Annotated in this window: 86 protein-coding genes; 62 read left to right on the top strand and 24 right to left on the bottom strand. The window is 43.6% G+C overall.

The features are described from left to right. Positions 1–811 (top strand): BNR-4 repeat-containing protein (locus RMO55_RS04105; protein WP_310423928.1); only part of this gene is annotated, 811 nt, incomplete at its 5' end. A gap of 85 nt (positions 812–896) precedes the next feature. Here RMO55_RS04105 and RMO55_RS04100 read toward each other — a convergent pair. From RMO55_RS04100 to RMO55_RS04085, 4 genes are all read right to left on the bottom strand, one after another. After that, positions 897–1,136 carry a hypothetical protein gene (locus tag RMO55_RS04100; protein ID WP_310423925.1) on the bottom strand — a complete coding sequence of 80 codons (240 nt, stop codon included), beginning with the start codon at positions 1,134–1,136 and terminating at the stop codon, positions 897–899. A gap of 258 nt (positions 1,137–1,394) precedes the next feature. Further along, a complete protein-coding gene (locus RMO55_RS04095) occupies positions 1,395–1,520 on the bottom strand; it encodes a hypothetical protein (RefSeq protein WP_310423921.1) in 126 nt (41 codons plus the stop codon). Next, positions 1,517–2,572 carry a T3SS effector HopA1 family protein gene (locus RMO55_RS04090; protein ID WP_310423917.1) on the bottom strand — a complete coding sequence of 352 codons (1,056 nt, stop codon included), beginning with the start codon at positions 2,570–2,572 and terminating at the stop codon, positions 1,517–1,519. The genes RMO55_RS04095 and RMO55_RS04090 overlap by 4 nt, the downstream gene beginning before the upstream one ends. 6 nt (positions 2,573–2,578) lie before the next feature. Beyond that, positions 2,579–3,724 carry a phosphotransferase gene (locus tag RMO55_RS04085; RefSeq protein ID WP_310423914.1) on the bottom strand — a complete coding sequence of 382 codons (1,146 nt, stop codon included), beginning with the start codon at positions 3,722–3,724 and terminating at the stop codon, positions 2,579–2,581. A gap of 348 nt (positions 3,725–4,072) precedes the next feature. On the opposite strand from RMO55_RS04085, the gene RMO55_RS04080 reads away from it, so the two are divergent. Genes RMO55_RS04080 through RMO55_RS04065 form a run of 4 tightly spaced genes read left to right on the top strand, consistent with a single transcriptional unit; the run spans position 4,073 to position 10,580 of the window. Next, positions 4,073–4,672: a helix-turn-helix domain-containing protein gene (locus RMO55_RS04080; protein ID WP_310423911.1), complete on the top strand. Its 600-nt coding sequence runs from the start codon at positions 4,073–4,075 to the stop codon at positions 4,670–4,672. Positions 4,673–4,705: 33 nt separating this feature from the next. After that, positions 4,706–7,528 carry a peptidase domain-containing ABC transporter gene (locus RMO55_RS04075; RefSeq protein WP_310423908.1) on the top strand — a complete coding sequence of 941 codons (2,823 nt, stop codon included), beginning with the start codon at positions 4,706–4,708 and terminating at the stop codon, positions 7,526–7,528. 27 nt (positions 7,529–7,555) lie between these two features. Then, positions 7,556–9,778 carry a response regulator gene (locus RMO55_RS04070; RefSeq protein ID WP_310423905.1) on the top strand — a complete coding sequence of 741 codons (2,223 nt, stop codon included), beginning with the start codon at positions 7,556–7,558 and terminating at the stop codon, positions 9,776–9,778. A gap of 10 nt (positions 9,779–9,788) precedes the next feature. Then, positions 9,789–10,580 carry a peptidylprolyl isomerase gene (locus RMO55_RS04065; RefSeq protein ID WP_310423902.1) on the top strand — a complete coding sequence of 264 codons (792 nt, stop codon included), beginning with the start codon at positions 9,789–9,791 and terminating at the stop codon, positions 10,578–10,580. An 83-nt stretch (positions 10,581–10,663) separates the two neighbouring features. Here RMO55_RS04065 and RMO55_RS04060 read toward each other — a convergent pair whose 3' ends face one another. After that, positions 10,664–10,852: a hypothetical protein gene (locus RMO55_RS04060; protein ID WP_310423900.1), complete on the bottom strand. Its 189-nt coding sequence runs from the start codon at positions 10,850–10,852 to the stop codon at positions 10,664–10,666. Between the two features lie 245 nt (positions 10,853–11,097). Here RMO55_RS04060 and RMO55_RS04055 point away from each other — a divergent pair, with 245 nt between their 5' ends. Next, positions 11,098–11,505, top strand: coding sequence for an Npun_F0494 family protein (locus RMO55_RS04055; protein WP_310423897.1), 408 nt, complete (start codon positions 11,098–11,100; stop codon positions 11,503–11,505). A gap of 281 nt (positions 11,506–11,786) precedes the next feature. Here RMO55_RS04055 and rpoD read toward each other — a convergent pair whose 3' ends face one another. From rpoD to ald, 5 genes are all read right to left on the bottom strand, one after another. Continuing rightward, complete coding sequence (gene rpoD / locus RMO55_RS04050) at positions 11,787–12,929, bottom strand: RNA polymerase sigma factor RpoD (RefSeq protein WP_310423894.1); 1,143 nt, start codon at positions 12,927–12,929, stop codon at positions 11,787–11,789. An 880-nt stretch (positions 12,930–13,809) separates the two neighbouring features. Next, the gene (locus RMO55_RS04045) at positions 13,810–14,748 is read right to left on the bottom strand and encodes an NAD(+) kinase (RefSeq protein WP_310423891.1); all 939 of its coding nucleotides are present in this window, start codon (positions 14,746–14,748) and stop codon (positions 13,810–13,812) included. A 118-nt stretch (positions 14,749–14,866) separates the two neighbouring features. Next, entirely contained in the window at positions 14,867–18,217 is a 3,351-nt protein-coding gene (locus RMO55_RS04040) for an amino acid adenylation domain-containing protein (RefSeq protein WP_310423888.1), read from the bottom strand. A gap of 172 nt (positions 18,218–18,389) precedes the next feature. Further along, on the bottom strand, positions 18,390–19,922 hold the full coding sequence (purH, locus tag RMO55_RS04035; protein ID WP_310423885.1) for a bifunctional phosphoribosylaminoimidazolecarboxamide formyltransferase/IMP cyclohydrolase: 1,533 nt from the start codon (positions 19,920–19,922) through the stop codon (positions 18,390–18,392). A gap of 96 nt (positions 19,923–20,018) precedes the next feature. Further along, positions 20,019–21,110 (bottom strand): alanine dehydrogenase, encoded by a 1,092-nt coding sequence (gene ald / locus RMO55_RS04030; protein WP_310423882.1) that lies wholly within the window; start codon positions 21,108–21,110, stop codon positions 20,019–20,021. A gap of 186 nt (positions 21,111–21,296) precedes the next feature. On the opposite strand from ald, the gene aat reads away from it, so the two are divergent. Next, positions 21,297–21,881 carry a leucyl/phenylalanyl-tRNA--protein transferase gene (gene aat, locus RMO55_RS04025; protein WP_310423879.1) on the top strand — a complete coding sequence of 195 codons (585 nt, stop codon included), beginning with the start codon at positions 21,297–21,299 and terminating at the stop codon, positions 21,879–21,881. A 3-nt stretch (positions 21,882–21,884) separates the two neighbouring features. Here aat and RMO55_RS04020 read toward each other — a convergent pair whose 3' ends face one another. After that, positions 21,885–22,307, bottom strand: a complete 423-nt coding sequence (locus RMO55_RS04020; RefSeq protein WP_310423876.1) for a response regulator — start codon at positions 22,305–22,307, stop codon at positions 21,885–21,887. Positions 22,308–22,789: 482 nt separating this feature from the next. Here RMO55_RS04020 and RMO55_RS04015 point away from each other — a divergent pair, with 482 nt between their 5' ends. The 4 genes from RMO55_RS04015 to RMO55_RS04000 all read left to right on the top strand — a co-directional run bounded on the left by RMO55_RS04015 (position 22,790) and on the right by RMO55_RS04000 (position 26,797). Further along, entirely contained in the window at positions 22,790–24,136 is a 1,347-nt protein-coding gene (locus RMO55_RS04015) for a D-alanyl-D-alanine carboxypeptidase (RefSeq protein ID WP_310423873.1), read from the top strand. A gap of 27 nt (positions 24,137–24,163) precedes the next feature. Next, on the top strand, positions 24,164–24,463 hold the full coding sequence (locus RMO55_RS04010; RefSeq protein WP_310423870.1) for a hypothetical protein: 300 nt from the start codon (positions 24,164–24,166) through the stop codon (positions 24,461–24,463). Between the two features lie 130 nt (positions 24,464–24,593). Continuing rightward, positions 24,594–25,961, top strand: a complete 1,368-nt coding sequence (locus RMO55_RS04005; protein WP_310423868.1) for an AAA family ATPase — start codon at positions 24,594–24,596, stop codon at positions 25,959–25,961. A 44-nt stretch (positions 25,962–26,005) separates the two neighbouring features. Continuing rightward, complete coding sequence (locus RMO55_RS04000; RefSeq protein ID WP_310423863.1) at positions 26,006–26,797, top strand: ParB N-terminal domain-containing protein; 792 nt, start codon at positions 26,006–26,008, stop codon at positions 26,795–26,797. A 96-nt stretch (positions 26,798–26,893) separates the two neighbouring features. Here RMO55_RS04000 and RMO55_RS03995 read toward each other — a convergent pair whose 3' ends face one another. Continuing rightward, the gene (locus RMO55_RS03995) at positions 26,894–27,484 is read right to left on the bottom strand and encodes a DnaJ domain-containing protein (protein WP_310423860.1); all 591 of its coding nucleotides are present in this window, start codon (positions 27,482–27,484) and stop codon (positions 26,894–26,896) included. A 131-nt stretch (positions 27,485–27,615) separates the two neighbouring features. Between RMO55_RS03995 and RMO55_RS03990 the strand changes: the two genes are divergently transcribed. Beyond that, a complete protein-coding gene (locus tag RMO55_RS03990) occupies positions 27,616–28,332 on the top strand; it encodes a 16S rRNA (uracil(1498)-N(3))-methyltransferase (RefSeq protein WP_310423857.1) in 717 nt (238 codons plus the stop codon). 55 nt (positions 28,333–28,387) lie between these two features. Here RMO55_RS03990 and RMO55_RS03985 read toward each other — a convergent pair whose 3' ends face one another. After that, positions 28,388–28,993, bottom strand: coding sequence for a YdcF family protein (locus RMO55_RS03985; protein ID WP_310423854.1), 606 nt, complete (start codon positions 28,991–28,993; stop codon positions 28,388–28,390). A gap of 110 nt (positions 28,994–29,103) precedes the next feature. Here RMO55_RS03985 and RMO55_RS03980 point away from each other — a divergent pair, with 110 nt between their 5' ends. Continuing rightward, positions 29,104–30,273, top strand: coding sequence for an AAA family ATPase (locus tag RMO55_RS03980; protein WP_310423853.1), 1,170 nt, complete (start codon positions 29,104–29,106; stop codon positions 30,271–30,273). A 3-nt stretch (positions 30,274–30,276) separates the two neighbouring features. Here the strand turns inward: RMO55_RS03980 and RMO55_RS03975 are convergent, their stop codons facing one another. Continuing rightward, positions 30,277–31,740 (bottom strand): DASH family cryptochrome, encoded by a 1,464-nt coding sequence (locus tag RMO55_RS03975; protein ID WP_310423850.1) that lies wholly within the window; start codon positions 31,738–31,740, stop codon positions 30,277–30,279. A 465-nt stretch (positions 31,741–32,205) separates the two neighbouring features. Between RMO55_RS03975 and RMO55_RS03970 the strand changes: the two genes are divergently transcribed. The 29 genes from RMO55_RS03970 to RMO55_RS03830 all read left to right on the top strand — a co-directional run bounded on the left by RMO55_RS03970 (position 32,206) and on the right by RMO55_RS03830 (position 64,054). Further along, a complete protein-coding gene (locus RMO55_RS03970) occupies positions 32,206–32,514 on the top strand; it encodes a hypothetical protein (RefSeq protein WP_310423847.1) in 309 nt (102 codons plus the stop codon). A gap of 7 nt (positions 32,515–32,521) precedes the next feature. Next, a complete protein-coding gene (gene bchM, locus RMO55_RS03965) occupies positions 32,522–33,205 on the top strand; it encodes a magnesium protoporphyrin IX methyltransferase (protein ID WP_396134164.1) in 684 nt (227 codons plus the stop codon). 87 nt (positions 33,206–33,292) lie between these two features. Further along, positions 33,293–33,856 (top strand): thylakoid membrane photosystem I accumulation factor, encoded by a 564-nt coding sequence (locus tag RMO55_RS03960; protein ID WP_310423844.1) that lies wholly within the window; start codon positions 33,293–33,295, stop codon positions 33,854–33,856. Between the two features lie 261 nt (positions 33,857–34,117). Beyond that, complete coding sequence (urtA, locus tag RMO55_RS03955; RefSeq protein WP_310423841.1) at positions 34,118–35,452, top strand: urea ABC transporter substrate-binding protein; 1,335 nt, start codon at positions 34,118–34,120, stop codon at positions 35,450–35,452. Positions 35,453–35,593: 141 nt separating this feature from the next. Next, positions 35,594–36,754 (top strand): urea ABC transporter permease subunit UrtB, encoded by a 1,161-nt coding sequence (urtB, locus tag RMO55_RS03950; RefSeq protein WP_310423837.1) that lies wholly within the window; start codon positions 35,594–35,596, stop codon positions 36,752–36,754. A gap of 196 nt (positions 36,755–36,950) precedes the next feature. Further along, positions 36,951–38,078 (top strand): urea ABC transporter permease subunit UrtC, encoded by a 1,128-nt coding sequence (gene urtC, locus RMO55_RS03945; protein ID WP_396134163.1) that lies wholly within the window; start codon positions 36,951–36,953, stop codon positions 38,076–38,078. Next, entirely contained in the window at positions 38,053–38,811 is a 759-nt protein-coding gene (gene urtD, locus RMO55_RS03940) for an urea ABC transporter ATP-binding protein UrtD (RefSeq protein ID WP_310423834.1), read from the top strand. Before urtC ends, urtD begins: the two co-directional genes overlap by 26 nt. Positions 38,812–38,909: 98 nt before the next feature. Then, positions 38,910–39,608 carry an urea ABC transporter ATP-binding subunit UrtE gene (urtE, locus tag RMO55_RS03935; protein ID WP_310423831.1) on the top strand — a complete coding sequence of 233 codons (699 nt, stop codon included), beginning with the start codon at positions 38,910–38,912 and terminating at the stop codon, positions 39,606–39,608. Between the two features lie 118 nt (positions 39,609–39,726). Next, positions 39,727–41,058 carry a nucleotide sugar dehydrogenase gene (locus RMO55_RS03930; RefSeq protein ID WP_310423828.1) on the top strand — a complete coding sequence of 444 codons (1,332 nt, stop codon included), beginning with the start codon at positions 39,727–39,729 and terminating at the stop codon, positions 41,056–41,058. 250 nt (positions 41,059–41,308) lie between these two features. Next, positions 41,309–42,256 carry a Gfo/Idh/MocA family oxidoreductase gene (locus tag RMO55_RS03925; protein ID WP_310423826.1) on the top strand — a complete coding sequence of 316 codons (948 nt, stop codon included), beginning with the start codon at positions 41,309–41,311 and terminating at the stop codon, positions 42,254–42,256. 202 nt (positions 42,257–42,458) lie between these two features. After that, positions 42,459–43,043, top strand: coding sequence for an acyltransferase (locus tag RMO55_RS03920; protein WP_310423824.1), 585 nt, complete (start codon positions 42,459–42,461; stop codon positions 43,041–43,043). A gap of 190 nt (positions 43,044–43,233) precedes the next feature. Continuing rightward, positions 43,234–43,932, top strand: coding sequence for a Uma2 family endonuclease (locus RMO55_RS03915; RefSeq protein ID WP_310423821.1), 699 nt, complete (start codon positions 43,234–43,236; stop codon positions 43,930–43,932). Between the two features lie 228 nt (positions 43,933–44,160). Beyond that, positions 44,161–45,423 carry an oligosaccharide flippase family protein gene (locus tag RMO55_RS03910; protein WP_310423818.1) on the top strand — a complete coding sequence of 421 codons (1,263 nt, stop codon included), beginning with the start codon at positions 44,161–44,163 and terminating at the stop codon, positions 45,421–45,423. Between the two features lie 240 nt (positions 45,424–45,663). Further along, the gene (locus tag RMO55_RS03905) at positions 45,664–46,797 is read left to right on the top strand and encodes a DegT/DnrJ/EryC1/StrS family aminotransferase (protein WP_310423814.1); all 1,134 of its coding nucleotides are present in this window, start codon (positions 45,664–45,666) and stop codon (positions 46,795–46,797) included. Beyond that, positions 46,794–48,128 carry an oligosaccharide flippase family protein gene (locus RMO55_RS03900; protein WP_310423811.1) on the top strand — a complete coding sequence of 445 codons (1,335 nt, stop codon included), beginning with the start codon at positions 46,794–46,796 and terminating at the stop codon, positions 48,126–48,128. Before RMO55_RS03905 ends, RMO55_RS03900 begins: the two co-directional genes overlap by 4 nt. Before the next feature lie 41 nt (positions 48,129–48,169). Then, the gene (locus RMO55_RS03895) at positions 48,170–48,862 is read left to right on the top strand and encodes a class I SAM-dependent methyltransferase (protein ID WP_310423809.1); all 693 of its coding nucleotides are present in this window, start codon (positions 48,170–48,172) and stop codon (positions 48,860–48,862) included. Between the two features lie 199 nt (positions 48,863–49,061). Further along, complete coding sequence (locus RMO55_RS03890) at positions 49,062–49,979, top strand: GNAT family N-acetyltransferase (RefSeq protein ID WP_310423806.1); 918 nt, start codon at positions 49,062–49,064, stop codon at positions 49,977–49,979. A 154-nt stretch (positions 49,980–50,133) separates the two neighbouring features. Continuing rightward, the gene (locus RMO55_RS03885; protein ID WP_310423804.1) at positions 50,134–50,793 is read left to right on the top strand and encodes a class I SAM-dependent methyltransferase; all 660 of its coding nucleotides are present in this window, start codon (positions 50,134–50,136) and stop codon (positions 50,791–50,793) included. Positions 50,794–50,858: 65 nt separating this feature from the next. After that, the gene (locus RMO55_RS03880) at positions 50,859–52,256 is read left to right on the top strand and encodes a polysaccharide deacetylase family protein (protein ID WP_310423802.1); all 1,398 of its coding nucleotides are present in this window, start codon (positions 50,859–50,861) and stop codon (positions 52,254–52,256) included. Positions 52,257–52,458: 202 nt separating this feature from the next. Next, on the top strand, positions 52,459–53,676 hold the full coding sequence (locus tag RMO55_RS03875) for a hypothetical protein (RefSeq protein WP_310423799.1): 1,218 nt from the start codon (positions 52,459–52,461) through the stop codon (positions 53,674–53,676). A gap of 54 nt (positions 53,677–53,730) precedes the next feature. After that, positions 53,731–54,828, top strand: a complete 1,098-nt coding sequence (locus RMO55_RS03870; RefSeq protein ID WP_310423796.1) for a glycosyltransferase — start codon at positions 53,731–53,733, stop codon at positions 54,826–54,828. Positions 54,829–54,832: 4 nt separating this feature from the next. Continuing rightward, the gene (locus tag RMO55_RS03865; protein ID WP_310423793.1) at positions 54,833–55,678 is read left to right on the top strand and encodes a class I SAM-dependent methyltransferase; all 846 of its coding nucleotides are present in this window, start codon (positions 54,833–54,835) and stop codon (positions 55,676–55,678) included. A 68-nt stretch (positions 55,679–55,746) separates the two neighbouring features. Continuing rightward, entirely contained in the window at positions 55,747–56,484 is a 738-nt protein-coding gene (locus RMO55_RS03860; RefSeq protein ID WP_310423789.1) for a class I SAM-dependent methyltransferase, read from the top strand. Positions 56,485–56,540: 56 nt separating this feature from the next. Continuing rightward, positions 56,541–57,473 carry a GDP-mannose 4,6-dehydratase gene (locus RMO55_RS03855; RefSeq protein WP_310423786.1) on the top strand — a complete coding sequence of 311 codons (933 nt, stop codon included), beginning with the start codon at positions 56,541–56,543 and terminating at the stop codon, positions 57,471–57,473. Positions 57,474–57,530: 57 nt separating this feature from the next. Continuing rightward, on the top strand, positions 57,531–58,730 hold the full coding sequence (locus RMO55_RS03850) for a glycosyltransferase family 4 protein (RefSeq protein ID WP_310423784.1): 1,200 nt from the start codon (positions 57,531–57,533) through the stop codon (positions 58,728–58,730). Between the two features lie 39 nt (positions 58,731–58,769). Next, the gene (locus RMO55_RS03845) at positions 58,770–59,996 is read left to right on the top strand and encodes a glycosyltransferase family 4 protein (protein ID WP_310423781.1); all 1,227 of its coding nucleotides are present in this window, start codon (positions 58,770–58,772) and stop codon (positions 59,994–59,996) included. 229 nt (positions 59,997–60,225) lie between these two features. Beyond that, entirely contained in the window at positions 60,226–60,963 is a 738-nt protein-coding gene (locus RMO55_RS03840) for a class I SAM-dependent methyltransferase (RefSeq protein WP_310423778.1), read from the top strand. A gap of 632 nt (positions 60,964–61,595) precedes the next feature. Continuing rightward, positions 61,596–63,029, top strand: a complete 1,434-nt coding sequence (locus RMO55_RS03835) for a sugar transferase (RefSeq protein WP_310423775.1) — start codon at positions 61,596–61,598, stop codon at positions 63,027–63,029. A gap of 95 nt (positions 63,030–63,124) precedes the next feature. Further along, positions 63,125–64,054, top strand: coding sequence for an undecaprenyl-diphosphate phosphatase (locus tag RMO55_RS03830; protein WP_310423772.1), 930 nt, complete (start codon positions 63,125–63,127; stop codon positions 64,052–64,054). Positions 64,055–64,119: 65 nt separating this feature from the next. Here RMO55_RS03830 and RMO55_RS03825 read toward each other — a convergent pair whose 3' ends face one another. After that, on the bottom strand, positions 64,120–64,665 hold the full coding sequence (locus tag RMO55_RS03825) for a gamma carbonic anhydrase family protein (protein WP_310423767.1): 546 nt from the start codon (positions 64,663–64,665) through the stop codon (positions 64,120–64,122). A 96-nt stretch (positions 64,666–64,761) separates the two neighbouring features. After that, the gene (locus RMO55_RS03820) at positions 64,762–65,550 is read right to left on the bottom strand and encodes an MlaE family lipid ABC transporter permease subunit (protein ID WP_310423764.1); all 789 of its coding nucleotides are present in this window, start codon (positions 65,548–65,550) and stop codon (positions 64,762–64,764) included. A gap of 184 nt (positions 65,551–65,734) precedes the next feature. Here RMO55_RS03820 and RMO55_RS03815 point away from each other — a divergent pair, with 184 nt between their 5' ends. Next, positions 65,735–66,112 (top strand): DUF4870 domain-containing protein, encoded by a 378-nt coding sequence (locus tag RMO55_RS03815; protein WP_310423761.1) that lies wholly within the window; start codon positions 65,735–65,737, stop codon positions 66,110–66,112. Between the two features lie 183 nt (positions 66,113–66,295). Here the strand turns inward: RMO55_RS03815 and rpmF are convergent, their stop codons facing one another. Continuing rightward, on the bottom strand, positions 66,296–66,469 hold the full coding sequence (rpmF, locus tag RMO55_RS03810) for a 50S ribosomal protein L32 (RefSeq protein ID WP_310423757.1): 174 nt from the start codon (positions 66,467–66,469) through the stop codon (positions 66,296–66,298). A 442-nt stretch (positions 66,470–66,911) separates the two neighbouring features. Between rpmF and RMO55_RS03805 the strand changes: the two genes are divergently transcribed. From RMO55_RS03805 to RMO55_RS03795, 3 genes are all read left to right on the top strand, one after another. Continuing rightward, positions 66,912–68,243 carry a hypothetical protein gene (locus RMO55_RS03805; RefSeq protein ID WP_310423755.1) on the top strand — a complete coding sequence of 444 codons (1,332 nt, stop codon included), beginning with the start codon at positions 66,912–66,914 and terminating at the stop codon, positions 68,241–68,243. A gap of 148 nt (positions 68,244–68,391) precedes the next feature. Beyond that, positions 68,392–70,185, top strand: coding sequence for a serine/threonine protein kinase (locus RMO55_RS03800; protein ID WP_310423752.1), 1,794 nt, complete (start codon positions 68,392–68,394; stop codon positions 70,183–70,185). A gap of 246 nt (positions 70,186–70,431) precedes the next feature. Continuing rightward, positions 70,432–71,196: a TylF/MycF/NovP-related O-methyltransferase gene (locus RMO55_RS03795; RefSeq protein ID WP_310423749.1), complete on the top strand. Its 765-nt coding sequence runs from the start codon at positions 70,432–70,434 to the stop codon at positions 71,194–71,196. 62 nt (positions 71,197–71,258) lie between these two features. Here RMO55_RS03795 and RMO55_RS03790 read toward each other — a convergent pair whose 3' ends face one another. Together RMO55_RS03790 and RMO55_RS03785 are read right to left on the bottom strand one after the other, a co-directional pair. Further along, on the bottom strand, positions 71,259–72,602 hold the full coding sequence (locus RMO55_RS03790; protein WP_310423746.1) for a TldD/PmbA family protein: 1,344 nt from the start codon (positions 72,600–72,602) through the stop codon (positions 71,259–71,261). A gap of 277 nt (positions 72,603–72,879) precedes the next feature. Further along, positions 72,880–74,364: a TldD/PmbA family protein gene (locus tag RMO55_RS03785; protein WP_310423743.1), complete on the bottom strand. Its 1,485-nt coding sequence runs from the start codon at positions 74,362–74,364 to the stop codon at positions 72,880–72,882. A 333-nt stretch (positions 74,365–74,697) separates the two neighbouring features. On the opposite strand from RMO55_RS03785, the gene RMO55_RS03780 reads away from it, so the two are divergent. From RMO55_RS03780 to RMO55_RS03765, 4 genes are all read left to right on the top strand, one after another. Beyond that, positions 74,698–75,006, top strand: a complete 309-nt coding sequence (locus RMO55_RS03780; RefSeq protein ID WP_310423740.1) for a hypothetical protein — start codon at positions 74,698–74,700, stop codon at positions 75,004–75,006. Positions 75,007–75,665: 659 nt separating this feature from the next. Then, complete coding sequence (locus RMO55_RS03775) at positions 75,666–75,902, top strand: DUF2283 domain-containing protein (protein WP_310423737.1); 237 nt, start codon at positions 75,666–75,668, stop codon at positions 75,900–75,902. Between the two features lie 189 nt (positions 75,903–76,091). Next, positions 76,092–78,191 carry a TIGR00300 family protein gene (locus RMO55_RS03770; RefSeq protein ID WP_310423734.1) on the top strand — a complete coding sequence of 700 codons (2,100 nt, stop codon included), beginning with the start codon at positions 76,092–76,094 and terminating at the stop codon, positions 78,189–78,191. Between the two features lie 373 nt (positions 78,192–78,564). Beyond that, the gene (locus tag RMO55_RS03765) at positions 78,565–79,404 is read left to right on the top strand and encodes a cyanophycinase (protein WP_396134162.1); all 840 of its coding nucleotides are present in this window, start codon (positions 78,565–78,567) and stop codon (positions 79,402–79,404) included. Positions 79,405–79,503: 99 nt separating this feature from the next. Here the strand turns inward: RMO55_RS03765 and RMO55_RS03760 are convergent, their stop codons facing one another. The 3 genes from RMO55_RS03760 to RMO55_RS03750 form a co-directional block, all read right to left on the bottom strand. Continuing rightward, positions 79,504–80,010, bottom strand: coding sequence for a DUF1993 domain-containing protein (locus tag RMO55_RS03760; protein ID WP_310423731.1), 507 nt, complete (start codon positions 80,008–80,010; stop codon positions 79,504–79,506). A gap of 88 nt (positions 80,011–80,098) precedes the next feature. Beyond that, a complete protein-coding gene (locus RMO55_RS03755) occupies positions 80,099–82,234 on the bottom strand; it encodes a M48 family metallopeptidase (protein ID WP_310423728.1) in 2,136 nt (711 codons plus the stop codon). 478 nt (positions 82,235–82,712) lie between these two features. After that, on the bottom strand, positions 82,713–83,306 hold the full coding sequence (locus tag RMO55_RS03750) for a LemA family protein (protein WP_310423725.1): 594 nt from the start codon (positions 83,304–83,306) through the stop codon (positions 82,713–82,715). A 381-nt stretch (positions 83,307–83,687) separates the two neighbouring features. Here RMO55_RS03750 and RMO55_RS03745 point away from each other — a divergent pair, with 381 nt between their 5' ends. The 4 genes from RMO55_RS03745 (at position 83,688) to RMO55_RS03730 (ending at position 88,584) form a co-directional block, all read left to right on the top strand. Continuing rightward, positions 83,688–85,847: a flotillin family protein gene (locus tag RMO55_RS03745; protein ID WP_310423721.1), complete on the top strand. Its 2,160-nt coding sequence runs from the start codon at positions 83,688–83,690 to the stop codon at positions 85,845–85,847. Positions 85,848–86,048: 201 nt separating this feature from the next. Beyond that, complete coding sequence (locus RMO55_RS03740; RefSeq protein WP_310423717.1) at positions 86,049–86,729, top strand: hypothetical protein; 681 nt, start codon at positions 86,049–86,051, stop codon at positions 86,727–86,729. 107 nt (positions 86,730–86,836) lie between these two features. After that, complete coding sequence (locus RMO55_RS03735; protein WP_310423714.1) at positions 86,837–87,523, top strand: hypothetical protein; 687 nt, start codon at positions 86,837–86,839, stop codon at positions 87,521–87,523. Positions 87,524–87,597: 74 nt separating this feature from the next. Then, positions 87,598–88,584, top strand: coding sequence for an aldo/keto reductase (locus tag RMO55_RS03730; protein WP_310423711.1), 987 nt, complete (start codon positions 87,598–87,600; stop codon positions 88,582–88,584). A 173-nt stretch (positions 88,585–88,757) separates the two neighbouring features. Here the strand turns inward: RMO55_RS03730 and RMO55_RS03725 are convergent, their stop codons facing one another. Continuing rightward, positions 88,758–89,144, bottom strand: a complete 387-nt coding sequence (locus tag RMO55_RS03725; RefSeq protein WP_310423709.1) for a hypothetical protein — start codon at positions 89,142–89,144, stop codon at positions 88,758–88,760. Positions 89,145–89,350: 206 nt separating this feature from the next. On the opposite strand from RMO55_RS03725, the gene RMO55_RS03720 reads away from it, so the two are divergent. From RMO55_RS03720 to RMO55_RS03690, 7 genes are all read left to right on the top strand, one after another. Next, the gene (locus RMO55_RS03720; protein WP_310423707.1) at positions 89,351–90,061 is read left to right on the top strand and encodes a TIGR02466 family protein; all 711 of its coding nucleotides are present in this window, start codon (positions 89,351–89,353) and stop codon (positions 90,059–90,061) included. Between the two features lie 360 nt (positions 90,062–90,421). Further along, entirely contained in the window at positions 90,422–90,775 is a 354-nt protein-coding gene (locus RMO55_RS03715; RefSeq protein WP_310423704.1) for a hypothetical protein, read from the top strand. Positions 90,776–90,799: 24 nt separating this feature from the next. Further along, positions 90,800–91,825, top strand: coding sequence for an agmatinase family protein (locus tag RMO55_RS03710; protein ID WP_310423701.1), 1,026 nt, complete (start codon positions 90,800–90,802; stop codon positions 91,823–91,825). Positions 91,826–92,035: 210 nt separating this feature from the next. Further along, a complete protein-coding gene (locus RMO55_RS03705; protein WP_310423698.1) occupies positions 92,036–93,031 on the top strand; it encodes a glycosyltransferase in 996 nt (331 codons plus the stop codon). Between the two features lie 100 nt (positions 93,032–93,131). After that, on the top strand, positions 93,132–93,773 hold the full coding sequence (locus RMO55_RS03700; RefSeq protein WP_310423695.1) for an IS607 family transposase: 642 nt from the start codon (positions 93,132–93,134) through the stop codon (positions 93,771–93,773). Then, entirely contained in the window at positions 93,694–94,776 is a 1,083-nt protein-coding gene (locus tag RMO55_RS03695) for an RNA-guided endonuclease InsQ/TnpB family protein (RefSeq protein ID WP_396134161.1), read from the top strand. The genes RMO55_RS03700 and RMO55_RS03695 overlap by 80 nt, the downstream gene beginning before the upstream one ends. A 28-nt stretch (positions 94,777–94,804) precedes the next feature. After that, positions 94,805–95,716 (top strand): cation diffusion facilitator family transporter, encoded by a 912-nt coding sequence (locus tag RMO55_RS03690; RefSeq protein ID WP_310423690.1) that lies wholly within the window; start codon positions 94,805–94,807, stop codon positions 95,714–95,716. Positions 95,717–95,823: 107 nt separating this feature from the next. Here RMO55_RS03690 and RMO55_RS03685 read toward each other — a convergent pair whose 3' ends face one another. Then, complete coding sequence (locus tag RMO55_RS03685; RefSeq protein WP_310423687.1) at positions 95,824–97,797, bottom strand: response regulator; 1,974 nt, start codon at positions 97,795–97,797, stop codon at positions 95,824–95,826. Positions 97,798–98,002: 205 nt separating this feature from the next. Here RMO55_RS03685 and RMO55_RS03680 point away from each other — a divergent pair, with 205 nt between their 5' ends. Next, entirely contained in the window at positions 98,003–98,515 is a 513-nt protein-coding gene (locus tag RMO55_RS03680) for an Hsp20/alpha crystallin family protein (protein WP_310423684.1), read from the top strand. Positions 98,516–98,758: the final 243 nt, after the last annotated feature.

Raw genomic sequence — 98,758 nt, 5'->3', positions numbered from 1 at the left:
TCCGATTTATCAGCGCGGATTGCCTACCTATATTACGAAATACAGTCGCCAGAGCAAGAAATTCTCCACCCCTGTCTTACTGGGCTATGGTGGCACCAATGCCGCTGACGGACATAATTGGGCGGTGATGGCGATCGATAGCACAGGAATACTGCATGTCATCATCAACGGACATCACGATCCATTTGTCTATACCAAGAGTCTGCGCCCCCACAATATCACCGCGTGGACTAGTCCCCAACAGGTAGGTAAAGGAACATCATATTTGGGATTGGTTATCGATCGACAGAATACCCTCTATGGTGTCAGCCGAAATAGCGAAAATGGCTATTACTTCGATCTGACACTGCACCGTCTCCGTAACGGTGGTGCGTGGGAAACCAAGCATCTAGTCAGTCCATTCCGCAATTACTACCATGTCTGGTTTCACAATCTAAATATCGATCCGCGATCGGGTAAACTCTTCTTGAGTTATCACTCCCAAGCGATCGAACTGGAGATCTTTGGCGATGATATCGAGATGATGCTCTATCAACGTCCAGATTTTGCACCCCAGACGTTGAATCCAAATGGCAGCAATAAATACGTCCCCAGAACAGTAATTCAGGGATCTGGTAGTGGCGGACATCAAACCTACGAACTACCGTGGGATGAGCGGGCGATTTTGACTAGTTCCGATGGTGGTGACAATTGGCGAATGGCATTGAGCAAAGATCTCCAAGCACCAGCAGGTTGCTCGATGCTCGCTCCAAAAGGGTTTCCTTCAAAACGAGCATCGAATGCCAACGATACCAATCTGATTTGTCGCTAAAATAACCACCAAGTTGTTGCTTTTGAGACAAGCACTAACTCAGTGGTTAAATTTTTAGATTAATTAATGGTAATTTAATTAATGATTAGTGGCAAGGATTGTAACAACCGTAACCACCACCTTTGCTGCCTTTCTTGCTGCCTTTCTTGCTACCTTTCTTGCTACCTTTTTTGCTACCTTTTTTGCTACCACCGCCGCAGCCATGACCACCACCACCGAAAATTTGACGGCTGTCAGTTTCTTGGAGTTCGGTTAAAAAGCTTTCTGTATCGGCAAATAATTCGCTACCAGCAGGATTTAAGTTGGAGATTTGAATGAGAGCCATATTCAATTATTCCTATATTACAAGTTACAAGTCGATTGCGCCGACCGATTTAGATCCTAAAATCTGTGCGACTTCGGTCACACATCATCATGCCCGATCGACTGTCGGTCTACAACCCATTAGCGCGAACAGAAAAGACAAAACACTATGTCTAAAATCTACTCGCCCCAGATCGAAAACTACCTAGAAAAGTGTATAGAGGCACACAAAGACCACTTTTGTGATGACTTCTAGGACTAGGCAGCGCAAGTTACTGGACTATTCCCAATTCCCGAATCCCATTTGAATAGTCTCTTTATTTACGCCGCCTAGTCCTAGTCGAGATCGATCGATTTTGAGTGGACTTAATTGTGTTAGTTTTAGCCAAATAAAAGTTGTATTCATTCAAATTCATCTATTTTGTAACAATCTAGTGCAGCAAAATTGAGATGCGGTTGGAATCGATCGATTCCAACCGCAGCAAATTGCTCGTAAATCTTGTCTAGCTTGTCGTTGACAGCAGTTAGATCGAGATCGAACGCAGTTACTAATCCCATCGCTAGGATTTCGCACCGTTGCATCCCAAAGGTGCTGAGGGTAGTAGGAACCTCTGCCAATCCCAATCCTGGGGCGAGTTGCTTGGTAAATAAAGGGACATCGGCAGCAAATGCAGTCTGGTGTGCTCGATAAATCTCTGCCACAACAGTTTGGGCTGTGAGGTAATCAGCTTGTGAGATCCAGAGCGTAGCACCATCGCAGCGGTAAAATAAAGCCGGATCGTGAAGAATGGCAAACTGAAATGGAAGCTCTAGTGTATTTAACTGGCGGGTTAACTTTTCGGCGATCGTGACGGCAGCATCTGGCGTGAAGTTAAAGTAGATTTGGACGGATGGTAATGCGGGTGTGGCATTTGCCGGCGTACCCAAATTTCCCACGATGATATAAGTATCTCGACTGACGAGACTGTGCGGTAGATAAATGGGGACGATTTCACCAATCTGCGCCGAGCGCGAGTCCGATCGTAAATGTCGTTGAGGGTTGATATGTAAGTGCAAGCCATCTTTGACGACTACTAATTCCCCTGCGGGGGCGGTGGCGACTACTTTCCAACCGAGATCGAGATAGCCGCGACTGCTATTGCTCTGATGGAGCCGTTGGCAAAAATCAATATCTACTCCATCGCTGAGATTATTTTTTATTTGTGCTGGTTGTGCTGCTGCGGTAGCGATCGTTTGGAGATCTAGCCAGCTCTGATTGAAGTAGATATCGTGGAGATAATTTTGGACTTGCAGGATTAAATATTTTGACTGGAGCTGGGGTGAAATGCGTTGCAGTCGATCGAGAATATCCGCTCGTAGTTCGAGTGGGGGATAGTCGGGATGAGCGACGGTAAAGTTTGGCTCGATTTGAATTTTTGCAACTATTTCGGCTAATATCTGTGGAAAGTTTGACATCATCTCTATTTAATTGGTTAATCGATCGTAATTGCTACCAAATAAGGTATTCATCGCCGATTGGGGAGTGCAGAGCAGTTGTTTGGCAACTTGGAGCATGATAATTCCGCGATTGCCAAAGCTGCGATCTTCATCGATCGTGATTTCTACTCGTTGGATTAGAGCTAAACCAGCAAATTGAATGACTCGATCGAGAAAATCTGGACGGGCGATCGCAATTGCTGGGAAGCCATCTAGATAAGATCGGGTGAGGCTAAATAGGGATGGCTGTAGCAATTCTAAAGGGGTTGTTGCTAGCTGTAAAGACTCATTAATACTCAAGGTATTGCCGATAATCAAACCATCCAACCAAACTTCTAAATAACTACCCAAGATACAACCGAGATCGAAAGCTGGATCGCCCCAATTGGCTCTTTCCCAATCAATTAATCGAATCACTTGCGCGCTGGGGCAATCCCAATTGAGAGCTAAGAGGATATTATTAATTTTGAGATCGTTATGAATTAGACAACTAGGCTCGATCGCCTCTCCTAAATCGACGATCGCTTGTAATAAACTGGGGAAACGTTGATACAATTTGAAAAATTGTAAGCATTCTGGCGGCATTATCTGAAAGACTTGGGGCGTAATCCGAGATAGGCGACGAATGATACTGAAGGCGGTATAGTCACTTCTCAACTCCGACTTTGCTTGGAAAAATTGTTGATATGCCGATCGTTCAAATGTATGGCTGTGAATAGTGGCTAGTAGTTGACCGATCGCGCTAGCAATGACAATTGAAAATTGATTCGATCGGTGATAATAACTAGCCAGATCGTCAAAATCAGTCGCGTATTTGACGATTAAAATCGAGTTGTCAGGATCGAAATATAGTAATTCTGGTAAAAAATCTCTAATTTTTTCGCCGAAGTCTGGAAAATGTTTGGTCAGTTGCTGCATTTGCCAAGCTGCCCAAAATTCCCCGCTAGTTTCGCCATGAACGTCGTGAATTTCTTGCTTGACCAGCAAACTACAATCTTCGTTAATTTTAATTAGAATATTAAAGTTTTTGGCTGAAATTATTTCACTCTTGATTGTGTCCCGATCGATCTCCTGGCAATAGTCACGAGCAATTAAATAATCAAAAACATTGTCTGTGTCTAAAATAGTTTTCATATCAAGTATCTAACTAGCTCCCGATCAAATATCGATCGATTAATTTTATTTCTCGTGGAAATTATCGATCTAAATTTAAGTAAATAAATTATCACGTCGATTGCCCGAATGGATCTCAGCACCTTCACTTGCTGATTTTCTGCAAAAATCAGCATAATTGCTGATGTAATTTACATCTTTTATTAATCGAGCCGATTTAATTTCAGATTGCACTAGCGAATCAATTATTGTACGTGTATTAATATTTACTATTCTTAATTTTAAGCTTAAGAAATAGTAAAGTAAAAAATGTTATACCTTAAACATCGCATAATATTCTCTTAAAATTCCAAAGTTAAAAAAAGCATCATGACTCAAACTAAACAATTTAGTCAGGAGAAATTGTTGAGCCAATATTTAACTACATTTCAGCGTCAATTACTGACAAAACAGCTAGAAATCGAGCAAACACCCGAATACCGACAGCGCATTGAAATCATGCTATTGGCAGATGAGGGTAAAACTCAGACCCAAATTTGTCGAATGTTGTGCTGTTCGCCGTTAACCGCCCGTTACTGGATTTTGATGGCCAAATCAGGTTGCGCCCACAATTGGCAAACACAACCGATCGGTCGCCCCAAAACTGTGACATCCGACTATCGTGCTCGACTGAAGGAACTAGTCGCTGTAAGTCCCAAAGACTTGGGATATCCCTTCACACGTTGGACGGGGCAATGGTTGAGCAAACATTTAGCCCAAGAATTTAAGATTGGGGTCAGTGCCCGACATATCAATCGGCTGATCGAAGAAATTGAAGCTGAATTAGCTGTAGATACCCAGCAGCAGCCAGATTCCAGTACCAGATCTCACCGTTCGATCGTTGCCGATCTACACGATCGATATATTTCAGGCACATCTCACCGTCTGATTATTGCCGATTTACACGATCGGCACACTTCAGCCAAATAGCCGATCTATCCAAATTCGCTATCAGCGTCACTCATGCTTCAAAATTCGGCACTTACTGCTATTTCAGGCGATCTATTCACCTCAGTGCTAGGAACGGACATTGCACCGGAAGATCTCCCCCAGCTCCAAGCGCAGACTCAGATGCTCGCGGTGATTCCCGGTCAAAGCTTTTGGCACTCCAGCGACAGCCCGTCAGGCATTTATGTTGTTTTGACGGGCAAAGTGCGATTATTCGATCTTCAGGATCGGCGGATCGCCACTCTGACTGCTGGCAAGAGTTTTGGTGCGAGTACGCTATTTCCAGATGCAGACTTTAGCCGCTACACCGCTAAAGCTGCTCTGGTGGTAGGCGGGGTGGAAATATCCTTAGGCTTCATCCCTAGCGAGCGCGTCTGGGCTTGGTGGGGCAAGTATCCCGCGATCCAGAGCCATCTGAGCCAACGTGCCCAATATCTCGATGCGATCGTCAGGGGTGAAATCGACCCCTCAGTGCTCAAGGTTGCGCAACGCGGACTTTACACTTCGACAGGCTCAGTACATCGCCCGCAGCCGCCATTAGCCGCCCAGCAAATTCACCCGTTAGCAACCGTTCAGTCCCGCAGAGATGCGCCAGCGCAGCCAGCCCCAGCCGCTCCCGATCGATTCAAAGCAGCTTATTTTCCGACTCCCAGCCAGAAAATGGGGCAGTGGTGGAAAAAAGTTACCCACACCTACCCCTTTTACGCACAACACAGTGCTTCCGACTGTAGTGCTGCCTGTATCGTGATGGTGGGGCGATATTGGGGCAAGGAGTTTAATATCAACCGCCTGCGGGAGTTAGCTTATGTCAGTCGCGATGGCGCATCGCTCAAGGGTGTGGCAAATGCTGCCGAAAATTTGGGATTTAATAGTCGTCCAGTCAAAGCAAGTCTCGATCGACTTGCCAGTCAGAAACTCCCAGTTATCGCCCACTGGGAGGGCAATCACTATGTGGTAGTGTTTGAAATTAGCCCCCAGCATGTAATTATTTGCGATCCAGCGATCGGGCAACGCAAGTTGACTCATGCCGAATTTGTCACAGGCTGGACGGGTTTTTGTCTATTGATAGAACCCACGTTGGCACTGACCAAAACTGAAGGAAAATCTACTGATTTTTGGCAGCTATTTCAGCTCGTTACACCCCATCGCGTCACGATCTCCGAGATTTTCATGGCTTCGATCGTTTTACAAATGTTCGGGCTAATCGCGCCAATTTTCACCCAATTAATTTTGGATCGAGCCATAATTCACAAATCTGAGAGTAGTTTAGCCGCCTTTGGAGTCGGGTTGCTAATCTTTGGTGGTTTCCAAATTGCGATGACTGCTTTGCGTCAATATTTGATGGCACATACTGCCAATCGAATCGATGCGGCGTTGCTGATTGGCTTTATCCGTCATGCGTTTAGTTTGCCATTGAGTTATTTTGATTCGCGGCATGTGGGTGATATCATCTCGCGGATTCAGGAAAACCATAAGATCCAAAGTTTTATCACCGGACAATCTTTAGGAGTTTTACTAGATTTGATGTCAGTGTTTGTCTATGCGACGCTGATGTTTATCTATAGTTGGAAGTTGGCACTAGTCACGCTGATCTCAATTCCACCGTTTTTGATTCTCACCTTTGCTTCCACTCCATTTCTGAAGAAGATGTCGCGGGAGATATTTAATGCTAGCAATGCTCAAAATAGCTATCTGATCGAATCTCTCAACGGCGTGCGCACGATCAAATCAATGTCTGTTGAAAAATCCGTTCGCTGGAATTGGGAAGAACGACTCAATCAGGAAATTAAACAAACCTATCGCGGTCAAATTATCGATATCAAAATCCAGGTAATTAGCTCGGCAATTAATATGATTAGCAGTACAGCATTGCTTTGGATTGGTGCATCACTGGTGATTTCAGGTGAATTTACGATCGGTCAACTATTTGCTTTTAATATGTTGTCAGCTAATGTGATTAGTCCCTTTCAGAGATTGGCTGGACTGTGGAATAAATTGCAAGAAATTGGGATTGCGATCGAGCGAATCTGCGATGTGATTGAAGCTAAACCAGAGGAAGATCGAGAAACACATCGTCAAGACATTGGTAAATTGCAGGGCTACGTTAAATTTAACAATGTTACCTTTCGCTATAATAAGGATGCCGAATTTAATGTACTCGAAAATATTAACTTTGAGATTAAACCAGGTCAAACGATCGCCTTAGTCGGTCGCAGTGGCTCTGGTAAAACAACGCTGTCAAAATTAATTTTAGGGCTATATTTACCGACGAGTGGATCGATCGAGATCGATGGTAAGGATCTGAAAAATATTTCACTCCATTCTTTGAGATCGCAAGTAGGAGTAGTCGATCAAGATACATTTTTATTTAGCGGTACCGTCAAAGATAATATCACGCTTGCCAAACCAGGTGCAGATCGATCGGCAGTCGAACGCGCCGCAGAGCTAGCAGGTGCCGATGAATTTATTAATAAGATGCCAATGCGATACGATACCGAAATCGGCGAAGGTGGCAGCATGTTGTCGGGCGGACAACGCCAAAGAATTGCGATCGCGCGTGCTTTACTAAACAATCCGCGACTATTAATCTTTGATGAAGCAACTAGTAGTTTAGATACCGAATCAGAACGGATCATTCAAACTAACTTAGAAAAAATTCGCCGCCATCGCAGTACGATTATTATCGCTCATCGACTCTCGACAGTCCAAAATGCCGATCTAATTTTAGTCTTAGATAAAGGTGTATTAATCGAAAGTGGCAATCATCCTCAATTGATGGCCAAAAAAGGACAATATTATCATTTGAATCAGCAGCAGCTTACCACTATTCAAGAATAAATAGATCGTATTAAGTCAATAAAATTAATGGTTAATAATTTATCTTATCCGATCGACGATCGCCACCAAGAATCGACAATTAAAATATTATTAGTAGATGACTGTCGGGTAATTAGAGAAAAACTCAAGTCGATCCTGCACCCAAATCCAGATATACAGGCGATCGGTACGGCGATCGATGGCGACAGCGCGATCGAACAACTCAACTATTTAGACCCCGATATCATCTTACTCGACCTCGATATGCCGAAACTCGATGGCATCCAAACAGCACGCATAATTAACAATAAATATCCCCAGATCAAAATAATTATCCTCAGTAGTTACGAACTTACTCAAGAGCTGAGTGAGTCGCTATCTGCCTATACTCATGCATATATTGTCAAAGATAATCTCGATCTCAAAATAGCCGATATGATTCGAGCTGTAGCCGCTCGACAGGTATCCTCACGATCTCTCGATGCTCCGCAGGAAAGTCTATACCAACGAGATAAGATTGTAGAATTCAACAGATCCATTCCCACCGAAAATCTCGGATCGATCGAACCAAATAATCGTCAAACTAAACTCGCACCTACTGATTTTGGCGATAACTTGACCACTCAATTTACATCGATTTATCAGACCACATTTAGTAGTCTTAATGATTGGTCGAATGCTGCCAAAGAATTAATTGATATGATGCCCTTGCCGTGGACGCGGGGATTATTATATTTTTTAGTAGCATTCCTCGGAATTTCAATTCCTTGGGCTTGTTTGTACCGAATGGATGAGATCGGTACCGCCCGAGGTAGATTAGAATTTAAAGGCAATACTATCAAAAGAGAAGCCGATATTGAGGGCAGTGTTGCTGTTATCAAAGTGCATGTCAAAAAAGGCGATCGAGTCAAAGCTGGACAGACAATTATGGAACTTGACTCCAAAAATGTCCGCGAACAACTCAATCAAAATCAACTGAAACTCGATGGCGATCGACAACAGTTAAATCAGTTACTACTGATGAAAAATCAGGTAGGATTGGGTACCAATGCCCAAGTACAACAAAACCAAGCTCAATTATTAGAAAAACAATCCCAAATTGCTCAAGCGCGACAGAGTATCGCCAATCTCCAATCCATCGCTCAAAATCAAGTTGCTGAAAAATTAACACAGCTACATCAATCCGCACAAACTCTGGCCGATCGTCAATCCAGTTATAATCTCCAAAAAGCCGAAAAACTTACCCAGGTGCGCCAAGCCGAACAAGGCGTTGTTGATGCTCAAACCAACTATCTCCTCGCTCAAAATCGTCTCAAAGATGCGCAGAATGAAGTGAATCGCTATCAGAATCTCTATCAAACTGGCGCGATCGCTCAAGTCAAATCTAGAGAAATTGCCAGCATTGCCTTAGAAAAAAATCAACTATTTACTCAAGCATTTGCCAGTCTTCAACAGTCAAAACTTCGTGTTAAAGAACAACAAGAAAACTATCAGAAACTATTGCAACAAGCACAGGCAGACATCGCTCAAGCCCGATTAAGACTCAAAGAACAACAAGAAATTTATCAGGGAACAGTCGATCGCACTCGATCTGATATCGATCAAGCCAAACTTAGACTGACCGAGCAACAACGTGGTTCGCAAAGTTTGGCAAAAGGGGGAAATATTGCCCTACTCAGAACAGACCAGCAACTCAAAGAAATTGAGAGCCAAATTGTGACTTTAAAATCTCAGATCGATCGCGATCTCGCTCAAAACAATTTCCTCTCCAAACAACTAGACAAATATACAATTAAAGCTAATGCCGACGGGACGATTTTTGAATTACCGATCGAGCGAGAAGGTGCTGTCGTCCAGCCCAAACAACTCATTGCCGAAATTGCTTCCAATACCAGCGGACTGGTCTTTAAAGGCGAAATTCCAGCCACTCAGAGCGAATCATTGCGATCGTCGTTAGATGACAGTCGATCTGCAAGTTCCACACCAAAAGATGTTAAACTCAAATTCGATGAATTCCCCTTTGAAAGCTACGATGTTGTCAAAGGTAAGCTGATCTGGATCGCGCCTAATTCTAAACTAACCCAAATCCCTCAAGGTAGTTCGATCGCTAGTTATGATATCGAAGTGCAATTAGGTCAAGCCTGTATCCAGCACGAAGGTAATTGTATCCCATTCAAATCAGGTCAACCAGCAACTGCCGAAATTATAATTCGCAATCGCCGCATTATCGATTTCGTGCTCGACCCATTTAAAAAATTAACCAATAAATAATTATTAGTAAATGCAGCCGAACGGACGATCGATCGAAAAAACTAATTATCCTAAAATTAACGATCGAGATTTAATTTATGAAGCTAAAATTTCCGGCAAAATTCCCGAACTAATTCAGGGGATTATCCGCCGTCAAATTATCGAATGCCAAGTCCAACTAGCTGAAATTCAGATTGTTACGGCGGAATTGCAATCAGCAGCCGACCAGTTTCGGCTCGTCAATCAGTTAGAAAGTGCCGAAGCAACTAACAAATGGTTGCAAGATCGATCGATCTCTCTCGATGATTTTGAATACATGATTACGCAGGAGCTACTAGCTCAAAAACTTGCCTCACATTTATTTAGCGATCGAGTCGAACAATTTTTTCACCAGAACTTACTCGACTATAATTATGCCATGATCTATGAGGTAATTCTGGAAGATCGCGAGTTGGCAATGGAGATTTTTTACTCTCTCCAAGAAGGCGATCTGAGATTTGCAGATGTAGCAGATCGATATATTTCAGTCCCCGAACTCCGCCGCCGAGGTGGATATGTTGGCAAAGTAGGGCGCAAACAACTTCGTCCAGAAATTTCCGCAGCAGTGTTTGCCGCAAAGCCGCCCCAATTAATCGATCCGGTTGTTAGTGCTATTGGCGTTCATCTGATCCAAGTGGAGGAGATCGTCGAACCTCAATTGGACGAGCAGCTTCGCCAACAAATTTTAACGGAGATGTTCGATCGATGGTTGGCAGCAGCAATTGCCGAGCATCCCAAAGATCGATCTAGAATTAGCTGGTCTGAAGAAAAACCACTGCAATGATACTATTAGTAAGCGATGCAAGTTACGGGACTATTCCCGACCGATTTCCATCCGAATAGTCTCTTTATTTACGCCGTCTGATACTAGCTACTAAGATTCCGATATCTAGCAGCGGGAAGCTGTTTCTGGAGACAACTTTCTAGCAGGCGAATTTGATATACTTGCTGAAATAATCCAGGATTGAGAATCAGCTTGAATTTGGGATTAAATACTGGTTGACTCAAGAATGCCGACCAAGGAAAAGGGACTTTGGGTGTTTCGTCGCTAGACACGATCGTTATGTGGGGAGAAGGGACTGTTTAGAGCGAAATTCAGGTAGAGGGAGTCGGCCTGAATGAAAGTTTTGCTAGTGAAGAATGTAGTCTCAACGGTGATGTAGATCGTTGTTGGAGATTTAATTATTTAAGCTTCCTTAAATTTCCCATATTTATCGATCGACAACATCCGCCATTTATCTTGGTGTTGGTGGCTGACACGCTACAATAGACGTAGTTATTTCTCTTGAGATGTTGCGATCGTGGTTGCTACTCCTACTTCTGGTAAAATTATCTCCTATCCAAATAAAACGATCGATCGAGCCGAACTCGCTCTCCGCTGTGCGCCATTTCACTTAGCTCTTTTTGCTAAAATGCGCTGGGAAAGTGTCTCCGTACCCAAGTTGGCTGGCGATCTCGGTGTTCAATCTGGCTATACCCGCTATCCACTCTCGGAGTTGACTGTAGAATCAGCTACCAACTGGTTGATTAAAGTGGGGATGTTGCGACGAGAAGTGGATGGACAAGGTTTGACCGATAGTTTTCGCTTGACTCCCTTGGGATTGAAATTAGTCGAAAAATGGGAAGCCGCTGGCGGAATATTAGCTCCGGTAGGGATAATAGATCGGGTCCGTAATTGGATTGCACGTTGGCTCCGGCTGCCGTTCTAGCCTCAATTAGCAGGTAAAGGTGAGGAATGTCCTGTCAGAAAGGTTTTCATGGCTTCTAAGCGCGATGGCATTTGGATGCAGCGCACCAACAGATCGAGATCTAGATCGGTAAAAGCTGACTGAGATCGACTAAACGATAGCCATCTATTCCTAAATAGTAAACCTGAAGTCGATCGATATAAAATCGTAACAAAAAAACACCATCTTGAAAGATAGTGTTTTTTTGCTATTAGCACATAACCTAGACGGTGAGCATTGCCCACCTATTCACTATCCACTAATTAACGGATATATTCCTTGAGAATACTATTCCGATTTGGATGACGCAGTTTGCGTAGAGCTTTAGCTTCAATTTGACGAATGCGTTCGCGGGTAACATTGAAGATCTGACCGATTTCTTCTAATGTTTTCATCCGTCCATCATCCAAACCATAACGTAGGCGTAAAACATCACGTTCGCGAGGGCTTAATGTATCGAGCACCCCTTCTAAATCTTCACGGAGTAAACTCTTAGATACTTGATCTTCGGGCATCTCTCCATCTGCTTCAATAAAGTCACCAAGTCGGGAATCTTCTTCCTTCCCAATTGGTGTTTCGAGGGAAATTGGTAACTGTGCAGATTTAGCAATGAAGCGCAGTTTTTCGATCGTCATTTCCATCCGAGTTGCAATCTCTTCCTCTGTGGGTTTGCGACCCATTTCTTGAGAAAGTAATTTAGTCGTCTTTTTAATCCGAGAAATAGTTTCGTATAAGTGAACTGGGAGACGAATTGTCCGCGATTGATCGGCAATTGCCCGCGTAATTGCTTGACGAATCCACCAGGTTGCATATGTAGAGAACTTATAACCTTTCTCGTGGTCGAATTTTTCAGCAGCGCGGATCAAACCCAGACTTCCTTCCTGAATTAAATCTTGGAAAGAAAGACCGCGATTCATGTATTTTTTGGCGATCGAAACTACCAATCGGAGGTTCGACTGGACCATTTTATCCTTAGCACGTCGGCCTAAAAATAACCGATGGCGAAACTGATTGAGGGGCATTGCCGCAACCTCTGCCCACTCCCTGTCGTGGGGTTCGCGATCCAAGTCATTGAGGAGTTTTTCTCGCATCCGCTCCAATTCCAGCAGATCGGCGATTTTCCTGGCTAGTTCGATCTCCTCATCAGCGCGGAGGAGGCGAATTCGACCGATTTCTTGGAGGTATAGCCGAATCGAATCTTCTGTGAATTGTTTTTTCTTAGTTTGAACGCGGCGGCGGGAGGCTTTCACCTTCCCCAGCTTGCCATCCTCGTCTTCGACATCAGATTCACCGTCAGAGTCAGCAGTAAAGTCGTCAGCATCAGCTTCGTCGTCAAGCAGTAGTTCTAACTCGGTGTCGGAGTCTTTAGTCGTTAAGGTTGCGAGCATGTCTTTAGCCTGGGTCATGTGTGGTTCCTCTTACTCCTATCAATAACAATGAACTTATGTAAATACTATATTTCGGCAGGAAATCGTTTTGTTGTTTACCAATTTTTAACAATTCAGATCGTCGAGATCTGCGCGGGAGAAAGATCGTCCTACGAGAGCTACTCAAGCTGAAATGTTAATCTCGAACACCGGATAATTAATAGTCTTCGATCGAGAAAGTATTCCTGATTTAGGAAAACCCTTTTGATTGTAGCTCTTATTAAAATTTTTGCCAGTTTTGATTGTTAATTAAAATATCAATTTATCCAGATTGCACTCTCATAAGTAAAGTTACCTAGCTGTTACTTCGATCGCATCGTTCCAACTTGAAGCAGATACCTTTCCCTCAGCATCGGCTTGGCGGAATCGAAATCTGGACAGATCGGCATGAAAGATGTTTGGATCTAGGTTGACTACTTACTAACCGTTGAGACGCATCTAGTTATTTTAGACTTCAATAGTTAATCGCAATGCTGTTGGAGATCGAGCAGTGGAGACTTATTTTTATGATTAGATGGTCAACTTTGTTACAAAGATCTAACTAGAGCCTTAAGTCAATTTGTTGGTGTAGCCCCTGGATTGAGAGAATCGGGATAAATAATTTACCGCTCTCGATCCATAGTCTAACTGTTTAGTTTCACTTTGCCCACCTAATTTAACGCTACAACTGTGCGTTAATTTGCTGAAAGTGGCATTAATTAGGCAATATTTAGTACTTTTGTTTTAGAGCAGGGAGCGGGGAGCGGAAAATCCGGTCTTGGGGTTTCCCCAAGTGGAGGACTTTTCCAAGACAGCGGGGAGTGAAGACACTTCTCCCCTAAAACCTAAAACCTAAAACCTAAAACCTAAAACCTAAAACCTAATTCCTAGTATGATGATGATCGTAGCGAATGCGGGAACCTGCCCAGAGGAGTTTTTCGCGCAGGGTTTGGTAGTAGGAATAGTTGTCGCGGAGAATGATAAACTTGGCTTGACAGTTGGCCATTTGGACATCTACTCGCTGTCCTGGCCAAATTGAGGTGCCTAGCACTCCATCAGTCCAAAGTTTAGTATTAAGTTCGTAATCGCCTAATGGCCAAATACTAACGGTAGAGCCAGGTGGGATGACAATTGGGCGACTGGAGAGGCTGAGAGGGCAAATTGGCGCAATCGTAATTGCAGCCATGCCGGAATGAACGATCGGACCATTTGCCGATACATTATAGCAAGTCGAGCCTGTGGGGGTAGATACGAGCAAACCATCGCCTTGATACTGATCGACGATTTCGCCATCGATTTCCATTTCTAAGATCGAAGTAATCATCCGATCTGCTGCGGCTGGCTTGATGCACATATCATTAAGCGCGAGGAATCTTTCGCTGTCTGGCTCGGCGTTGCGATCGTCTCCATCATAAATATGTGCCTGGAGCATCATTCTCCTTTCGATCGCGTATAGATCTTGCAAGAGCCTTTCCCAGATTAACTTACCATCGATCTGTGCATCAGTATTAAATAATTCTAGCGGTTCGGTCAGAAAGCCTAAATGCCCCCCTGCGTTGACGGCTAAAATTGGGATGCCATCGGGGGATAGATGCCGTGCGGCGGTCAGTGCCGTACCATCTCCACCCAAAACGATCGCCAGATCGATCGGTTTGCTGGTGGATGCGAGAAAGACGGGATAGGGGTTATCTTTGGCTCCACTCGGCCCCATCATCACGTCACAACCGAGTTGTTCGAGTTGTTTGACGCATTTTTCCGCGAGGGCTTTGCTGCCGCGATCTCCAGCTTTATGAACGATGATGACGTTTTTGAGTTCCACGGGGTAGAGGGTAGGGGAAAGGGTAAAGGGGAAGGGGGAAGGGGGAAGGGGTAAAGGGTAAAGGGGACGCTCGATCCACTATTCACTATTCACTATCCACTATTCACTCCCCTACCCCCTACTCCTTAAAAAGTATTTTCAACTTTTCAGCTAGGACTCGAACGTTAGGTTCTTTCATTAGTGTATTATGGTCGCCAGGAATATGCTCGATATCTAAATCGCCAGCAACTAGATCTCCCCAACCCAGATCGGGGTGTCGATCGATATAATCAAGTTGGTGGTCGCTCCAAAATAGACTGGCTGTTCCCTGATAAACTTGAGGTTGATAATTTCCGGCGGCTTGCCAATTACAATCTAAAACACTTAACAATTCAGGTGTAAAGGTTTCGAGATCGGATAATGCTGTCACCACTTCATCTCGATATCGATCTTTGTCGCTGACTGCTCTGCGTTTAAATATTTTATCGAAAATATATTTTATCTGCTGTTTTAGTGTAAGTTCTTTGATGGTATTTAACTGAATAGTTAACAATTCGGAGAATGATACGCTGGCCTCCTTAATCCCAGGGTATCTGAGATCCAGTAAACCCAAGAAAGCAACTTTTGCTCCGCCCGCTGTTAGTTGTCTAGCGATGTCAAAAGCGATGATGCCGCCAAAAGAGTAACCGAGTAGAAAGTAAGGACCTTGTGACTGAACTGTTTGAATTGCTTCAATGAAGTAATTAGCCATATCTTCAATTCGATCGAATGGCTGTTGTTCTCCATTAATTCCCCGCGCTTGTAGCCCATAAACAGGTCGATCGATACCGATTATTTTGGCTAGATCGTAATAACCTAACACATTCCCGCCGACGGGATGAATGCAAAATAAAGGTGATTTTTCACCGCCTGATGCGAGTAGAACTAATGGCGACCAAGCATGGAGATCTTCGGATTGACGGATAATATTAGCAAGTTCGGCAATCGTTGGTGACTGAAATAAAATTGACAAAAATAACCGTTTGTTCCAAATTCGCTCGATTTGGGCGAACAATTCCAGAGCGACAAGTGAATGTCCACCCAAATCGAAGAAGTTGTCGGTGATGTCTACTGCTTCGATTTGTAATATTTTCTGCCAAATCTCAATTAGGTTTTGCTCGATCGGCTGGTGGGGATCGCTGGTATGAGCTGTTGCTTCTACCTGTTGCGTTAGTAGGGGCGCAGGAAATGCCTTGCGATCGACTTTGTTATTTGGGGTGAGGGGAAATGCCTGGAGCGGGATAAAGTTAGAGGGCACCATATACTCAGGCAATTGGGAGCGCAAATGGGTGCGGAGGATAGCCGCTGTCGGCTCTTGGCCAGGTTGGGGGACGAAATAGGCGACTAGTCGTTTATCGCCAGGTACGTCTTCGCGCACGACGATCGCGACTTCCCTAATTGTCTCATGCCGACCTAATATTGTCTCAATTTCGCCCAGTTCGATCCGATATCCCCTGATTTTGACCTGAAAATCGATCCGTCCCAGAAATTCGAGATTGCCATCACTCCGATAGCGAACGAGGTCGCCAGTGCGGTATAAACGGGCGGTAGGATCGGCATTAAACGGGTTGGGGATAAACCGCTCTTGGGTAAGATCTGGTCTATTCAGGTACCCGCGTGTCACGCCTTTTCCGCCGATGAGTAATTCGCCTGCGATGCCGATGGGAACTGGTTGTTGGAGCTTGTCGAGGATGTATAATTCGGTATTGGCGATCGGTTTTCCCAATGGCACCACACCTTCAACCGCGCTCAGGGGATAGGTTGTAGACCAGATCGTGGTTTCGGTAGGGCCATACATATTATGTACTTGTCCCTGAATAATCTGCTGGAGTTGCAGCGCGAGGGCTTCGGTTAAAGCTTCACCACCAACCATCATCGTCTGAATTTGACCGATCGCGGTGCGGGTAGTCAGATCGCCAATTAGCAAACTCGCCATTGATGGCGTACATTGTAGATGCGTGACTTGATGTCGATCGATTAATGCTGCAATCGAATTATCTTGCTCTCCTTGAGTACGTTCTGTTTTGGCGTTATAGATGACTACTTTAAATCCCCGTGTCAGCGTCCAGAATATTTCTAGCACGGAAATGTCAAAGGATAAACTCGTCACCGCCAACCATACCCCTGGGTGGCAATCGATGCGCGCATCCATCCCCGTGAAAAAGTTGACGGCATTGCGATGTTCTACCATCACGCCTTTGGGCTTTCCGGTCGAACCGGAGGTGTAGATGATATAACCCAAATTTGTGGGGTTGACATCAGTTTGCGGATTTGTAGCGGGTTGCTGGGCAATTTCGCCCGAATTGGTGTCGATCGCGATCGCCTGGAGATTATCCTCAATTGCCAATTTGGGAATTAGCCGCTGCTGTGTCAGGATAATTGGAGCTTGGGAATCTGCCAACATCAAAGCGAGACGATCTGCGGGAAAATCGGGATCTAGGGGTAAATACGCGCCACCTGCTTTATGAATTGCCAGTAAACCGACAACCATGTCGATCGATCTTTCCATCTGCAGCCCCACAAATGTATCGGGTTGGACTCCTTGGCGCAGCAGATAGTGGGCTAATTGATTGGCTCGATCGTTTAATTCTCGGTAAGTCAATTGTTGCGATTCACAGGCAACGGCGATCGAGTTAGGAGTCTGTGCTACCTGCTGCTCGAATAATTGATGGATACAGACATCTGTCGGGAAGGGTGTTTGAGTCTGATTCCAATCGATTAATAATTGCTGCTGTTCGACAGTAGACAGTAATGGTAGTCGCCCCAGCGGTTGCTCTGGCTGTTCGACACAAGCTAAGATTAAACTTTGAAGTTGTCGGACGATCGCCTCACTATCGATTTGAGTGAGTGCCCCTGCATGTACTAATTCTGGCAAGCTCCCATCTTCATAAGCAACGAAAGTCATTAATGCATCTAGATCCTGCACATCCAAACGATCGGGGCGATCTGCAATGACGATCGTGACTGGTAATACACAACTTGGCAAATCATCTTGGATGGTATCACTAGTTTTACTCAGCCGATCGGCCAGATCTAGCGACGCTTCCAGCCGCTCTCTAAACTGGCGGAATGATTCCTCTGGCTGAATTTGGATGCGAATCGGCATCTGGTGGCGAAATATGGCAGCGGTGCGATTTGGGGACTCGATTTTTAACCCTAAGTCAAATTCTGATTCTGGGGAAAGTCGCGCACAATATGCTGCAAATATGCTTAACAGGGAATTCAATTTTACCTGTTCGTTGTTGGACTTAAAAAAATCGCCATCAAAGTAGCCTTTCCCCTGGAGATGTGCCAGTGAAATTGGATAGCGTTGGCAAGCTGTGCGAGTTTGAATAGCTGTTTCGATTGGCAAATAGGGATGCTGAAACGGTGCAAGTTCGATCTTGGTCGGGACCGATCCTGCGGCTGGGTTTTGGCTCGCAGGAGTTGTTAAAATTTGATTAATCGACATTGGTTCGCTGAAAAGAGAATATTTAAGACCGATATCCTATAACAATTCAACTCACAATCGCTATTAAATCGCAATAGAAGACATCGATCTTATTAATCCCTCAAAATCATCAAATCTAACAAGAAAACACACAAAGTTTCAGACAAAAGAGCAAATCGAGGTCTGTTGCCCCCTAATGCAAGAAGTGACGAACACCTGTAAATACCATGACGATACCTAATTCATTGGCAGCGGCGATCGAATCGTTATCTCGCATACTACCACCAGGTTGGACGATCGCGGTAATTCCGGCGGCGGCGGCTGTTTTGACAGAGTCGTCGAAGGGGAAAAAACCATCACTGGCGAGGATTGCGCCTTGAGCGTGGGTTCCGGCTTGTTCGAGGGCAATTTTAGCAGAGCCGACGCGATTCATTTGTCCGGCACCTACGCCGATAGTAGCGCGATTTTTGGTGACGACAATCGCGTTAGATTTAACGTGCTTACAAACTTTCCAGGCGAATAGAAGTTCTTGTAACTCTGATGCGGTGGGTTGTTTGGTGGTGACTACTTGCCAATCGGTGGTAGTTTCGATCGCTTCATCGGCGGTTTGGACTAAAATTCCCCCAGCGATAATTTTGACATTATCTTTGGTACCTGTCGCTAAATCTGCCAATGTTAAAATGCGGAGATTTTTCTTGGTGGCGAAGATCGCCGCAGCTTCAGGGGTGCATTCAGGTGCAACGATACATTCGAGGAAGGTTTTGCTCATCGATTGTGCGGTATCGGCATCAAGTGGACGATTGACAGCGACAATTCCGCCAAAGGCTGAGGTAGAATCGGCATCATAAGCTCGATCGTATGCTTCGAGTAAGGTATCGCCTAATGCTGTCCCACAAGGATTGTTATGTTTGATAATCGTGGCGGCGGGAGTGTCGCCAAACTCGGCAATAATGCGGCGTGCAGCTTCTAAATCGACGAGATTGTTGTAGCTGAGTTCTTTGCCCTGTAATATCTTTGCCGTCGTCCAACCTGTCGGTACAGCACCTGTCTGATACCAGGCGGCTGGTTGGTGGGGATTTTCGCCGTAGCGGAGCGATTGCAATGGTTGGGCAGAAATTTGATAATTTCCTGTTTCCCCTGCTTGGGCTGCTAAATAACCCGCGATCGCAGTATCGTAGGCGGCGGTATGTTGAAATGTTTCTAATGCTCTAGCTTGACGGAACTCGATCGAGGCTTGTCCGTTATTTTTGGTCAATTCTGCGAGATAATCAGCATATCGATCGGGATTAGACAATACTGTCAAGTGAGCGAAATTCTTCGCTGAAGCGCGGAGCATGGCAGGGCCACCGATATCGATTTGCTCGATCGCGTCTGCTAAACTAACTCCAGGCTTGCTAATTGTGGCAGCGAAGGGATATAAATTAACTACGACTAGATCGATCGGGCGAATTTGGTGCTGTTCGAGATCTGCTAAATGTTCGGGTAAATCTCTGCGCGCGAGAATCCCCCCATGTATTTTCGGGTGCAAAGTCTTCACCCGCCCACCCAATATTTCCGGTGCGCCTGTATACTCAGCCACCTTCATCACCGGAATCCCTTCAGCCTTCAATGCTTGAGCGGTACCCCCACTGCTGACAATCTCAAAGTCAAATTTTTCGACTAATTGACGGGCAAATTCAATTAATCCAGTTTTGTCAGATACACTCAGGAGTGCTAAACGAGTCATATGTTCGTGAGGAGAATGGCTAGTCGCTAGTATATCGGTTTTCCGGTATCTCGATCGATTACTACCCTCGTGCATCGACGTTAACTTAGCTCGCGATTAAAAGGCTGGTAAATCGGGAAAAACCTCTTGCACAGCCGGATGAACGATCGAACCCGATCGAACATTCATACCTTTTGCTAGATTGAGATCCAGTGTCAGAGCGTCTAATCCTCGATCGGCTAATTTAATTACATAGGGTGCGGTACTATTATTTAAGGCTTGTGTTGCCGTCCAAGGTACGGCTCCAGGCATATTTGGCACGCCGTAGTGTACGACTCCCGATTCAATGTACACGGGATTAGTATGAGAAGTGGGGCGTAGCGTCTCAATGCACCCACCTTGATCGACAGCGACATCGATTATGACGGAGCCTGGTTTCATCTGCTCGACTAAAGCCTTGGAGACGAGGATCGGCGCACGTTTGCCCAAGATGAGCACTGCACCAATGACTAGATCGGCACTGCGGACGGCCGTTTCGATATTAGTAGCATTGCTGTAGAGATAAGTAACGCGAGAACCAAAAATAGTTTCCAAATAGCTCAATCGATCGACATTGACATCCAGGATCGTTACCTGTGCACCCATTCCTACCGCCATCCGTGCGGCTTCTGTGCCCACGATCCCCCCACCGAGGATGGTAACTTGCCCAGGTTGTACGCCAGGTACACCACCGAGGAGAACACCACCACCCCCCTGTTGTTTCTCTAGAAATCTCGCCCCAAATTGGACGGATAACCTACCCGCGATGATGCTCATTGGTGCGAGCAGGGGGAGTTTCCGATCTGGTAATTCTACTGTTTCATAAGCGATCGCGCTCACGCCAATATCGATGAGTTGCTCGGTGAGAGTCCGATTGGCAGCGAGGTGGAGATAAGTGAAGAGGATTTGGTTTTTTTGGAGGTATGAGTATTCTGTAGCGAGCGGTTCTTTGACTTTGACAACCATTTCTCGATCCCAAGCGGCGGCGGCTGTCGGAACGATCTTGGCTCCAGCTTGGATATACTGAGGATCGGTGAAGCTAGAGCCTGCTCCAGCATTGGTTTCGATGTATACTTGATGTCCTCGATCGACTAATGTCCGCACGATACTAGGAGTTAATCCGACCCGAAATTCTTGGTCTTTGGTTTCTTTGGGGATGCCAATTTCCATGTTTTATACCCGTGGTTGTCGTCACAATTACCATCATAATAGGGAGGGTATCAGTTTGAGAATGAGTATTAGGCTACTTCCAATCCAATTTGCTTTACAGTTTTTTAGGCAAAGGGTAAAGGATGAAGAGACGATCTCGATCTAGCCCAAATCCCAAACCCTAAAACCCAAAATCTCCAGCCTTTCATGAGTAAATATTATCTCCCAGCAATTATCGAAGGTTATTCCCAAGGTAATTTCTTAATGGCAGACGATGAAGACAGCGGTCTTCAGTGGTATTCTAGCAGCGAACATGCGCTGATTCCACTCGACGATCGCTTTCGCTATCCCACATCTTTGCAGCGAGTAATCAATCAACACCGATTTGCAGTTAGGATTAATGGGGATTTTCAGGCGGTTGTAAAGGGTTGTGCAGATCGAGATACAACCTGGATTTCGGGCGAACTTCAGGAGATCTACTGGGAATTAAACCAAGCAGGTTGGGCGTATAGTTTTGAAACCTGGCAAGGAAATGAATTAGCTGGTGGTATCCTGGGGATTGCGATCGGCGGCGCATTTATCGGGGAATCGATGTTTTTTAATATCCCTGAAGGTTCTAAAGTGGCAATGGTGCAACTCGTCAATCATCTCCGCCAGCAAAAGTTCAGTCTGTTTGATGCCCAAATGACTAATCCTCACCTCGAACGTTTCGGTGCATACACGATCGACACCCAAGCATATCAGGAGTTATTAGCAACAGCCATCAAACAGACTTGCAAATTTAATCTCTAAAACCTAACCAGCTCGAAGTTGTTGACGATAACGAGAATGAAGTAGCAAACCCACTTTACCGAGCAACTCCTCGATCGAGAAAGGTTTGGAGAGTAGATCGTCGGCACCACATTCTAACCCAACGGCAGCTCGGGATGGATCGAGTGCAGTGAATAGTAGAATCGGCGTAAGATCCCAAACCGAATTACTTCTAATCCGTCTCGTCATCTCATACCCATCGATTTTGGGCATATTAATATCCAGAATAATCAAATCTGGGGGTATTAACTCCATAATTTGCAGAGCGATTAATCCTTCGGCATACGCGATCGTCTGATACCCTGCGGAGGATAGAATTGCATCGGTTATCGACAAAATCTCTGGAGAATCATCAACGATCAGGATTCTATTAGTGTCTGACCTTCCACCAGTAACAACTGATTTCATTTATCAAAATTTTTTAAATAAAAGGGACGGAGGATAACATTCAGCGCGTAGAAGACTTGCTCCTAGCTAAATATCGGGTATCGACAAAATTTCTGGAGAATCATCAACGATCGGGATTTTATTGGTGTCTGACCTTCCACCAGTAACAACTAATTTCATTTATCAAAAAATTTTAAATAACAGGGAGAGGGGAATAATATAAGTTAATATCATAGCCGATGTATTCGACGATTAATCGGTGTCGATCGAATTATTTCAGATTTGAGTATGACAATCTGTCAACCACAGCAATACTCCCCACTAGCTCTAAAATTGGTACCAAATCATCCAGCCAACTATCTTAACGAGCGGATCTAGTGTCATAATCGATGGTTGAGTGAAATCACTAGATTTAGCGGTTTCCGCCAGATCTCAACTTTCAACACTTCTCCTGACGGAGACGCTACGCTCAGTGCAAGCTTTCGACTTTCAACTAATTTAATATGCTGCAATTAGTTTCTTCTGGACTTATGGGGATGTGGTTAAATCTAGCTGGAGTGAAAAATGCACCGCCAGTTTCACCAACACAAGCTGTGACTTGGCAAGGATTATCGTGGATCAATCCGCCCACGCCAGTAGAACCAGGAGTCGAAAAAACCATCGCCCAATATATCCAAACCCTCAAAGCGATTGGTTTAGATCCTCAAAAACAATCAGTATGGCTCCAAACCGATAGTAATCTGCTAATCGATCGAAATGGTACGATTCCAGTTGCTGCTGCCTCCTTGACCAAAACAGCCACATCTCTGGCAGCAATTAGCACCTGGGGGCTAGACAAACAATTTGAGACGATCGTCAGTGCCAACGGTAAAATTAGCCAGGGGACATTAGAAGGCGATTTAATCGTTCGTGGTAATGGCGATCCCTTATTTGTCTGGGAAGATGCAATTGCCCTCGCACAGAGTTTAAATCAATTGGGCATTAATCGGGTTAATGGCAATCTATTAATAGTGGATAAATTCCACATGAACTATAAAGCCGATCCGCAAAAAGCGGGAGAATTACTCAAACAAGCCTTGACGGGAATCAATCTCCCTCCCACACTGCTCAAGACTGAATTTAAAGATGTCAATATTGTCAAACTACCGACAGCAGTGAGGGAAACTACCACCAAACTGCCCCAAGTATCGATCGTTGGTAAAGTAATTGTGACTAGCGATCCTCCCACTGTAATTACACCACTAATTCGCCATCGATCGCTGCCATTAATTGATATAGTGCGGCAGATGAATATTTACAGTAATAATGAAATTGCTCAAATCCTCGCCGATAGTGTCGGGGGTGCAGAGCAGGTAATGAAAATCGTTTCAACTACCGCCAAATTTCCACCAGCGGAGATTCAACTCATCAATGGTTCCGGTTTAGGAGTCCAAAATCGTCTCTCTCCCCGCGCCGTCTGTCAAATCTTCCGCACTCTCCACCAAACACTTCAACCTGCGAACCTAAACCTGGCAGATATTTTTCCCGTTGCGGGAGCCGAATATGTCGGTACCCTCAAAGATCGACATTTACCTGTAGGTACAACAATGAAAACAGGTACCCTTAATGAGGTTAGCGCACTAGGTGGCGTATTACCCACACGCGATCGGGGATTAGTTTGGTTTGTTATTGTCAATAAAGGCTCTCAAATTGCCAAACTCCGCCAACAACAAGATACCTTATTACAATCCCTCATCAAAGAATGGGGACGAGTCACCCCGACACCACTAGTGGTTACCAAACACGATCGCGATCCCGCCTATTTTGGCGATCCAGATCGTAATATAGCGATTATCCCTAAATCTCCCTAAGTTTACTCGATCGATCTGATGGCATGGATGGGCACAATAAGCACAGTTCCAGTCTTAGTTAAATTTATGCTATTTACGATGTTAGCCATGACGATCGATCTCGAGCTGGTTCAGTTAGCTCACCCGACGATGATGGATATTGCTACTAATTTACCGCTACAATTTGACATTAAGAACCACGGATTAGTGCTCGCTCAACAGTTTCAAAATGTTGATATTTTGGGCAATATCCAGAATGGTTGGACAGACTTTCTCCAAACCGGAAAAGCAGGTGCTTCAGCAATCGGCTTGGTGCTAGGATATATGATTCGCGGAATTACACGTTAATCGATCGTTGATAGTTAAATGCGATCGATCTGGCGCGTTATCTCGTAAGATAACGCACTATTTTCGATTGAGTGCAAAACTAAGGAGAAATAGTATTACAAAAAGACAATGCCAATATTAGAGGTTTATATTGAGTTTTAATCCCGAACTATGTCAAAACGAAAGTGAGGTTGAAAGTAAACTAATAGTTCACTACCTGCTGCCAAAACTAGGCTACTCTCCCGACACATGGCATCAGGAAGTAAAATTTGGTAAGATCCGACTAGATTTTCTTGCTTTCACCCAGAAACTCCCTTTCAAGTCTGATAATAAGTCTCCTGTGGGCTTAATTATCGAAGCCAAGCATCCGCGCAAGAATCTAGACAAACATGTCTATCAGATCCGCAATTATTTAACTAGTTTAAATATTACTTACGGTTTATTGACAAATGGTAAAGAGCTAAGAATTTATCAGCAAATCTTTGGAACGACTAAGTTAATATTTAGCTGTGCAGGACGAGACATTGATGATAAATTAGCAGATATAGCCCAATTAATCGGACGCGATCGATTACAAACTCAGTTACCATTGCCAACAACTGTATCTCTTTCTATTCCCGATCCATCTTCCTCTTTGTCATCTATGAAAACTATTGCCATCTACCATAACAAAGGCGGTGTCGGTAAAACTACCGTCTCTACCAATCTAGCCGCAGCCTTTAGTAAAAAAGGCTACCGAGTACTATTAATTGATATTGATGCTCAAGCAAATAGTACTTTTGCAACAGGTTTAGTTAAGTTTCAATTTGAAGAAGAAGATGACTTACGAGATCGAAATGTTTGCAATCTGATTAGTACTGCTGACAGCAATTTCATCCACGAGATTGTTCGAGCCTCACAATATTTTAGCAATCCAGAAATTGATGTAATTCCAGCACATATCAATTTAATTGATAAGCAGGTAGATTTGACAACAACGATGGCAAGTCGCACCAGATTATCAGAAAAACTCAAGCGTGTTGAAAATAGTTACGATCTAGTGATTATTGATACCCCACCTTCTCGTGATATTTATGCAGAAGTTGCACTACTTACCGCAGACTATCTAATTATTCCATCCGATCTGAAACCATTTGCAAATCAAGGTTTGCCCACTGTTAAGAATTTCATCAAAAACATAAATGAAAATAGAAAAACATTTGGAAAACAACCAATTAATGTATTGGGAGTATTAGCATCTAAAATTTCCACCAATGCTCGATTTATTGAATTTACTTTTCCCAAACAGAGAGAAGTAATTGGTAATCGCTACGAAATGCCTTTAATGGAATCAGTGATTTACGATCGCACCGCCTTGTCAGAATCTTTCAATAAAACTGTCATCATCGGTGATATTGAATATCCAGATCCAAAATCAATCTTTAAATATGCCGATGAGGTGAAAAGTACAGCCCAAACATCAGCGATGGAGTTTGAGATCTTGGCAGATGAAGTTTTAACTAAGATTGGGCTAAATTAATGATTAAATGTTATTTTGTAGATGTAAAAAGTATCAGTTCAGATTTGCCTAGATCTAATTTTGTAGAATCAGAACTAGAACAACTGGCAGATTTGATGTTGAAAACTGATGGATTACTTCGTCCGTTAATATTGAGATCGATTGGTGTCCAAAAGTATACAGTTGTTGAGGGGCACCGAGAATATTATGCAGCAGTAATAGCGAAGGAAAAAGACTTAAAGAATGCAGAAATGGTTAATGCCTTTGTGATTGATACTAATATTCACCAATCGGCGATCGATCAATTACATTTATTAAAAGAAGATCGAGTACTTACTCCTGTCTTAGCCATTGATCCAATAATAGATTGTCATACATCATCAGAATCTCTTCCTGCTAGTATCGAGCAATTATTCCCAGCACTAGTCGTGGCTATTTCTCAGCAATTAAAGCCGATTATAGACCAACTTGCCGAACAAAAAAAGATTTTAGATATACTTAAAGAATCAATAAATGTGTCACCTATAATCGAGCGAACTGTAATCACTCCGCCGATAATCGATCCAGTTGCAATAATTCCACCCATAATAGATCCAGTAATAATTACTCCACCGACGATCGTTCCACCGATATCAAATAATCCTCTCGACTTAATTAACAAACTCAATCAAGAAGAGCTTGATGGGAAAATGGAACGCTCTGGGATATCTAAAGGTACCAGGAAACTATTTGCTAACATTATTGCCAAACGAAATACTCAACTCGAACAAAAATTTAATGACTGGGATGTTCTTAAAAAAGAAGTCAAGGGTTTAGGCGATGCAAAGATCAAGGAAATTATTAGTAAATTAAAATAAGATCGATCGTATCTTCAGATCCGAAACAAAAATCGAGGTAGGGGCAATTCATGAATTGCCCCTACCTCGATTTTTAAAGATTAACAGATTGAACTATTAACTCAACTGAGTAATGCGATTAAAGGCACGATCGACCTCTTGCCATAACTGTCGATTGCGAGGATCGACTTTTAAAGCTTTCTTGAGATAAATCCGTGCTTTATCAAACTCCCTACGCTGAATTAATTGATGTCCGTACTGAGAATAAATAATCCCTTGCCATTGACAAATCTGTGCATCCTGTGGCGAGCGATGCGATAAACCCTCAATTAAAACGATCGCTTTTAAAAATTGTTGTTGCTTTAGTAATGACTGCAATTCATAATATAACTGCCACTTTAAATCATGCTCATTTCGATCGGGCGTGGAAGTTTCTGGTTCTGGGTGACGAACATAAGTCGATCTAACGGTAGTTTGAGGGCTAGTTGGAGTTGAATCTTGCTGAGTTTTATCTAGTAAAACTTGATAAGCCTGACTGAGTGAGATGAAGCGTTGAGGTGCTTCGACATCACCTGGATTGAGATCGGGATGCAATTTACGAGCTAGTGAACGGTATGCAGCCTTCAGTTCATCGAGCGATGCTCCTCGACAGATCCCTAGTAACTGATAGCATCGATCGAGATTGGCGGTGGTGGTAGATGCAAGCATTTATTTATCAGAATGCTAAAAATGTACATTTCGAGTCATACTTCCTTAGTATTCCCCGTAACGAGACCTGAATAGCACGCATTCTACACTAAAGATATACTGCTCAATTCAAAATCAAGATTTTAAAAACTTTGCAACGTATCACCATCACTCCCAGCCAAATCCAAGATCGCCAGATTTCGCTTACCGTCGAGCAACATCACTATCTCACCCGCGTCATCCGCCTCCATTCTGGCTCACAGTTTCAAGCGATCGATGGTACCGGACAACTATACCTTGCCGAAATTACCGCTGGAAATGCCCAAATCCTTCAGATTTCTAGTACGATCGATCGAGAATTTTCCCAACCCATCACTCTGATCTGCGCTCTCCCTAAAGGAAATAACTTCGACGATCTCGTTCGCGCTTGTACCGAACTCGGCGTAACTAGCATTTTTCCCGCCATTAGCGATCGAACCCTACTCAATCCCAGTCCGCAAAAGCTCTTGAGATGGCGCAAAATTGCCCAGGAAGCCACCGAACAGTCCGAACGAATAGTTTGCCCAATTATTGCCGAACCACAACCCCTTAAAACCATTTTCAGCCAAATGACTGATTGCAATAGTAAATATCTGTGCCATTCCAGAGGCGATCGACCCCATTTGCTGACATGCCTCCAATCTCGCCAACTCGCCAACAGCCCCATCACGATCGCGATCGGTCCTGAAGGTGGCTGGACGGACGCAGAAATCGAAATGGCGATCGAGTATAAATTCCAACTAGTATCGCTCGGAAGACATATTCTCCGTACCATTACTGCGCCAATTGTCGCACTATCGATCGTCACTGCCACCATTGAAGGGGTCTGATTTTGGGCGTTGCTGAATTTAGGATCGAGCTGCTCCCCTGAAAAATCAAGAAAACTTAGCGAAACGATCGCAATTGATAAGAGCCGTAGCTAAATACCTCTCTCACCGTCGAATACAGATCGCGCAGTTCAAAGAAGTTCGCATGGGCGGTACGAACAGTTTTTACGCCAAATCTTTGGAGGGCAAATTTCGTGCGAGGAAGATGAAAATACTGGGAAATGGCGATCGCACTTTGCCATTTATGTTCGGTCATTAATTGTGCCGTATGCTTGGCAGTGAGATAGGTATTATCTCCTTTACTATCTACATAAATTCGTGTCGATGTTAAACCATGTAAGATTAAATACTGCTTCATTACCACCGCTTCATCAAACCCCTCCTTGCCCACGCCACCACTAACGATCGTATTTTTAAAAATGCCCTGCTGGTAAAGTTCGATTGTTTTATCCAATCTGGCTTGCAATCTTGCCGAAGGTTTTCCATTAGAATTGACCGTATTCCCCAACACAACAGCAACATCAGATCGATCGATATTATCATTCAATCCGGCGATCGAAATTATCACCGCACCGATAATTAATAACCCGATCGATCCGCCGATTCCACGAGTCAAAATAGTGATAATATAACGACGATCTAAGATAGATTTTTGGCTAGTCATAATCAAATTATTTACTCATTTTCTCTTACCGAATCCCCAATCCCGAATCCCCAATCCCGAATCCCCAATCCCGAACACCGAATCCCCAATCCCCAATTCAGCAACGCCAGATGTTTAATAGTCTCGATCCGATTTGGTTATTTTTGGGTGGCTTAGTCATCCGGTATGGTGGAGACTTACTCAAACTTATCGTCCAGTTTGGACTTCAACGATTGGCTTGTCAAATTACGATCGCCGAAACCAATCCGATTTATAGTGCTGTCTGTTGGGAATTAGAGCGCACGGGGAAGGTTTATGATTTTAGTGAGTTGATTTATACTCACGCACCTTTAGTCACGCCAGCGATCGAATCTCCAACGCTAAAAACTAGACTCCAACCGCGTTCGGGCTGGATTGGGATTAGTTATCAGGGGGCGTATATTGGCATCCATCGTCATGATGTCAAAGTTACTGATTTACAAAATACCCAGTTACTTACTTTGGCAACATTCCGCTGGTGGCAGCCTCAGATGCTACGATGGCTGAACGAATTAGAGACCAATTATAATCTGGAAGCTCCATTAATCGTACGATTGATTGGCGGTACGATTTCGATCGTGCGCACCCAAACCAAGCGCAGACGAGAAACATTAGCGATTGATGTCCATACCGAAACCGAACTATTTCGCGATCTCGACAGGTTTCTCCAGAGTCGCGATCTTTATCGTCAACGGGGCATTCCGTGGCGGCGGGGATACCTGCTCTACGGCCCTCCAGGTACGGGTAAAAGCTCCTTAATTCAAGCGATCGCCAGCCACTACGACAGGCAGCTTGTATCGCTCTCCCTGACTGATATGGACGATAGTGCCTTACTCCGTGCTTGGTCGGAAATTACGGCGACTTCGATCGTCGCTTTGGAAGATATCGACAGTGTTTTTTCCGGTCGCAAACCTTTGGGTGAGTTATCATTTAGTGCCCTGCTGAATACTCTAGATGGTGCAGGAGCGGTGGAAGGGAGTATTACGATCCTCACCACCAATCATCGCGAGCAGCTCGATCCGGCTCTGATTCGCCCTGGTAGATGCGATCGAGAGTTTGAGTTAGGTTATCTCACTGCTGAAAGTTGCGCCAAGATGTTTGTCTGTTTCTTCCCCGATCCTGAGTTAGCCACAGTCGTCAGTCAGCAGTTGGGTAGTTATCGGGTTTCCCCTGCGGCATGGCAAAATTATCTTCAGTGTCAGGATAATGGGGCGGAAGCGGTAGCTAATTGCAATTTTGCGGCTCTACAAGTTTTGGATTGAGAGTTATTTAAAAGCCATATTATAAATTAGTTCGTTAGTTCGAGCAGACTTGAATAAATCTACCACAGGGTGAGGATAATCCACTCCGATATTGACATTAAATCGTTTTTGTTCTACTGGCAAAAGTTGCCACGGTTGATGTACCTTGTTCGCCGGAATTTGGGCTAATTCTGGGAGCCAATGTTTAACATAGTTCCCATCTCGATCGTAATCCTGAGATTGTTTGATAATATTAAAAAAGCGGAAACCACGGGCATCATTACCAACTCCGGCAGTATAATTCCAATTTCCCCAATTGCTACATGGATCGTAATCAATTAATAGCGATTCAAACCATTCTGCGCCCATCCGCCAATCGATGCCCAAATTTTTAGTTAAGAAACTACCGACATTTTGCCGTCCGCGATTGGACATAAATCCAGTAGCGGCTAACTCGCGCATATTCGCATCTACCAATGGAAATCCAGTGTTCCCGCTCCGCCATAAATCGAACCTTTCCCAATCTTCTTTCCAAGTTAGCTCGATACCTTGAAGTCCCGATTTTTTAAAAATACGATTACCATGTTTGGCACAAATAAAGCGAAAATAATCTCGCCATAATAGTTCAAAAATCAACCAATAAGTAGAATCATTTTCAATGCGTTCGTTTTCATACTGCTTAACTTGTTGATAAATATAGCGAGGTGAAAGACAACCTAAAGCTAACCAGGGTGAAAATTTAGAAGAATAATCTGCGCCTAACATGCCATTGCGCGTTTCTTTGTATACTCGCAACCTGTCGCGTTGCCAAATATACTCATCCACTCGATCGATCCCCGCAGTTTCGCCACCGTGAAATGCTAAAACTCCCCGCGAGTCAAATTGAGGTGCTACTAATCCTAGTTCGGTGAGACTGGGCAGAGTTCCAGGATCTACATCTGTTGGTAGTGGTGGTAAATTAGTTGGTGCTGGTAACGCTGTTCTAATGTGACCATCTCGTTCTATCTCCTTCCGAAATTTGGTAAATAATTCGGGAAGATGGGTGAGACTAAATGGCAAGTCCTGAAGTTGATAGAGAGTGTGACCCCAAAAAGATTTGCAACCAATATTGATAGCTTTTAACGATCTTTCTAGTTCCGTACTGACGGCAATTTCTTCGGCGGTAACTTCGCGATGATAATACACATCAGTTATTCCCAATTGCTTGACTAATTCCGGAATGACTATTTCAGGTAATCCTCGCCGAATTGTTAAATTGCTACCGCAAGATTGCCAGGAATTGCGCAAATCGGTGATGCTTTCTAGCAAAAATTGCGATCGAAATGCACCTGTCTTGGGAAATCCAAACTTCGTCTGACCAACATGTCGATCGTCAAAGCAATAGAATGGAATCACTCTAGCACCTTCGGCTAGAGCCTGTGTCAGGGGTAAATGGTCGTGTAAACGAAGATCGTTACGATACCAGAGTAGAATCTGTTTAGCAGCCATTAGAACAAATGATAGGGTTTCGATCGAGATCCGATCAGCTAGTACTCGGTGGCGTAAATAACATTACTATTTCGTAAAAGCGGGGAGCGGGGAGCGAAAAGTGCTGATGGTCGGGTGACCCGCCCAGTGGTCTTGGGGTTTCCCCTGTCTTGTCTCACTTATTTTGACGGGGAACCCGTCCAAAAGTGAGCCGCTGTCTTGTCGTTTTCTTATTCGGGGGTTCCCCCCGAATAAAAACGCCGCAAGTAGAGCACCTTTTCAAGAGAGCGGGGAGCGGGGAGAGTGATTAGAACAAGGACTAAATGGTGGCTTTATTTCAGCCGCTCAGTACTAGTATATCTTAACAATGATGCCGTCGCTGTTTGCACAAATCGCCTGGTTCGATCGATCGTCAGTTAGTTGCTAAATTTGAAACCCTCATTCCGCAGGTAAGAACCGAAAATCCTGTATTTTCAAAGGATTTGTTTGAAAATATCTGAAGTCACGGAGATTTATCACCATCCACAACCACTCTATTACTATCGCGTCCATCCAGAAACGATCTCTCAAAGTCAGCAGGCGAGACAAACAGAACGCGCCGCTACTGCGGTGAGAAATGCATTAGTGCGGCGGGGTTTGAGCGATCGATATTGCTTTAATGTTACCTCAGACAATCGGTTTAAGATTGAGGCTAATATTAATAGAAGATCAGGCAAGAATCTGCACCTATACTACCTGACACCCCCGATCGCCTGCTATAGTGATCTACCGATAGCAATAAATTTTTATACCTAAAATTTCAATGGACTTAGTAGACGATAAGGCAGTAGTCAAAGAATATTTTAATAATACGGGATTTGAAAGATGGCAACGAATCTACGGCGATGGTGAAGTAAACAAGGTACAGCTTGCTGTTCGGATTGGGCACCAGCAGACTGTAGACACCTTACTGGGATGGTTTGAGGCAGATAATAACCTCGAAGGTTTATCCATCTGTGACGCAGGGTGTGGAGTAGGTTGTTTGAGCATTCCCCTCGCGACAGCAAAAGCGATCGTTGATGCGAGCGATATTTCTGAGAAAATGGTGGGAGAAGCTAAAGAAATTGCGGCTAAACTATTTGGCAATAACAATAATCCGAACTTTAGCGTTCAAGATCTCGAAAGTCTTAGTGGTAGTTACCATACAGTCGTCTGTCTTGACGTATTGATTCACTATCCTCAAGAAAAAGCTGCGGAAATGATTTCCCACCTCGCATCCCTGGCACAATCGCGGCTGATAGTCAGTTTTGCACCCAAAACTCCCTGTCTTTCCCTACTAAAAAAGATCGGTAGTTTCTTTCCTGGCGCAAGCAAAGCTACCCGCTCTTATCTCCACACCGAAGCCGATATCATCGAAATTTTGGAAGCGCAAGGCTTTACTATCAAGCGCAAAGCCTTGACGAAAAAAAGCGTCTATTTCTCACAGATGTTGGAAGCCGTGAAATAATTATTTCGATCTACTGGCTCTCACACCTGAAGGGCTTTGAGAGCTTGGAATTTTTAAAACTATATTTAACTAAATTACCTGTCTAGAATGCTATCTAATTACTTTACCTCTGTATACCGATCGATCTTAGCTACTGCCTTAATTATCTTCTGTTCGCTACTATTAGCTAATCCAGCTTCCGCCGGAATCGATGATGATAAATACGATGGAAATGTTTTCGTACTCTACGCGGGAAATGGCTCTCTAGTCCCAGCGAGGATTTCGCTAGCCGACTCTTTAAAAGTGAACAAACCAGCCTTGCTAGTTTATTACATCGATGATAGTAGTGACTGCAAAAAATATTCCACGGTAATTTCCCAACTGCAAGCTTACTATGGCAAAGCCGCGAGTTTTATCCCTGTAACTGTGGATAGTCTGGCACTCGATAAAAAATATTCAAATACAGAAGAAGGGTACTATTATAAAGGGACAGTTCCTCAAACTGTCGTCATCGACAAAACAGGTAAAGTTCGGCTCGATCGAGCAGGTCAAATTTCATTTGAGAAAATGGATGATACTTTGCGTGAAGTCTTCGATCTACTCCCAAGAGAGAAATCACTCGAACTAAAACGACGTAGTTTCAACGAGTTTAATACAGAACTATCTCAGTAAACATCAAAGTTATTTAGAGGATTTTCTTGTCTCAAAATTAATCCACCCGCCGACAAAATAAATCTGTCGGCGGGTGGATTAATTTTGTAGCAAAAAGGAGTACCAGTATCCTTACAAATTCTTACGATCGGTAACAAATCAGCCATAAGTCTAAAGCTTTGTAAAATTTAGTCGCTTTGTGTTCTAAGATACAAAGTGGCTGATATATTAACACTAATATCTCAGCCAATCCCGTGTGAAGAGTGGAGCAAAGTATTATTTATGGCAAATCAATTTGGACGACGTAGATTCATTATTTTAGGTGGTGCTGGATTAGCAGGTACAGTTATTCTCAACGCCTGTACCAAACCAGGCGCAAGTCCTACTTCTAGTCCGAGTGCAGCTCCAGAAGCTAGTGCAAGTCCCAGTACCGCACCTGTAGCTGCCAATGGTAAGACGGTTAAAGTCGGAATTTTACACTCCCTCAGTGGTACGATGGCGATCAGTGAAAAAAGCGTCGTCGATGCCGAACAACTCGCGATCGCAGAAATTAATGCCAAGGGTGGCGTATTAGGCAAGCAAATCGAAGCTATTGTTGAAGATGGTGCTTCTGATTGGGATAAATTTGCGGAAAAAGCCAAGAAATTGATCGATCAAGATAAAGTAGAAACAGTCTTCGGTTGCTGGACATCTGCAAGTAGGAAAGCTGTCTTACCTGTGTTTGAAGGGAAAAAGCATATGCTCTGGTATCCCGTGCAGTATGAAGGACAAGAATGTTCGCAAAATGTCTTCTATACTGGTGCTGCACCTAACCAACAAATCGAGCCTGCGGTTGACTGGTTGCTAAAAAATAAAGGTAAAGAATTTTTCCTCGTGGGTTCTGACTATGTGTTCCCGCGCACGGCAAATACCATCATCAAAGCTCAATTAAAAGCCAACGGCGGGAAAACAGTCGGGGAAGATTATTTACCTCTAGGTAATAACGAAGTCACGCCAATTATCGCCAAAATTAAGCAGGCTTTACCCAAGGGTGGAGTCATTTTCAATACTCTGAATGGAGATAGTAATGTTGCTTTCTTCAAACAGATGCAAAGTGCTGGTTTAAATGCTGATAAGTATCCCGTGATGTCGGTGAGTGTTGCCGAAGAAGAAGTCAAAGCGATCGGGGTAGAATATCTCAAGGGTCATTATGCTTCTTGGAACTATTTCCAAACTGTCAATACTCCAGCGAATAAAACCTTCGTTGAAAACTTTAAGAAAAAATACGGTGCCGATCGAGTAGTTAACGATCCGATGGAAGCTGCCTATATCATGGTATATATGTGGAAAATGGCAGTCGAAAAAGCCAAAACCTTTGAACTCGAAGCAGTTCGCAAAGCATCTAATGGTTTAACCTTTGATGCCCCAGAAGGTAAAGTGACGCTGGAAAATAACCATCACCTCTCCAAATTTGTCCGCATCGGTGAAATTGGCGCAGATGGGATGTTCAAGATCGTTTCTGAGTCTAAGGCAGCAGTTAAACCTATTCCTTGGAACCAATATGTAGCAGAAACTAAAGGCTACGCCTGTGATTGGTCAGATCCTGCTAAAGGTGGTAAATACAAGTCTAAAGTTTAGTTAATAACTAATAGCGAATATTTCTGAAATGGTGGCGGGCAATGCTCACCACCATTTTATGTATCTTTGACCACTATTTTGTATATTTTTAACACATAAAATATCCTCATCTTAGTTCCCTACCTTCTCACCCCTAACATCGTGTTATCAGGACTATTAGAAGCCATTTTTAACGGAATGAGTATCGGCTCTGTGCTGCTCATCTCTGCCTTAGGACTTGCAATTGTATTTGGCTTAATGGGTGTGATTAATCTCGCTCATGGCGAGCTAATGATGTTGGGAGCCTACACGACCTTTGTCGTTCAGAACGTGTTTAAAACGCTCCCTGCGCCACTATTTGAATTTTATATATTCTTTGCCCTAATTGCTGCTTTCATCGTCGCAGCAGCCGCAGGATTAGTGTTAGAGAGAGGAGTAATTAGGTTCCTCTATGGACGACCGCTCGAAACGCTATTGGCGACTTGGGGCGTAAGTCTGATTTTACAACAATTTGTGCGAAGTATTAGCTTGGGACTGTCGATCGCGATCGGCTTATTCTCCCTCCTATTTTTTGGCGGGATGTGGTTGATTAAACGTCGTCCAGATTTTGAGAGAATTAGGACTGTTGCGATCGCCATTATCTTACCACTCTCGATTGCAATTAGTGCCGCTGTTAGTAACCTAATCGCTCAAACATTTAAACTCTCCGTCACTCAACCCTGGTTCGGTGCCCAAAATGTTGATGTCACCGCACCAGCTTGGTTGCGAGGGGGGTTGCCGATTGGTGATTTTCAATTGCCATACAGTCGAGTATTTATCATGGTAACTACGATAATTTGCCTAATTGGAATTTATCTATTTTTACAAAAGACAAATTGGGGACTAAGGATTCGCGCTGTTACCCAAAATCGAAATATGAGTGCTTGTCTAGGTATTCCCACCGCCCAAGTTGATGCATTTACATTTGCCCTCGGTTCGGGGTTAGCAGGAGTAGCTGGATGTGCGATTAGTTTACTTGGTTCTGTCGGTCCAAATACCGGACAAAATTACGTTGTCGATACTTTTATGGTGGTAGTAGTCGGTGGTGTTGGTAAACTAGCCGGAACTATTATTGCAGCTCTAAGTATTGGTACTGCGAGTTATTTGATCGGTTCGGGAAATCTTGCCACAATTTTTGCACCGATTCAGCCTGTCGCTGATTTTTTCACATTCTTTGCCACTACTAGTATGGCAAAAGTGATGGTGTTTGCATTGATTATTACCTTCTTACAAGTTCGTCCAGGTGGCATCTTTCCACAGAAAGGACGCAATGTTGAATTGTGAATTACCTGGATATGTAGGGGCGCGTGCATCCGCTTTATACCATTAATTAAGACTGCAATAAAAATGTTGTTTGAACCCACCCTTCCTCCGTAGATATGTTAGTACGCTCGCGCTGTCGCTAACACGCCCTAGATTAATAAATGTATCTCCTTAATAACGATCAATAAATTATAAGTAATGAACTTTCATCCTAATTATGATTACTGTTGTGCCGAAGAAACCTCGAAATAATAGATTAGTAGTAGAAGCGGGAATTGTCGGTACGATCGCCTTAATTTTAATCTTAATTCTACCCTGGGTATTAACTGACTTTCGGCTGAGTTTGTTAGGCAGATTTCTAGCTCTATCGATCGCAGCTTTAGGCATCGATCTGATCTGGGGTTATACTGGATTACTCAGTATGGGGCATGGCGTATTCTTCGCCTTGGGTGGTTATCTCCTCGCAATGTATCTGAAATTGCAGATTCCCACAGATGCTGCAAATCAACTCCCTGAGTTTATGAATCTCTATGGAGTGACTGAATTACCGTGGTTTTGGCAACCATTCCACGACTTCGGTTTTACGATGTTGGCAATCTTATTCATCCCCACTGTTATTGGCGGATTACTTGGCTATTTAGTCTTCCGTAATCGGATTAGGGGTGTCTATTTCTCGATTCTGACACAAGCTGCCACGGTGGTCTTTTTTAACTTCTTTAACGGACAACAAAAACTATTTAATGGCACGAATGGTCTGACTGATTTTAAAACTATTTTAGGTGCTGATGTCGGTCAGTATCAATTTACTTTTTATATCCTCACTATTGTTGCCCTCGTGCTTGCTTACGCACTCTGTCGCTGGCTGACTAGCGGTAGCTTTGGTAATCTACTGGTAGCAATCCGCGATGATGAAAATCGGTTGAGATTTTCTGGCTATAACCCCACTGGATTTAAAGTAATTGTCTTTGCTATCTCCGCCGCACTTGCCGCAATTGGTGGAGCATTCTACACCATTCAAACCGGACGAGTTTCCCCCCAACTAATGGATATTGGCTTCTCGATCGAAATGGTGATTTGGGTAGCTGCAGGAGGACGAGGAACCCTGGTTGGTGCAATTCTAGGTACTTTATTAGTTAACTTCGCCAAGAGCCTCCTCAGCGAGCAATTTCCCGAAGTGTGGCTGTTTTTTCAAGGTGCATTATTCCTACTAGTTGTGACAGTATTACCCGAGGGGGTGGTTGGATTAAGAAAATTATTCCAACGCCGTCAACAACCGATTAGCACTTATCCAAATATCGATCTAGATCCAGAGGTACAGAGTGAACGAGAGCATCCTAACAACTGAAAATTTGACAATGGATTTTGATGGATTTAAAGCCATTAATAATCTCAACTTTAGTATGGCACCTGGCGAACTTCGAGTAGTGATCGGCCCAAATGGTGCGGGTAAAACTACCTTTCTCGATTTGATTACTGGTAAAATCAAACCAACGACCGGACAGGTATTATTCAAAGGCAAAAATATTCGCCGCTACTCCGAAGAGCAGATCTCCCGATTGGGCATCGGACGTAAATTCCAAACCCCTAGAGTTTATCTCAATCTCACTGCCCGCGAGAACTTGGAACTAGCCGCCAATAAATATAAAGATGTCTGGAGCACATTATTTAAAAAGATCTCCAAAACAGAACGCGATCGAATTGGCGTAATATTAGAAACGATCGGACTCGCAGTTAAAGCCGATCTCAAAGCCGATTTACTCTCCCACGGTGAAAAGCAACGATTAGAAATTGGAATGCTCGTCGCTCAATCACCAGACCTACTACTAGTCGATGAACCCGTCGCTGGGTTAACAGATGAAGAAACTGAAAATGTTGGTAATCTACTAGTTACCCTAGCCGAAAGTCATGCAATTCTAGTGATCGAACATGATATGGAATTCGTCCGTCAAATTGCTCGGCAAGTCACAGTTTTACATGAAGGCACGGTACTATGTGAAGGCACAATCGACGAAGTTCAAAACGATCCGAGGGTGATTGAAGTTTACCTCGGTCAACCACAATCGATCGACGAGCGATAAATTAATACCCAAGAAAATCAAATAATTAAAACAAATATTATACCGAGCTAGATTTTTAGAACTATTATATCTGTGTAAATTATATTTAATCCTGCGATATGCTAGAAATCTCTAATTTGAACGTTTACTATGGCGAGAGCCACATCTTACGAAATGTCGATTTACATGTCCCTCCAGGTAAAATGGTGTGTCTGATCGGACGTAATGGCGTGGGTAAAACTACCTTGATGAAAAGTATCATCGGATTGCTCAAACCTCGCACGGGTCAAATTGCCCTCGATGGAACAATAATTAATGATAAATCTCCAGATTTACGTGCCAGAATGGGAATCGGCTATGTACCCCAGGGACGAGAAATTATTCCTCGCTTAACTGTTGAAGAAAACCTTCTACTTGGGCTAGAAGCACGGGGTAAAAGTCACAATTCAACCAATATTCCTCACGAGATTTTTGAACTGTTTCCGGTTTTAAAAACCATGCTGTCGCGGATGGGTGGCGACTTGAGCGGCGGACAACAGCAGCAATTAGCCATCGCCCGTGCTTTGATGGGAAATCCCCGTTTACTCGTCTTAGACGAACCCACGGAGGGGATTCAGCCTTCAATTATTCTCGATATTGAAGCAGCAGTAAGACGAGTGGTAGAGACTACGGGAGTATCGGTACTATTAGTCGAGCAACATCTACATTTTGTCAGACAGGCGGATAGTTATTATGCGATGCAAAAAGGTGGGATTGTTGCTTCAGGTGCGACGAGTGAATTGAGTCAAGATGTGATCCAACGCTTTTTGGCAGTGTAAGTAATTAGCGGTTACGCTGGGTAGTTTAATGAGACTTTGTGCGGAGGCAGTAACCTGTTGCTATTGATACAATGTGACTGTCAGAGTAAAGGCTTCGTGCCCAGCGGTTAATTAACCCATGGAAAAAACATTAAATTCGGTTAAATCGACTTTATTAACTAAAATTGTTGATAAAACAGCTATCATCGGTGTTGTTGGTTTAGGCTATGTCGGGCTACCTTTTGCTGTAGAAAAGTGTAAAGTTGGCTTTACGGTAGTAGGCATAGAACAAAGTCCCAAGCGTGCAAATGCAGTTAATGCTGGCGAAAATTATATTGGCGATGTTGATGACGATCGATTGAAAGAGATTGTTAGTAGTGGTAAATTAAGAGCGGTCACTAATTTCGATTGCGTGTCAGAATTAGACGCTTTAGTGATTTGCGTACCGACCCCACTCACCAAAAATCTTACTCCAGATCTCAGCTACGTCAAAAGTGTGACCGAGCAAATAGCCAAACACTTACGCCCTGGGCAATTAATTACCCTAGAATCTACTACATACCCAGGCACCACTGATGACTTGATGCGACCGATTTTGGAAGAAACCAGCGGTTTAAAACAAGGTGTGGACTTCTTTCTCGCCCATTCTCCAGAACGGGTAGATCCAGGTAATGTGAGGTATTCTACCAAAAATACGAATAAAGTAGTCGGTGCTTCCGATCCCGATTCCCTAGAAGTTTCTACTCTATTTTATCAACAAACGATCGACCACGTAGTCCCCGTCTCTAGTGCTAAAGCCGCCGAATTAGTTAAGGTATTTGAAAATACTTTTAGGGCTGTTAATATTGCCCTCGTGAATGAATTGGCTCTATTATGCGATCGGATGGAAATCGATGTTTGGGAAGTGTTAGATGCTGCCAATACTAAACCCTTTGGGATTATGCCATTTTATCCTGGCCCTGGTGTCGGCGGACATTGTATTCCCCTCGACCCACATTATTTGGAATGGAAAGCAAAGGAATATAATTTTAATACCCGCTTCATTCGCCTCGCTGGGGAAATTAACCGCTCCATGCCCGAATTTGTGGTTCAAAAAGCGAATAAAATAGCCAATCAGCAAGGGATTGCGATGTCCAGAGCCAAGATTCTTTGCTTGGGAGTGGCTTACAAAAAAGATATTGATGATTGGCGCGAATCTCCTGCCATTGAGGTGATGAAGCTACTCAAAGAGCAAGGGTCTACACTTAGCTATTATGACCCCTACGTGCCCCAAATTACCTTAAATGGACATCCATTCACATCTGCACCAGATTTGACCGCCGCAGTAACTGAATCAGATCTAGTATTGATTACTACCGAACACAGTAACATTGATTATCAATTAGCGATCGATCTTGCGAAGGCGGTATTAGATACACGCGGAATTACCCGCAGGTTAAAAGATTCCGAAGGTAAAGTAACTTTGTTGTAAGTCTGTACCCAGTACTTCTCGGTTAAGAACTGCTAACGATTGAAATCGTAGCTAGTGATGCAAAGTCCGCCTACGCAGACTAACTAGTTTTGAGATTAACGGAGAAGTATTGGGTCAGCACTCACTCCAAATCTACTGTACATACAAAGAAACTAATTATCTTTCATTAGTCCGTTGAAACGGACTTCTGCTATGAGCACCGCACTTCAGTCGCGGGCGGTTGAGGACTAAACACGAGGAATAATCTAGAATGCAATCGGTAATAGTTGTTGGTGCGGGAAATTGGGGCAAAAATCTTGTCAGCAATTTCCACGCTTTAGGTGCTTTGGCTGGAGTTGTCGAACTCAGCCCCAAATTGAGGGAGGGAGTAATCGCTAGTTACCCCGATCTCCCGCTGTATGATGATTTTCAGATAGCATTAAGCGAAACTGCGGCGACAGCAGTAGTCATTGCGACTCCTGCATCTACTCATTATGACTTGGCGATGCAGGCGATGGCGGTGGGTAAGGATGTCTTTGTTGAAAAGCCGATGACACTCACCCTGGCGGAGTCTACTGCATTAGCTGAATATGCCGACAAACACGATCGAGTACTAATGGTCGGACATCTCTTATTATATCAACCCGCGATCGCTTGGATGCGGGATTATATCGCCGCTGGTAAGTTAGGCGATGTCAAACGGGTAGTGGCGCAACGGGCAAAACTGGGCAAAGTCAGAGCAGTTGAAAATGTCTGGTGGTCTTTTTCACCCCACGATGTTTCGGTCGTTTTAGAATTATTAGATCGTCCTAAATTAATCGATGTTCAAGCAACTGGTTGTGCGATTTTACAACCAGGAATCGAAGACGAAGTGCGGGTAGAAATGACCTTTGCTGGGGGTAAAACAGCCCATATTCATGCATCTTGGTTATGGCCGATAAATCAACGCGGCACGATCGCGATCGGCACTAAAGGAATGCTAGTTTATGATGAAGTAGCACAAACTGTGACGATTCATCATAAGACAGTCGATGGTGAATTAAATCATCACGATGATGGGGTAGAAGTAGTCACAGTAGCCGCCGCCCAACCCTTGGCATTAGAATGTCAACATTTCCTCGATTGTCTGACTTCTCGCCAAACACCTCGTTCTGATGGCTGGAATGGTGTGGCTGTAGTAGAAGTATTGGAACGCGCACAAAAAGTAATTGATAATTGATACTTGACAAGCAATTATATTTGAGTTCCTATCGATAAAGTTAGCTCGTAGGGGCGGTGCTTCATGCCCGCCATCTAGGGGTTAAGCTGCTCAGTTAGAATCGCTAAGTTGATAGTAATATTTTTAGGATGGGGGCTTACTTTTAGATCTCTTTCGTCCTGAAAATTAGACTTTATTCAATCCACATTTACAAGTAAAAAATATGACTGCGGTTAATTATTTTGCCCATGATTCTGCATATATCGATGCCGGAGCAACTATTGGGGAAGGTACAAAAATTTGGCATTTTTCCCATGTTTTCAGTAAATCTAAAATTGGTACCAAGTGTGTCATCGGTCAAAATGTTTTAGTTTCCGATAACGTTGTTGTCGGAGATTTTTGTAAAATTCAAAATAACGTCTCTCTCTATGAAGGAGTAATTTTAGAAGACTATGTATTTTGTGGCCCCAGTATGGTGTTTACTAATGTTAAAACACCCCGCTGCGAATTTCCCCGCAATACCAGTGCTGACTATCAAAAAACGTTAGTGAAACGAGGCACGAGTATTGGTGCAAATGCCACGATTGTCTGTGGTACTACCCTCCACGAATGCGCTTTTGTAGCTGCTGGTGCGGTAGTCACCAAAGATGTCCCCGCCTATGCAATGGTGGCTGGAGTTCCAGCCAAACAAATCGGTTGGATGAGTGCTTATGGAGATGTGTTGGAATTCGATGACGATGGGTATGCTGTAGACTCGATTGGCACTAAATATCAGTTGTTAGCAGATACTCAGGTTGTTAAACTATAAAGTAAATTACTACCGGAACGCAATATCGCGTCCGAAAATGCATCCGCAATTATCAATTATTTGCTTGGTGCGCTGTCTTGTCGTTTTTTTATTCGGGGGGAACCCTAGACATAAAAACGCCGCTAACCGTCGGGGAACTAGGGCGTGCGCGCATCCGCAATTATTAATTATCAATTAATTTAAGATTGCTATGCTAGATTACCATCTGCCAAGATACTTACCTTCTGCTGACGAACTACTCGACTCAGATGAAACTCCTGTGGATAATGAGCTTCAAGAACTAATTCCGGCTTTACTCAAGTCCATCTTGCTGATGCTGTGGGAAGAGCGACAGGATTGGTTATTTGCCATTGATATGGGGATTTATTCTAATCCAGAGTTACCGCCAATCGTGCCCGATGCTTTCCTGAGTCTTGGTGTAGAGCGATGTTATGATGAAGAACTCCGACCTAGTTATGTATTGTGGGACGAAGAGACAGTTCCGATCTTTGTGCTAGAAGTAGTTTCTCCTAGATATCGAGAGGAATATACTACCAAGCTAAAATTATACGAACAGATGGGGGTATTGTACTATGCAATCTACTCCTCAAAACGAAAACGTAAGCCCAGATTTGAAGTACATAAACTAGTCGATGGAGTTTATCAACTAGTCAATGATAGTCCAGTATGGATGCCAGAAATAGGTTTGGGAATTGGGTATGAGCGGGGAAATTATGGCGGGGTAACGAGGGAGTGGTTGTATTGGTACGATGAGGACGGGAAACGCTATCTTACCCCCAATGAAAGAATTCAACAAGAGGTCGATCGATCTAATTCTTTGTTGGATCGATCGACCAAATTGGCAGATAAGTTACGACAATTAGGCATCGATCCTGATGCGTTAAGCTAAATGTATGACTCGATCGAACCTAATCGATCGAAATACACGACTTTATGCTGAAGGGAAAAAATGTGATGATTGATACAATCATCTTGTGTGAAGTGTCCCAATATATCTTCTCTACATTAGAAATGTCCCAGGAGCAGCTCATTATCTAGCTAATGAGTACTTAGATTGGGGAATAGTGCGGGTTAGTAGGGTGAGACTCTACTTGCTGGTAGCTAGGTTCCTAATTCTGTGTATTTAAACCTTCATCCTTTCTGGAGTAATGTTCTCACTGTCATGGCAGGGACAATATTATCTCAAGGCATCCCAATGGCAGTACTATTAGTACTGACGAGAATAGTCCCTGCTGCTGAAATTGGCAATTTTTCTCTGTTCTTAAGTGCTGCAAATATATCCAGCATCTTAGTTGCAGCTAGTCTCGATAAGGCAATTTTTTCTGCCCGTACAGAGAAAGAGATTAGTGAGTTGCTGCGCTTAACTATCATCGCAGGATGTGCGATCGGGTTAGTCATTATAATCACTATTTTAATAGTGCAAAAATTGAGCATTTCATCGGTTCATCAAATCATTGCTCGATATTATGCAAGCATGGTGATGTACTCATTACTACTCGCATTTAACAGACATTCACAGGCTGTTTTGACCTATCGATCTCAGTTTCAGTTGTTGAACAAGACAAAATTATTAATTGCCACTCCTGCTGCATTGGCGCAACTAGTTGCTAGTCTGTTAGGACTGGGAGTTAGCGGATTTATTTATTCAACAACTCTGGTGTCAACAGTTTCGACATTAATGTCTTGGAAATTATTATCAATATCTTGGCAACAATTTTTTCGTGAAACTTCGCTTTCCTCTGTAAAAAAGACATTTTTTAGCAACTATCGATTTACGTTATTTTCTCTCCCTGCAGAACTCATCAGTGCTACCTCTGGTCAGCTTCCAATCTTTATTATCGCCGTAAGGTTTGGTTCGGTTTCCGTGGCTATGTACGCAATGGTACTGCGCGTATTAAGTATCCCCGTCGGTCTGTTGGGTAGCTCTGTGTTGACAGTTTTTCAAGATCGAGCAGGACAAGACTATCGCGATCGAGGTAATTGTATCAATGTTTATTTGAATACACTAAAAACTCTTGCCTTGCTATCTTTTTTACCGTTCTTAGGGTTGCATCTTTTTGGCTCCGATCTTGTCAAGCTTTTATTAGGAGAACAATGGATCTTTGCAGGTGAATATGCTGAGATTTTAGCTCCAATGCTGTTCGTAGCATTTATATCATCACCACTAAGTTATGTGTTGTTTTTTTCAAAACGCGGACAACAACTTAATTTACTGTGTCAGCTTATACTGAGTGCGATTGTCTGGCTGGTATTTAGTTGTGCAGGCGATATTAATAGTGCGATTTTGTACTATTCAATTTTTGGTTCGATTTACTATATTTGCTATATGTTTGTATCTTATCATGTTGCTTCAGGTGTCTATTCACACCAATCGCTTTAATCTAAATATCTCACAGTTGCGATCGAGTGATTTGACATAATTGTGAGCCAATCTAGGTAAATTAATCCAGAGTGATTTGAGCCAATCGTCAGGATATACGCCTTGTTGCGGTTGTCAGACCCTCTAGCCCTGATGTTATAGTTACCTTGGTGCGACATTGGCAAATAATGACGTAATTTAAACGTCTTAATTATCGATCGAACTCCCGCTCATCTCTAAAATTTACAGCGTAGAATTAGCATGTCTCCCACCCAAATTAAAGTTCCGATTTTAGATTTAAAGCCTCAATATCACAGCATTAAAGCTGAAATTCGGGACGCGATCGATCGCGTGCTTGACTCTGGTGCTTTTATCATGGGGCCAGATGTTAAACTGTTTGAAGCAGAAGTAGCCCAGTATCTAGGCGTAAAACACGCGATCGGTGTTAATTCGGGTACGGATGCTTTAGTAATTGGACTGCGGGCATTGGGCATTGGTGCTGGGGATGAAGTAATTACTACGCCGTTCTCCTTCTTTGCGACAGCAGAATCGATTAGCTCTGTGGGTGCCAAACCGATCTTTGTCGATATTGATGTAGATAGTTTTAATATCGATCCGCACCAGATTGAAGCAGCGATCACCGCCAAGACGAAGGCAATTATGCCTGTGCATTTGTATGGTAGAGCAGCGAACATGACCGCAATTATGGAAATTGCGACCAAACATGGTTTGAAAGTAATTGAAGATTGCGCTCAGTCATTTGGCTCACAATTCTATGATGCGGCGAATCCCACACTTAGTGGTAAGCAGACGGGGACAATTGGCGAGATCGGTGCTTACTCTTTCTTCCCTTCCAAAAATTTGGGGGCTTATGGCGATGGTGGTTTAATTGCCACCAATGATGATAATTTGGCTGAAATGGCGCGGATGTTGCGGGCGCACGGAGCCAAGAAAAAATATCACAATGAGATTTTAGGTTATAACTCGCGGTTGGATACGCTTCAGGCGGCGATCCTTCGCGTGAAACTCCCCCATATCGATAAGTGGAACCAGGGACGACGACGGGTGGCGCAGATTTACTGGGATTTATTAGCAAATGTTCCAGGCGTGACAGCACCAGCGGTAGTTGATGGGCATGTATTCCATCAATATACGATTCGGGTAGCTGGCGGTCAGCGAGATGCTGTGGCTCAAGCGATGAACGAGCAGGGGATTAGCACGATGATTTATTATCCAATTCCTCAGGATAAATTGCCAGTTTATTTAGGACAATACGATCTGCAAGCTAATAGCGAACTCCTGGCGACAGAAGTACTCAGTCTCCCAATTTGGCCAGAATTGGAGAGCGATATCCAGGCGCAAGTTGTGGAAGTATTGGCTCGATCTTTAACATGAAAAAAAGCTATGCAATCGTTAATCAATACATTGGTGACTTATTCCGTTACTTGGCAGCCAGTGGCTTCTTAAAGAATGCTGCGAAGCTGGCAGGTTCAACGGCTTTGTCTCAGATAATATTAATTCTTGCATCACTAATTTTGACCAGGCTTTATACTCCCGAAAACTTTGGTGTATTAGCAATTTTTACCTCATTATTCGGTCAAGCCGTTGTTTTGACGAGTTTTTGCTATGAATGGATGATTCCCTTAGCAACAGAGGAAGATGAGGCTATTGATGTACTAGTATTTACACTAATACTGACTACTTTTACCTCAATAGTTTTTGCAATTGCCATTAGTATTTATGGGCATAATATCGCACTATGGGCGAATTCTCCCGCATCAGAACCTTTTCTTTGGTTACTGCCAATAGTGATTTTTTTTGGGGGAATGTACCAAAATTTTAACTATTGGAGTCTCCGTGAAAAAGCGTTCGGCTTGATTGCTCGGACTAAACTCGCTCAAAGTTTATGGACGACAGGTACACAAATTATCCTCGGACTATTTGCCTATGGTTCCTTGGGTTTGTTGATTGGCTATTTACTCACTCAAGTAGTCGGTATCTGGCAACAAGCGGTGTTTTTCTGGAGCAATCACCATGCTCAAGTTAAGCTAGTTTCCGTTGCTAGAATCGCGACTGTCGGGCGTAAATATTTTAGTTACGCATTGACCAGTGGAACTTCAACTTTTGTCTATGCAACTGGTTCGGCAGTTCCCTCTTTACTGTTGTCATCATTCTATGGAACATCAGCAGTTGGCTCGTTTTCTGTCGCACAAAGATTGACAAGTATTCCCGTCGTAATTGTCGGCGCGGCTCTTTCTCAGGTGTTTCTATCTCATGCCGCAGAGATGATTCGGAACGATCCCAAGGAACTAAAACGTTTGTTTCTCAAAACTAGTTTGTTACTATTCGTAGCTAGCTTGTTAATTGGCGCGATCGTTTTAGCAAGTCCGTTGGTTTTCCCAATTATCTTTGGTAAAATCTGGATCGAATCTGGTTTTATGGCACAAGCAATGGTGCCCATGTTTATTTTTTCGATGGCAATTGCCCCACTATCAATTCTAGAGTGGGTTGGCAAACAAGGCTGGATGTTGGGATGGAATATCGTCAGACTGGGCTTGTTCTGGCTGGGGTTTTGGGTGGCTCATATTAATGGCTGGTCGGCTACTACGGCGATCCTCACTTATAGTGTAATCACTGCCGTAATGTATCTGGTATTGTGGGTTCTAAATTTCTATTCTATTTATTTGTTAATGAATAAACCATCGACAGCATCATCTTTTGAATAGGATCTACAATTATATTTTCTAGCTTTAAACAAAGGATATCTATGGATACTTCAACTATCAATACTAAGCATTGGGAGAAGTTCTGGGGACAGCAAACGACACCCTTATATCGGCATAAGGGTGACGAATGGCGCGTTCTATATGCTAACGAAATCAACTCGATCTTAACCAGTCTAGGCTACACAGGTGGTGCAGTTTTAGAAACCGGTTGTGGTGATGGATCGTTGTTTGAATACTTAGCGATCGATAAAGCAGCATATCTGGGCACGGATTTATCTGAGTCAATGCTGGCTGTGTTTCGAGCCAGACATCCTGGTGTAAATTTAGTGTGTACGGATGCAGCTAGATATACTGGCGATCGTCAGTTTTCTTTAATATTTAGCAATCAGGTGATTCAGTATTTTAGCAAAGACGATTTGGATATTTATATTAACAATGCTCTAGAAAAGCTTGAGGATGATGGCATCTTATTATTGGCAAATATATTATGGAAGGATTTAGAGTTTACTCAATACCATAGTGGCAACCTAGTTAGTTATCTCAAGTCATACGTTCAAAGACTTATTGGCAAAGATACGATGGGCTATTGGTATGCACCAAAGGACTTCGATAAATATAGAAGAGCAGGAGTAGAAATCCATGTGTTTGGCTCCTTGTTTTATCCTTATCGATTTTCACTAGCACTCAAGAAGTTGAAAATTGACACTTCGACTACGCTCAGTGCAAGAAGTTGAAAGTTTAAAAATATCTGTGCCTAACATAAATTAGGAATAGGCGGCGCAAGTTACGGAACTAATCCCCAACCCCGAATCCCGAACCCCGAACCCCGATTCCCGATTCCCAAATCCCAAATCCTGTCTTATCTCGCTAAACCGTCGGGGAACTAGGGCGTGCGCAAGCCGCAAAATCCAAAATCTAAAATCTAAAACTGAAATGACTGCCAATTCAATCTTTCAAAAATCGTGGTGGTTAGATGCGCTGGCACCAGGTGCTTGGCAGGAATCAAAAATTGAAAAGAATGGTTCTGTGGTCGCACGTTTACCATATGTTATCAAGAAAAAGATGGGACTAACACTGCTGACAATGCCAACATTGACGCAAACTTTAGGCCCTTGGATCGATGCTTCTACAGCTAGATATTGCAAACAACTAGCACAGCAGAAAGATCTATTCACCGAATTGATGCAACAACTGCCACCCCATGACTACTTCAGTCAAAACTTTCACTATTCGATCGCCAACTGGCTGCCTTTTTATTGGCAGGGCTGCACAATCGAAGCGCGCTGTACCTACGTCCTCGAAGATTTGACCGATTTAGATCGAGTGTGGACGGGGTTTCAAGAAAATATCCGCAGAGAGATCCGCAAAGCTCAGAAACAAGTAACTGTCCGCACCGATCTCGATGTCGATCGATTTCTCGACCTCAACGATCTGACATTTCAACGACAAGGTGAAACACCTCCCTATACCCGCGAATTCGTTTACCGCTTGGATCGGGCTTGTACCGAGCATCAAGCCCGCAAAATGTTCTTTGCCGAAGATGCCCAAGGGCGGATTCATGCCGCTCTATATATTATTTGGGATGAAAACTCCGCCTACTACCTCATGGGCGGTGGCGACCCAGATTTGCGGAATAGTGGAGCTACTAGTTTGCTGATGTGGGAAGCGATTCAGTTTGCCGCAACTGTCACGAACAAGTTCGACTTTGAAGGTTCAGCCATCGAACCGATCGAACGTTTTTTTAGGGCTTTTGGCGGTAGACAGGTACCATTTTACAATGTTACTAATAGTAATAGTCGGCGGATGAAACTATTAATGGTAGGACGAGATTTAAAGAAAGTTTGGTCGTGAGTACAGTTAAGATGCCTGAGAGCTGCGAGTGCAAACGTTGCTGGTAATTCGATCGTCAAAGCCCTCAATTGCTAGTAATAAATCCGAGCGTCGCTTTATCTCACTAATCGATCGCGACGCTCGAACTAAAAAATAAATTTACACATAACTAACGATGACTAAACTAGAAAAATGGAGTAAGTATTGGGAAGATCTCCAAACGCCACTACATCGCTCGAACGGTGAAAATTTCTATCCACAGTATGCCGCCGAATTAAAAATCTTAATCCAGGGCAGTAACCCCCGACGAGTATTAGAGCTAGGTTGCGGCAACGGCGATCTATATCAATACATGGATTTTGACAAAGCCGATCTCTACAAGGGCATTGATTTTTCGGCTGCAATGTTGGCAGACTTCCATCAAAAATATCCCCACGTAGAGTTGGAATGTGGTGATGCATCTGCTTATCGCGACGATCGTCAGTACGATCTAATCTGGTCGAATGGGGTGATCCAGTACTTCGATTACAAAATGTTGGCTAATAACTTTGCCAATGTGAAATCGATGATGGACAAAGATTCAATCTTTGTTTGTGCTTCGGTACCTTGGAAGCTCCACAAGTTTCCATCAATGACTGGCGAGTCATACGGCATCAAAAAAAATGTAGCGAAGGGAATGGTTAACTATGTCAAGAATATGTTCAAGGACTCGATGGGGACTTGGTATGACCTAGATGTGATTAGAGAACTAGCTGCGGCGAATTCTATGAGCGTAGAGTTTTTTGCTTCGATGCATTATATGTATAGATTTCACGTTGTGCTGAAATTAGTCTAGTATAAGTACAAAATTTTTGACATCAACAGCGAAATTTAGCTAAATCAATTGTGAGTGAATAAATTGTGATTAATATTGAAGCCCCTAATACTTATCAAGCAGAGCGCAAATATATTTTTAGCGTTATTTTTGCTGAGTTTTTAGGCTTGGAAATTAATATTAATTTTACAGATCGGCAGAACATTTCAATTCAGTTAGATGGCGATAGACAGATCGTAATTCCCGATGGATTATTTGCTACTCCTTCAGCAGATTGGCTAGAAGTCAGTTCATTGCCCCAGCAACCGCTCAAAAACTGGGATCTGAGTAGTACCAACTTAACTGCGTTGACAGTTAAATCGCAAATCCCAATCGTCTATGGTGCAGATCCAGCACGAGCAGATTTTTTCGCTCAGTCACAAAATCAGATCGAGCTGGGTATCGATATTTTTGGTTCGGCTTTTTTCATGTTGACACGTTATGAGGAAGTCGTAAAGCCAGAACGAGATCGAGTCGATCGATTTCCAGTGACGGCATCCTTAGCTTATCAAGAGGATTTTCTAGATCGCCCGATCGTTAATGAGTATGTTGAGATTCTGTGGGCTTGTCTCATCCAACTGGCTCCGAATTTACAGCGCAAAGTCCGAGAGTTCCAAGTTGTGGTCAGCCATGATGTCGATGAGCCGTTTCGATATGCATTCAGCAACATTTCTCGCTTAATCAAACGTTGCGCGGGGGATATCTACAAGCGGCATAGCTTACCATTAGCAACAAAAAGTATCCAGCAATGGGCACAGGTAAAGAGTGGCAGCTTCGATGTCGATCCTTGCAATACTTTCGATTCGATCATGGATATTAGTGAGAAACAAAATATCAAAAGTGCCTTCTACTTTATCGTCGATCGACCTGCTGGACTACTGGATTGTGACTACTCGATCGACCATCCACTAATTCGCGATCTGTTACGGAAAATTCATCAGCGCGGACATGAGATTGGCTTACACACTAGTTATCTTACTTATCAAAATCCCGATCGAACTAAACAAGAGTTCGATCTTTTGAAGCGAGTTTGTCTGGAGGAAGGGATCGAACAACAGCACTGGGGCGGGCGGCAGCACTGCTTGCGATGGGAGACTCCGACCACTTTTCAGAACTGGAATGATGCTGGACTGGATTATGATTCAACCTTATCTTTTGCAGAAAAGGTTGGATTTCGGTGTGGCGTATGTTATGAATTTTCGACGTTCAATCTGACAACTAGAAAACATTTGAATCTAAAAGAAAAGCCTTTGATTGTGATGGAATGTACTGTTTTGGACGATCGTTATATGAATTTAGGTGCTGAAGAAACATTAGCTCTCCAATGTATCCTTGACCTCAAAAATTGTTGTAAAACATTCCAAGGTGAATTCACTCTATTATGGCATAACAATCGCTTTACCGATCCGCGAGAGGTTGAAATGTACAAACAAATTATTCATTAAAACAGACTAATTTGGACAGTATCGCTCGCTTCATCTTCACCCAAATATATTTTTAAAAAATATTTGCAAAAGCTTAATGTAATTGACTATGATGACCTTCTGCTGGTATTTGTTTCTACTAATTATATGTATGGGGATGGAGACCTTGACGAAGTGCTTCTCCACTTTAAATATATTTACTTTATTTACTTTATTTTTCTTAATGAATCATGGCATTGGGGTGCCATTCGCTTTTGGACTCAACGACGCACTAGATCTAGAATTACCTGATGATGTAATTATCAGATGGCTGTCATGTTTGGTCATTATGTATGTTTGTTTTCTCCTGGGCATTGTGATTGCGAAGTATTTCTTTGGCAACAGACAGATGAACCCTGTTGAGTACAAACAAGAGCTAGTCGAAGTATCCAGAGAGCAAATTACTAGCGTCAAAAAAACATTTGTTTTGATGGCAGCAATCATTGGAATATTTGTTTTTATTCAATTGTGGAATCCAAATTTATTAATTGTCTCACTGGCTAAAGATTTTGGCGCTGAAGACTACAAAGCTGCGAGGTTAGCCTATGGACAAGGTGTTAATAGTGAAGTTAATGTAATCGGCAGGATTGCAGTCACCTTGAAGTTTATGGCTTTGCCACTACTGATTAATATCGCCTACGCGCTTAAAGATCTGGGACGAAAATTCTCAAATTTATTCTGGTTTTTATTTATTATCTACGTGCTGCTGCAACTAGTGACTGGACAAAAAGCAGCGATTTCATTAGCTATTATCAGCCTTTTAATCTGTCAATTATTCAAAAGCGGAAACTGTGCGATATCTATCAAAAACAAAGTTGTTTTTTACACTATATCTGCCTTAGTGTTTTTAGTGTTTACGTTGCTGCCCGTACAATATATGTTTCAGTATCCAGGTCTAGAGTACGGTGACGCTCTAAGCTCTGTCGTTAATAGACTTACATCTGAAACTTCTCGAACCTTACAACTACATTTTTATATCTATCCAGATATCATTCAACATCTCAATGGTGGCAGCTCTTTTCTGTTTTCGGGGTTGTTTGGTAGTGGTGTAAATATCGATCCTGGTCGCGCTGTCAGAGGGTATGTACTATTTGGCGACACTACCGAAGCGAGTGGCACCTGGAACGCCGCTTTTATCGGTGCAGCCTGGGCCGATTTTGGCTACATTGGCGTAATTGTCGAATCCATGCTGGTGACGATGTTGCTCTGGTACTATCACCAATGGTTTCTCAAACAACGGAAGGTACCGATTGTTGTTGCCGCCTACTCGACATTAGTTATGTCAACCACATATCTATCCGAAGCCAATTTGACGACAGCTCTGTTCACTTTTGGACTAGGATCGAGCTTTTTATTTTCCTTTTTATTCAGAGATCTTAAAGCAAAATTAAAGCCTAAGTGAAAAAGGCTAGGTATTGGACGACTCTTCTTTAATAAATAAATATAATACCAACTCATGAAAATAGCATTATTCTTTAGCTACTATGAAACTTACATTAAGTCTTTATATGCAGAAGATATTTATCTGTCTAAATTACCTTACAAACAACAATTGGCAAGGATACTCGCAGATAATTTTAGTTGGCCAGCAGCACTATGTCAGCGGCTCGAAGACATGGGCTGTGAAGTCGAGATTATTATTAATGTCGAATCTTTGCAACGTGCTTGGGCATTAGAGAACGGATATGAATTCGATCCTGAAAATTGGCGGTACACTATCCCTTGCGAACAAGTCAAAAGGTTTTCACCGGATATCATGTGGATCGGTTCGATGTTCAAATATTTTGGAGACTTTCTGAAAGAAATTAAGCCATATTGCCACCAGATTTTTGCCTGGACAGCTTGTCCAATTCCCAAGTCATTAGATTTATCCAACATTGATTGCATGTTAACTTCTCATGCAAACTATCAATCTTTCTTCAAAGCACAGGGGAAAGCGGTAGAAATACTCCTGCCATGTTTTGAAGAGAGTATTTTAGCTACGTCAGGTATTGAGGATCGCGATGTAGATTGTAGTTTTGTGGGTGGTTTGTCTTGGATACACATCGAAAGAATTAACGTTATCAAAACCTTGGCAGATCGGACACCTATTCAGATTTGGAGTGACTATCCAAAGTTAATTTCCAGAGGGATTTTACAACCGAATTTTTGGAATGCCTACTTAAAACTCAGGAGTATTAAAGCTAGAATTAATCCCAGCGTTTGGGGGATGGAGATGTATCGGGTGCTCGCTCGATCGAAAATTACAGTTAATGTTCATGCGGAAGTAGCTTCAGGGTTAGCGGGAAATATCCGCATGTTTGAGGCTCCAGGGATGGGAGCTTTGCTCCTGACGGAGGATGCACCCAACATGCGGGAATTATACGAGCCAGAGAAAGAGGTAATAACTTATAAAAGTCCAGAACATCTAGTAGAACTCATCAATTACTACACAGATCGCCCTGAAGAACGAGCAGCAATCGCGAAGGCAGGACAAATTAGAACACTAAAAGATCACAGTACCGTCCAACGCAGCAAAGAGTTAATAGAAATATTCTCTCGATATCTTAAATAACTATATGAATGCTACTAAATTTCAAACATGGGAAGAAGCCGTTTCCTGGCTGATATCCCAACCAGAACAACAAGAGATAGTTGAAGCCTGTTACTACGATATACCGCTGAAGTCCGCAGCCGATCGCTATTGGCAAAGTACGGAATGGCAAGCAATTAGAGCATTTTTTCCAGTAGCCCAAGGTAAGGCTCTTGATATCGGCGCGGGAAATGGGATTGCTAGTTATGCTCTAGCAAAAGACGGTTGGCAAGTAGCAGCACTCGAACCAGATTCTAGCAATCTAGTCGGAGTGGGCGCGATTCGTCAATTGGCTAATGACTGCAATTTATCGATCGATGTCGTTCAGGAATTTGGCGAACAATTACCCTTTCCCGATGCTCATTTTGAGGTAGTTCTTGCTAGACAGGTGTTGCATCACGCCCGAGATTTACCCCAGTTATGTCGAGAAATTTATCGAGTGCTCAAATCAGGTGGTGTCTTTATCGCCGCGCGAGATCATGTGATTTCCACCAAAGCCGATTTACCTAAATTTTTAGATTCTCACCCTCTACATAAATTATATGGCGGCGAACATGCTTATTTACGATCGGAATATGTCGCGGCGATCGAATCAGCAAACTTAAAAGTCAAGCAGGTACTCGATCCTTTCGATAGTCCGATCAATTACTGTCCCTATACTCCCGATATGCTCAAGCAGAAATTAGCTACCCAACTGAGTTCGCTTCCCGCTGCTGGAATAGTTACTAGTATTTTGTTAAATCAGGCAATCTTTCCCTATACGCTCAAACTATTAAGCAAAATCGATCGTCGTCCTGGTCGGGTTGTGAGTTTTGTTTGTTACAAGGTATAAATTTCCAGCGATCTAGCCAGATCGATCTAAATCATTAACTTAATATCGTCAAAAACTTGAGGTAAACTATGAAAGATACAGCAGTTAGCAAGCACTTATTAGACAATTATAAGGATTACTACGAAGATGGTAACAATCCAGAGGGTGATGCTTATTGGCGAAAAATTGGGGCTATTCCCAAAGTCGATAATATAGTTGCTCTGTGCGATCGATATCCTCACAAATCGATTATTGAAATTGGCGCAGGTGAAGGATCGGTGCTGCAAGAACTCTCAGAACGAGAATTTGCCGAGGAGTTATATGCGATCGATATTTCGGAATCTGGGATTAGAAAGATTCAAGCAAGACAGATTAAAAATCTCAAAGAATGTAGCACTTACGATGGGTATACTATTCCCTATCCAGACGATCGATTTGATATCGCCATTCTCACCCATGTTGTCGAACATTTAGAGAATCCTCGCCTGTTAATCTATGAAGCTAGTCGAGTTGCCAAACACTTATTTGTCGAAGTTCCATTAGAAGATCACCTCAGACTACCTCAGAATTTTGTATTCGATCGAGTCGGGCACATCAATGATTATGCACCTAAAAGTATTCGACGATTGCTCCAAACATGCAGTTTAACAGTATTAGAGCAAGTAGTTACCAACCATTCAAAAGCTGTTCACGTTCATCCCGAAGGTAAAAGTAGCGTAACTAATTATCATGTAAAGAACTTATTGCTCAAGTTTTCCCCGCAATTAGCAACAAGTTTATTCACCTATAATTCGGCATTGATCTGTAAAAAAGTGAGCGAAAATTGATCGGCAAGTTAATTTCAGAATTGAGTTAAATTGACAACTATTTATTTGGGATAAGTATGAAACGTGTATTAATCACTGGTGCCGCCGGATTTATCGGTTCGGCATTAGTACCTGAATTAGAAAAGAATGGTTATGTCACCTATGTTCTAGATAATCTTTCCTTTGGGAAGCGCGATCTACTAGACATTCCTGACGATCGATTCGTGCTGGGTGACATTACAGATCGAACTTTAGTGCAGAAAGAGATCGCCAGGATCTCGCCCCATTGGATTATTCATCTTGCAGCTATTCACTTCATTCCCTACTGCAATCAAAATCCGTATGAATCAGCGAATATTAATATTCAAGGAACTATTAATGTCTTAGATGCGGCGAAGAAGTTAGATTGCTTAGAAAGAGTCTTGTTTGCTTCTACGGCGGCTGTCTATCCGATCGTGGATACACCGATACCAGAAACTTTTGTTACTAATCCCTTAGACATTTATGGACTCAGTAAATTAGCAGGGGAAAGACTGATGAATGAGTTTTATTTAGAGACTCAGATTCCTAGTATTATCTGTAGATTTTTTAATGCTTTTGGGCCACGCGAAACAAATGCCCACCTTATTCCAGAAATTCATCGTCAAATAGTTGAGGGAAAACGTAAAATTCAGTTGGGAAATTTAGATCCACAGCGAGATTTTATTCATACATCTGACATGAGTTTGGCATTAAGATTGCTACTAGAAAAATTTGAGACTGGCATCGATACTTTTAACATTGGCAGTGGCAAAGAGTACTCGGTTAGAGCAGTAGTGCAAGCCTTTGAACGAGCAATTGGCGAATCGATCGAGATTCAAGTAGATCCAGCCCGAGTCAGAAAAGTGGAGCGACACCATCTATGTGCAGATATCCAGAAGTTAACTGAGTTTCTAGATTGGGAACCTGCTGTTAGTCTCGATCGAGGAATTCAAAAATTAATCGACGATCCGCATACTGCATTTGCCTAAAAAATAGCTTTAAAACACCCAAATATCTCATTCATAATCTACAAGAGCCGGAAGCAAATGGAACGACCAACCGCAATTAATATCAATCTCTCAACCTCTGGTAGTCGGCTAGGCGGTGCGGCGATCGCTGCGGGATTTAATTGTCGTTACATGGCAGAATCTTTTCCAGTAGAGTTGTGGAGAATGTGGGATAAAGACGAAGAGTTTTATCTAGACAAGCTGAAAGTAACTAACTTTACGAGTAGAACAAGTTTTGATTTTCTCGGTAGCTTATCGCCGAAGCGACTGAGAGCATTGTACTTGGATAGTGATATTTTAAGTCGAGTCATGTTGGAGCGTCCTAAAATTATTCACCTTCACAATCCTATTCCAAGTTTTGCCTTTGAAACGATTGCCGTTCGAGCAGCCAAAGCGGGAATTAAAGTAGTTGCTTCAACGCATGGCTTTTATGAAATGATGTATCCAAATTATGGATTGAAGCCATACGAACGGTTTTTGTGGAAACAAACTGTGACTAAGCCAGTTACCCGATCTTTACAATACATGGATGCAATTTTTTCTCTTTATCCTGAGGAGAAGAAAATGTTGATGGATATTGGGGTTTCAGAAGAGAAAATTCACCTAACTCCAAACGGTGTCAATCCATTTTTTCTTACGCCTTCAACAGCAGCAGAAGAAAAAGAAGTAGTAAAAAAATTTAATTTGTCACTCGACAATCCTATTCTATTTTTTATTGGTAATCACACTGTTAATAAAGGACTAGCAACAGTGCTAGAGACAGCCAGTAAGCTATCTCGTCCTGCCACATTTGTAATTGGCGGAAGACTATTAACACCAGAAGAACCCCAGCAATGGCAAGAAAAATTCGCACATAATAAGTTAGTAAATATCGTATTTACAGATTATCTGACCACGATCGAACAGAGAGCTTTATATCGATTGGCTGATGTGTTACTGTTTCCGAGTTTAGCGGATACTCTGCCCTTAACCATCATCGAAGCAATGACTACCCATCTACCAGTAATTGCCTATGATGTTGGGGGGATATCTTACCAACTCCAAGATGGTTGTGGAATGCTAGTTGAATCTGGAGATTTCACGGGTTTTTTAACTGCTGTCGAACTAGCAATATCCGATCCAAAACTGCGAACTGAAATTGCTAGAAAAGCAAAGCTTAGGCAAGAATCAATCTTTTCATGGGAAAAAACATCGCAAATAACAATCGACATCTACAAGCAAATAATTAATCAAAAATGAGACATCACCATTCAACCTAACGATTGCCAATTCAAAACTATGAATAATCTAGTACTCGTCTCTCAAGTATTTCACCCAAATACTTGCGCCACCAGTAGTCTCCTGACAGAACTAGCTCTAAATCTTCAAGATAAAAACAATAGAATAACGGTAATCTGTGGTTTTCCGAATGGAGTAAAGAATCAGATCGTCGATCGCCATGAAAATTTTCATGGGATAGATATTTATCATTGTGGGATTAGAATCAACGCCAAGGCTGGACTATGCCAACGTCTAATTTCATACTTATTTTACTTAATTCACGCTAGTTGGAAGCTAATTTTCTTAAAAAGAAAAAGTACTATCATTGGTGTCACTAATCCGCCATTTTTGTCCATTATCCTGATGGTAGTGTCGATGATTACTGGTTGCACATATTATTTTATTATGCACGATGTATATCCCGAAGGCTTAGTTGCAGTGGGGAGACTCAAAGAACAATCTTCGATCGCTAAAATATGGCGTAAACTAAATAAATTTAGCTACAAGCGATCGAAGAAAGTCGTAGTCCTCGGGAGAGATATGCGAGATTTACTAGTAAAAAATTACGACCTCGATCTGAGCAAAATCGAATACATTCCCAACTGGAGTTTAACTACCGCAGCAGAACCAATCCCCTTTGAAAAAAACGATCTTGCCCGTGAGTTGGGTATCCAAAATAAATTTGTGGTGCAATACTCTGGCAACATGGGGCTATGGCATGATATCGACACATTTATTCGGGCCGCCGCTCGACTAAGAACTAATCCAGATATTCAATTTTTGTTTGTTGGCAACGGAATTCGCAAAAGAAAAGCGCATCAATTAGCCCAATCGCTGAAATTAACAAATATCATCTGGATGGACTTTGCCTCTAAAGAGCAACTTAGCACTAGTCTCACCTGCGCTCATGTAGCCTTAATTTCTCTCAATACTGGATTAGAAGGCATCGCTGTACCTTGTAAATTATATGGAATTTTGGGATCTGGAAGGGCAATTCTAGCTCAAGTTCCGGCAAAATCTGAAGTTGCTTATACAATTATGGAAGAAGAATGTGGATTTGTAATTCCGCCTGGTGATATAGATGGATTGGTAAGTAGAATTCAACAATTAGAAAGGGATCGAGATCTCACTGAAAAAATGGGGTTACATTCTTTTCATGCATATAAGTCTAAATACACGATTAAGAGTATTACTAAAAAGTTTCAGAAAATGCTGGAAATTGTAACGATCCAAGCAGATTTATAATTTCTAGATTTTAGCTACTTTTGACCGATTTACTTTGAAGTCGATTAGCTTATTTTTATCGGCTGCTTGGCGTAGAGATTAGCAATGTTATAATGTTAGAATAAAGATACTGCCAAACTTGAGAAAATTATATTTTCTGCGATTGATTTGTGAAGATACTGACAATTGGCAGATTGGCTAGGCCGATTCAGTGTCATTAGCAAACTAATATTTTCCAGAGGTTATTTTTATGAAAAACATTGTTAAACAAATTCTCCCACCGATATTGGTACCATCGTTAAAAGCATTAAAAAGATCTTTCAATAGTTTAAGCAATTCTGGTCTGTCATCTGCCACGGGTATCCACACAATAACCGATCAGGATTTAGATATTTATTGGAATCCCAAAATGGCAGAACTTCTTGAAACATGGGGCGAAGGAAGTGTCTGGTCTGAAATCCAGTTTCTCATGGCAAATTGTGAGGGACGGGTATTAGATATTGCTTGTGGTACGGGTAAAACGATGGAGATAGTTTCTAAATTTCCCAAGATCGAAGTTCATGGAATTGACATTTCCGATTTACTGATTAGTAAAGCAATAGAACGGGGTATTCCGATTACTCATCTTACTGTCGGTGATGCTGTTAGTACAAAATATCCTGATAATTTCTGTAATTATTCTTACTCGATCGGATCTTTAGAGCATTTTACAAATGAAGGGATTTTGCAATTTGTTGCTGAATCTTATCGAATTACCGAAACTGCATCTTTCCATATGCTCCCAGTTTCAAGAAGCGGCAAGGATGAAGGTTGGATGAAAACAGTACAAAGCTTTCACAATAATTCTGTAGACTGGTGGCTGGATAAATTTCATTTATCGTATCCAAATGTCTACGCGATCGATTCCGCTTGGAATGATGACATTTCTGTTGGAAAATGGTTTCTCTGCTATAAAGATGAAGCTAAAAATGAAGTTACAGTTGACTAAAAAAGATCTTTAACTGCAGATGACAAAGCAACATTGGCATCTGCAAGGCTACTGGTGGCATTTCTACTTAGGAACAGCTCCCTAACAATCTGCCCTTGGTGCTAAGTTGGCGCACCTCAAAAGTGTGCCAATCGGCAACATCCTCTTTGCTGGTGAGGCGACGATGACCACGATCCCAAGATGGAGAGGATCTAACGATTATCTCGGTAAGATCGAAGGATGAAGCCCAAAATCAAACCAATCTTGTTGCTACAATAAACAAGACTCAATAGTTTGTCGAAATCTACCAAACCTCCAAAAATCGTGGAATTCGATCGTCAGAGTTCGCTCCTTAAGAGACGGAGCGTAAGCTTCGAGCTAAAAAAGCCCATGCAGTGAATTTAATGACCGCTCGAAGCCTATTGATGCTAAAACTAGTAGTTTTTGGGTAGCAAAACTAATATTTATTGGCTGAAGAGCATGTACCCGTCGCTATTTTACTCAGCTATTTGTACTCAGAAACTTCAGATAATTAGCTGATGCCCATTAAGAATTTATCCTATACAGTCTTGAAGGTAGACATCAAGTTTACTTATAATCACGCGATCCATTAAGTTTTGTAAGATCCGCTCAAAGCAAAATAAAGAATATTCATGTTTGCCTACCTATTACCAGAAGTCAAGCTCCCGCTGGAGTTCTCCGAACGTAAATTACTACTTTCTATTGGCGATATCATTTTAATTGCCAGTGGGATTGTTGGGTCCTTTTGGTATTGGACCTATTTATCTCATCGGAATTTTAGCTGGGAGCTGGTAGGCCAACACTCATTGTGGATTATCGCCATGGGCATCGGCTGGATCGTCTGGATGTTTGTCAACGATCTATACGATCTGCAAATTGCGGTCAAACTCAGACGCACTCTCCAACGGATTGTCTGGGGTGGTGCTACAGTTAGCATGATCTACTCGATCTATTACTTTGTGACTGCATCAGCTCCGTTGAGTGAAGAATCCCTCTCGCTTAGATTTGCACCTGTGCTAGCGATCGTCGCTACCAGCTTGCTATTGTCAATCTGGAGGTCGATGTATGCGATTTTTCTCGGTGTCGCACATGCCAGCCAGCGGGCAATCGTCATCGGTGCTGGTGTGACAGGAGCGATTCTAGCGGAAGCATTAGAACAGCATCCTTACTATAAGGCGATCGGCTTCATTGATGACAATCCTCAACTTCATGGTAAAGTTTGCCAAAATATCCCAGTTCTAGGAGACCGTCACAATCTGCTCCAAGAGATCGATCGTTATGGTGTAGATGAGATTATCCTGGCAATTAGCAGACCGATCGATGAAGATTTACTGCAAATATTGGCTAATTTCCACGAGCGGGGGATTACGATTACCCCCATGCCCGTTCTGTATGAGAAATTGACGGGTAAAGTAGCTGTCGAGCATATTGGCAGTCAATGGTACTCAGCCCTTCCCCTCAACAAGAATCCGTTCGATACCTTTAATCGAATTGGGAAAAGGTGCTTGGATCTGATTTGTGGGATCATCATCGGCTCGATCTTTGCGGCAGTATTTCCCTTTGTGGCGATCGCGATTAAACTAAATAGTCCTGGGGCAGTTTTTTATAAGCAAGAACGGGTAGGGCAGTATGGAGCCAAATTTACTGTCTATAAGTTTCGATCGATGGTGCAAAATGCCGAGCGGAATGGGAAAGCACAGTGGGCTGTTAAGGGCGATGCACGGATTACCGCAGTTGGTAACTTTATCCGCAAAACTCGCTTAGATGAGTTACCCCAAGTTCTGAATGTCCTACGGGGTGAAATGAGTATGGTCGGTCCCCGTCCCGAACGCTACCAATTTATCAAAGAATTGCAACAGCAAATTCCTTTTTATCGGACGAGGCTGGCTGTTAAACCTGGACTCACTGGTTGGGCGCAAATCAACTATGGTTATGGTAGTACGACTAAAGACGCTCTAATTAAGCTCCAGTACGACCTCTATTATCTCAAGCATTGGTCGCCTTGGTTGGATCTCAAGATCCTGCTGCGAACATTTTCAGTAGTTTTAAAAATGCAAGGACAGTAGAAGTAACGATAAAACGATGGCATTATCTAGGGTAGGGGGAATTAATGAATTCCCCCTACCCTAAATTTATTTCAATCCCATCCCCATCACAAACTATGACTATACGATCGAAGACTAAATTTTTTCTCATTATTTTAGGTGCCATTGCGGCTGGATCGATCGTCATTCCGGTAGAAGCTAAACCAGCGGTTACTCATGTCAATACCATCGCTACCGACGGTAATATTTTCCAAGCTCTAGTATTAGGATTAGTGCAAGGAATTACTGAATTTCTCCCAATTAGTAGTACCGCTCATTTATTAGTAACGACGAAGGCGTTGGGTTGGCAACAGCTAGGTCAAAAAGATTATGCTGATGCTATTCAATTTGGCAGTGTTTTAGCTGTATTTATCTACTTTTGGAAGGATATTAGTAGTGTCGTTTCCGGTGGTGTTGCTGGAATTTTGCGAAAAGATTGGCAAGATCTGAATGTCAAAATATTAGCAGGGATTGTAGTTGGTACTTTACCAGCATTAATTCTCGGTTATTTAGGCAAAGATATTTTACCCGATAGCGCACCAATTATTGCTGTTATGTCGATTGTGATGGCAACTTTGCTATTTATTGCCGAACGTTTTAGTACTCATAAACGAGGATTTGATAGTTTAGAGATTAAAGATGGTTTGCTCGTTGGTTTAGCACAAGCGATCGCCTTAATTCCTGGTGCTTCTCGCTCTGGATCTACATTAACGGCTGGTTTGTTTCTCGGTTTAGATCGAGGTACCGCAGCTAGGTTTTCATTTTTAGTTGGCTTACCTGTACTAACAGTCGCCACTTTATTTAAAGCTTTGAAGATATTCAAGGGTAATGAATTACCAATTCCATTATTAGCAGTAGGGATGATTTCTACTTTTATTTTCTCGTATATCTCGATCGCGTTTCTACTCAACTATCTCAAAACAAAAGATACGATGGTGTTTGTTTGGTATCGCTATGCTTTTGGTGCTGTAATTCTCATCGCCTTAGCTGCTGGCTGGAAAGGATAAATATAATATTCAGGCGAATATATCCCCGAATGCTTCAATCAGTCGGGGATATCATCGGTCGAACTCTATTTAATAAAACCTAAATCGGTACCTTTACCAGCATGTACTAGAGCTAATTGCTCGTATTTTTGAGCGTGTAAAATTAACCCCTCAACCTCTGCCGCTTCGACATGTCGGAGACATTTTGCAGGTACCCCAACCATTAAAGAATGAGGTGGTACGTCCTTTGTTACCACACAACCCGCACCAATAATACTACCCCGACCCACCCGAACGCCATCCAAAACGATCGCGCCAATTCCAATCAGACAGCCTGTTTCAATATAGGCAGAATGAATGACTGCTCGATGTCCGACCGTGACATAACGCTCTAGAATCGTCGGCTGTCCAGGATCGCCATGAATAATCGCCCCATCCTGGATATTTGTGCAATTACCAATCTCGATTCGTTCGACATCACCCCGCACGACCGCACCATACCAAATACTCACTCCAGAAGCGATCGAGACTTGCCCGATCGCGATCGCATTAGCAGCCACAAATGCAGCCCGAGAGATATCCACAGGTGCCCAGAACGCTGGTAAATCTGGCTGGTAGAAGGATTGATTCATGGGTAAATACCACTTTTTTCAATAGACTACCACAGGTTCGATCGATTCTCCTTCGGAGAGGCTACGCCAACGAATATTTAGATCGCCCGAAATTTCTCAAACCCGTTTACCCATTGGCAGATCGCCAAATAATAATGATATCGCCAGATCGATCGCAAAAATACCCACACCAGAAATCACCACCGCTGCTGTTGCCGACTCCCCAACTTGCTTGACACCCCCATAAGTGGTCATTCCCCAACCACACCCAATTGTCCCAATCGCACCGCCAAAAAGTATCCCTTTGAACCCCAAACTAATTAAATCGGTGGTTGTTAAAAAGCTTCGCACCGAATCTAAAAATACCAGCGGTTGGACTTGATAAAATTGGGATGCTGCAAATATCCCGCCGACAATCCCGAATACCAAACCTAACACGATTAAAATTGGTACCATCGCACAACAGGCAAGGACTCGTGGCAAAATTAGATAATCGATCGGATCGGTTCTGAGCGTATAGAGTGCATCGATTTGCTCGGTAACTTTCATCGCCCCAATTTCTGCTGCAAATGCCGAACCAACCTGTCCCGCGACGACACTAGCCGTCAGGATTGGTGCTAGTTCCCGACAAAATGCCAGTGCAAACGCCCCTCCAACCGAATTGAGCGCGCCCAGTGACTCCAACTGTCTGGCGGTCTGAATCGTGAAAATCATCCCGCCCATCACATTTACCAATAATACTGGAATCATCGATGCTGGGCCAGTTTTGAACAAATGTTCGGAAATTTTTCGCCAGCAAGTCTTCCCCTGAATCAAATGCAGCCAAACTTGACCGATGAGCAGGATCGTAAAGCCAAATCGTCTATATCCATAAGGATGAGAGTTTGCGCCAGATGATGGAGCCATTTCGAGATATATGGGAGGAGAGCTACGAAGGAGTCCCTTAGTGTATAGAAGTTAACTAGGCGAGAATGTTTCATCGCCATCGATTGCGGATTTCCACCCAGGAAAACGCACTGATAGCCCTCTGTAAGCTATGCTAGAGTCAATACAAACACATTTTAATCTAGGTTACTTTTGAGGATTTAATATGGTTGACTCTGGCGATCGCAGTAGTAGTGGCAAACGGAAACTATTTTCTTTGCTGTGCCACGGCTCGATTTTTTTAGGTTCGCTGCTCTTTACCTCGGCAATTCCACTTGTGGTTTTGCTACTATTTGATGACCCCGTTATTAAAGAAACTGCAAAAGAAACACTCAATTATCACTTCAATATTTGGCTGTACGGGGCAATTTCACTGGGTTTAGGAACTTTTTTCACTGCTTTAATTATCACAATTCCACTAGCTTGGATAATTGGGGGCGCATTCACACTCTTTACGCTAGTGCCCCCAATTTTTGGGATTTTAGCAACTTTAAATAATCCTAACGAACCCTATCGTTATCCTTTTATTTGGAGATTGCTGTAGTCTTTAGTTCGATCGCCAGTGGTGTAGGGAAACTAAATGTTGCCTTACACCATTGTCTTGAGTAAATAACTTTGCTAGATATCTATTGACTCTGCGTAATATTTTTGTGAGGGTTTGCCGATTGCGAGCTATCGGCAAACATTCTGCCAGATCGTGACTTTAAATTGGATCGATAAGCAATTGTTATTCGGCAGCGTCTTCATCAGGCTGAGGATAAACAAAGCTGGTAGACCGTCCAGTCAGGACGGATTTACCCAATGAGAGTGCCTTTTTCGCTTGGATTGCGGCTTTGTTCACCCAAGTCGCACGGCGTTTGTCACGTTTGGATTTAGATGTTTTCTTCTTAGGAACTGCCATAGGAGTATATATATTTAGGCACAGCCTTCCTAGTATAACAGAGTATATGTATGTTTTGGGGTAAGATGTGAGATTAACCAAACCGAATCGGAATCTGTCGGTAATTTGGACAAATCCCACTGTAGATTTATAAGTGTTGTGCAGGGTTGCTGAAAGTGGCAATATCTCTAGTAGTAAGACAATTTGTTCGCGTAACATCCGATCGAGCAGAAATTGTCGTTAATTGTCATTCTAGTCGTATTATAGTTGCCTATTTTATCTCAGTCAAAATACTCAAAATCGCCGCACCCACTGTGCGATCGGAAAGTTGCTTGGCTAGAATTGGGGAATCGCAGGATGTAAGGTATTAATTGTTACATTAAAATTATCGCTACTACCAAGCAACAATCGAGCTGGTATTTTAAAATTCTATATAGCTAAAAATCTTGGCTGGTGTGACCCTATGGCAGACATAAATCATATATCCGTTGGCGCAGCCGATCCATTGGCAGATCGCGCTCTCGATCTTACGGCGGAAGAACTCGCACTAATTGGATATTTTGCCCAGGGTCAGAAGCATTCTATTGCTAACCAAAAGTTGAAGTTAGAATATACGGAAACCTCGATTCGGCTGAACGATAGAAATGGTAAATTAATCGGGATTAGTAAGCAAGTAAATGAGTGGCAACGGAAAGTTTTAATTAGCAATAATTCTGTTTATAGAGCCATCACAATTGAGATGTTAGCGAAATCAGGATTTATTACTAAGCAAAAATCATCGCACCCCGAATTTACCGAGCATCATTACTACAGAACGCCTAAAGGCTATAAATTAAATCATACTGAAGTGATAGAACTTTGGAAGATTTGGTGGCATAACAAGCGTTATCAGCTTAACGTTCCTACCCCCCCGATCGATGTCCTAATTTTTAGTAAAGGTAATTGGGCTTTAGTTCGAGATTTACAACCTAAGCACGACAACTTCGTGCTCCGAACGGATAAAAAAGAAATAACTATTGATTCTGAAGAATATATAGTTTGGCTCGATTTGGCACTGAACAATCGATCGGGTGAAAGCGATCTTACTGACAAACAATCTGAAATCAAACTCGTGATGGCAGATCGTCGATCTTCATTACCAAAACAGCAAATAGGATCTTCAAATCCATCGACGCAGTTAAACCCAAGTCTGAAATCAGCAGACAATGTATCAATTAAGAATATCGGATCGCAAGTGAAACCAATGACTCAGTTAGAATCAACAATCGATCGGCAATCGCTAGATAACATTAACCACAATAGTCTTCTGCACAGAGGCTATATTAATGAGTTGCCAGAATTGGAAGAAGAAATCGATCTGGAGGCTTATTTAAGTACTTTTAATACCGAAGATACCGAAGATGTCGATCGCATTGAAAGTATCTATCATATTAGCGAGTTACTCGGTAGCGATCGTATTTTAGATGATGTCACCCCACCACCACCCCCACGCAGACCTGTAAATTTGCCCTCACCAGCAACAGTTACACCTGATGCGCCAGCGACTCAACACGATCCAGATCCTGCTATATCGTCAGTTGTGACTCCAGCACAACTCTCAATTTTGCAACGACAAGAATTGCTCAAACTCAAAGCGATGAATGTGCTCGCTAAATATCTTAAAGAAGGAGATCGGATCGTTCGTACCGAAGTATTAAAAAATGCTCAAGGTCAAGAGATCGATCGCAAAGTAACCAAAATTCAACGTGGTTGTCCTAGTTGGGCGATCGAACAAATTGGGAAAGTTGAAAGTTGAAAGCGATCCCTCGTTACCAAATTTTAATGCTGAGTAAATCTCTCACTAGCCGAGAAATTGCGATCTCCGCCACTAAAAGCTCTCAGATTCCGTCAATTATCCAGCAGAAGCGGTAAAGTTGAGATATCTGAGGAGATAGGTTTATTTCATGATTGGTCAGTTATTAGCGGGACACTATCGCGTACTCCAAGTTTTGGGTGTCGGGGGATTTGGGCAAACCTATATCACCGAAGACTTGCATTTGCCAGGAAATCCCAAATGCGTGCTCAAACATCTCAAACCAGCTAGTGCGGATCGATCGTTACTAGACATAGCGCGAAAATTCTTTGAGAAAGAAGCGATCGTGCTGCAACAATTGGGGAATCACGATCGAATCCCCCGTTTACTTGCTTACTTTGAAGAACAACAGGAATTTTATTTAGTTCAGGAGTATATCGCCGGACATCCTCTGTCTAGCGAGTTGAAAAGTGGTCATAAGTGGAGCGAACCGCAGGTTATCGAACTGCTCCAAGAGATTTTAGACATTTTAGTCTTTATCCATAGTCAGGGGGTAATTCATCGCGATATCAAACCTGATAATATTATGCGCCGCGCGAGCGATCGGCGATTGATTTTGATTGACTTTGGGGCGATCAAACAAGTCCGCAACCAGCAAATGCTGCACGGACAACAGACGATGACGGTGGCGATCGGCACTCCAGGCTATATGCCGATCGAGCAAGCCTCAGGCAATCCTCGTGCGAGTAGCGATCTCTATGCCTTGGGGACGATCGGCATTCAAGCTTTGACTGGAGTCAATCCTTACGAGCTACCTAGCGACGATCGAACTGGCGAACTCAAATGGGAACATCTCACCGTCGCTAATCCCCAGCTAATTGCCATTCTCCAGCGAATGACCCGCTATCACTTCAAAGATCGTTATCTGACGGCGACAGAAGCTTTGCACGCCGTTAGAGGGCTACTTGGGAGCAATTTTACCCCAGATTCTACCTACGTTCAAACAGTTCAACCGGTAACGCAGCCAAAACGACATAGTATCGATTCACAAGCAACAGTTGTAGCTCCGAGATCGGGTTATACCACTCCTCCAGTATCGCCATCTACATTACCGAGACAACCCACTCGCAGTTTTTTTCCGCTCGCAGCGGGGATGGTCTCGATTGTCGCCGCAGTCGGAAGTTTCGCCTGGTTTAGCGGAAGGTTATTGAATCAGCGCAATTTTGACACAGATCTTCAATCCGATCTGTGTCGGATCGCGACACCAACCGATTTACCTGCAACGAGAGTACGATCTCAACCCCAACGGGATGCCAAAATCCAGGCTAATTTACCGAGAGGAACTAAGGTTGTTTATCTGGAGGAAAAAGATGCTTTTATCCAAATCCAGATGGTCGATCGATCGACTGGGTGGGTTTACAATAATCAAATTACTGGCTGCAATGTCCCATTAGCGACACCAAAACCAAAACCGATTCCCACTCAATCGATTGAAAGTCCCAAACCCATTCCAGTAGCTCCGCCGAGGGTTAATCGCAAACCGATAGCTTCACCCGTCGTTCCCGAACCAATTCCCTCGGATACACCAACACCATCTCCATCGCCCACACCAACGCCATCGCCATCTCCATCGCCAATTGAAATTGAGGTACCCTCGCCCTCACCTTCAGTTACACCCACTCCCAGTATATATCCAGGTCGATCGAGACCAACTCCATCCCCATCAATCCCGATCCCATCACCATCGCCATCAGCGGAACAATCGCCAGCAGTTATCGACCAAAATCTGAATAAATCGGGAGTGAATAAATTACCTGAAGATAAGATTACGTCTCAGATCGATTCTCTGGAGAAGGAAACAGGCTTTCTTGAGAAGAAAATACAGGAAAAAGTTCGGGAAGTAGACTCACATCTTGTACCAGATGCAGAATCCCTAGCAAAGTAGGTGGGAATGGACCTAACATTATAGAGTGTCGTAAAAGAATGTGAATCACTGCCGATTGCGTCATCACTATTGAGATCAGATTGTTCGATCGATCTTTGTGCTAAACCATTAGTAAGCACACTCTCAATCTCTTCGTGCGATCGTTAACTTATCCGTGCCATCTTCCTGGTAAATTCTCGATTGCTACTTTTGTCGATCGCCTGTTACGATCTTACAGTATCTACCTCGCAGTATGGAGTAAAAATAATGTCCAAAATTATTTTGACGATAATTCGAGCGGTAATCAATCGATTTGGCATCAATATTGTGCGCTACCAGAAGACAAATTATCCTACTGATTTGAACGGTACAAATCTGGAAATATGTAAGGCTGTAGAACCTTATACAATGACAAGTCCAGAAAGAATTAATGCGCTAGTTGATGCAGTTAATTATGTTGTGACAAATAAAATAGATGGAGCAATGGTAGAGTGTGGGGTATGGAAGGGTGGCTCGACAATGGCAATAGCGATCGCACTGAAGCTGTCTAGCGATGAAAACAGAGATTTGTATTTGTACGATACTTTTGCGGGCATGAGTGCTCCTAGCGATGCCGATATTTCCATCGACGGCGATAAAGCTCAAGCAGAATTTGACAAGACAAAAATTTCTCAAGATTCATCAACTTGGTGTCTATCTAATTTAGATGAAGTCAAACAAAATGTGTCTGGTACTGGCTATCGCCAGGATAAAATTCACTTTATCGAAGGAAAGGTAGAAGACACGATTCCGGCAAATATGCCTGAAAAGATTGCCCTACTCCGGCTCGACACTGATTGGTACGAATCAACCAAGCATGAATTAACTCATTTATTTCCACTCCTACAGCCAAAAGCTGTGTTAATTATTGATGATTATGGCTATTGGGAGGGAGCGAAAAAAGCGGTGGATGAGTATATTGCAGAAAAGAATATTTGTATCCTACTAAATCGGATTGATAATACTGGTCGGATTGCGATCGTCACAGCTTAAACGGTTGCCTCTAAAAAACTGTGAGAAAAGAAACGTTGTCAATGTTTCTTTTCTCGATCGATTTATTCCCCAGTCACAGACAATCCTTCTACCCAAATGCGCGGACATACGCCACCATTTGTTAACTCTTCTTTTGGTTCGATATGCACGATCGAATTCAATAATTCGCGGAAATCTCCAGCAACGGTAGCTGACTCTACACTAGTCTTGACACCTTGATTAACCACCCACCCATCAAAAGGCAAGGAGAACGAACCTTGTAACGATTGTACGCCGGCATGGAGGGCTTGAAGGTCATCAATGAGGATGACATTTTCAGCGGTGTCAAGATTATATTTATCATCTACTTTCTCACCTCCAGACACATGATAGAAGTGGGGCGAAACAGTAATTTTCGATCCCATATTCGCATGTCCTGTTGGTTTAGTATTCATCCGTTTGGCAGTTCCAGCACTGTGGATGAAGGATGATAAAATCCCTTTATCAATCAGATCGATTCGACGAGTGGGAGTTCCTTCCCCATCAAAAGTTTCGATGCCGATATTGCTCGGATGCAGTGCATCGTCGGCGACGGATAATAGTGGCGAAGCAATTTGGGTACCCAAAGATTCTGGGGTGGATAAGCTTTGATTATCGAGAATACTTTGGGCGTTAAATAGATTGGAGAATGCACCGAGCAAACTTAAGAAAGCATCAGGCGAAAAGACGATCGTATATTTACCTGAAGCCACTTTCTCATAGTTGAGATGACTGATAGTTTTTTCCGCTGCTTCATCGATACATTTTTGGACATCTAATTTAGCAAAGCTATGGCTGATTTCAAAAGCTCCCGCACTACGAGGCTTTTTCCCTTCTTGTTCAGTTTTGGTATAGAGATAGAGCGATGTAAAAGAATGTGAATCACTCCGAATTGCACCGTCGCTATTAAGATAAAATTGATTCATCGATCGTTGTGATAACCCATTATAAGGCACACTCTCGATCGCTTGATGAGCATCTAATAATTTTCGTTCGGCATTTACCAAGCTCTCAATTAATTGGGGTACTGTCGCCGCTTCACCCACTTCGATTTTAACATCGGCAATCGGTGCAGTAGCTTCAGGACTAAAATCGGGTGCATGTTCTTTGATGCCAAAGAAACTCGCTTCATAAGCACTTTTCAATGCAAGTTCTAATCCAACATCATCAACATCAGTGGTGCTGGTAATTCCGACGGTATTCTGATCATTCCAGACTCTGACTGTAATTCCAGAACGATTAGAAGCCTTAACTTGTTTTTGTTCGCCTTTATCAACTTGCACGCTAGTTTCATCAACGGTGGAACCGGATAAATCGAATTTGGAGATACCTAATTTAGTAGCAATTTGACGAGCTGAATTTGAGACGGTTTGAATGTTTAATGACATAGGTAATTAATTGATAATTAATAATTCAATACACTGTAGGGGCGGGTTTATAAAATTACCTAAAACATAGCTATAAATTTAATTTGAACCCGCCCTCCCCCACTAGCAGGGAATGATTATTAAATGCGTAGGTTGATTTACCCCCCCAACCCCCCTTATAAAGGGGGGGGCTTTACGCTCACCCCAAAGGGGTGACTTTCCGGCGCCCTCTCCTTTATAAGGGGAGGGCTGGGGTGGGGTAGAGATCTACGCAGCAAATCAGCCGATTGTCGAGATCCTAACGTCCCCCAACAGTAATCGAATCAACCTTAATATGCGGCTGTCCAACAGTTACATAAACACTGCCACTGACCGAGCCACAAAAACCCGCAGCTAACCCTAAATCTTCCGAACACATCGAAATTTTAGTCATGATTTCCTTGGCTTCACCAATTAAAGTCGCTCCCTTAAGCGGTTTGGTAACTTTGCCATTTTCAATCAAATAAGCTTCATCCACCGAGAAGTTAAATTGCCCAGTCGCACCAACGCTACCACCACCCATTTTCTTGCAATAGATGCCCTTCTCGATCGAGCCAAATAACTCCTCAACTTTATGCTCGCCTGGAGCAATATAAGTATTCCGCATCCGACTCGCCGCCGCATACGCATAACCATTGCGTCGCCCACTTCCCGTGCGGGGATGTCCAGTGCGGATCGATCCGGCTCGATCGGCGATAAAATTCTTGAGGATACCATTTTCGATCAATAATGTACGCTGGGCGGGCATTCCCTCATCGTCCATATCAATCGTCCCGAAAGCATTACCAGACAAACCTTCATCCCAAGCTGTCAAACTTTCATGGGCGATTTTTTGCCCCTTCATCTCCGCAAACGGAGTGGTATTCTTCTCGATTTGGGTAGTTTCGAGTAAATGTCCACAAGCCTCGTGGAAAATTACCCCACCAAACTTATTAGCCATAATAATCGGATAAGTCCCCGATTCCACATAGTCAGCATAAAGCATCTTACCCGCCGAGTCCGACACATCCTCAGCCGTCGCCCCATAATCCCAGCTAGTCAAAAATCCTGGATTACTAGTATCGCCAACTCGTTGACCGATCGACGATCGATTCGCCCCATCAGCGCATAATAAGTTATAACCTACCGATTGTGTCAGTCGAATATCCCGCGCAAATGTCCCATCACTAGATGCCACCAAAACTTCTTGCCAATCGCGGAAATAAGCCGCCCGACGGGATTGAATATGCGTCGCCGTCTGTTTTAGCTTCCCATTCGCCGCCAACAGCACGTCAGCCATCTCCCGCATCGAGCTACATTCACTCAACCAGCTATCCTTTCCCTTCCGCGTCGCATAATCCCGCAACAATTCCAGATTGATTTCCGGTACATAAGAATTCGGCGCAGGTAAATGCAATGCCATGATTCCCAATGCCTTCTCTAAAGCAGCTTTCAGCCCTGTAAAGGATAGGTCATTTGTGCTGACATAGCAATCAGCTTTACCTTTAAATACTCGTACACCCGCACCTGTAGACAGCTTTGGCGCAATGCTAGTAATTTGGTCATCCTCAGCCAAACAGCTAATATAATTCGATCGTTCTAAGAAAAACTCCACAAAATCTGCACCCGCAGCTCTACCCAAGCCCAACAGCGTTGCTAAAGGAGCTTCCCAGGTTTCATCAAACCGATGGGTAGTAGACGAATAACTCAGATTCGGTAGTTGCTTGGATAAGAGGAAGGTTTTGGGATCGATCGAAATAGTCATATACGCTGCTCCAAGGATGCTTAACGTATTGTAACAAACATCAACAGGTATGGGGGATAAAATCCCCTCCTCGGAGCGGCTTGCGCACGCCCTGGTTCCCCGACGGTTTAGCGGCGTTTTTATTCGGGGGGAACCCCCGAATAAAAAAACGACAAGACAGCAAGACAAGACAGGGGTGCCCAAAGGGCGGGGTGGGTAGATCCCCGCATCCCTCAACCAACCCAACGCTCCTGTAAACATCCATAACAATTCATATCGATTGATTGAGAAAATGAGAATTGTGAAACGAAAGATCTATGCTGAAATTAATAGCAATAGTTTTGGTAACAACCTATGGACAAGCAGAGATATCGCATGAACTGCACCCTGACCTTTAGTGATATCTACGGGCAGATTGTAATATGGTTAATGGTAATTTTTCTCAGCCTTGCGTCTGCCTTATCTCTGTGGAGTACCACCCGCCAAATTTACGCCCTAGCAACAGTAGGATTAATCTTAGTTTTATCCTTACCCTTCCTCCTATTCGCCTTCGTTACTACCCTACTCAATCACATTGAGTTTGTCCCCCTCGAAGTCAACGAAACGACTAGTAGCAGTACCAATAAGCACAAAGTCCACAAAGTCGAACCTGCAACAGTCTAGAGGCTAGATAATGCCTACGATTGTGTCTTGAAAAGGTGCTCTACTTGGGCTTCACCTTTGGACGGGGAACCCGTCCAAAAAGGTGAGACAGCGGCGTTTTTATGTCTAGGGTTCCCCCCGAATAAGAAAACGACAAGACAAGACAGGGGAAACCCCAAGACCGCACTTTTCCCAAATCGTGGCTAATGGTGCAAAGTCCGACTAAGCGGACTACATAGCTGTAGGGTGTGTTAGCGATAGTGTAACGCACCGTCCAAACTATAACGATATTGATATTAAGGGTAGGGGTAATTCATGAATTACCCCTACCCTTAGTACTTACGACTTTTGTTATAATAACAGGGCAGATGCGCAAGATTTGCCCTGTTATTTCAATGAGTAAGCAGATGATAAAACTCGAATACCACCTCAAATTAGCAGACTTAATCGCAGCAGATTGACTCGATTGTCTAGCCGGCGGAAATTGCCCGAACTTTTGTCACCCATGATACATTAGAGCAGTCTTACCTATGACTAGGATTAAGGTAGTGGATTTCTCGGTCCAAATATTTAGATGAGTTGATTCTCCACAAGAAGATACTTCGCGAGTAGAAGTCTTAACATAGAGATACGAAAACTCACGGAGTAGTTTATTATCGCCACAAAGGATACAGTGTGCAATGAAAGTTATTTATGACCCAGAGAAGGATATCTTACAAATTACTTTCATGGAAATGACGGTTGAGGAAACAGCTCAAATCGCGCCAGGATTAGTCTTAGATTACGACGGTGATGGTAATGCGATTGGTTTGGAGATTGCCAATGCATCGACAAAGGTGGATAATCCCCATGTCGTTGCCTATGTCGTTGGCAACGCAAATGTTGATAAGCCCCAAATTAAAAGTTGCAGGATTTAGCCATCTGGTAAGGATAATTCGTGAATTACCCCTGCCAGATGGCGTGAGAAGTTTGTAACATTGGAAATATTGCGTAGATCTTACCCCCAGCCCTCTCTTGTCGGTTTTTTTAGTCAGAGGTTCCCTCCGACTAAAACCGCCGCTCCGTTGGCGTAGCCTCTCCTCGTTATCCCCCAGTTTCCCGAATATATGACTGATAAAGTGCGAATTCTCATGTGTGCGCCCCATCATTACGAAGTGGATTATGTAATTAATCCGTGGATGGAGGGAAATATTCATCGATCGAGTCGGGATCGAGCTGAAGCCCAATGGGATAAACTGTACCAAGTATTAAAGACCTATGCGACGATCGATCTAGTCGAGCCGCAAAAGGGTTGGCCGGATATGGTATTTACGGCCAATGCGGGGTTAATATTAGGCGATACGGTCGTGCTCAGTCGCTTTTTCCATCCCGAACGTCAGGGAGAGGAACCTTATTTTCAAGCGTGGTTTGAAAGTCAGGGTTATAAGGTACATCTTTTGCCCAAAAATCTGCCGTTTGAGGGCGCGGGCGATGCCTTGATGGATCGAGCCGGACGATGGTTGTGGGCGGGTTATGGCTTTCGCTCAGAACTCGATTCTCATCCCTATCTAGCGAAGTGGTTGGATGTAGAAGTTCTGTCGTTACGATTGGTCGATCGACGTTTTTATCACTTGGATACTTGTTTTTGTCCACTGACAGATGGGTATTTATTGTATTATCCAGCAGCGTTCGATACTTATTCCAATCGACTGATTGAGTTGCGAGTTCCGACAGAAAAACGGATTGCGATCGAGGAAGCGGATGCAATAAATTTTGCCTGCAATACGGTAAATATCGACAGAATTGTGGTGCTGAATAAAGTCAGCGATGGCTTGAAACAGATCCTAGAGGAGCGCGGTTTTACAGTGGTGGAGACTCCGCTGACAGAATTCCTCAAAGCAGGTGGGGCCGCTAAATGTTTGACGCTCCGAGTCACGGAACCGCACCAAGAATCGCCCCAATTGTCTACAATTCAAAGCCGCACGATTCAACTGGAAGGGCATTTATTAGATTCTGGTTTGGTGAATCGAGTCCTAGATACGATCGTCGCAGGCGGCGGAAGCTTTCAAGTTGCCAATTTTAAGCTGGGCGAACAGCGATTAGACACCTCGGTGGCGGAAGTTAAAGTTTCCGCTCCTGACGCGATCGTCATGGCGGATATTATGGGGCAATTAATCGATCTCGGTGCAATCGATGCCGCAACAGATACCTCAGACGCTAATCTAGCCCCTGTGACCCAGCTAGGGGTCGCTGCGGATGATTTCTATGCAACGACCATCTACCCGACCGAAATCTCGATCGCGGGTGAGTGGATTTTGGTGCAGGGACAACGGATGGATGGCGCAATTGCCGTGACGCATACGTCTACAGGAGTAGTCGCTCGATGTAAGTTGCTGCGAGACTTACAGGTAGGTGAATCCGTTGTGGTTGGAAGTGCCGGAATTCGGACTAAACGCACTACTACCACCCTGAAAAAGAACGCCGAAGAATTCAGCTTTATGGGCGCGGGAGTATCCAGCGAACGGCGGGTAGAACTGGTTGTCGAACAGGTTGCTTGGGATTTGCGCCGGATTCGCGATCGGGGGGGGAAAGTTGCTGTTGTAGCGGGGCCAGTTGTGATCCATACTGGGGGTAGCAAGCACTTAAATCAACTGATTCGCGAGGGTTACGTTCACGCCTTATTGGGCGGAAATGCGATCGCCGTCCACGATATCGAGCAATCATTAATGGGCACCTCTCTAGGCGTAGATATGCAGCTCGGCGTATCCGTCCACGGCGGACACCGCCATCACCTCAAAGCGATTAATACGATTCGTCGGTGTGGAAGTATTGCCAATGCCGTCGAGCAGGGTATATTGCGCAGCGGTATCATGTACGAATGTGTCAAACACAATGTTCCCTTCTCCCTCGCCGGATCGATTCGCGATGATGGCCCCTTGCCAGATACCAAGATGGATCTAATCGAAGCCCAGACAGAATATGCGCGTCTAATTGAAGGTGCCGATCTGATTTTGATGCTGTCGAGTATGCTCCACTCGATCGGCGTGGGGAATATGACCCCCGCAGGTGTAAAAATGGTCTGTATTGATATCAATCCAGCCGTGGTGACGAAATTAAGCGATCGCGGCTCGATCGAGTCAATTGGAGTCGTCACCGATGTAGGACTGTTCTTGAGCCTATTGGTACAACAACTCAATAAACTAACTGGACAATACGGTGTCAGTTGATGGCTCTAGTCTCTCCCGAACAGCGCAAATTATGCCCGTGCAAAGTATAGCTGGATTCGATTCTCATTCTCAGAGACTACGCCAACGAGTGATGCTGCATAACTCACATCTTGCACCAGTACATAAGAATTGATGAAATAGCCTCAAAACCTACTGCTAAGTTAAAACTATCCACTATTCACTAAAACACTAGTAACTTTGTTTTGATGCAAGATGTGAGATAAGTCTGATGATGGAGTTCTCTCCGACTACACGCGATCGAAACATTCAAACTAGGAGAACTTAGATCCCTGCTATTTGTTAAACTGAACTAGGCTTTAAGTTTACACAAGACTAACGTAAACTTCGATCTTGCTTTTCCACGGTGATATGTATGCTTGACGTAAAGCCTATTCTGGCTCAACAATCGATGGTAAATTCTACCCATTATCCAGTGATGGTCATTGGTGGAGCAGAAGATAAGGTGAATGGCTGCGGTATCTTAACCGCCTTCTTTCAAAGTGCGGGTGGGAAGACGGCGACAATTGGGATCGTGCCCTGTGCATCGCAAGAACCGAGTGTGGTTGGAGATCGATATTATCAGCTATTCAAGGGGATGGGTGCTAAACAAGTTCAGATCCTGGATATTCGTCAGCAGAACGAATGTGACGAATCCCGCTGGTTGAATACTTTAGCCGACTGTACTGGCATTTTCTTCACGGGCGGCGATCAGATGCGGTTGTGCGATTTGCTGGGTGGAAGCAAATTTATGGCAACTATTCAAGAACGCATTCAAATGGGCGATCTCGTCTTTGCTGGAACCAGTGCTGGTGCTGCGATTGTGGGTGAGAAGATGATTTCAGGGGGGATAAGTGGCGAGTCTCCAAATCGCTCGCTCGTCGATTTGACGGAGGGCTTAGGCATTTTCCCAGAATTGCTGGTGGATCAACATTTCCACAACCGCAATCGGATGGCGAGATTGATGAGTGCAATCGCGGCTAATCCTGATAAATTAGGGATCGGTATCGATGAAGATACCTGTGCAGCTTTTAATGACGAACGCACCTTTGAAGTCCTTGGTAAGGGCACGATTACCATTATCGATCCAGGTAAATTAACCCACACAAATTATCTAGCAGCCAGTCAAACTTCACCACTGAGCCTACATAATTTGACAGTACACGTTCTGAGTCAAGGCGATCGATACGATTATCAAAATCGGATTGTCTTGTAATCGCTCGGATCTCGTTGGACGGGTTTGTAATAGTGGTTTTTGCTATTGCCAGCAATTTTCCTGCCAAAACCCGTCCGCACTACCAAGGAGATTCTGACTTTATGGTTTGCCGAGGAAATCTAGTTTACCTAGTTTTACGCCAGAATGTCGGAGAATATTGTAAGCAGTGGTGACGTGGAAATAGACATTAGGTAAAATGAAGGAGACCAAATATGGTAATCCTTCAAAGTTCATGGTTTCTTTACCCATTGGTAAAGCGATCGCTTTTGTTTCCGAACCATCGATTTGAGCGGGAGTTAATGTTGCGAAATAAGCATTAGTTTTTTTTAGTCGATCGATTAATTCGGCAAAGGTGGTTTCATTATCTGCCATTGCGGGAGCTTCCAATCCGGCTAGTCTTGCTGCGCCTCTTCTGGCAACATCTGAGACGATTTGAACTTGTTTTACCAATGGCAGCATATCGGGGTACAGTCGGCTATTAAGCAGTACGGCTGGGTCGATTTTTCTGGCTTCAGCATCCGCAGCACCTTTCTCTAAGATCGCGACAAGATTATCGATCGATCGAATCAGTGAGGGTACTGAAGCTTGGTACATGGAAATCGTCATAGATATTTTTCCTAGAAATTGGATTTATCTGTCCTATCCATTTTGATCGATCTCAGTAGTATTTGCGACTCGATCGTCAACTTTCAACTTACATAGTGCGTTGGCGAGAAGAAGCTCGATCGAGTAGTGGTGGAATCGGACAATCGAGTAAGATCGAGATCGTTAACATCAGATCGGCACCATCTGCGGGAATTTGACGTTGGGTCGCCCAGATTTCTAGACATGCCGCAATGAGGACTTTTTTGACCTTGACAGTGGCGACAGCTATTTTTGACAAATCGGTCTGAAATTCTCGCCAATTGATTTCTGGGGGCAGTTCTGAACGATTAGCACGACCGGTCGGCAGTCGCATTAATCCAGCTTCAAAACTATAGTTGATATCTTGAGGTCGTGCGCTAGTCAAGCGGGCGACGGTGCCTAAAATATTAATAATTTCGGACCAAACATCCTCGATCGAGTGGTATATTTCCTGGGGTGTACCTGCGGTAGGTGCGAGTCGATGGTAGAGAATCAAATAGACAATCGCTGTATGCCAATTATTGGGAGGGAGAGTATCGACCATCCCGTAGGCGCATTGGAGCAAGCGGGGGACATGCACAGTACCGCGAATTTTGGCAGCCTGTCGATCGAGACTAGCTAATCGTTGTGGTGGTGGTAAAATCTCTACAGCCGATCGCATTTTCTCGATTTGGTCGATGACTGCGGGTTCTTCTACTTGAGCGAGATAGTTTAATTGTGCTGTAGCTCGATCTGCATCTAGCAGTAATGCGTAGATATAGGCAAGCACGCCATACTCGCCAATAGGGGAAGCTGCATGTGTTCTGTCCATCGGATCTTCTTCCTCTATATCGGTTGAATCAGTGGTGACAAAATTCGTAGTTTCTGGACTGGAGAAACTAGCGATGGGATTAAATTCTGGCACAATTTGGCCATTAACGACTATTCTAGTCCCCAATTTTTGGCCCGCTCCCCGCACGATTTGAATGCGTTGTGCCAGGGGTGGATGGGTGGCAAATAAGCTCTCAAACCAACTGAAGTTGAGTGCTGGGCTAAAAAACATATGACTGGTAGTTTCGGCATAGGGCGAGTCGATCTGCGAACTAAAACCGCCAATTTTTGCTAATGCACTACCAATTCCATCGGGATTGCGGGTAAATTGCACCGCCGAAGCATCAGCGAGAAATTCCCGCTGACGAGAAATCGCACTCTGAATCAATCGCCCCGATATGAACCCCGAAAACCCAATCGTTCTGAGCAACATTCCAAAAACAAAGAAGGGATTATCGCGACTCCACCCCGCATAACTGAGCAGTCTTCCGGTCAAATGCAAGCATAAAATGCCGTGCAACATCCCCATCAGCCGGATATTCATCGCCATATCGCCATTGAGAATATGACTGAATTCGTGGGCAATGACCCCTTGCAATTCATCGCGGGTAAGTTGCTCTAAACTCCCCTGCGTCACGCCAATTACTGCATCATTAATCGTAAACCCCGCTGCAAAAGCGTTAATCCCTTCTTCATCGGCTAATAAATACACTGGCGGTACGGCTATTGTCGCCGCGATCGCCATTTCTTCGACTATATTTAATAATTGTTGTTCTGCGGGTGTGGCATTTTCTGGAAATACTCTGCGCCCGCCCAATTCGGCAGCAATTACCGCACCACCAGCCCGTAGTTGATTAATTTTCCACCAACTCGGTAGCCCCATCAGACTAGCCGTACCGATGAGCGTCCAGAAAAACACCCGTACATCCCACCAAATTGCCAGAGGACGACAATTGGGGTGAGAATTGGCGATCGAATTATGACGATCGGTTGAATGATAATAGGTAGTGCGATTGGAATTGTAGTTATGACTGTCGGGGTAAGGGCGAGACGTATCCCGATCCCGATAGTTATGATTCGGGCTATTGCCAAGGCGGGAAACACCGCTACTGCGACTACCACCTTTGAGTTGATAATCCTGACTATTTGCCGATGATAAGAATGGAATCGAGATTTGAGTATCGATCGCGCGGGGATGAATGGTCGAACTAACTGGTACGATCGGTTGACAGAGGATTCGGTCTCCAAATATTGCCCATTTGAGGGAAGTCGTGTTAATTGTCAGCATCACGGCAAAGTAGATGCAGATACAAGTAAACATTACCGCTGCTGTAAATAATCCTATCAATGTCCGCGTAGCGCGTCTCGATCGATCCTGTTGCTCGAAAAAATTCATATTCGCTTCTGCACCTCAATTTTTTTAAACCTAGATTGGAGGGTTTTGTCTCGATCTACTCAATCTACCAACTCGCGCCCCCTGCCCATCTTGAGTTACTGCGTAGATCTTTACCCCACCCCAGCCCTCCCCTTGGAAAGGGGAGGGGGTAAAAGCCCCCTTTATAAGGGGGGTTGGCAGGGTGGATTAGTTGTCAGCGGAGAATATTTGAAACCCTAGTTCTTCGTCCTCAACCGCCCCGTAGATCAATCACGGGCTACTAGTAAAAGTCCACTTAAGTGGACTTTTACTAGTAGCCCAATGGGCGGGTCACCCGCCCAGCAGCACTTTAGTCGTGGGTGGGTAAAGACTAAGTAACAAGGTTATAGATCTTATTCCCTGACAATTAATCCACCCTGCTTTATAAGGGGGGGTTGGGGGTAGCACCATCTCCGCCATAGTCTATCGGAGATGCTGGGGTGGGTTCTCCCCCTATTCCCTAAAACGCCACCCGTGGAGCCATGCGAACTTCATGTTCTACGGCAACATCAGCGAGGAGTTCGGCGGAGATAAACCCAAATTGATTGGCGACTAAATTACTGGGGAAAGCTTCTCTAGTCGTGTTGTAGAGCGTGACAGCATCATTAAAAGCTTGACGGGCAAAACCAACCCGATTTTCGGTGGAAGTGAGTTCTTCCATGAGCTGCATCATCGTACTGTCGGCTTTGAGATTTGGATAAGACTCACTTACCGCGAATAATCTACCTAAAGCACCCGTGAGGACACCTTCCGCCTGACTTAGGTTTTGCATCGCAGCAGGCGCACCAGGATCTCGCGCAGCTCTACCACTAGCATCGATAGCAATATTCCGCGCTGAAATGACAGCTTCTAGGGTTTCCCGCTCGTGGGAGAGGTATCCTTTGGCAGTTTCCAGCAGATTGGGAATCAAATCGTAACGCCGTTGCAATTGCACATTAATTTGAGCGTAAGCATTTTTATAACGGTTGCGTTGGGTGACGAGTCGATTGTAACCATCAACGCAAATATAGGCGATTATTGCCCCTAGCACGATGATGAAGATAATAAGTCCCATAAGATCTCGATCGATAACTACTCAAGGTTAGAGTACCCAGATAGATCGATCGAAACGACAAGATTTCAATAGTGTTGCTGGAAAGAGAAGGATGTGGCTAAAGTTTTTACTACTCCAGAGTCAGTTAATCAGGCACTGAGAGCATTAATTGAAGTTGTGCCACAGGCGAAAAATAAACCAATGTGAACAAATATCGGAGTGTAACGCACAAAAAGATCTACTTGGTGACTGTCAAAGCGTCTGATTGGATGGTGCGTCCATTATAATTCTGGCAGATGTCGAGCGTGACAAGCCCAAACATTTAAGACAAGTTTAGGAAATCGAGTAAATCGAGATTGAAGTGATAGTGTAGAGATTAATTGCCCGATCGAGGCAACCTATATGCACAGTTTACGAAAAGTTTTCGCGCAATCTCAGTCTTTAATTCTATCAACAGCAGCCATTGCCACAATGATCGCTTTAGCAGGCTCGATCGATCGAGTTAGTGCAAATCCTAGGACCGAAGCTAATCTTAGCCGTCAGTCATCACCAGTCGTCACTAGGCAAGACGCGCCCGTAATTAGCAAGGTAGTCTTAGCCGATCTCAGTGGTTTAATTATCCTCCTCGTTATTGGTGGGACGATCGTTGCTATTCCACTATTCTTCGGCGGTTTAGTCATCATCGGCGAGCGCGAAGTGGGGGTTGTCGTTAAAAAATTTACCATGTCGGGGAAAGGCTTATCACCCGATCGACTAATTGCCCTCAATGGCGAGGCTGGATTACAAGCTGATACCCTTGCTCCTGGCTGGCATTGGGGTTATTGGCCGTGGCAATATGGAGTGAAGAAGGAACAGGTAGTCGTCGTTGCTCAGAGTGAAATTGCTCTAATTGTAGCAGCGGATGGAGCTTCCATTCCCTCTGAGCGGATTTTGGGGACGATCGTCAACTGCGATAACTTCCAAGATGCGCGGAAATTCCTCACTCAGGGCGGCGAGAAGGGGCGGCAATTAGGATTTTTGACTGCTGGTACCTATCGGATCAATACTGCCCTATTCAAGGTGATTATGGCATCAAATGCGGAGCAACATGAGATGTCTCCCGCTCAGTTGCGTGTATATCAGGTAAGTGCGGATAAGGTGGGGATTGTGACGACTCTCGATGGGATTCCGATTACGCCTGGAGAAATTGCTGGCGCGGTAATCGAAGGTCATAATAATTTTCAGAATGTCCAGAAATTCCTGAATGCTGGGGGTAGTAGAGGTTTACAGGAGCAAATTCTGCTATCTGGCTCGTGGAATCTCAATCCCTGGTTTGTGCAAGTGCAACAAATTCCAATGACGGAAATTCCGATCGGGTATGTGGGCGTGGTAATTTCTTATGTGGGGAAAGCTCAAGTAGATATCAGTGGTGCGAGTTTTACCCACGGAAATCTCGTCGCACCTGGACATAAAGGTGTATGGATAGAACCGCTTTATCCTGGTAAACATCCGCTGAATATTCAGATTATGAAGGTGGAACTAGTCCCGACGACGAATATCGTTTTAAACTGGTCGGCACGGACAGAACGTCATAGTTATGATGCTAAACTCGAATCGCTGAATGTTCGATCGAGAGATGGATTTTCGTTCGCCCTGGAAATTGCCCAAATCATCCACGTCGCCGCAAATAACGCGCCGAAAGTAATCTCCCGCGTCGGTTCGATGCAAAACTTGGTAGATCATGTACTCGAACCCACCATCGGTAACTATTTCCGCAACTCTGCCCAAAATTGTACCGTACTCGACTTCTTAACGGCTCGATCGGAACGCCAACTCGAAGCCGCCGAATATATTCGCCAAGCTTTACACAATTATGATGTCAACGCGATCGATACTCTCATCGGCGACATCCAACCCCCCGCATCCCTGATGCAAACCCAAACAGATCGCAAAATTGCCCAGGAGCAAGAAAAAACCTACGAAGTCCAAAAAATGGCGCAAACCCAACGCCAACAACTCGTTCGCGAAACCGCACTCGCTGATATTCAACAAGAAATGGTTAAATCCGAGCAAAGCGTCAAAATCGCCGAACTTCAAGCCAGTGCGCAAATTCAGAAAGCGACAGGGGAAGCCGAATCGATTAAACTCCGCGCTATTGGCGAAGCCGAAGGGATTCGCGCCACAGGTACAGCTAAAGCTGAAACCTATCAAGCAGGTGTTGCCGCGCTGGGCGGACAAAGCTATACTGCCATGCAACTAATGCAAATTATCGGCGATCGACACGTTCGATTAATTCCCGATGTGATGGTTGGCGGTAATAGTGGTGGTGGCAATGGTTTAGTCGATGGATTATTATCAATGATCCTCTGGAATCAAACCGGACATCAGGTTAATGGGGAAACGACTCCTCCAGAACCGACAGCGACTAATAACGATTTGATTCCCACCGTGACATTAGAAAATCCACCAGCACTGACTAATAATTTCGCACGGGGAACCGTCAATGTTACCGATAATTTAAGGGTGAAACGTGTTAACCCAGACTCGGCGACAGAAAACCGTCAACCACCCCCAGTCGGATAAATTTATTGTATCAATCGCATTACAAGATCCCCGACTTCTTCGAGAAGTCGGGGATCTGTTTTAACCTAAGATCCAACTTTTCCCGACTTTAAGTGCCGATTTTTTCCGTCCAAAGGTATAGCTAGAGTGAATTAGACTAAGGTTGCCGGAATCATTCGGAATAGAACTGTATCAATTATCACGTCACAAGCACCAACGGTTATGGAAAGTACGAATACGCTGATTTACCTGCTCAGAGATCGATTTAGCTTCATCGACGAAATTCACAATAGTGAGAAACTCAATAGCAAAATTGTCTCACTGCTCTTCACCAGTTTTAGTTGCTTTGCAGTTTATGGAGCAATTATCGGTGCAACGAATAGTCATACGCCGATCCAAATTATTTCTTCAGCAGTCAAACTTCCGGCGTTATATCTTATTACGTTGATGGTTTGTTTTCCGACGCTCTATATTTTCAATGCTTTCTTTGGTTCTCGTAGTACTATTCGACAACATTGGGCTTATCTCTTGTCAGCGATTACTGTAATTGCAGTCTTATTATGTGGCTTTGCACCAATTTCATTGTTTTTCTTATTAACTGTTAATGATAAATTTTTCTTCCTGCTATTAAATGTCGGAATTTTTGCGCTGACGGGAACATTGGGTGTATCATTTCTCTACCGCACGATGAAACCAACTGAAGCAGAAGAACAAGCTGGGAATGTCAAGATTAGAAAAAATATTCTCAAGTTTTGGTTGGCTCTGTATGGATTTGTCGGGACTCAATTAGGTTGGACGCTCAGACCATTTTTTGGCACTGGTAGCAGCTTTGAATTATTTCGTCCCAGGGAAGGTAGTTTCTTTACTGCAATCTGGGAATCTATCCATAGGATCGGCTTTTGAGTTAGTTGAAAGTGATGAATTGATTGAACTGAGCGGCATCGAAAAGTTGATAGTTTAATTAAGCACTGAATTGGGTTTGATAGAGCAAAGGAGATCGGATCGAATGTATGGTGAATGAAAAATTTAATGAATTAATTATTCCAAGATCGACAGTGGAATCGATCGGCCAACAGGAGATCGGACAGCTCATGGTAGGATTTACCTGGAGGACCGATGTCTGGCGCAAACCACATAAATTAATCCAGACGATCTCGATCCAAATTATTGGGACGGGCATCATCTTTGCTGCAATGATGTTACCGATCGATCGAGGATTAAATATCTATCGACCACCCCAATCTCAACTTCAACGATTAACCCAATTAGCCTGGGTTGATGGCACCACCACACTAGCTATTTTAGCGGGAATTAATTGGTGGATATTTCAGCGAGGCAAACGATTGAAAAGATTGCTACAACTAGTCGAACAAATCGAGCAGTACAATCAAATCGTCCAGTCAATTGCGACCCTAGAAAAGTTAGCTCACTTAACAAACCACTCATGCGAACCAGCTCAGACTCCTAGCATAATGGAGATTCTCAGTCAAACTCGGCAAAATTTGATCGCAGCATTAAAAATCGATCTATATTTCCGTCAATATCCTAATTCATCTGCCTTAACAATCTCGATCGCACATAATCTCATCAATCTTCAAAACTTAGCCCAACAACCCCAATTAGCTGAATATGGAACACTCCTGAACCAAGCCTGGGAAATTGGCATGAGTGTCTATCACGAAACAAATATAGAATAGCCATCCGATCTTTATTGCCCTATATTTTGGGCACTACCGCTATATTGAATAAAGGACTTACAGGAAATCGGAAGATGCAAGCTCGGACACTCGGCGGAGAATTGGTAGTTTCAGCCCTGGGGTTGGGCTGCATGGGTATGTCAGGTGTTTATGGCGCGGCAGACGAAGCAGAAGCGATCGCGACCATCCACAAGGCGATCGATCTTGGGGTAACATTTTTAGATACCGCTGATGCCTATGGATCTGGGCATAATGAAATATTAATCGGTAAAGCCATTAAAGATCGTCGCGAGCAGGTAATTATCGCCACTAAGTTCGGCTTGAGTGACATCAGTAAAGGGGGGTACACAATCCCCGTCAACGGTCGTCCAGAGTACGTGAGATCGGCTTGTGAAGCTAGTTTAAAACGATTGGGCATAGACACGATCGATCTCTACTATCAACATCGAGTCGATCCGACTACCCCGATCGAAGAGACAATTGGCACGATGGCGGAGCTAGTCCAAGAAGGTAAAGTGCGATGCTTAGGTCTATCAGAGGCATCTGGAGCGACGATCCGGCGCGCTCATGCGGTTTACCCCATTTCGGCATTGCAAAGCGAGTATTCACTCTGGAGCCGCGATGTCGAGGCTGAAATTCTAGCCACTTGTCGCGAATTGAAAATTGGATTTGTCCCCTGGAGTCCTCTGGGGCGAGGTTTTCTGACTGGAGAAATTAAAACTTTCGACGATCTAGAACCAAATGACTGGCGGCGGATGTCTCCCAGATTTCAAGGCGAGAACTTTGAGCGTAATTTAGATTTAGTCGATCGAGTCCGAGAATTAGCTCATCAAAAGAATTGTACACCCGCTCAACTAGCGATCGCGTGGTTATTAAAACAAGGCGAGGATATCGTACCGATTCCTGGTACTAAGCGCGTTTCCTACTTGCTGGAAAATTTGGGTGCATTAGAGATTGAATTAACTGCTGATGAACTCGATCTTATCGATGCCATTATGCCAAAAGGAGCCGCATCAGGCGATCGATATCCCACCGCATTGATGCAAATGGTAAATCTGTAGAAATCCACCAAAATCCCCCAGCAATTCCAAATTTTCCAACCCCGTCTCAAGAATAATCGATTGTTGCTGGTGGGGTTGGGCCGGTTCGTTCGACATCTAAATCTTCGCACCCGATCGATAATATTTCGCATTCCAGCTAAATCGATCGAGATAAGTAATACCTGCTGAGATCGCTATTTAGATGCATTCACAACACAAACTTGTTTCAACATCTTTTTACTAACTGGACTATCGGCTTTAACCGAAAAGTACTGTGGCCAATAGTCTATATAGTTCGTAGCCGTCCGCCAACTTGGATTCGCAGCAAGATTTTTGCCATTGCAAGATGTCGTATAGCCATGTCTTTCCCGTCCGCCGATATTGTAGGTAAACAAAACTATCTTCCGCATGGGAATTTTATCCGTCTCACTGCCATCTCGCCCTTCCATATTAATTTTGTCATTAACTGGCATCGTTCCCGATTGGACACTAGCCAGATCTAATCGAAGTTGTTCGCCATTGACAACTTCGCCAAAGCCGAGCCATTGTCGATCTTGAGCGATAACAGGAATAGAAACCATCGCTATTGTCATAGCTGTAATGGTGTAAGATACTGCGAATGGAACGAGTCGCATAGATTGTCTCTCTAAATAATGAAATCTAAATTCATTCTATGGATGCACTTTTTACGCTGTAAGTTCCAGCATTTTGATGTAACCTATTTATTCAAAGAAACTTCGCCACAGAGTTTCTGACTATCTATTGAGCGAATCTTCCTCATACTTTTATGCCGATCGAGACTTTATTTCCACTCGCAATTTACTATGACGATCTGCCAGATGCCCCAAAATATCAGCAGGCGTTAGTAACTGCGGTGCTGCAACTAGAGCGAGATGGAGCAGAACGCCGTAACTATCCTGAGATGGCTTGGACGGGGGATTTACATGGTGTAGAGCAAATTCATACCAATCCCGATTTTGCGTGGATTGTGGAGCAAGTAGAGCGGCATACAGCGATCTATTTACTAGAGCTGGGTGTAGATTTAACTAAGGTCGATCTATATATTCAGCGAGCATGGCCGATCGTCTCGCGGACAGAACAAGAAATTGGTGCTCATTGTCATAATACTGCCCACATTAGTGCTGTTTATTATATTCAGGTACCACCAGAAAACACTTACGATCCTGGACGATTGGTGTTTTTTAACGATGCGCGAGTAAATGAGGTGAGTCCAGGTTTGGGTAGTGAGAATACGGATATTGTCGATGAAGATAACTATCTCAATCAGCTTCAAGCGGCTTATGTGCCTGTGGAAGGGCGATTATTATTATTTCCAGCCAAGCAACGTCATGCGGTAACGATGAATGAGACGGAGGATCTCCGAGTCTCATTATCATTTGATATCGTGCTGACGGCAACTGCTAATGCTGCAGGTGCTTATGAGTTTTTGACACCACCACCAAGTCAGTGGCAAAAATTTAAGTTAGTCCCTTCCTAGTGTCAAATTAAATATCTAGAGTAATGAGTGGATAGCCTGTAAGGTGTGTTATCGGCAGCGTAATGCACCTTACGAAAGCAATTTTTGGGTTCTGAGGGCGGGCTGCTAGAAACAAAGCGAGAGTACCTCATCTTTTTGCGCCAGCGTGCGCGAGCCGCTGGTGCAAAATGTGGGTGAGTGGGAACATTAAGTAAAGTAAATGCGGTCAATTATAGAATCTGTATACCAAAATTTGCGGATCTTGGCTGAAACTTTACTAAATAGACATATTTGTTCGGAAAGATCGCGGTTGACGAAACTCGCATCGATCGGTTAGTGTGCAGGATTAAGTAGCATCAAAACTTTAAGATTAATTAAATTATGAAAAGATTTTTACTATTATTTCTGGCGGCACCTACCGTTCTGACGACAATTTTACCCTTCGTGACAGCGACCGAACCAGCACTGGCTGCGGGCAAAAGCCAGTTAAAGCCAGGTGAATTTTGTGTCGATACTCATGCTCGACTTATTTGTGTTAAATCTTCACAAATAGGTAAAGGTAGTACGCCGCGATCGGTGCTGATTGCTAGAGCACAGGCTGAAGCTAAAGATCCTGATGCTTTCATCAATTTTAATGATGAAGAAAGTGATGCTGCGGCTGCCATGTTTGGCTGTGATTGCCCTGCTTGTATTCGATCGCTCCGCCAACTGCGGATAATGTCTCAGGTTAGTTGATAATTGATTGTGGATAGTGGATCGATGAATAATTTGGATAATTACGATCCTAGTGATGTGGGACGGGTCAATGGTAACTTGTGCGGTTTACCATTTGATTATGCGTCAGCACAGACAATTATCTTTGGTGTGCCCTGGGAAGTGACTGTTTCTTATAATCCAGGCACAGCCGCCGCACCGCAACAGATTCTCGATGCTTCAACCCAATTAGATTTATACGATTTTGACAATCCCCAAGGTTGGCAAGCGGGGATATATATGCCCCCGATCGATCTAGATTTATTGACAAAGAATGACTATTATCGGCAACAAGCTGCTCTAATTATCGATCGATTAGAACGGGGCGAATCTCTAACTGTAGAACCGGATTTGACGACGATATTAGCCGAGATAAATCAAGCTGGTGCAGATCTAAATCGCTGGTTATTCGATCGGACTCAGACTGCGATTGCGGACGGTAAGAAAGTCGGTGTAATTGGCGGCGATCATAGTGTGCCATTAGGCTATATGCAAGCTTTAGCTAATCATTATCCCGATTTTGGAATTCTCCATATCGACGCTCATGCAGACTTGCGGGATGCTTATGAAGGCTTCGAGTTTTCCCATGCATCGATTATGTTTAATGCCCTGAAAATCCCCCAGATTTCTAAACTAGTACAGGTGGGAATCCGTGATGTATCTCAAGTAGAAATAGATACGATCGATCGATCTCAAGGTAGAGTAGTTGGCTACTATGATTCGTTAGTCAAGCAACAACTATATTCAGGCACAACTTGGGCAAGTATTTGTCAAGATGCGATCGCCACTTTACCCCAGCAAGTTTATATTAGTTTTGATGTCGATGGACTAGATCCCAAACTTTGTCCTCATACAGGTACTCCGGTTCCTGGGGGTTTAGAATTAGAGCAAGCTTTTTGCTTATGTCGCGAAGTTATTCGCAGCGGTAGAGAAATAATTGGGTTTGATGTTTGTGAGGTGGGAAATGCTGAATGGGATGGAAATGTTGGAGCAAGAATTGTTTATAAACTAGTCAACTTAATGGGTTTGTAAAAAACAATATTTGGTCTATTTTTTATTCTTCTGGTATCCTGAATTAGGCATACTATTAATCGTACTCTCGATCGGGTGAATAACTAAAGATTCTACTTTTTCCGGTGCTAATCCTGGCACATCGGCTTGAATTTCCTGTGACGGCGCAAAACTAGCTATAGTAGTTTATTCTCAAAGCGTTGGTACAATCTCCACTAGGCTCTCAATTTTATGCGAAAACTCTTATTTCTCCTGCCAGGAACTACCAAAAAATTCAACTGCGGAGGCTTATGGGCTGAACTGAAAACGATCGAGCTAGTCAAACAAATCTGTCCTGCCGAAATTGTTACCTATCGCCAACGCGAGCCAGACAAGCTATTCTTAGATGACATTTTGCAAACCTCCCCGCAGCCAGACACAATTTTTGTCGTGAGTTGGGGGTTTGATGTCCCCAAACTAGTCAGTCGTCTACGCGGTTATCCGACAATTTACCATGCTCATAGTGCCGAGTATGGCTTTCGACTCCCCGCACAGATCCCGATTGTCTGTGTCAGTCGCAATACACTTGGCTATTGGGGACAGAGATCGCCGCACTCGCTATTATATTATTTGCCCAATCAAATTTCGGATGAATTCGTCGATCGTCAACAGTCAAGAACGATCGATGTATTAGTTCATGCGCGCAAATCTTCTGACTATTTATTAAAGCAATTAATTCCCGCTTTACAGCCTCATTGTCACGTCGAAATTATCGATGGGTTTGTCGATAGTTTAGCGGATTTATTCAATCGATCGCATGTTTATTTATACGACTCCGCCGAGTATTGGGCAGCTCAGGGCGTAACAGAGGGATTTGGACTACAACCATTAGAAGCGATGTCCTGTGGCTGTCAGGTATTTTCCAGTGTCAATCATGGATTATCAGATTATTTAGATCCGGGATTTAACTGTCATAAAATTGCTGGATTTAGTACCGCTTACGATGTCGAGCGCATTTTAGATATAATTAAAGCTGATCCACCAGTTAATGACATTGAATCGATTGTCGCCGAGTATAGAACAGCGAATATTATTTCTCGTCTCCAGGTAATCTTAACTGAACTCAATCATTTTTTCGATCGCGTTAGTCCAGTTAGTTCCGATATTGCAGCACTCAATTATCAGCGGATTCTACAGCTAAAAATATTAAGAGTGTTCAAAAGTATTCAAAAAAAGCTCAAGCGGTAAAGATATCAACAGCTAGTATTAATCATCAGATAGTTAACTAAAGATTTCAAAAACTAACTAAATCTACGATAATGGTAAGTGTAGACAACAAATATCTAATATGTCGTTTGTCAAATTGAACAAAGCGGTCGAACTATTAGGTCTGCACCCCAACACACTTAGAAGATTTGCGGACAATGGCACGATTGAAGCTATCAAAACACCAGGCGGTCAACGCCTTTATAACATCGCTAGCTACACAGGGAAGTCAAAACTTCCTATTACTGTTTGCTATTGTCGAGTTTCTTCAAGTAAACAGCGTGCAGATCTTGATAGTCAGATCGCTTATATGCGGGGACTTTACCCCCAAGCAGAGATTATTACTGATATTGCCAGCGGACTCAACTACAAACGCAAAGGGCTTAAAGCCCTACTGGGACGCGCAATGTCTGGCGATAAGCTCACAATTGTGGTTGCCCACAAAGACCGCCTTGCAAGATTTGGAGTCGAACTTATCGAGTGGGTCTTACAATCCGGCGGTAGTCAACTCGTGGTTCTCAATCAGTCGATATCAGACCCAAAAAGAGAACTCACCGAAGATCTCCTTGCTATCATCCACATCTTTAGTTGCCGACTTTACGGTCAAAGAAGGTATACAAATAACAAGGTGCAAAAAGATTCGAGTGTTCCCGACGACAGCGCAGAGGGGCATCTTAGCGCAGTGGTTCGGGATCTCCAGAGTAGCTTACAACAAATCAATTGACTTCTTAAATACGGACGGAACTGTTGCTAACTTTATGAAGAATAAGAAAGAGATCTATTACTCTTTGCCTGAGTGGTCTAGTTTCTGTCCTTCGTTAATCCGGCAAGCTGCTATTAAAGATGCTCATGATGCAGTCAAATCTCAAAAAGCAAAAGCTAAGAGATCTGGTAAACCCTTCTCGATGAAGTTTCGCTCTCGCAAAGATAATCAGATAATTAAATTTTCAGTATCAAGCTACCAAAACGGCTTGTATAAAACTAAACTAGGTTTTCTTAAACTATCCGAACAATTACCAGAAAATATATGCGATGCCTCTCTAACTCTAGTTAACGGTCAATATCACTTGAATGTCCCCTATAGAACAATCCTCCATTCAGCCGATAATCAAGGCACTGGTCGGGTGACCCGCCCAGTTGAGATGGTGGCTTTAGACCCAGGAGTTAGAACATTCCAAACTTACTATTCTCCATCCTCTTGTGGTGAGATTGGTTCTAAATGTATTGGTAGAATTTACCGATTATGCCAACATTTAGATAACCTGATGTCGAGAAAGTTATGGAAACCAGCCGCAAAGGTTCGGATTAAAATAAAGAATCTTGTCTCAGAGCTACACTTTCAAGCTGCTAACTTTTTAACTAAAAACTTCTCAACTATTCTAATCCCCGCTTTTGAAACTAGTCAAATGGTTAGCAAGAAGGCGACTAGAAAGATTAGAACTAAAACAGCTAGAGCAATGATGACTTGTTCTCATTATCAATTCCGTCAAAGATTGATGAACAAAGCTGTGGAAAATAGTTGTGAGGTTAAAGTGGTAACGGAAGAGTATACTAGCAAAACTGCAAGTTGGACAGGTGAAATAATTAATATCGGATCTCGAAAAACTATCACATCAAATGGTGTGACGGTAGATCGAGATCTAAATGGAGCCAGAGGAATTTTTCTGAAGGCATTGGTGGATAGTCCCGATCTTCGCAAGAAGGTTGCATCTGTTAGCTTTTGTTAACTTAAAACTATCAGTCTAAAATAAAAGGATGAATTTATCTGCCAAACCTCTCCCCTCAGCTCGATCCTATGCGGCTTTATCGATCATTGCCGCTGTAATGACGATCGCACTTAAATTCGGAGCTTATTTTCTGACTGGATCTGTTGGTTTATTATCTGATGCCTTTGAATCGATCGTCAACTTAGTAGCGGCACTTGCGGCTTTTTGGGCATTATCATACGCCTCCAAACCACCGGATATCGAACATACTTTCGGTCATTCCAAAGCTGAGTATTTCTCTAGTGCATTGGAAGGAGTCTTGATTTTGGTTGCGGCTGGGAGTATTGCTGTTGCCGCAGGGCAACGTCTTTTCCATCCTCAACCGATCGAGCAGGCGGGATTGGGTTTAGGATTAGCATTAGTAGCAACCGCGATTAATGGTGGAGTTGCTTGGATTTTGCTCCAAGCTAGCCGTAGACTGCGATCGATCGCCATCAGGGCAGATGCTCATCATTTGCTCACCGATGTCTGGACATCTATAGGTGTAGTCGTAGGAATTGGACTGGTAAGTATCACGGGCTGGGATGTCTTAGATCCGATTGTCGCCCTCCTAGTCGCGGCAAATATTGTTTGGGCGGGAGTCAAACTGCTACGAGAAACTGGGGCTGGTTTACTCGATGCCGCGATTCCGGAAGCTGAACACCAAGAGATTTTGCTAATTATGAGTGAATACGAAAGCCAGGGCATCCAGTTCCATGCGATGCGAACGCGGGTAGCGGGGACAGATCGCTTTGTCTCATTTCATGTATTAGTTCCAGGTGCATGGACAGTACAGCGGGGTCACGATCTGTGCGAATCGATCGAACAGGCGATCTCACTAGCGTTACCAGGTACCGATGTCACCACCCATCTAGAACCTGCGGAAGATCCGATCTCTTGGGATGATGTGAAATTAAGTTGATTGGGAGTTAAGAGTTGGGAGCCTGCACTGAGCGTAGTCGAAGTGTTGGGAGTTTGGAGGCTTGCACGGAGAGGAGGCGAAGTGTGGGAGTTGGGAGAATCGAGGAGTTAGAGAGGAGGCTCCCGATCACATAAGCCTATATTGAGCAGTTGGCGCAATTGATTGACTCGCGCTAAAACCTGACTTCTTAGAGCCTGAATGTTACTATCTGCTTGGAGCAACTGTTCGATCGACATCAGTGTAGCTTGGATTTGAGCTTGATTAGATAGTTGTGTTTGAGTGTCTTCAACTCTCTGTCGCTCGGCAGCTTTCAATCGTTGCACCTGCTGACGTTCCATTAAATTAGTAATCCGCGAAATAATTTCTGGCCCAACTACGGGTTTCGTGACAAAATCATCAGCTCCAATTGCAAATACTTGTTGAATCAAACTCGGTTCCAAATGAGCCGTGAGAAAAATAATCGGTAACTGCGACCATTCCGCTCGATGCCGCACAGACTGACACAGATCTAAACCGCTCATCGTCGGCATTTCTACATCTAAAATTAATAAATCGGGATTGGCTTTAGGCAAAATTGTCCAGAACTGTTCAGGGTCTGCTAAAGTCGTGATTCTGAAGCCCCAGGGGACTAATAGTGCGCGTAAAATTGCCAGAATCTTCAAATCATCATCAACGATGAAGATATGAGTCTGAGTTGATTCTACTTGGGCGATAGCCTCCTCGATCGATAATACGATCTCAGCGGGACTAGTCGGACAGATACTAATACAAGTCCCAAACAGGTCGATTTCTGGATGCAAGGCAGGTGTATCTGCCAGCAAAATCACTGGTACAGCAGGTATATGCTTACCGACCTCCACTAGTAACCGGACAACTTCTTCCGTCTTCTGGGCGATTCCTGGTGCTAGGAGGATGCTACGAGTAGGATGTTGCTGGAGCTGAGACTTAGCAGCGGCGATCGTTGGTACAATTTGAATCTGCCACTGACGATCGATCGAAATCGATTGGATCGATCGATCTAGCTCTAGATCTGAGGATACTAATAAAATATCGGTCGCATTATCTGGCTCAAAACAATAAAGATCGGGCAACGAAACCGGACGATCTAACTCCTCTTGCAAAGCTGCAACCATCGAAAATAACCATTGTCCCTGCTCCACAGTTAAATCTTTGCGCCCACTGAGCAACTTTTCAATCTGACGCGCCAATTCCGAACTCAGCGAAAAGCCAAACATGCCTAACGAACCGCTGAGAGAATGAGCAATATTGCGCCCGATTTCCTGCCAATCAGACTGAAGATCTTGGTTTAAAAATCTCACCGCTAGTCGCTCCAATACAGCCACCTGCTCGTGAACCTGACCCTTGAATTTCTCCCAAGTATCATTGAGAAGATTGACCTCTGGCGAATTTACAGGCTTGAGCCGATAACCAATCCCATACACAGTTTCGATCAAATCGGGCGCAGCTCCAACCAGTTTGAGCTTATGCCGCAACCCTTTAATATGCGTGCGAATCGCTTCCTCACTAGGAGTTCCATCATAAGACCACAAATGATCGAGGATGACATTGCAACTAAATACCCGCTTACTATTGCGAAGCAATAATTCGAGTAGAGCGTACTCCTTAGGCGTGACAGCCACCAATTTATCGCCATAGGTAACCGTGGCACTGACCGGATCTAGAGCTAGATTACCCCATCGCAAAATCGGTGTCGATGCTTGATGACTACGGCGAAGAATTGCCCTAAGTCTGGCCAGCAATTCGTCAGGATCAAAAGGTTTACCGAGATAATCATCAGCCCCAGCATCCAGACCACGCGCTCGATCTGCCGGAGAATTTAGTCCAGTCAGCAGTAAAATCGGCACCGTGTTACCACCAGATCGAATCTGTTGACAAACCGCGATCCCATCTTTCTTGGGCAAGCTTACATCTAGCAAGATCGCATCGTATTCATAAGCGTCACTCAACTCCAGACCCATCTGGCCATCAGCCGCAAAATCTACCGCATATTTGTGGTGTTGGAGAATAGTTTCGATCAGTTGAGCAATAATCGGATCGTCTTCAACTACCAGAATTCGCATGGATCAACTGAAGTAAGCCTACATCTCGATCGTGACACAGATATTCACGCTTTAAAAGGATATTAAGTTACAGATTGCTAAGAACTCAAGTCTAGAAGATTTACTCACAAGTTCCTCAACTTATTTTTCTAATCTAGATCTATTAGCGGCGGATCGATCGAAGCTATCATCTTAAACCCGATCGTCGATAGAGGTTGTAATACTTATGTCATTAATTGCACAATTTAATAACTTGCGCCAACAGATCGATAGATTGTTTGAGGATCTGACCCGCGAACAACCACAACTAGCCCTGTGTTCCAGCAACGGCACACCCTGGATGCCAGCAATCGAATTGCAAGAAACCGAAACCGCACTAGTCCTTAAAGCCCAATTACCTGGCATCGAACCAGGTGAATTGGATATTCAAGTGAGCGAAAATGCCGTCTTCCTCTCCGGCGAACATCAAGAACACCACAAAACCAGCGCAAAAGGACTATTTCGATCCGAATTTCACTACGGTCAATTCAAACGAGTCATCCCCCTACCCACCTCCATCCACCGCGAACAAGTAACCGCCGCAATGGTCGCAGGTCTCCTCACCCTCACCATGCCCAAAGCCACCCCCGCCCTGCCCAATCTAGTCAAAGTTTCCCTATCACCCGAAGGTTTGCCAAGCCAATCAGCCAGACAGTCAGTGGTTGAAACCACCGCTAATGATGCAAAGTCTGCACTTTGACAAGCTCACTGCCCACCCACGCAGACTCAGTAGATCGCAAATACTTGCTTAGAGTCCAGCAAATACAAACTAAGCCCTAAAGTGGAGCGAATGTGAATCCACGCTAGCTCACAAACCATCCATACGCAGCGACTCGCGCACGCCTTTGTTCCCCGACGGTTTAGCGGCGTTTTTATTCGGGGGGAACCCCCGAATAAAAAAACGACAAGACAGCGAGTCAAGACAGGGGAGTTTGAGGGGCGG

Source organism: Chamaesiphon sp. VAR_48_metabat_135_sub (assembly GCF_031418915.1).
Lineage (GTDB): Bacteria > Cyanobacteriota > Cyanobacteriia > Cyanobacteriales > Chamaesiphonaceae > Chamaesiphon.
Note: the sequence above shows the minus strand (reverse complement) of the source record. Positions and strands in the feature narration are given on the sequence as shown.

What these genes read in the sequence shown, in the direction of transcription:
- RMO55_RS04100 (WP_310423925.1), bottom strand. Translation starts at nt 1,136, where the DNA reads ATGGCTCTCATTCAAATCTCCAACTTAAATCCTGCTGGTAGCGAATTA.
- RMO55_RS04095 (WP_310423921.1), bottom strand. Translation starts at nt 1,520, where the DNA reads ATGAATACAACTTTTATTTGGCTAAAACTAACACAATTAAGTCCACTC.
- RMO55_RS04090 (WP_310423917.1), bottom strand. Translation starts at nt 2,572, where the DNA reads ATGATGTCAAACTTTCCACAGATATTAGCCGAAATAGTTGCAAAAATT.
- RMO55_RS04085 (WP_310423914.1), bottom strand. Translation starts at nt 3,724, where the DNA reads ATGAAAACTATTTTAGACACAGACAATGTTTTTGATTATTTAATTGCT.
- RMO55_RS04080 (WP_310423911.1), top strand. Translation starts at nt 4,073, where the DNA reads ATGACTCAAACTAAACAATTTAGTCAGGAGAAATTGTTGAGCCAATAT.
- RMO55_RS04075 (WP_310423908.1), top strand. Translation starts at nt 4,706, where the DNA reads ATGCTTCAAAATTCGGCACTTACTGCTATTTCAGGCGATCTATTCACC.
- RMO55_RS04070 (WP_310423905.1), top strand. Translation starts at nt 7,556, where the DNA reads ATGGTTAATAATTTATCTTATCCGATCGACGATCGCCACCAAGAATCG.
- RMO55_RS04065 (WP_310423902.1), top strand. Translation starts at nt 9,789, where the DNA reads ATGCAGCCGAACGGACGATCGATCGAAAAAACTAATTATCCTAAAATT.
- rpoD (WP_310423894.1), bottom strand. Translation starts at nt 12,929, where the DNA reads ATGACCCAGGCTAAAGACATGCTCGCAACCTTAACGACTAAAGACTCC.
- RMO55_RS04040 (WP_310423888.1), bottom strand. Translation starts at nt 18,217, where the DNA reads ATGTCGATTAATCAAATTTTAACAACTCCTGCGAGCCAAAACCCAGCC.
- purH (WP_310423885.1), bottom strand. Translation starts at nt 19,922, where the DNA reads ATGACTCGTTTAGCACTCCTGAGTGTATCTGACAAAACTGGATTAATT.
- ald (WP_310423882.1), bottom strand. Translation starts at nt 21,110, where the DNA reads ATGGAAATTGGCATCCCCAAAGAAACCAAAGACCAAGAATTTCGGGTC.
- aat (WP_310423879.1), top strand. Translation starts at nt 21,297, where the DNA reads ATGAGTAAATATTATCTCCCAGCAATTATCGAAGGTTATTCCCAAGGT.
- RMO55_RS04020 (WP_310423876.1), bottom strand. Translation starts at nt 22,307, where the DNA reads ATGAAATCAGTTGTTACTGGTGGAAGGTCAGACACTAATAGAATCCTG.
- RMO55_RS04015 (WP_310423873.1), top strand. Translation starts at nt 22,790, where the DNA reads ATGCTGCAATTAGTTTCTTCTGGACTTATGGGGATGTGGTTAAATCTA.
- RMO55_RS04010 (WP_310423870.1), top strand. Translation starts at nt 24,164, where the DNA reads ATGGGCACAATAAGCACAGTTCCAGTCTTAGTTAAATTTATGCTATTT.
- RMO55_RS03995 (WP_310423860.1), bottom strand. Translation starts at nt 27,484, where the DNA reads ATGCTTGCATCTACCACCACCGCCAATCTCGATCGATGCTATCAGTTA.
- RMO55_RS03985 (WP_310423854.1), bottom strand. Translation starts at nt 28,993, where the DNA reads ATGACTAGCCAAAAATCTATCTTAGATCGTCGTTATATTATCACTATT.
- RMO55_RS03980 (WP_310423853.1), top strand. Translation starts at nt 29,104, where the DNA reads ATGTTTAATAGTCTCGATCCGATTTGGTTATTTTTGGGTGGCTTAGTC.
- RMO55_RS03975 (WP_310423850.1), bottom strand. Translation starts at nt 31,740, where the DNA reads ATGGCTGCTAAACAGATTCTACTCTGGTATCGTAACGATCTTCGTTTA.
- bchM (WP_396134164.1), top strand. Translation starts at nt 32,522, where the DNA reads ATGGACTTAGTAGACGATAAGGCAGTAGTCAAAGAATATTTTAATAAT.
- RMO55_RS03960 (WP_310423844.1), top strand. Translation starts at nt 33,293, where the DNA reads ATGCTATCTAATTACTTTACCTCTGTATACCGATCGATCTTAGCTACT.
- urtA (WP_310423841.1), top strand. Translation starts at nt 34,118, where the DNA reads ATGGCAAATCAATTTGGACGACGTAGATTCATTATTTTAGGTGGTGCT.
- urtC (WP_396134163.1), top strand. Translation starts at nt 36,951, where the DNA reads ATGATTACTGTTGTGCCGAAGAAACCTCGAAATAATAGATTAGTAGTA.
- urtE (WP_310423831.1), top strand. Translation starts at nt 38,910, where the DNA reads ATGCTAGAAATCTCTAATTTGAACGTTTACTATGGCGAGAGCCACATC.
- RMO55_RS03930 (WP_310423828.1), top strand. Translation starts at nt 39,727, where the DNA reads ATGGAAAAAACATTAAATTCGGTTAAATCGACTTTATTAACTAAAATT.
- RMO55_RS03925 (WP_310423826.1), top strand. Translation starts at nt 41,309, where the DNA reads ATGCAATCGGTAATAGTTGTTGGTGCGGGAAATTGGGGCAAAAATCTT.
- RMO55_RS03920 (WP_310423824.1), top strand. Translation starts at nt 42,459, where the DNA reads ATGACTGCGGTTAATTATTTTGCCCATGATTCTGCATATATCGATGCC.
- RMO55_RS03915 (WP_310423821.1), top strand. Translation starts at nt 43,234, where the DNA reads ATGCTAGATTACCATCTGCCAAGATACTTACCTTCTGCTGACGAACTA.
- RMO55_RS03905 (WP_310423814.1), top strand. Translation starts at nt 45,664, where the DNA reads ATGTCTCCCACCCAAATTAAAGTTCCGATTTTAGATTTAAAGCCTCAA.
- RMO55_RS03900 (WP_310423811.1), top strand. Translation starts at nt 46,794, where the DNA reads ATGAAAAAAAGCTATGCAATCGTTAATCAATACATTGGTGACTTATTC.
- RMO55_RS03895 (WP_310423809.1), top strand. Translation starts at nt 48,170, where the DNA reads ATGGATACTTCAACTATCAATACTAAGCATTGGGAGAAGTTCTGGGGA.
- RMO55_RS03890 (WP_310423806.1), top strand. Translation starts at nt 49,062, where the DNA reads ATGACTGCCAATTCAATCTTTCAAAAATCGTGGTGGTTAGATGCGCTG.
- RMO55_RS03885 (WP_310423804.1), top strand. Translation starts at nt 50,134, where the DNA reads ATGACTAAACTAGAAAAATGGAGTAAGTATTGGGAAGATCTCCAAACG.
- RMO55_RS03875 (WP_310423799.1), top strand. Translation starts at nt 52,459, where the DNA reads ATGAATCATGGCATTGGGGTGCCATTCGCTTTTGGACTCAACGACGCA.
- RMO55_RS03870 (WP_310423796.1), top strand. Translation starts at nt 53,731, where the DNA reads ATGAAAATAGCATTATTCTTTAGCTACTATGAAACTTACATTAAGTCT.
- RMO55_RS03865 (WP_310423793.1), top strand. Translation starts at nt 54,833, where the DNA reads ATGAATGCTACTAAATTTCAAACATGGGAAGAAGCCGTTTCCTGGCTG.
- RMO55_RS03860 (WP_310423789.1), top strand. Translation starts at nt 55,747, where the DNA reads ATGAAAGATACAGCAGTTAGCAAGCACTTATTAGACAATTATAAGGAT.
- RMO55_RS03855 (WP_310423786.1), top strand. Translation starts at nt 56,541, where the DNA reads ATGAAACGTGTATTAATCACTGGTGCCGCCGGATTTATCGGTTCGGCA.
- RMO55_RS03850 (WP_310423784.1), top strand. Translation starts at nt 57,531, where the DNA reads ATGGAACGACCAACCGCAATTAATATCAATCTCTCAACCTCTGGTAGT.
- RMO55_RS03845 (WP_310423781.1), top strand. Translation starts at nt 58,770, where the DNA reads ATGAATAATCTAGTACTCGTCTCTCAAGTATTTCACCCAAATACTTGC.
- RMO55_RS03840 (WP_310423778.1), top strand. Translation starts at nt 60,226, where the DNA reads ATGAAAAACATTGTTAAACAAATTCTCCCACCGATATTGGTACCATCG.
- RMO55_RS03835 (WP_310423775.1), top strand. Translation starts at nt 61,596, where the DNA reads ATGTTTGCCTACCTATTACCAGAAGTCAAGCTCCCGCTGGAGTTCTCC.
- RMO55_RS03830 (WP_310423772.1), top strand. Translation starts at nt 63,125, where the DNA reads ATGACTATACGATCGAAGACTAAATTTTTTCTCATTATTTTAGGTGCC.
- RMO55_RS03825 (WP_310423767.1), bottom strand. Translation starts at nt 64,665, where the DNA reads ATGAATCAATCCTTCTACCAGCCAGATTTACCAGCGTTCTGGGCACCT.
- RMO55_RS03820 (WP_310423764.1), bottom strand. Translation starts at nt 65,550, where the DNA reads ATGGCTCCATCATCTGGCGCAAACTCTCATCCTTATGGATATAGACGA.
- RMO55_RS03815 (WP_310423761.1), top strand. Translation starts at nt 65,735, where the DNA reads ATGGTTGACTCTGGCGATCGCAGTAGTAGTGGCAAACGGAAACTATTT.
- rpmF (WP_310423757.1), bottom strand. Translation starts at nt 66,469, where the DNA reads ATGGCAGTTCCTAAGAAGAAAACATCTAAATCCAAACGTGACAAACGC.
- RMO55_RS03805 (WP_310423755.1), top strand. Translation starts at nt 66,912, where the DNA reads ATGGCAGACATAAATCATATATCCGTTGGCGCAGCCGATCCATTGGCA.
- RMO55_RS03800 (WP_310423752.1), top strand. Translation starts at nt 68,392, where the DNA reads ATGATTGGTCAGTTATTAGCGGGACACTATCGCGTACTCCAAGTTTTG.
- RMO55_RS03795 (WP_310423749.1), top strand. Translation starts at nt 70,432, where the DNA reads ATGTCCAAAATTATTTTGACGATAATTCGAGCGGTAATCAATCGATTT.
- RMO55_RS03790 (WP_310423746.1), bottom strand. Translation starts at nt 72,602, where the DNA reads ATGTCATTAAACATTCAAACCGTCTCAAATTCAGCTCGTCAAATTGCT.
- RMO55_RS03785 (WP_310423743.1), bottom strand. Translation starts at nt 74,364, where the DNA reads ATGACTATTTCGATCGATCCCAAAACCTTCCTCTTATCCAAGCAACTA.
- RMO55_RS03780 (WP_310423740.1), top strand. Translation starts at nt 74,698, where the DNA reads ATGGACAAGCAGAGATATCGCATGAACTGCACCCTGACCTTTAGTGAT.
- RMO55_RS03775 (WP_310423737.1), top strand. Translation starts at nt 75,666, where the DNA reads ATGAAAGTTATTTATGACCCAGAGAAGGATATCTTACAAATTACTTTC.
- RMO55_RS03770 (WP_310423734.1), top strand. Translation starts at nt 76,092, where the DNA reads ATGACTGATAAAGTGCGAATTCTCATGTGTGCGCCCCATCATTACGAA.
- RMO55_RS03765 (WP_396134162.1), top strand. Translation starts at nt 78,565, where the DNA reads ATGCTTGACGTAAAGCCTATTCTGGCTCAACAATCGATGGTAAATTCT.
- RMO55_RS03760 (WP_310423731.1), bottom strand. Translation starts at nt 80,010, where the DNA reads ATGACGATTTCCATGTACCAAGCTTCAGTACCCTCACTGATTCGATCG.
- RMO55_RS03755 (WP_310423728.1), bottom strand. Translation starts at nt 82,234, where the DNA reads ATGAATTTTTTCGAGCAACAGGATCGATCGAGACGCGCTACGCGGACA.
- RMO55_RS03750 (WP_310423725.1), bottom strand. Translation starts at nt 83,306, where the DNA reads ATGGGACTTATTATCTTCATCATCGTGCTAGGGGCAATAATCGCCTAT.
- RMO55_RS03745 (WP_310423721.1), top strand. Translation starts at nt 83,688, where the DNA reads ATGCACAGTTTACGAAAAGTTTTCGCGCAATCTCAGTCTTTAATTCTA.
- RMO55_RS03740 (WP_310423717.1), top strand. Translation starts at nt 86,049, where the DNA reads ATGGAAAGTACGAATACGCTGATTTACCTGCTCAGAGATCGATTTAGC.
- RMO55_RS03735 (WP_310423714.1), top strand. Translation starts at nt 86,837, where the DNA reads ATGGTGAATGAAAAATTTAATGAATTAATTATTCCAAGATCGACAGTG.
- RMO55_RS03730 (WP_310423711.1), top strand. Translation starts at nt 87,598, where the DNA reads ATGCAAGCTCGGACACTCGGCGGAGAATTGGTAGTTTCAGCCCTGGGG.
- RMO55_RS03725 (WP_310423709.1), bottom strand. Translation starts at nt 89,144, where the DNA reads ATGGTTTCTATTCCTGTTATCGCTCAAGATCGACAATGGCTCGGCTTT.
- RMO55_RS03720 (WP_310423707.1), top strand. Translation starts at nt 89,351, where the DNA reads ATGCCGATCGAGACTTTATTTCCACTCGCAATTTACTATGACGATCTG.
- RMO55_RS03715 (WP_310423704.1), top strand. Translation starts at nt 90,422, where the DNA reads ATGAAAAGATTTTTACTATTATTTCTGGCGGCACCTACCGTTCTGACG.
- RMO55_RS03710 (WP_310423701.1), top strand. Translation starts at nt 90,800, where the DNA reads ATGAATAATTTGGATAATTACGATCCTAGTGATGTGGGACGGGTCAAT.
- RMO55_RS03705 (WP_310423698.1), top strand. Translation starts at nt 92,036, where the DNA reads ATGCGAAAACTCTTATTTCTCCTGCCAGGAACTACCAAAAAATTCAAC.
- RMO55_RS03700 (WP_310423695.1), top strand. Translation starts at nt 93,132, where the DNA reads ATGTCGTTTGTCAAATTGAACAAAGCGGTCGAACTATTAGGTCTGCAC.
- RMO55_RS03690 (WP_310423690.1), top strand. Translation starts at nt 94,805, where the DNA reads ATGAATTTATCTGCCAAACCTCTCCCCTCAGCTCGATCCTATGCGGCT.
- RMO55_RS03685 (WP_310423687.1), bottom strand. Translation starts at nt 97,797, where the DNA reads ATGCGAATTCTGGTAGTTGAAGACGATCCGATTATTGCTCAACTGATC.
- RMO55_RS03680 (WP_310423684.1), top strand. Translation starts at nt 98,003, where the DNA reads ATGTCATTAATTGCACAATTTAATAACTTGCGCCAACAGATCGATAGA.